Here is a 115,343-nt window from a genome sequence, read left to right on the forward strand (position 1 = left end):
CGCCAATCGCCAAGCCAAAGAGGAGGACGAACAATGAGCAGCCGTGACGCAATTCTGGGTGCTCTGCGCGCTGCCGGGCGCACGTCAACGCCGTTGCCCGACGTGCCATTGTTTGATGCAGACCTGCCGCCCGCGTTTGAGCAATTCAAACTGGGGTTGGCGAAGATGGGCGGCCAATGGCTGGGCGCGCCTGCCAACCTCGATGGCTGGATTGCCACGCGCTTTCCCGACGCCAAAGTCATCTGCTCGGCCGTACCGGAGACCGACGGCACACGGCGGATTGAAACGGTGACTGAACCGGCCACGCTCTATGACGTAGACGTTGGCATCGTACGGGCACGCTTTGGCGTGGCGGAGACCGGGTCGGTGTGGTTGTCGGAAGACGAATACAAGGTGAATGCACTGGGTTACCTGGCGCAACATCTGATCGTGCTGCTCGACCCGGCCAGCATTGTGCCGAATCTGCATCACGCCTATCACCAGCGCGGGTTTCATGTGGCGCGCTATTGCGTATTGATGACCGGGCCATCGGCCACGGCAGATATAGAAGGTGTGCTGATTCGCGGTGCGCAGGGTGTGCGGAGTTTGACGGTGATCGGGATGTAGCGTTTCGTCGGGATTTAAAGCCGCAGTATCGCCATTTCTTCATCGTAAAACTGGCCGTTGACCAGAATGGCATCCGGCTCGCAGCCATAGGCGACAAAGCCCAGATGCGTGTAGAGGGCTTTGGCGGGCAGATTGTCAGTGCGCACGTTGAGCAACAATTGCCGCACGCCGGTAGTCTCGCGCGCCGTACGGATGGCTTCTTGCATCAAGGCTTTGGCATAGCCCTGACCACGCGCGGCGGCGGCGACAAATACGCCAACGACCAGCATCTTGTGCGCCAGTTTGCGGCGTTGGTCGTGCAGCAAGCCGACAATGCCGACCAGCGCGTCATTATCAAACGCGCCCAATACCTGGTTCGGGCCGTCGGGTGCCAGACGTCGTTCCAGTTCGGTGGGGGTTAGCGTAGTAAGTTCTTCTTCCACTGTGGGCATGAACGAGGTGGGCGAGTCGGCCAGAGCAGCAAGGCGCAATGCGCGATAAGCGTGCGCATCGGCGGGGAGCAAACGACGGATGTACATGGCTTGGCATAAATGAATACGGTCGGTTAGCCTCGCATGCCTGAGCCAGGTCTGGCAAGTCTGATCGACCACACCTCGCTACGTGTACGCACGTTCACTTCATGCATGGCGGATGTTCAAAACAAAACCCGGCCTGCGCCGGGTTTTGTTTTTGTCGCAGGCAAACCGGTTTACCAGTTGCTGCTGTCGTCGCTACCGATATCCAGAGCGCTGTCCGAGAAGCCGCTGGAGCCGCCGCTATTATCCCAATCATTGCCGTTGCCAAAGTCGACGGGCTGGGATTCCAGTTGCTGGTCCACCTTGCCGTTGCCCGCACCGTTTTCGTAGATGTAGGTGTTGTTTTCTACCACCCCTGGCTGACCGGCCAGACCGCCACCGCGATGGTCCAGCATCTCGCCAATCAATACCCCTGCGGCCAGACCACCAGCTGCACCCGCCAAGCCAGCGCCCAGACCGCTGCCACCCTGGTTGACCACCACCGGGCCGTTGCCATAGCCGTAACCGGCAGGCGTGCCGCCGCCATAAACCGGACCACCGGCGCCTACGCCAGGACCAGCAGCGCCCATGCCGCCGTTAAACACCGCAGGCTCGCGCCGGCGGGTCAGCCAGATCAATACGGCAAAGCCTGCTGCAACCAGCAACGCGATCATCAACCAGTTGCTGCCAAAACCGCTACTGCGCTGGGCATTCACGACCGGAGCTTCTACTGCAGATTTGCTGACAGTGGTGACGGTTCTGGGCGTTGTGGCGGTGCCGGAATCGGCTTGGCCAGCGTTAAGCAGTTGCGTTTCAAACTTGTGGAATTTATCCGGATTGGTGAAGCGGATCTGCGGATCGAGTGTTTTTGCCTGCAGGGCCTGATTGGTCGCGTCGGCAAAACGGCCGTTGTGCGCGAGAATTTCAGCGTACACATAGTGCGCTTTGGCGCTGCCTGGCTTGCCTTCGACCACTTGCGCCATCAGTGTCTGGGCTTGGGCATAGTCTCCGGCGCGTACTGCGGCCTGGACATCTTGTTCAGACGGCAACGCAAAGGCGAGCGTAGTCGCTAGTGCAAAAAACAGACTGGCAATCCAACGCATGTTTTTTCTCCTGATCTGGCAATAAGCCGGTTCCGCTTGCGGCTGACCATGGGCTGGTCGACGCAAGCGGGGTTTTCATGGCGCAGTATCCGCACGCTCGCTTAAAGATGTCTTAACGACAGGTTTACGGGTTAGGGCCTGTGGCGCGGATCACGCCTGACACGGTCGCTGCCCTTGGTCTATTCTGCAAAGGCTTCCCATGCGTCTTGCATATGGGTGCGACCGGGCATTTTTTCGAGGACATCCTTTGAATCGCGTTGTGATTGTTTTTGGCGTCTTGCCACGCTTGCTGGCATCGTTGAGCGTGTTGTTGCTGGCGCTCTGGCTGCAATCGGCACAGGCCATTACCGTTCCAGGCTTGCCATCCAAGCCTGCGACCGCGACTGCGGCTGCAAGCGAGGCTTCTGCGGTGGCTTTTGCGGCCTCGCTCGATAACGTCATCAATACTCTGGAAGACAACCAGCGCCGCGATGCGCTGGTCGCCCAGCTCAAGAAAATGCGTACCGTCGCCAGCGCGGTGGCCGAACAAGCCAAGGCGGAACAAAACAATGGTTTGCTGGGCAGCGTGAACGGACTGACCAAGTGGTTGACCGAGCAAACAGATGAGCTGCTGACCAACCAGGTGGCGTGGGTGCAGTTGGTGCGCAACGCGCATTACGAAATGGTCCAGCACATAGAGCAGACACCCGGCGGCATCTGGCGGGTGTTATTTGGATTCACTGGTGCTTTGGCCATATGGGCGGCAGCGGCGTGGATACTCAACCGGTTGCTGACTCGGGTGCTGGCCCGTTTTAACGTGCAATCTCAGGGTCTACCTGCCGATTCTTCGACTCTGACGTTACTGGCCTACGCGGCACGCATGATCGGGCCATGGGCCCTGGCTTTTGTTTTGACCGTGCTTTTTACTCGCGACTGGTCGCATTCGGTCGGCGGGGCGTTGGCCTTCCTGCTGGCTTGGTGCTCGCTGTGCGGGGTCGTGTTTGCCGCGATGGCGCTGGTGTTGTTTTCGCTGTGCGGCGCTGGCCACCGCAAAGTAGCGGTGCGGGTGTTGTTGCGTAAGAGCATGCCTTGGCTAGCCACTTTTGGCGCGATGGCAGCGCTTAACGACGCCGGAAACGATGTGCGTACGCAATTGGCCCTGGGTATGAATGTCTGTTTCTTTATTACCACCGTGAGCCATCTGATCAACGCGGCTTTGCTGGCGATTTTTGCAGTGCGCTTTCGGCGGCCAATTGCACAGCTGATCCGTAACAACGCATGGAACGTGCGTCAGAATCGTAAAGCCGTAAACGAGACCTTGCAGCTTGTCTCGATTATCTGGCAGTGGCCGATTATCACGATTGCGGTGGTGGCAGGACTGGGGATTCTTGCCAGCGCCGGGCGCAACGGGCAACTCACTGACCAGGCAGTTCGTACCGTAATGTGGCTGGTGTTGGCTATTTTTATCAGCTTGATGTTGCGACGCAGTTATCACGCCCGGACGCGCCATCCCTCGTCTATTGAAAGAGGCTCGGTCTATGTGCGGCGCTTGCTGCAAATGGTGTTTGCGTTTGCCAATCTGGTGGTCGGACTGGTGTTCCTTGAGCTGATTTTGCATACGTGGCATTACTCGACGGATGACCTGGCAAAAATCGTGGTGGCTGGGCGGCGGCTGGATCAGGTGTTTTTCAGCATCGCCACCACGCTATGCGTTTCCTGGCTGGTGTGGGTCGTGCTGGACGCCATTATTGAAGAGCGCATTACCGGCAGAAAATCACAACGGCGAGGCGAGCGGGTTTCCAATCGTGCGCGCACCGTTTTGCCTTTGTTCCGCAGTGTCTTGCTGGTGGTGATTCTGATCGTTGCCGTGATTCTGTCGCTGGCTAATTTGGGGATTAACGTCAACCCTCTGCTCGCAGGTGCCGGGGTAATCGGTCTGGCGGTGGGCTTTGGGGCGCAGGCGCTGGTGCAGGATCTGATCACCGGCATTTTCATGCTTGTAGAAGACACCATCGCGCTGGGTGATGTGATTGATGCTGGCGGCCATGTGGGCACGGTCGAGGGCATTACCATGCGTACGGTGCGGATTCGCGATATTCAGGGGGCGGTGCATACGGTTCCGTTCAGCCAGATCAAAGCGGTCAAGAATCTTGGGCGCGACTTTGCCTACGCGGTATTCGACATTAGCGTGGCGTACGACAGCGACCTCGACAAGGTGCTGCAGATCATGCGCGATACCGGACGGGAAATGAGTCACGACGTGGCGTGGCGCAATGTGTTGCTGGCGCCGCTGGAAGTGCAAGGTCTGGAGCGCTTCGACACCAGTGCTATTGTGGTGAGAGCACGCTTCAGGACGCGGCCGCTGGAACAGTGGGACGTGGCGCGTACGTTCAATCTGCGTCTGAAGAAGAACTTCGACAAAGCGGGAGTAACAATGCCATTCCCGCAGATGGACGTGCACTTGAACGGCAGTTTGCAGCAGCCAGAACCTTTGCCGGCACCACCCAAAGACGGCACCGCCACGGCCTAGAACGGGTTCTACATCAGGCAACCCTGTGCCTCAACATGCGCGATCAATTGCCCTAAGGGTGGATTACTGCGCGAATCCACCCTGCAACTGCGGGCCGTTCAGCAAACTGCCAGGCAAATGCTACCTCAGCCGGGTTACTGCACCTTGCTACCCGGAATAGCCGCCGCAATCGCTTGTGCCAGCTTTGCCAGTGCGCGGTCATGTGCCGCAGCCAGCGCAGCGTAGCCGGTGCCTTGCACCGGTTCTTCAATGACATTGCGGCCCGACTGCACCGGCGTATTGGTCTTGTCGACCACTTGCCATACCGCTTCAATGACCGCCGTTTTGTCCAGTTGCGATTCAAAGCGCTGGATACCTACAGCAACTGTCCAGTTGGTGTTGGGCAAGGCCAGTTGTGGCCAGCCAGTGACGTTGGGCGTACCCAGAAGCCGTGCCAGATCGACTGCCAGCACCGCAGGTATCTGCGATTTAAGCGGTGCCGCCCAGCGCTGCTGTTCCAGCAAGGTCAAGCTATGGTCGGGCTGGTTAAGCACAAATTGGGGCCGGTCTACCACCGCTGGCACCGTGACCGCCGCCACCGCGACCACCAGATTGGCAGGTGCGCTGGTGGTGGCTGGCGCTGCCACCGGGTTGAGCGAGTAGTAGTACTCCGGTGGCGCCGAGCCACATCCGGCCAGAGCCAGCGCCAGGATCGAAATCGTCAAAGCGGCGTTGAGAGAGGGGCGGATCATTTAGCGTCTTCCTTCTGCCCACGGAGCAAAGCGTCCGGATGGCGGCTGAGATAATCGGACAGGTCACGGAAGGCCTGCGCGGCTTTGGCCACTTCCTGCAGCGTGTCGTTCATGTTTTGCTGCACCGGTGCATCAGGCGAGAGGGTTTGTTTGGCCTGATTGATCGCCTCTTGCGCCTGCTTGAGCGTGTTCTGTGCTTCTGGCGCCACTTCGTTCTTCAGGCGATTGATTAGCGCATTACTGTTATCCAGCACTACGTTCAGATTGCGCAGGGCCTCATCGGCGTGGTCACCCATGGCCTCAATCGGCAAGCTATCCAGCTTCTTGGCGATAGACAACGCGGTGTCTTGCAACTGCGTCAGGCTGCCATTGATGGTCGGCAAAGACGGCGGGAATTGCTTCCAGTCGATGCTGGCCTTGGCGGCAGTCGGCACAAAATCGAGCGCCACATACAACTGGCCGGTAATCAGGTTGCCCGTACGCAATTGCGCGCGCAGCCCATGTTCCACCATCGTGTTGAGTATCTTGATACGCATGGTGTCCGTCTTGACCACTTCATCGCCGCCCTTGAGCCGCCCACGCAGACGCTCCGGATACAGATCAATGGTGACCGGCATAAGCAGGCTGTGTTCTTCCTTGGAGAATTCAAAATTGATGGCTTTGACTTCACCAATATTGATACCGCGAAAATCTACCGGTGCACCGATGCTCAAACCACGTAGCGATTCGCGGAAGTACAGCACAAATGGCGCACGTTCGCGGTCCGCCTCAGTCATGGCGGTGATACGGTCCGAGGCCAGCGTAAATTGGGTATCCGCGGGGGCGGCTTCGGCCATGTCCTGGCCAGGTGGCGCCTGGAAGGCAATACCACCGATAGCGATGGAAGCAAGCGACTGGGTGTCGATTTTCAAACCATTGGCATCCAGCGTCACGTCCACGCCACTGGCATGCCAGAAGCGGGTATTGGTGGTGACATACTGGTCATATGGCGCATGGACGAAGGCCTTCATGGTGATGCCCTTGCCATCTTTATCCAGTTTATAGGCAGAGACTTCGCCGACCTGGACGCGGCGGAAGAACAGCGGGGCGCCGACGTCGATCGAGCCCATGTCCTGCGCATGCAACACGAACTCCCGGCCCGCCTGGCGCGTGGTCACAATCGGAGCTTGTTCCAGCCCGGTGAAATCACGTTTGCTACTGGCCTGACGCGTGGGATCAATGCCGATATAAGCGCCAGACAATAACGTGCCCAAGCCGCTGACTGAGCCACCGGAAATACGTGGGCGCACGACCCAGAAACGGGTTTTATCACCCAACAGGTCGTCCGTAGCATGAGCCAGTTGCGCGGTGACCTTGATGTGCTGGCGATCATCGGTCAGTACTACGCCGGTGACGCTGCCGATATCCACATCCTTGTATTTGATTTTGGTCTTGCCGGCTTCAATGCCGTCGGCGGTCTCAAAGGTAATGGTGATGGTCGGGCCGCGCTGCAAGTAAGCGTGTACGGCAATCCAGCCACCGGCCAGAGCAGCGACAATGGGGATCAACCAGATCAATGAGGGCAGACGGCGTTTGGGCACCGCTTTGGCGGTGGGCACCTGTTCTTCGTCCGGGGATTGCGGGGGAGTATTTTGGGGATGATCAGTCATCGTCTTTTGGCTCTGGGTCCCAGATGAGGCGTGGATCGAACGACATGGCGGCAAACATGGTAATGACCACAACGCTGGCAAATGCCAGGGCGCCGGGGCCGGCGGAAATCGTCGCCAGCGACTGGAAGTGCACCAGCCCCACCATTAACGCCACCACAAAAATATCGAGCATGGACCAGCGACCGACAAATTCCACCATACGATAAAGCTTGGTGCGTTCTTGCTGGCGCCAGGTTGATTTGCGCTGCGCAGTAATGGCCAGAATGGTGAGCGCAATCAATTTGGCCAAGGGCACCGTCACGCTGGCACAAAACACCAGAATCGCCAGCGGCCACGAGCCGGAGGTCCACAGATAAATAACACCGCTCATGATGGTGTCATCTTCTTCGTAAATGATCGAAGCGGTATGCATCACCGGCAACAAGTTGGCCGGGATATAAAGAATGAACGCGGCAATCAGCAAGGCCCAAGTGCGCGTGAGGCTATTGGGCTTGCGCATGTGCAAGTGCGTGCCGCAGCGCGGACAGCGGTCGCTGGCGTTGGGCACGTTTTTGCTGAGCAAACCGCAGGAATGGCAATTAAGCAAACCCTGGGCAGCGGCGGAGGCCGGATGAGGTTTCATCTTCCCTCCACCGGCAATTGACGCCAGATCTGGCGGGCATCGAACACCGAAAAAGCGGCGGTCATCAATAGCATCAACAGGGCGAACGACCACAAGGCAATGCCGGGAATAACGGTGGCCATGGCCGCCAGCTTGGTCAGCGACACCAGAATGCCTAGCATGAACACCTCAACCATGCTCCATGGCCGCAGCAACTGCAGCATGCGCAGCAAGTCTGGCACTCGCGGCGGCATGATGCCCAGCGAAAGTGGTAGCAACATATAAAGCATGATCAATAACTGAGTCGCCGGCACGATCACCGTGGTGATCATGACCAGAATGCCAAGCGTGTGCATGCCGTCGTTGTACAGCTCCAGCGCAGCGCCGGTCAGCGTGCAGGTGATTTCAGTACCGCCAATCTGCAAACCCATGATCGGAAAGAAATTAGCCAGCAAAAACAGAATGGTAGCGCCCAAGGTAAAAGCCAGCGTGCGCTCCTGACTATTTTGCGGGGCTGCGAACAACGTGGCGTTACAACGCGGACAACGAGCGACGCCACCGGGCTCCAGCTGTGGCGGGCGTAGCAGCAGATCACACTCATGACAGGCAATCAGGTGCTCATCGATCATTCAACTACTCGTTGGAAGAGGGGTGCAAGTGGCAACCTTCAAGGTGGCGAAGGCATGACCTAAATATAGTTTGAAGTTTGCAGGAATATAGCTGACTGCAATAATTTAGCCAGGTTTTGTGGGAGAACCCCTTGTTACGGCAACAAAAAAGCGCCGATCTCGGGGCGCTTTTTGTTTAACCGGGTTTGCGGGCTCAACCAGGCAAAAAGTTGAACAATACCGCCACAACAATGCCAGCGCTAAAGCATGCTTGCGCGGCACTTGGTCGTTGCCATAAGCGTGGCCCCATCTCGCGGCCAATCACCCACAACATTGCCCCGGCAGCCAACGCCAGCAATGCGGGCAGCAATGCGGCAGAGATACTCAACGCCGCCGCGCCCAACAATGCTCCAGCCAGTTCTACCAGGCCGCTGGCCATGCCGCCCAATGCCGCTTTCCATGGCGAAGCACCAGCTCGCAACAACGCAGTAGCGACGGCAAAGCCTTCGGGGATATCTTGCAAGCTGATGCCAAAAGTGAGCGCGTCGCCACGTTGCGAGCCAGCCATGGAAACCCCGGCCGCAATCCCTTCTGGCAGATTTTGCAGCGTCATGGCCAGCGCAAACAGCAACAGGCCAAAACGTTCTGCCTCTGCTCCTTTCAACGCAGCCAGACTTTGCGCCCCGGCTTGCCAGCGGGCAAAACCAAATGCGCCCAAGGCGGTGATGGTGGCAATGGCCAGCAATGAAGCGCTGGCGGATGGCACGATCTTTTGCATGCCGGCAAACGCTTCTGGCAATACGCCGCTGAGGGTGACGGTGGCCATAATGCCGCCGCCTGCCATCATCAAACCACTGGCGAGTTTTTCCGGCATGCGACGGGCAAAGGCGACAGGCAGGGCGCCGATGGCAGTTGCTGCAGCCACGCTGACACCGGCAATCCAGCCTGGCTTGAGGCTGTCGCGAGTAAGCCAGAAAAATGCGGCCAACGCAGCCAGCGCCGATAACCACAACAGATAAGTGCGCGCACGTTGCGGCGGGGCATTATTTGCAGCTGGCGCTGAGAGTTGCTGCCCCAAGTTGAGTATGAGCGTGGTCATCGGGTAAATCCTGTGACGAGATGTCGTTGGAATTCATTATCGATAACCATTCTCATTTGTGGAAATGAAATATTCCAACCCAATGCATAGAGGGCAACTATCAAGACCGCCCTCTATGCATTTGCGTAACTATGAATGTTTAGCGCAGGGTGCGGCTGAACAGGTCAAACGCCAGCTGATAACCCAGCGACGACAGTTGCGGATCAAAACGGTCGCCCTCATCGCGCATAAAGGCGTGCTGGCCGTTCAGTTCATGCCAGGTAAAGCTGAGCTTGGCATCAGTGAGCTTTTGGTAAACCTGCGCGCGTCCTTGCGGTGGAATATGCGGATCTTGCTTGCCCCAGATCATCAGCATTTCGCCGGTGATATCACCGATGCGTTCCAGCGTGTGCTGGCCAGGTTGATTCGGAATGGTGTTGGTATGCAGGTCAGTGGCATAGAAACATGCGGTGCCTTTTACTTCTGGCTGCAACGCGGCACGAAACGCCAGATGGCCGCCAATGCAGAAACCCATCGCACCCAGATGCCCGTTGAACCAGTCTTGCTGGCCCAGATAGTCGATCATGGCGCGGTTATCTGCGTCATAACTCTCAACTGGCTTGGCTTCTTTATCTGCGTTGCCTTTGTCTTTGCCCGCATCGTCATAGCCCAGCACCGTGCCAATCGGATTGAGTTCGTGGAACACCTCCGGCACCAGCACAGCGTAGCCATGACCGGCCAGAAAACGCGCGGCGCGGGCGATCGGTGCGGTTTGCTGAAAAATCTCTGAATAAAACAGAATGGCCGGAAAAGCGCCCGCTGCATTCGGGCGATGCACATAAGTGCGCATGGTGCCGGTGGGCGTGGGCAGATCGACGATATGGTTCTGGATCAGCATGGTTTGCTCCGCGTGGGCCTGGTCGCGCCGATGGGCACGAGTGGAAAAGATTCAGACGGATTATTCCACGATTGGGCGCACATTGTGATGACACCCGAACCCGTTTTCGTACACCTCGCCGGGCCAGGCCGATGAGGTGTACGAACCGCCGCGGATTAGCGCTTAAGCGTGGCTGGCGTGGCGCAATGACACCTGCAAGCGCACCATGCGGACATTGATGTCACCCGGGTTGGCCGCCAGATAAGCGTCAACCACCGATTCGATGTAATCCGCTTGTGCGGCTTCTGGCACTGGTTCAATAAACGGCAACCAGGCAGTGCGCAGCCAGCCGTTGAATGCAGCACGATCCGCATACGGCATGATCTTTGGGATCAACTGCGCATCGACCACCGTCAACCCGGCTTCTTGTGCCCAGCGCTGATAATCCTCGACCCGATGAAAGCCATAGGGAAAGCGGAATTCGGCAAAATGGGCGGCCCACTCGGGGCGGCTGCGCACAGTATCGAATGCAGCAATAATGCCAGCACCGTTGCCGTGCCCACCCAACTGCAACAGCGCATGGCCATGTGGCAACAGCGCATTGGCAATGCCACGCAAGACGCTGGCATGGTCACCCGGCACCCAATGAATCGCCGCGTTGGAGAAAATCACCGAAAAGCGTGCTGGGTAGGGCAAAGCTGCCGCGTCGGCCACTTCAAAACTGAGATTAGGCAGTGGCGCGCTCATATGCTCGCGTTGGGCGTGGGCGATCATCTCTGGCGAAAAATCGGTACCGAGCACGCTGCCCTGCGGCACCAGCGAGGCGATTACCGCGGTATGACGGCCATCACCACAGCCAATATCCAGCACGGTGTCGTCGTGTTTCAGGTCGAGTTGCGCAATCAGCTCTTTGGCCCAGCGTTCCTGGCCGGTCGAATTCTGGGCATAGTCTTGTGGATTCCAGCGTGCCATGTTTTGTTGCTCCCTGTTGGTAAGGGCTCTAGCTTGCAGTAATCAGCCATCTTGCAGAACTGAAGTCTGGCGACGATGGCATCGCAAACGGAGATGGCTGTGCCAATCAAGCCACTCAATATTGTTGCTGCAGATGCTCGAACAATTTTTGCGTAGCGGGCGAGGGTGGTTCGTTGTCGCGGGTGCACAGGCATAACTGCCGCTGCGCCCACGTATCGGTCAGCGTTAGCCCATGCAAACCCAGCGACGCTACATAGGGCGTCGTCGCCGCTCGCGGCACCACGCCAACGCCCAAACCTGCCGCGACCATGGCGCAGACCGCGTCAAAGCTGGTGACTTGCACTAGCGGGCGCAAATCGTGACCAGCCTCGGCGGCTTCGCGGGTTAGCCGCGCATGCAAGGTGCTGGTGGCATGCAGTCCCACCAGCGGCCACGCCAGCGCCTGTGCAAAGGAGATATGGGTTTGTGTTGCGAGCGGGTGATCTGGCGGGACGACCAATTGCAGCTCATCCTGCCGAAAGGGCGTCAGTGTTAGCCCCGGCAGGTGTGGCAATTCGCTGACGATGCCTAAATCCGCCACGCCATCCAGCACGGCTTGGGCGACCACACTGCTGACTTGCTCCTGCAACTGCACGCGTATGCCCGGATACACGTGCCGAAACGCCACCAGTGCGCCCGGTAGAAACTCAACAATTGCCGAAATATTGGCAAACAGCCGCACATGCCCTGAAACACCATCGGCGTAGTCGCGCATTTCGCCTTCAAGCTGCCGCGCTTGTTCCAGCAACCCCTGTGCCCGGCCCCGCAACGCTTGGCCGGCGGGAGTGAGCCGCACACCACGGCTGTGGCGTTCAATCAATGCCGTCGCAAAGTGGGTCTCAAGGTCAGAGATCCGTTTGCTGACAGCAGAAGCCACCATATGGCTGCGTTCTGCCGTCGCGGCGATGCTGCCGGTTTCGGCGACGCTGACAAACAGTTCCAGGTCTTTCCAGTCAAAACGGATTGGCGCGGCTGAGGGCATGTGAAGCCTGAGAGGGGAGACTTGTTGCGGATTATCGCTCAGGCATAAAAGGGGCGGGCCACAAGATGGAATCGCTGCAGAACCGGCACCAATAGCAACAGCCCGGATTGCTGTGTAAATCCGGGCTGCAGATCACCATCGGTTAACTGGCAAATCAATGAATAATAATCACCGGCAACGCGGCGATCACGCCCAACACAGCCCAGGCACCCGCGCCAATCCACATCACCAGCCAGGTCATATCACGCGTATCTTCGTCGCGATCATGCGACAGCATTGCCGGAACGCCGTGATACAGCAGCAAGCAGGCGATACCCAAGCCGAGCAAACCGCACAGCATGTTGAACGCCACCACCGGCACAAACAAGGTCAGTGAAGATAACCAAAGTGGTACCGCCGCCAGTGTGGCCAGCAGGTAACTGTTGTCTTTATCGGCTTTGCCTGCCACCTGGCGCGACAACACGTTAATCACCCACGCCATACCGCGTACCGACAAGAGTTCTGCCACGAAGAACAGCAGTGCGGTACTGAGCCAGTACTGCATGGGCGCATTCGGCGCGTAGAAGCTGCCATGGGCCATTCCGGCGTAAGTAATCATCAATACCGGCAGAATGGATAAGGGCAGGACCAGCTTGAAGAAGATGCCGCGCGCGGTGGGATGTTTAACCCGCAATTCGTCCCAGCCACGGTGATCCGAAACCAGCATGTGCGAATAGCTAGAGATTTTCATCGTAACCTCCTGAGCCTGTTGGATCGCGCATGAAGTGTGTTGGTATGCGCACTGTATTGGACTGCCGTAACGTCAGAAATATCTACCGCGTGGCTGACTATCCGATGAAGTGCAGCCGGTGATTTGACGCCCAGCCTGGTGAACCGGATTGCGGGATGTACAGTGCGCTCGGCGGCGCTGTCAGTGCTTTTGTACGCCGCGCTGGCATTTGGCCGTCCAGATGGCCGGTTTCAGCTACAATCGTCGTTTTCGATATTTACTAATTGCACCGTCATGAGCAACGAAGCCCCAGCACCGGTTATCAGCAATTTCATCCGTCATATCATCGAAGGCGATCTGGCCTCCGGCAAGCGCAGCGGTGTGGTTACCCGCTTTCCGCCTGAGCCCAATGGTTATCTGCACGTCGGTCATGCCAAATCCATCTGCCTGAATTTTGGCGTGGCACAGGATTACCAGGGCGTTTGCCATCTGCGTATGGACGACACCAATCCGGAGAAAGAAGAAGACGAATACATTGCCGCGATCCAGGAAGACGTGCGCTGGCTGGGTTACGAATGGGATGGCGAGGTTCGTTACGCATCCAACTACTTCGACCAGCTTTATGCGTTTGCTGAAGAACTGATTGGCGCTGGCAAAGCGTATGTTGATGATCTGACGCCGGAAGAAATGCGCCAGTATCGCGGCAATCTGAGCGAACCCGGCAAAGATAGCCCGTACCGCACGCGCACGCCGGAAGAAAACCTGGCGTTGTTCCAGCAAATGCGTGACGGCGCGTTTGCCGATGGCAGCAAGACGCTGCGCCTGAAAATCGACATGAGCTCGGGCAACATCAATCTGCGCGATCCGGTGATCTACCGCATCCGCCGTGCCACGCACCATCAGACTGGTGACAAGTGGTGCATCTACCCGATGTACGACTACACCCATTGCATTTCTGATGCGCTGGAAGGCATTACGCACTCACTGTGTACGCTGGAGTTTGAAGACCATCGCCCGCTGTACGACTGGGTGCTGGACAACATCACCATTCCGACCCACCCGCAACAGATCGAATTCTCGCGGCTGGAGTTGTTGAGCGTGGTGACCTCCAAGCGCAAGCTCAAGCAACTGGTCGACGAAAAACTGGTAAGCGGTTGGGATGACCCACGTATGCCAACCGTGACTGGCATGCGCCGTCGTGGTTACAGCCCGGAAGGCGTGCGCTTGTTTGCGCAACGCGCCGGTGTTTCCAAAACACCAAACGTGGTCGACTTTACTTCGCTTGAAGGCGCGGTGCGCGAAACGCTGGAAGAAACCAGCCCGCGCGTGATTGCCGTCCTTGATCCGATCAAGGTGACGCTGACCAACTTCGAAGAAGGCGTGACCGGCAGCCGTAGCGCACCGTTCCATCCGCATCACGAAGAATGGGGCGAGCGCGAGATTCCGCTGTCGCGTGAAATCTTCATCGAGCGTGAAGACTTTGCCGAAGTGCCACCGCCCAAGTGGCAACGCCTGACGTTGGGCGCCGAAGTTCGCCTGCGTTATTCGTATGTGATCAAGTGTGATGAAGTCATCAAGGACGCTGCTGGCAACGTGGTTGAGCTCAAATGCTCGCTCGATACCGAAACGCTGGGGCAGAACCCGGTTGGCCGCAAGGTGAAGGGCGTGATCCACTGGATTTCCGCCGCACATGCCATTGAAGCAGAAGTGCGCATGTACGACCGCCTGTTTACCGAGTCGCGCCCAGATGCCGTGCGTGGTGCCGATGGCGAATATGTGGATTTCAAACAGTTCATTAACCCGAATTCACTGAAAGTGGTGACGGGCTATATTGAGCCGATAGTGAAAGACGCAGCGCCAGAAACGCGTTACCAGTTTGAACGTTTGGGTTACTTCGTCACCGATCGCAGAGATCATGTCGCAGGCGGCAAGCCGGTGTTTAACCGCACCGTCACCCTGCGCGATACCTGGGCGGCGAAAGAGTAATCAATAAAACCGATGAAATCGGTCAATAACAAATAAAGCTGAAAACAGAAGATGCTGAAACGAACCCTGCTTGCATTGGCGCTGGCGGCAACGGCATGGGCGGCGCATGCCGCTGATGATGCCGCAGCCAGTACCGTTACGGTTGAAGCGGGCGCTGCAGCGGATGACGCACCCGATGCGCCACCCGCTGCAGCGCAACTGCCGCCACCCTCGCACCCGATTTTTCGCGGACGCGTGGGTGAAGCGCCGATGCAAGTGGCTTTCAGTTTTCTGGGCGACCACGCTTCCGATGAAGTCGGACAAATCGACTATCAAAAGTTGAGTGTGAATCAGATCGCAACCAGCAAAGATCGCCAGCAAGTGAATGTCGATGTAACCATGCTCGGTGCCCTGGAAAGTGCCCGTGCGGCTCAGCGTTTTCAGCTGAAAATGCTTTATGCAGATAAAACATGGTTCATTACCGCCGCCCGACAAGACTGGAAGTGCCACGCAAGTGGTAGCGGCTGGACACAGCGTCCCTGCAAATAACACGACCAACCTGGCTAGATGCGCGTGAGCGGCGTCATCGCAGTTAGCGTGGCGCGTTACTGTGGCAGCACTCCATACAGTGCATTAATTCGAAAGTAGAAAGCATGCAAGAACCCGGTGTGTGACGCAGGCCGCTTGCCGCAGCCACGCCGGGTATTCGGTTCGGTGGGCCGGTCCACCGATTGCGTTGAAGGTCGTTGTCATTTTCACAGCCTGCATTATCCGATGCGGCTTTCTGTGAATAGGGGCGCTGAATGGCTGAAGATCACGCAACGCTGCACGTTTCTGCATCAAAAAACACCCGCCATTTGCTCGCTAATTTCTGGCGTTTATGTCGCCCGTTCTGGGTGGACCGCGCGCACTGGTGGCAGGCTTGGGGCTTGCTGGCGCTGGTGTTGTCGCTAACTGGCGGCAATATTTATCTCAATAAGTGGTTCAACGCCTGGCAGGGTGATCTGTACAACGCGCTGCAGACTCTGGACTTTGGTGCTTTCAAAAAGCTGATCCTGGAATTTTGCTGGATTTCCGGCCTTACCATCGTGGCGGGGGTCTACAGCACTTATTTCCAGCAAATGCTGCAGATCATCTGGCGGCGCTGGCTCACGCGCTCGTTGCTCAACCAATGGCTGACTGAGCAAAACTACTATCGACTGCAACTGACTGACCATAAAACCGACAACCCGGACCAACGGATCGCCGAGGATGTGGATGAATTCGTTAGCCGCTCGCTGGGTCTCTTTCTAAGTACTCTGAGTGATATTGGTACCTTGGTTACATTTTCGGCTTTGCTGTGGCAGTTATCTGGGCCGTTGCGCACGATATTGGGCGGCCATCAATTAGTCATTCCCGGTTATATGTTCTGGATAGCGCTTGTTTACGCGGTGATTGGCACGGTTATTACGTTCTGGATTGGATTGCCTCTGGTAAGACTTAATTTTTTCCAGCAACGCTATGAGGCTGATTTTCGTTATGGCCTGATTCGTTTGCGTGAAAATGCGGATGCAGTCGCTCTGTATAAAGGGGAAACGCAGGAAAGCACCATCTTGCAGCAACGTTTTGGCAACGTGATGAGCAACTTCTGGTTGTTGATGAAAAAACGCAAAGCTTTGGGTTTCTACGTCAGCTCTTACACGCAGTTGTCCATACTTTTCCCAATGGTGGTGATGGCGCCCCGCGTGTTTGCCAAACAAGTTACTTTAGGTGTGTACATCCAGATTGCCGATGCTTTCGGCCAGGTGCAGGGGGCGTTATCCAGCTTTATTAACAACTTCACCGAATGGGCGCGCTGGAAGTCGGTGGTCGATCGTTTATCCACATTTCAGTCCGGGCTCGACCAGGTTGCGGTCATGCCCAGATTGCAGCCGGAATACGCGGGTCAATCCATGCAGGTTGACTTGCAATCCGTCACCAAACCCGATGGCGAGGTCCTGCTGCAGGACGTTAGCTGGTCATTGCAAAGTGGCGACAGATTGATGATCCAGGGGCGCTCCGGTTGTGGCAAATCGACGTTGATTCGCGCGCTGGCGGGTATCTGGCCGTACGCCCATGGCAAGCTGGCTTACCCGGAACAAGGCAGTACATTGTTTCTCTCGCAAAGACCCTATTTGCCGCTTGGCACCCTGCGCGAGGCTATGTATTATCCATGCCCCCCACGTCATGACGATGCCGCACTGGCGCAGTTGCTGGAACTGGCCAATTTGCAGCATCTACAGCCCCAGCTGGATAAACGCGATATGTGGTCGCATATCCTGAGCATCGGTGAGCAACAACGGGTGGCTTTGTTGCGGGCGTTGTTGAACCCGCCCGGCGTGTTGCTGATGGATGAAGCGACCTCGGCGCTGGATTCCGAAACCGAAGCCACCTTGTTTGCCGCGCTGCTGGCGCGCTTGCCCGGCTGCATCATGGTGAGCGTGGCGCATGGCGATGAACTGCGGCCGTATCACAACAAGGTGTTATCCTGCACGGCGCCGGGCAACTGGCAGATGACATGACGGCGCAGGGTTTGCGCATGAACCAACATTTTGACCGGTCTCTCTGAGATCTGAAGACAGGCGAGAACATGGCAACATCACAGCTCAAGAACGACGTTTTCCTGCGTGCCCTGGCGCGTGAACCGGTGCCCTACACACCCGTATGGCTGATGCGTCAGGCCGGTCGGTACTTGCCGGAATACCGCGCCACGCGGGCCAAAGCGGGTTCGTTTCTTGATCTGTGCAAGTCTAAAGAATATGCCACCGAAGTCACCCTGCAGCCGCTGGATCGCTTCGAGCTGGACGCTGCCATTTTGTTTTCGGACATCCTCACCGTACCGGACGCCATGGGTCTGGGCTTGTACTTTGCTGAGGGCGAAGGCCCCAAGTTTGCGCGCCCATTGCGTGACGAAACCGCCATCCGCAAGCTGGCCGTGCCCGATGTTGGCACCGAACTGCAATACGTATTCGATGCTGTGAGTTCCATCCGCACCGCACTGGACGGCCGGGTGCCGCTGATTGGTTTCTCCGGCAGCCCGTTTACCCTGGCCTGTTACATGATCGAAGGCGGTGGCTCGGACAATTACGCCACGGTCAAAACCATGCTGTACGACCGCCCGGATTTGTTGCACCACATCCTGGACGTTAACGCCCGCACGGTGATTGACTACCTGAACGCGCAGGTCGAAGCTGGTGCACAAGCACTGATGATTTTTGATACCTGGGGTGGTTCACTCGCCGCTGGTAAATATCAGGAGTTCTCGCTGGCGTATATGCAGCGCGTGGTGAACGGCCTGACCCGTCAGGCCGATGGGCGTAAGGTGCCGGTGATCCTGTTTACCAAGGGCGGCGGCTTGTGGCTGGAAGAAATGGCTGGCACTGGCTGCGATGCTTTGGGTCTGGACTGGACTGTAGACTTGGGCGCTGCGCGTCAGCGCGTTGGCAGTCAGGTTGCTCTGCAAGGTAACTTTGATCCGGTGGCACTGATGGCGCAACCCGCTGCCATTGAAGCCGAAGTGGCGCGGTTGCTTGCATCATGGGGTAATGGAACTGGCCATATCTTTAATCTGGGTCACGGCATTGGTCAGTTTACTCCCCCGGATAATGTAAAGGTTCTCGTTGAAAGCGTGCATAAGCTTTCAAGACCCTATCATTCCTGATTTTTCCAAGTCATTGTGAATCAATCATTTAGCGCGCAATGTTCAAGCGCGCCTGGCGTATGGTGATTTACTTATTCACACTGAAAATTTGCCACAAAACAGCTTTGTCAAGCCCTCGTCACAAAGAGATGTCAAAACAATACATATAATTTAAGTTATTGATTTATAACGAAATTATATTTTGGTTTAAAAAATAGGCAATCCAGCCTACATCTTGTTGTAACGCGGGTTTCACGCAGTTTCCTGCAAGTTCTTCACAAAGTTATCCACAGAAGCTGTGGGTAGTTTTTCGTGGCATATTTTGGTGCCTGAATGCCTGAACTTTACTTACAAATTGCCCTGGATGTGCCTCTCCAGCGAACATTTGATTATCGCTGGTCAGGGACGGCGCCCCAGCGCGGGGCGCGGGTGATTGTTCCGTTCGGGCGACAGTTGCTGGCCGGTGTAGTACTGCAGGTGAGCGAGCAATATGATGGCTCGGCTGGCTTCACGGTAGAGCAACTCAAATCGGTGCAGGTGATTCCAGCGGATATGCCGCCGCTGCCTGCCGCCATCCTCGATTTATGCCGTTTCTGTTCTGATTACTATGCGTGGCCGATTGGTCAGGTAGTCGCCGCAGCGCTGCCAGGCGCGTTTCGCCAGACCCAGCTTTGGGCCGGTGCAAGGGACATGGCCTTTTTCGCTGCGGTCGATCACGCCGGTTTGTTGGCGCAGATTCCCGACCGCGCACGCAAGCAGAAAGAACTGGCGACCTTGCTTGCGCTTCCGCGCAGCCTTGATGAGATTCGCGCCGTGTCGGCCAGTGCTGCTGGTTGGTTGAAAGCCTGGCAAGAATCCGGTTGGGTTAACGAGGTTGAGCCCGAGCTCGCCCCAGCTCGCGTACCGGTAACGCAGAATTTGCCGACACTCACCGACGAGCAACAAGCCGCGCTGGAAAAACTCAAGGTTGCGACCGGCTACGCGCCATTTCTGCTCTATGGCGTGACTGGCAGCGGCAAAACCGAAATATATCTGCGCGAGATCGAAGCCCGGCTGGCGCAAGGCGGGCAGGTGCTGGTGCTGATTCCGGAAATCAACCTCACCCCGCAGCTGGAATCGCGTTTTCGCGCCCGCTTTCCGCACGAACATCTGGTGTCATTGCATAGTGGCCTGGCCGATGGTGAACGCACCCGTAACTGGCTGCTGGCGGCGCAAGGGCGGGCCCGGATTGTCCTTGGTACCCGGCTGGCGGTGTTCACGCCGATGCCTGAGCTGGCACTGATTGTGGTCGATGAAGAGCATGATCTGTCATACCGCCAGCAAGAGGGTTTTCGCTATTCCGCGCGCGATGTGGCCGTGTACCGTGCGCGTCAGGCCAATGTGCCGATCATTCTGGGGAGCGCCACGCCGAGCATTGAAAGCTGGCGCAATATGCGTGAGAAGCGCTACCAGTTGTTGTCGCTCACGCGGCGCGCCATTGCCGCAGCCACCGCGCCGCAGATCCACTTGCTGCCCACCCAGCAGTTGCGGTTGTTTGATGGCCTGGCGCAACCGGCAATCAATGCGATTCGCGATACCTTGAATGCCGGTGGTCAGGTGCTGGTGTTCATCAACCGGCGTGGTTATGCGCCGGTATTGGCGTGCCATGAATGCGGCTGGATAGCCAGTTGCAAACGGTGTACCGCGCGGCTGGTGCTGCATCGGGAAGATCGCCGTCTGCGCTGTCACCACTGTGGCTGGGAAAGTCCCCCGCCGGTGCATTGTCCGGATTGCGGTAACGCCGATTTGCAGCCGCTCGGCTTTGGCACCCAGCGGCTGGAAGAATCGCTCGCTCAGTTGTTTCCCGAGGCGCCGCCGTTGCGCATTGATCGCGACAATACCCGGCGCAAAGGCAGTCTGGATGCCATGCTCAAGCAAATCCATGACGGGCAAGCGCGCTTGCTGATTGGCACGCAAATGATGGCCAAAGGTCATGACTTTGCCAATCTGCAACTGGTGGTCGTGTTGAATGCCGATGGCGGTTTGTTCTCGCTGGATTTTCGTGCGCAGGAACGGCTGTTTGCGTTGCTACTGCAAGTAGCGGGTCGCGCCGGGCGGGCAGGGCAGCCGGGCAAGGTGCTAATCCAGACGCGTTATCACGACGATCCGTTTTACCCGATGTTGATTGCCGGGGATTACGCCGTGTTTGCTGATCGCACCATGCAGGAACGCAAAGCCAATGGTTTGCCGCCCTTTGCCGCCTGGGCAATGCTGCGCGCTGAAGCCAAAACGCTGGAGCGCGCGGTGGATTTTCTCAAACAGATTCGTGAACGCTGGCGCGATTTTCCAGGGCTGCATCTGGCCGCCCCCGTGCCCGCGCTGATGGTACGCAAGGCGGGCTGGGAGCGGGCGCAAGTGCTCATCTCCGCGCAACGTCGCCCGGCCATGCAGGCTGCATTGCGCGAGATGCTGGAGCAACTTGGCGTGGAAAAACACCCCGGCGTGCGCTGGGCGCTGGATGTTGATCCGGTGGATGTTTGAGGCTTAGATTTAGCCAGGCCCGCTGTGCAAAATAAGCTGCTGGTTCGGCAGGCTTGATACGCCGCGGTGTTCTGCCTCTGATCAAAGAAGTCAGCAGGTGGCTACGTTTAATGAGCCCATAAAAAAACCGCCAGGACGCAGGCGGTTTTTTTATGGGCTAAACACGCTCGCTACTGTCAGATGGCGTCTTCGTTGCTCTCGCCGGTACGAATGCGGATTGCCTGCTCGACATTGAATACAAAAATCTTGCCGTCGCCAATTTTGCCGGTACGCGCGGCGTTCTGGATCGCTTCAAGGGCGGCATCAAGTTTGTCGTCAGCCAGAACGACGTCCAGTTTGATTTTCGGCAAAAAATCAACAACATACTCGGCGCCACGGTACAGTTCGGTATGACCCTTTTGACGGCCAAAGCCTTTTACTTCGGTCACGGTCAGCCCGGAAATGCCCAGATCGGAAAGCGCTTCACGAACATCGTCAAGCTTGAACGGTTTGATAATGGCTTCGATTTTTTTCATTGGTTTTCCTGGTGGGCTGCGTATGGCCCGGTTGGTTGCTTGATCGAACGGCTAGCCGTTAACGGTTTGTGCTGGAGTCAACTGCCAGTTTAGCAGCGCAGTTTACGAAAGTGCGCTGCTTTGTCTGGTTTACGTCTGGGCCGAAGCTCCCAATACTGCCAGATGGTGCTTTATTGGCCGCCAAGCTGAACGGTATGGCCTGGCCCCATGCGGTCAAGCAGGCTGGAGAACAATGCTTCTTTGCCCTTGGTCGGGGTAAAGCTCAATTGCCCTTTGGGACCATCGTTGGTGATCTGGCCACTGCCGTTAATAGCCAACAACCCGCCTTGCGGAGTGATTTGCCAGGTTGGTGCGCCACTGCCTTGCACCACATTGATCAGATAATTGCCAAATGGATTGGCTTGCGGCGTCACCATGGACGTGGCATCGGTCAGTTGCATGCTCAATTGATCAAACTTGCCTGCGGCAATTTGTTGTGCCCGGACTTGCAGGCTGCCACCCAACTGAAATGGCGCCAGCATCTTGACCTGGGCAAACAACGGGCTGGCTGGTATGTTCAGGGCGACCTGCTCCAGTCGCCAACCGGTCATGCCCAATACGGCGCGCGCCTGGCCGGGTGTTTCGCCGTCACGAGTATCCAGTTGCCAGGCAAGTTGGGCGTGCAACAAGGCAGATGGTTGCCAGTGCCAGCGTACATCTTGCAGCAATAACTGATCGCCCAGGCCTAACTGACCAATGCGGCCTTCCCACAAATTGCCCGTTACGTCACCGGTTTTGACCGGGGCGGGGATAGCGCTGGCGAACAGAACCATCGGCAAGCGCACCAGCGCAAACAACACAAACAGTGCAATGCCAAACCAGAGAAGAGGGTGTTTCAGGTGTTGTTTCATCGCTGGACAACCGCAGTAAAGTGCACAACGCCATCGTTCTGGGCACCATTGGCATCAAAAGTCACAACATGGCTGCCGGTTTCGCGCGGCAAAGCACCGACCAGTTCGAGCACTTGGGCGAAGTCGGCCTGCGGCGCATCGATCCTGATCTTGTTGTCCGGTTGCGCTTGCAGATCGGCCTTGATGCCATGCTGTTGCAGGCTGGCGGTGACTGCTGCGCGCAGGTCATCGGTACGCACCACGTTGCTGCCACCCTTAAGTAGCTGCAGTCCGCGTTGCATTTGCGCCAGATCGGCCTGGAGTTGCGGTACGCGTTTGTTCAATTGCGCGCGCTGGGTCACCAATGGTTGCCAGATGCCGGCGTAGACGACCGCGATCAGCACAATGGCGCCGCCAACCGCCAGAATATTGCGCTCACGAGCATTACGCGCTTGCCAGAAACCTTGCGCACGGGCGGTCAGTTGATTCAGCTTCATTTCTGGCCTCCTTGAACGCGCAATACAGTGGTGCCTACCGCGCCAGGCTGTTGATCAACCTTAAAGCCAGCACCAGCCAGTTTTTGTTGCAGGGCAGGGGCTTCGGCGGTGGCGAGTTCCATTTGCAGCTGGCCGTTTTCAAATTGCAAGCGGCGCAGATGAGTTCCGGTGGCGATGCCATCGATACGCTGTAACAAGCCGGTAAAGTCAGCGCCACTTGCCGTCCCGCTACCTTGTCCGGCGCCGGCGGCTTGTAGCTGGCTTTGCAATTGCAGGATCGGATCAACAATCGGGGTGCCCGGGAAGGCTGCGGCAAAAGTCTGACGCAGTTCGCGTTGCAGCGCGGTTGCCTGTTGGCGCAACTGCCACCAATCCCACAGGCTGCCTACGGTTAGCACCACAAATAGTGCGATCAAAATACCGACAGTACGCTTGAGTTTGCGTGTGTCAAACGGCAGGGAAAGCTTGGGGGTGAGATCGCCTTGCAGCAGATTGATAGCCCCGCTACGGATAGGGTCGCCATAAATATCAGACCAGGCCAGATCGTGAACTGGTTGGTCTTCCAGCCATTGGCTGGCAACGGCGGCTGAATCAAACCAGGTGCTTTGGTCGCCTTTGACCAGCAGCACGCCATCATCCAGTTGCACGCGCTGCCACTCGTCCAGTGGTTGCACCAGATCAACCAGCGGCCACGCGTTGCGCAAGCTCAGCCCTTGACTAGCCAATACGGCAACCCAGCGCTGCAACCAGGCCTTGTCACAGGCGATGACCCGGGTTTTACCGTCCGCTGCGCTACCAAGCGCAAAGTGACGTTGCTGGCCACCCGCCAGCAGCCGGTCGTCCAGCGCATGCGGCACTAGTGCACGCAAACGTTGGCTGGACTGGCGCGGCAGTTCGAGCAAATGCAAGGAATAATGGGTTGGTAGCACCACGGCTTCTACCGCAGTTGCCGCAGGTAATTGGCCTGCGATGTCTTCGCCATGCCGCAATTTGCCACTGGCATCTATCCCACACCAGCGGATGACGGTATCGGGGGCGGGATTGCCGGCAAGCACGAGTCGAAGCAAGACAAAGGAATAATGTGCAGAAATGCTCACAAATGCGGTCACTTGTACGGGGCGGTTCAGATATCCACGCAGGCTGCGGGACAGGCTCAGGTGTGCTTTTTACCTGACTTGGACGGCGGGAAGTATGACATAAAGCGTAACTGCTCACGAAACACGCCAGACTCTGTTTGTTTTTCGTACAACATTTCCTTTATAATCGCCCTCCAACCTGAGTTGCCGGCTTTGTGTGATAGTTGCAATGCCCGGCGTTGGCCCTCGTTTTGCGGGCTATCAGGTTGCATGTATTGAATGCGAGCGTGGCGGAATTGGTAGACGCACTGGATTTAGGTTCCAGCGCTGTAAGGCGTGAGAGTTCGAGTCTCTCCGCTCGCACCACAATACACAAACACGGTTTTGCAATTTAGCCCGTCAAGCCCCGTCATCGTTGGCTTTGCGGGCTTTTTTGTTGCGCGCGTTTAACCATCCGATCCTGTTTGGGGTCATACCTCGGCCCCGTTATCCCCCCGATTTTTTGCCCGCTCGTTCCAGTCCTTCCTGGCCGGTAACCGATATGTAGCGCTGCTACGTCATCGAATTGCTGCTATACAGCAATGGCCGAGCCAACAAAGTCCTGCGCCAGGCTGACCCATGTTCTGGTTGTGTTGTAATTGAATGCGGTGGCAGGAGAGGGCTCGATGCTCAAGTCGATACATCTGGCGCAGCCGCTCTTTGCATTGCGGCGCACCAGACGATGGCCTTGGCAGGTATGACCGACCGCTGAATCCGATGCGAGGTGGCCCAGTGCTGCAAACTGCTGAACCCATAATGCCGCGCTTGCGCTTGCCTGAGATTAACGGGCTGCGCGGCGTCGCCATTCTGGCCATTATCTGGCATCACCTGACCATTGCACTGAAGGTCAAGGCGCCGGTGATCTTCCAGCTTTCGACAGCGCCCTTGGTTTTTAACGGGTGGACCGGCGTTAATCTCTTTTTCATTTTGTCGGGTTTTGTCCTTTATTTGCCCTATGCCGCGCAGAAACGGCAAATGCAAAGCAGGGCCGATGCGCTGGTGTTCTACAAACATCGTTTTTTTCGCCTGATGCCGCTTTATTATCTGGTCAGCATTGCCACATTGGTCCTCAGTGGCACCTTGGCTGCGCCTGACGGCGGCGTGTTGCGCCAGGCGCTGACCATCGCCACGTTTACCTTCATGTTCTCTTCCCATACCTTTGTGCCGTCATCCAACTGGGCGCTTTGGTCGATTGGTACAGAAGTGCTGTTTAGTCTGGTATTTCCCCTGTTGTTATGGATAACGGCGAGGGTGGGGCTCAAGTCGGTGCTGGTCGGTGCGCTGGTGTTGTCGCTGCTCGTGCGGGTGTTATGTCTGATTCATGGGCGGCACGACGGACCAGACTGGGTTGCGGATGGCTTGCTGCTAGGGCGCCTGGATGAGTTCGTGATCGGCATGATGCTGGCCCAGGCGCATGTCCATAACCGGTGCTGGCGATTGCCGAGCGCGGTGTTTGTGGGTCTGGGTGCGCTGCTGATTGGCATCGCTTTTTACGGCTTTAATCGCTGCATTATTGAGCTCACTGCACCGGCTGAATTGCTGGCGGTATTAAGTAACGTGCTTGATCTGGGCCTGGTGCTATTGCTGCTGGCCGCGCTGGACGAGCGGTTCGTATTGGCGCAAATGTTGCGTTCGCGTGTGCTGCAGGTTCTGGGGATGGCCTGCTACAGCATCTATCTATGGCATCTGCCAGTCATGAACGCCTATGGCATTTTCAAAGGAAATACCGATCCTGCGTTTATAGCGGCGTTTGGATTGACGGTATTGTTCCTGGCCGCAATGACTTATCGCTATATCGAATTCAGGTCTGTTGCCGACTGGCGGCAGTTATTCCTGGCTGGGCCGTTTGCTCCGGCTAAACGCCCTCATTCTGCTGAGCTTGCCAACGTGGCGTCGGCCAACTCTCGCCACGCTTCCTGAGGGAGCCAAATCCTGGCGTGTAGGCGGGGGCCAAGGCTGGTCTGGTCCAACTTTTAGGGTTCACGATCTGGATGCAAATCCGTGGCAAATCGGTGTATCTGAATGGCCCCGGTAACTGAGTGGCAAGTCGAATCCTCCCCGCCAGCGCAGCACCTGCCTGCCAACAAGACCCGCACCCTGGTGCATGTCAGCCAGCCCAGTGGCAAAATACACACACCATCCTGACACTTTGCACCGCGCCGGTGTTGGCGAACCTTGCCCGGATCAGCTATCCTAATGGGCTCGTTTGAGAGCAGGTGTCGTGTTTGCTGCGTATGCCGGTAGGCGTGTCTGGCCTTGGTGACGCTATCGTGAGCCACTTTACGGTGTTCTTGATTGTGTCCACAGAGCCGATGCAAATGCTTGCAGCACACGGTTCCCGAGTCTTTGCGCTCGCACCACCTTTTTGTAATAAGGTCCGGATTGACCGGGCTGGCCTGGCCCAAGCAGTGCTTGTTGGCCTGAACTGAATCAATGTGAAGGATGGATCAACACATGCAAGCACAACTGGAAACCTTGGGCGCGCTTGAACGCCGCCTCAGCTTCTCCGTACCGCGCGATCAAATCAATGCGCAAGTTAGCGCTCGTCTGAAAAACGTCGCAAAAACGGCTCGTATTGACGGTTTCCGTCCTGGCAAAGCGCCGATGAGCATCGTTTCGCAACAATATGGCTTCCGCGTCCAAGAAGAAGTCATGGGCGAAACCGTTGAGCGCTCGTTCGGCCAAGCCGTTCAAGAACAAAAGCTGAGCGTTGCCGGCTACCCGCGTTTCGAACCGAAGCAAGGCGCTTCGGGCGAGGGCGACTTTGAATTTGTGGCCACTTTTGAAGTTTATCCGGAAGTGACGCTGGGTGATCTGAACGGCGTCGAAATCGAAAAGCCGGTACTGAATGTATCCGACGCTGAAATCGACAAGACCCTGGATATCCTGCGTCGCCAGCGTACCCGTTACGAGCGCGTTGAACGTGCTGCTGCTGACGAAGACCGCGTTATTATCGACTTCAAGGGCACCATTGATGGTGAGCCGTTTGAAGGTGGTTCTTCTGACAATTATGCATTCCTGCTGGGCAAGGGCCAGATGTTGCCTGAGTTCGAAGCCGGTATTCGCGGCATGAAAGAAGATGAAACCAAAAGCGTGGAAGTAAGCTTCCCGGCTGACTATCATGGCAAGGACGTGGCTGGTAAAACCGCCGTGTTCGCGATCACCCTGAAGAACGTAGCTCAATCGCTGCTGCCGGAAGTGAACGCAGAATTCGCCAAGAGCCTGGGCATTGAAGACGGCGACATCGCCAAGATGCGCGCTGAAGTCAAAGCCAACCTCGAGCGCGAAGTGCGTTTCCGTCTGAAAGCCCGTGCCAAGGAAAGCGTGATGACCGCGCTGATCGAGGCTACACCGGTTGAATTGCCCAAGTCCCTGGTCGGCCTGGAGATCGGTCGTTTGGCAGAATCCGCGCAGGCGGACTTGAAACAACGCGGTATCGATCCCAAGTTGGTTCCGTTCTCCCCGCAAATGTTCGAAGCGCAAGCACAGCGCCGCGTGCACCTGGGCCTGGTCCTGGCTGAACTGGTCAAGGCTAACGGTCTTGAAGCCAAGCCGGAACAAGTCAAGGCAATCATCGAAGATCTGGCACAAAACTACGAAGATCCGCAGGATGTCGTAGGCTGGTACTACGAGCAACGTGATCGTCTGGCTGGCCCGGAATCCATGGCGTTGGAAGACAACGTCGTTGAATTCGTGCAATCGAAGGGCAAGACCGTTGAAAAGTCGGTGACTTTCGAAGAACTGATGGGCCAACAGCAACAAGCTTGATCGGCCCGGATCCCCGGTTTTGGGTATCCGGCCAGGACGGCGGATACCCAAACTGAAGAGGAAAACCATGCAACGACCGGAATTTGAACCCCAAGGCCTCGGATATATTCCGATGGTTGTCGAGCAGAGCGGCCGCGGCGAGCGTTCTTACGACATCTATTCGCGCCTGCTGAAAGAGCGCATCGTTTTTCTGGTCGGTCCGGTGAATGATCAAACCGCCAACCTGGTTGTCGCTCAGTTGTTGTTCCTTGAATCGGAAAATCCGGACAAGGACATCTCTCTGTATATCAATTCTCCAGGTGGCTCGGTAACGGCTGGTCTGGCGATTTATGACACCATGCAGTTCATCAAGCCGGCCGTATCGACGTTGTGCGTTGGTCTGGCTGCAAGTATGGGTGCATTCCTGCTGACCGCAGGCGAGAAGGGCAAGCGTTATGCGCTGCCAAACTCGCGGGTGATGATCCACCAGCCGCTGATTGGTGGTCTGGCTGGGCAAGCATCCGACATTGAAATTCATGCCCGTGAGTTGCTCAAGACCAAGCGCACGCTGAATGAGCGTTTGGCCTTTCACACTGGCCAAAGCATCGAAACCATTGAGCGCGATACTGACCGCGACAACTTCATGAGTGCGGAAGAATCCAAAGCTTATGGTTTGGTCGACGAAGTAATGGTTAAACGCGCAGGCACCGCCTGATCGACTTTCGTGATCTGACCGCCAGACTTTGACGCTGGCGGTTTTCTTTTTTCTCGCTCTGCTCTGTAGAGAGGGGGGGATATGACTGACAAGCCTAAAGACAAATCCAAGGAAAAGCTGCTCTATTGCTCGTTTTGCGGCAAGAGTCAGCATGAAGTGACCAAGCTCATCGCTGGTCCACAGGTGTTTATCTGCAATGAGTGTATTGAACTCTGCAATGACATCCTGACGGAAGAAGGTACGGCGCAGATCGGTACCGCGGTAGAGCCGCAAACCCCGACTGGCAAGCGTTTGCCACTGCCGACTGAAATCCGTGAGACGCTGGATCAGTATGTGATCGGGCAGGAGCGCGCCAAGAAAATCCTGGCTGTAGCCGTGTACAACCACTACAAGCGCTTGTCCACCAAGGGTGACAAGAGCGGCGAAGTCGAGTTGTCGAAGTCCAACATTCTGTTGATCGGGCCGACTGGCTCGGGCAAGACGCTGCTGGCGCAAACCATGGCCAAGAAGCTGGACGTGCCGTTTGTGATTGCCGATGCGACCACGCTGACTGAGGCTGGCTACGTTGGTGAAGATGTTGAACACATCATCGCCAAGCTGCTGCAGCAATGCGACTACGACATCGAGAAGGCCCAGCGCGGCATCGTTTACATCGATGAGATCGACAAGATCGCCCGTAAAAGCGAGAACCCGTCGATTACCCGCGATGTTTCGGGTGAAGGCGTTCAACAAGCGTTGCTGAAGCTGATCGAAGGTACGGTAGCTTCGGTGCCGCCGCACGGTGGCCGCAAGCATCCGAATCACGAGATGCCACAGGTTGATACCACCAACATTCTGTTTATTGTTGGCGGTGCGTTTGAAGGTCTGGCCAAGATTATCCGCAACCGTTCGGAAAAGGGCGGGATCGGCTTTGGCGCAGAGGTGGCCAGCAAGGACGACACCTCAGGCATCGGCAAGTTGTTGCATGAAGTCGAACCTGATGACCTGATCCGCTTTGGTCTGATTCCAGAGTTCGTCGGGCGTGTACCGGTAACGGCAACGCTGGACGAACTGGATGAAGCCGCGCTGATCAACATCCTGACCGAACCCAAGAACGCGCTGGTGAAGCAGTATCAGCGTCTGTTCGAAATGGAAGACGTCAAGCTGGAGATCACGCAAGACGGTCTGGAAGCGATCGCCCGCAAGGCCATGGAGCGCAAGACCGGTGCGCGTGGTTTGCGCTCGATTCTGGAATCCTCTTTGCTCGATACCATGTACGAACTGCCAGCGCTGGAAGGCGTGGCAAAAGTGGTGGTGGATGAGTCGGTGATCCTGGAGGGCGCGCTGCCGCAACACGTTCCCGTGGAGCCCGCAGAGCCCGCCGCAGCCTGATTTGTTGTTTCTGCCGGAAATCAGTGCTGATCGGTGTGCACTGAAATTTCCTCAATGCTGCCAGACCCTTAGCGGTCTGGCAGTTTGTTTTCATCCTGCTGGATGAAGTCTCGCATTCTGTTTTTGTTGGCAAATTGGCGTGCTGGCGTTGAATTTGTGCCCGGCAAGCCACATTATTGATCCAACTCCCACCCACTCAGGGCTATCAAAATGTCAGAAAACCACGCATTGCCCGCCGAAGTCGCCAGTTTCCCTATGCTGCCGCTGCGGGACGTCGTCGTCTTCCCGCATATGGTGATTCCGCTGTTTGTGGGCCGTCCGAAATCCATTCGCGCGCTGGAAGCCGCGATGGAAGGTGGTCGTCATATCCTGCTCGTGGCACAAAAGAACGCGCAGAAAGACGAGCCATCAATGGCAGATATCTACCCGGTCGGCACCATTGCTACCGTGTTGCAACTGCTCAAGCTGCCTGATGGCACCGTAAAGGTGCTGGTTGAGGGCCTGCAGCGTGCAGATATGCTTACGCTGAAAGATGAAGATGGCTATTTCAGTGCAGAGGCATTGCCGCACGAACCCGGTGAAGACGAGGGTCATGAAGCAGAAGCCATGCGCCGCGCCTTGCTGTCGCAGTTTGACCAGTACGTAAAACTGAACAAAAAAATTCCGCCAGAAGTGCTGACCTCGCTGTCGGGCATTGAAATCGCTGGCCGTCTGGCAGATACCATCGCCGCCCATCTGCCGCTCAAGCTCGAGCAAAAGCAGGCTGTGCTGGAAATGGGCGATGTCAAACGTCGCATGGAACACTTGCTCAAGCAACTGGAAACCGAGCTGGACATCCTGCAGGTGGAAAAGCGCATCCGTGGCCGCGTGAAGCGCCAGATGGAGAAAAGCCAGCGCGAGTACTACCTGAACGAACAAGTCAAAGCCATCCAGAAAGAATTGGGTGAGCTGGACGAAAACGCTGATCTGGATGAGCTGGAAAAGCGCATCAAGACCGCTGGCATGAGCAAGGAAGCCCGCGAAAAAGCCGAAGCGGAAATGAAAAAGCTGCGCATGATGTCGCCAATGTCGGCAGAGGCGACCGTGGTGCGCAACTACATCGATACCATGCTGGCTTTGCCGTGGAAGAAAAAGACCAAGATCAGCAAGGACATCGCCGCTGCTGAAGAAGTGCTGGATACAGAGCACTACGGGCTGGAGAAGGTCAAGGAACGCATTCTTGAGTACCTTGCTGTGCAGAGCCGTGTCGAGAAGCTGAAAGGCCCGATCCTGTGCCTGGTTGGCCCTCCCGGTGTGGGCAAGACCTCGTTGGGCGAGTCGATCGCCCGTGCCACGAACCGCAAGTTCGTGCGCATGGCCTTGGGCGGGATGCGTGATGAAGCGGAAATCCGCGGTCACCGCCGCACTTATATCGGTTCGATGCCCGGCAAGATTCTGCAATCCATGACCAAGGCCGGCGTGAAGAACCCGCTGTTCTTGCTGGATGAAGTAGACAAAATGGGCGCCGATTTCCGTGGCGACCCATCGTCCGCTTTGCTGGAAGTGCTTGATCCTGAACAAAATAATTCGTTCAGCGATCACTACCTGGAAGTGGATTACGATCTGTCCGACGTCTTGTTTGTGGCCACAGCCAATACACTCAATATCCCTCCAGCTTTGCTGGACCGGATGGAAGTGATCCGGCTTTCTGGTTATACGGAAGACGAAAAGGTCAACATCGCGCTCAAGTACCTGGTGCCCAAGCAGATGAAGTCCAACGGCCTGCAGGAAGGTGAGTTGTCCATTATTGACTCAGCCGTGCGCGACATCGTGCGTTACTACACCCGTGAAGCGGGCGTGCGTAGTCTGGATCGCGAAATCGCCAAAATCTGCCGCAAGGTGGTGAAGAATCTGCTGCTCAAGCCGTCGGACAAGCGTCAGCAAGTCACGGCGAAGAACCTGGATAAATACCTCGGCGTGCGTCGCTACGACTACGGCATGGCCGAGCAGCAAAACCAGGTGGGGCAGGTTACTGGCTTGGCATGGACCGAAGTCGGCGGCGAATTACTGACCATCGAAGCGGTAAAATTGCCCGGTAAAGGCAAGGTCATTCAGACCGGCAAGCTCGGTGAAGTCATGCAGGAATCCATCCAGGCAGCGCTGTCAGTGGTGCGCAGCCGTGCGGTACAGCTGGGTATTGATCCGGACTTCTATCAGAAGAACGACATCCATATCCACTTGCCCGAAGGCGCTACACCCAAGGATGGTCCATCGGCCGGTATCGCAATTGCTACGGCGATGACTTCCATACTTACGAACGTGCCAGTGCGTTGCGACGTCGCCATGACCGGGGAAATTACCTTGCGTGGCGAGGTGTTACCGATTGGCGGATTGAAAGAAAAGTTGCTTGCGGCCCACCGTGGTGGCATCAAGCATGTATTGATTCCTGAAGGCAACGTCAAGGATCTGATTGAGATTCCTGACAATGTGAAGCGTGGCTTAACCATTCATCCGGTCAAGTGGTTTGACCAGGTTTTGGGCCATGCGCTGGAAAGCCAACCCGAATCGAATACCGGGGCGGTTGATAGCGCAGAAGACGGCGCAGCGCAAGCGAGCGATCGTCCAAGCGTGGAAACGGGCACACAGCCTACCAAACACTAGTTGACACACGTTTTTGCCGCTTGCTATAAAGCTCAAGCAATCGGCAGACCGGACCTATCCAACCAGAACGAAAGGGGACACATAAGTGAATAAATCTGAACTGATCGACGCAATCGCTGAATCCGCAGGCCTGTCCAAGGCTGCTGCCGGCAAGGCACTTGATGCCACCATCGAAGCTGTTTCCAAAGCACTGCAAGGCGGTGACGAAGTGACGCTGGTCGGCTTTGGCACTTTCTACGTTGCCGAACGTGAGGCACGTAACGGTCGCAATCCGCGTACTGGCCAGACCATCGAAATCGCTGCTGCCAAGCAACCGAAATTTCGTGCTGGTAAATCTTTGAAAGATGCCGTACAATGATTGTCTTTGCTGCTTCGGCTAATAACGAAGCGGCATAAGACCGGGGGTGGTTAGCTCAGTTGGTTAGAGCGCCTGCTTCACACGCAGGAGGTCGGTGGTTCGAATCCACTACTACCCACCAAAATGGCGATGCATGAAAGTTGTTGTAAAATACAAAACGCATGCTATAATCGCCGACTCTTCTGGAGCGGTAGTTCAGTTGGTTAGAATACCGGCCTGTCACGCCGGGGGTCGCGGGTTCGAGTCCCGTCCGCTCCGCCAGATGATCAAAAAAGCCAAGCGCAAGCTTGGCTTTTTTGTTTTCAGCGGCCGAACGTGTTCGTTTGTCACTGCCCAAGCATGCAGACGAGACGCAATGAACGGCTTCTGGCATCATACTGCGCGAGTCTCATACGGAGTGTAGTGTTCATGTTTGATCTGGTACAAAAGAATAAAACCGTCGTCCAGGTTGTACTGGGTCTGGTTTCGCTGGGTTTGGTAGTCGGATTTGGTCTTTCAGGTTACTCGGCGATGGAAGGCGGCCCTAGCTGGCTGGCCAAAGTCGGCGGAAAGTCGATTACCGAGCAAGATATAGCGGAAGCTACCCGCGGCCAGGTGATCTCTGACGATATGAAGCCGATGGTTCTGCAAGAACTGATCCGCAAGCAATTGTTGCTTAACGAAGCACACGATCTGCGTCTGTCGCCCTCGACCCAACAATTGCAGAAAGCCATTGCCGCGATCCCGGCTTTCCAGGATAACGGGCAGTTCAGCCCGCAGCGTTACCAGGAACTACTGGGAGCGCAACAAATCTCCCCGACAAAGTTTGAAGGTCAGATGCGTGACGACCTGGCAACGCGCCAGCTGTTGTCGGCATTCATGCAAAGTGGCATGACTTCATCCGTTACGCTGGAACGCCTGGCCAAGCTGATGGGCGAAAAGCGTGAAGTTTCGTCTGCAGTGCTCAAGCCTGAAGCGTATCTGAGCCAGGTCACTGTCAGCGACGCTGAGGTCAAACAGTATTACGACCAGCATCAGGCTGATCTCAAGGCGCCAGAAATGGTGCGAGTGGAATACGTTGCGCTGTCCAAAGACCAACTGGCCCAGCAGCAAGTTGTCTCGGATGAAGAAATCCAGAAGTATTTCGACGCCCATAAAAACGATCTGGCCAAGGAGGAGCGCCAAGCTGCGCACATTCTGATTGCCGTGCCTAAGGGCGCATCTGCAGCAGACAAGCAAGCTGCCAAAGCCAAGGCCGAAGACATCCTCAAGCAGGTCAAAGCCAACCCGGCGCGTTTTGCCGAACTGGCCAAGGCCGACTCGCAAGATCCGGGCTCCAAGGATAACGGTGGCGATTTGGGCTGGTTTGCCCGTGGCGCCATGGTCAAGCCGTTTGAAGACACCGTATTCAAGCTGCAGAAAGACCAGGTCAGCGATCTGGTGGAGACGGACTTCGGTTACCACATCATCAAGCTCGAAGGCGTGCGCACCAAGACGCTGGCTGATCTGAAGTCCGAAATCGCTGACAAGCTCAAGTCAGAGAAGGGCACCGCAGGTTATCAGGCGCAGGCAGACAAGTTCAATGAACTGGTTTACCAGCAAGCTGATAGCCTGAAGCCGGCTGCGGACCAATTCAAGTTGCAGGTACAGCAAAGTGGCTGGATTACCCGCAAGGGTACGCAAGACCCGCTGCTGAATAATCCAAAGCTCGAAGACGCAATCTTTGGTGATGACGTGCTCAAGAAAAAGCACAATTCCGAAGCCATTGAAGTAGTGCCAGGCACACTGGTTTCGGCACGCGTGATCGAACATAAAGATGCGCAGATTCCGCCACTGCCAACGGTCGCACCAGACATCCAGGCTCGTCTGAAGCATGACAAAGCAGTCAAACTGGCCGCTGCTGATGGCGCCAAGAAGCTGGCTGCGCTGCAAAAGGGCGAGACTGTCGATGTGGCTTGGGATGCACAACCCAAAGAAATGTCGCGGATCGCTGAACCTGGCGTAGCAACCGACCGGTTGCATGCAATTTTCGCCGCTCCGGCCGACAAACTGCCAGCCTTTGTTGGTGGGGATGACGCGGCGCTGGGTGGTTATGTGCTGTACAAGGTTGGGAAGGTGATTCCGGCTCCGACATTGACTCCAGAAATGCGTCAGCAAATTGAGCAAAATCTGGGGCAAATGTACGGGCAGGCTGAATTGACCAACTACTTTGGCAGTTTGCAGAAAAAGGCCAAGATCGAATTGCGTGCACCTGCTAAAGCACAGCAATAATTACGGCGATTACGTCGTTTCAGGAAAGCGGGCTACGGCCCGCTTTTTTTATTGCGCTATTGCACCTTTCTTTTATTAGCGGAAAAAATCAGCTAGCAGACAGCGAAAATTCGTTTGGCATGACTTTGGTCGATTTGTCGCGTCTTATGTGCAACAAATGTTGATCTTTGCCAAAAGGGGATTGAATTTTTGCGGGTTCGGGCGGATATATCAAATTGAGAGATCGGTTGATTTCTCTACCCGCTTACGGAGGTTAAAACCATGATGGCAATGTATGACATGGAATCGGGTGCAAGCGTGATGGAACCGGGGCAGGATTGGTCCGATCGCGTGCAGACTGTGGCAAACCTCCAGCACAATCCACTGCCGATGGCGGCATTGCGATTGTTGACGATAGAAGAAGCGATGGCCAGTTCAAAACAGCAGGTTTCCCGACCTGCCTGGCCGCAGACTTGATCCAGTTTGGTCTAGTCCACATTGGGCACCCAGTTGGGTGCCCTGTTTTCACCTAACGCTGCAATTCCTTCCCGAGCCTCTTCGCGTGTACGCATGTGCGCAATACGATGGGCGCTATCCGAGAGTAGTGAATCATCAATTGGCCGATAGGCTACCGTGGCGATCAGCCGCTTTGCCGAAGCAACCGCATGCGGACCGTTCAACAGCAAATGGTCGATCCAGGTGCTGACTTGCTCGCTCGCTAATGCAGAGGTCGCCACTTCTTCATGCACCAATCCGTAGCGCCAGGCTGCTGCGGTAGAAAAGCGCTCTCCCGTAAGAAAATAACGCCTGGCGGCACTAGTCCCAATTTTGGCAACGATATACGGCCCGATAATTGCCGGAACCAGCCCTAGTCGCGTTTCGGGCATACAGAACCAGCTGTCTTGTGTGGCCACCACCAGATCACAACAAGCGGCGATGCCGACGCCAACGCCTATGGCAGGGCCTTCCACCGCAGCAATAACCGGGGCAGGGAAGCGGTCCAGCGACTGCATCATGCGTGCCAGACGCAGCGCCTGTTCGAAATTGTCGTGTTGCTCTTCGTTATTGGTATGGGCTAACCAGCGCAAATCGTTGCCCGAACAGAATATTTCACCCTCGGCCCGCAAGATCAGTGCACGCAAATGCAGGTTTTGCGCCAGTGCTGCGAGTGATGCCGTCATTTCGGCGACAAAGACCTCATCAACCGGATTGCGGCTTTCCGGGCGGGATAAGGTGATTGTGGCAATCCCTGCCTGATCCATTTCCAACCGGATGGAGTCGCTCATGCCGCAGTCCTTACAAAAAGTCGGTGGGGCTGGGTAGGTCTACCTCATTGATTTAGCGTATAAAACGAATGATTTCCAGCAGCATTTTATTTGCACCAATTATGCCGGTGTCAAAATCACACATTCAGTTACATGCCCCATTGTGATACAGTTCGCCGCTAAATCCCGGCCCGCCTTGATACTATGCATGCCCTTGGCACTCATTGATCCGCATGCATTGCCTGGCACCCATTCTGATACGGTTTGCGGCAACGGCTTGACGTCCCTTGCACGCTTACCTTTTGCATGTTTTGTTTCAATTGTGACTAATGCAATGAGGTTGTGGTTTTTCCCTGCCGTTCTGGCTTTTTTCTGTTCTTTGCTGCTGACCAGCGCGCCAGCAAGGGCTAATCGCGTTGAAATCCCCGGCGTGGGTGGCGTGACGTTGATTGCCGAATACACCGCCCCGCCAGCCGGAGGCACCAACGCCCCTGGCATGTTATTGCTGCACGACTGCGGCGGTTTGTGGGCCAAGCCCGGAGTCATGGCTGCGCGCCCGGCGCGTATGGCCAGCTTGCTGCAAGAACTCGGTTATGGCGTGTTGATGGTCGACAGCTTTGGCTCCCGCGGTGTGCGTGAGGTCTGTACGACTCCGGGCCATGATCGACAAATCAACGTACAGCGCCGTGCCGAAGATGCGCAGCGCGCCATCAACTGGCTGAAGGCCCGCAAGGAAATCGACAGTAGCCGTATTGCCGTATTGGGCTGGTCGCAAGGAGCGACCACCGTTTTGTCGTTGATGAATGCGGACAATCCTGGCGTGCGCGCGGCGGTGGCGTTTTACCCTTCCTGTGCACCCTTTCTGAAAGGCAACCAGCGTTATCAGCCGGCCGCGCCAACCTTGATGCTGGCGGGCGAAGCGGATGACTGGACGCCCGTTGAACCGTGTCGTGAGCTGGTAGCGCGCTCGGGCATGGATACTTTCCGCCTGGTTAGCTATCCCGAGGTATTTCACGATTTTGACGATCCGGGTGTCGACGTTCATGTGCGCCGGGATATCCCGAACGAAGCGCATCCAGGGCAGGGCGTGACGGTTGGTTTTAACCAGGCCGCAACCGACGATGCTTATCGTCGGGTGTTCAAATGGTGCTCGCGCTGGCTTGATCCGTTTCACACTTATCCCTATGAACAGCGTACTTCGCGCGCGCCGACCCCCACTCCGGTCAAACACTAGTCTTTGAATTGTTGCCGACCTTGCCATAATGCAAGTTCGGCAATTGCGTTTCTGGTGCCGTGTGCGCGATCATCTACGACCTCGGCGACAGTCCCGACTGGACTATCGTTTTTCCCCACAGCGTAGCTGGGTTGCAGCCGGTGCCACGGCCAGCCAGTAACGCCCTGCAGGAGCAGCAGCAATGAGTGTTAGCCAAGCCGAACAGCAAATCCTGAATTCTGTGCCAGGTCTCTCCATCGTTTCTTCCGTCGGCCGTTACGGCGGTGCCGGGCTGGATTTGCTGACCGTCGAGAACCCGGCTGGTCACGCGGTCATCGCCCTGCAAGGCGCGCACGTTGTTTCTTTTGTTCCGGCAGCAGCTAAGGATGTGTTGTGGATCTCGCCGAATGCCGTATTTGCGCCGGGCGAAGCCATTCGCGGCGGTATTCCGCTGTGCCTGCCCTGGTTTGGCGCCAAGCCACAAGAGCCGGATGCGCCCAAGCACGGTTTTGCCCGCAATGAAGTCTGGACCCTCATTGAAGCTTCGGTTGAAGCGGACACCACCCGCGTGGTGCTGGAATTGCGCGACAATGCCGCATCACACGCTTTGTGGGATCACGCTTTTGTTTATCGTCTGGCAGTAACCGTCGGCAAAACCCTGCATCTGGATTTGCAGATTCAGCATTTGGGCACCACACCACAGTTGCACTCCGTGGCGCTGCATACCTACTTCGACGTGGGTGATGTAACCCAGGCGGTGATTACCGGTCTGGATGGCACCACCTATATCGATACCACACAGGACAGCAAGCCGCGCTTCGCGCAAACCGGTGCGGTACAACTGTCGGGGCCGACTGATCGTGTTTACCTGAATGTCCCGCAATACCAGGACATCAAGACGCCTGACCGTACCTTGAAAATCGATAGCCAGGACACGCATTGCGCTGTGGTCTGGAATGCGTGGCACAACGCGGACAAGATTGCCGATATCGGTCCGGGTAACTATGTCGGCTACCTGTGTGTCGAGCGTGCGGATGCCTGGGAATATTCTCCAACTTTGCAACCGGGCGAAACTTATCGCGCCAGCATGACGCTTTCGGTCGCGTAATCGTAGAATAGCGTTTTGTGTACCCGGCGGGCCGCAAACAGCGGCCCGCATTTTTTGTAGCTGGAGTCTCATGCAATACCGTGACCTGCGCGATTTCATGGCGCAACTTGAAAAACAGGGCGAACTCAAGCGCGTTACCGTACCGGTATCACCGATTCTGGAAATGACCGAAATCTGTGATCGCGCATTGCGCGCGGCTGGTCCGGCCATTTTGTTTGAGAACGTGCCAGGTTCGCAGATGCCGGTATTGGGCAATCTGTTCGGTACACCGCGCCGCGTGGCGCTGGGCATGGGTGCAAACGACGTAGGCGCGTTGCGTGAGATCGGCAAGACCTTGGCCTACCTGAAAGAGCCGGAGCCGCCCAAGGGCCTGCGCGATGCCTGGGACAAGCTGCCACTTCTTAAACAAGTTTTGAACATGGTGCCCAAAGAAGTGCGTAAGGCACCATGCCAGCAAAACGTGATTGAAGGTCCGGATGTCGATCTGGCGCGCATTCCGGTACAGCATTGCTGGCCAGGAGATGTTGCTCCGTTGATTACCTGGGGTCTGGTGGTCACCCGAGGCCCGCAGAAAAAACGCCAGAATCTGGGGATTTATCGTCAGCAAGTCATTGGCCGCAACAAGGTCATCATGCGCTGGCTGGCCCATCGCGGCGGTGCGCTGGATTTTCGCGAATTCGCCAAGGCCAACCCGGGCAAGCCATTCCCAATCGCCGTGGTCTTGGGCTGCGACCCGGCCACTATTCTCGGGGCAGTCACGCCAGTACCCGATACGCTCAGCGAATACCAGTTTGCCGGTCTGCTGCGTGGCTCCAAAACCGAAGTGACGCAGTGCATCGGCAGCGATTTGCAGGTGCCTGCCACCGCCGAGATCGTACTGGAAGGGCATATCTATCCGGATGCTGGCCATGCTTCGGGCTACGAACATGCACTGGAAGGGCCATACGGCGACCACACCGGCTATTACAACGAGCAAGACTGGTTTCCGGTATTCACCATCGACCGCATCACCCAGCGTGATAACCCGATTTACCACAGTACGTACACTGGCAAACCGCCAGACGAACCGGCGGTGCTTGGGGTCGCGCTGAACGAAGTTTTTGTGCCTATTCTGCAAAAGCAGTTTCCGGAAATCGTCGACTTTTACCTGCCGCCAGAAGGTTGCAGCTACCGTATGGCGATTGTGTCGATACGCAAGCAATATCCGGGGCATGCCAAGCGTATTCTGTTTGGCGTCTGGTCGTTTTTGCGGCAGTTCATGTACACCAAGTTCATCGTCGTGGTGGATGAAGATGTTGATACGCGCGACTGGAAAGAAGTCATCTGGGCCATTACCACGCGCATGGACCCGGTGCGCGACGTCACGCTGGTCGAGAATACGCCCATTGATTATCTCGACTTTGCCTCGCCGGTCAGCGGTTTGGGCGGCAAGATGGGGCTGGATGCCACCAACAAGTGGCCAGGCGAAACCAGCCGCGAATGGGGTCGGCCCATCGAGAAAGACCCGGCCGTGGTGGCGCGGGTGGACGCTTTGTGGCAAGAACTCGGTTTGTAATGGTAGTTGATGCGGCGCGGGCGTGAGGCCATCGCTCGCCGGTCGCAATCAATTGAATCGGCAAAGATCAGGAGTCGGCAAAGGTCAGCGTATGTGGTTTCTGACTGAATTGGCGGAGCGCAGAATTGCCCAGGCGCTCGACAATGGCGAGCTGGATAATCTGCCCGGCGCAGGCCAGCCATTGCCGGGGGAAGATTTCGACCCCATGGTGCCTGAGCATCAACGTATGGCCTGGCGGGTATTGAAGAACAGCGGTTACCTGCCGCCCGAACTGGAAATGCACAAAGAAGCGGTTGATCTTGCATTGCGGCTGGCCACCGCCGATACAGAGATAGATACAGATCAACTGATGCGGCTCGAACAATTGAATGTACTGTTGGCGCAAACCGGCCATCGTGGCCTGTGTGTGCCGGATGAATACCTGGCAAAAATCAGCGAACGCCTGGCGCGGCGTCATCCTTGACCTCGTGCATAACCTCTGTGAATAAAGCGACCCATGCTCAATAACACGCCACGTGAATTTGCTTTTACCGAACAGGACTTCGAAAAAGTCCGGGTGATGATTTACAACTATGCGGGTATTGCGCTGACACCAGCCAAGCACGACATGGTGTACGGCCGACTGGCGCGGCGGTTGCGTGCATTGGGCTTGCGCACATTCAATGAGTATTTGCAGGTGCTCGATCGTGGCGACAGCAAAGAATTCGAGCTGTTTGCCAATTCGCTGACCACCAATCTGACCTCGTTTTTCCGCGAATCGCATCACTTTCCGATGCTGGCGGATCATCTCAAGGCGCAACGCAGCAGCGGCGTACTGAATCTGTGGTGTTCGGCCTCCAGTACGGGTGAAGAAGCTTATTCGATGGCAATTACCGCGTGCGAAGCTTTCGATTCGCTGCGCCCGCCGGTGCATATCATCGCCACCGATCTGGATACTGGCGTGCTGGAAACGGCAAAGCAGGGTATTTACGGCGCTGATGAAGTTGAAAAGCTGGAAGGGCAGCGCGCCAAACGCTATTTCGAGAAGCAAAGCGATGGCCGCTATCGGGTGCGCCAGGAACTGCGCGACATGATCGTGTACCGCAAGGTCAATCTGATGGAGCCCAACTGGCCCATTCGCGGCCCGCTGGATGCCATTTTTTGCCGTAACGTCATGATCTATTTCGATAAACCTACGCAGCTAAAGGTGCTGCAGCGCTTTGCGCCACTGCTCAAGCCCGACGGTTTGTTGTTTGTGGGGCACTCAGAGAATCTCTATCACGCTGCCGATATCTTCAAGTTGCGCAACAAAACCGTATACGAGCGTGTGATCAGCGGCGCCGCCGCACCGGGCCCGGCGACCATGGCTCGTCCTGGTAGCAGCGGTTTTTCACGTTAAGCCGGTTTGGGTTTGAGTTGGCGCGCCGGTAAGTCTTGCGCAGCGTCAGCCTGGCAATTCCGATCGGGCTACAAGAACAACATGGCGCGCCCCACCTTGCGCGCCTGATCTTCTCCGGCCAACTGGCGCACCAGATCCAGCGCAAACAGGCTGGCGGTGCCTGCGCCACGCGAGGTGGTGATCGGCCCATCGTTCACCACATTGTGTCCCCACACTTGGGCTTTGCCCTCAATCAACACGGATTCACAACCCGGAAAGCACGTGGCCTGGCGCCCGGCAAGAATACCCGCCCTGGCCAGCACCATGGGCGCGGCACAGATCGCCGCCACCTTGCGTTCTGCCGCCAGATGAGCTTGCAGGCGTGGAATCAATTCGGTCTTTTTGAGCAAGGCCTGCGTGCCCGGGCCGCCACCAGGCAAGATGATGGCATCGGCAAACAAGCCGTGCGCACCGGCAAATGGGATATCCGCTTGCACTGTGATGCCGTGGGCGCCCGTTACTGCCTGGACGTCGTCCAGTGCCACCATCAGCACTTTGATATCCGCGCGGCGCAGAATGTCGACTATCGTCACCAGTTCTACTTCCTCAAACCCCGGCGCCACGTAAACGTGTGCAGTCTTCATGTTGTACTCCTTGTCGATCTGCTCAAAACCTCAGTCCGCTACATCTCGCCCGTAGCATGTTCTTTGACGATACCGACGCTGCCTGCATTGGGTGACAGTTGCAGAAAAATGGCAGCTGCCAGTATCGACATCACCCCGACGCATAAAAAAGTATAGTGAAACGAACTCAGAACCTGGAACGGATCCGGGCGGTTGTATTCGGATACGAAACCCTGCAGTAAAGCGGCCGCAGCAGCGACCCCCAAGCTGACTGATAATTGCATGACCACCGACAGCAAACTATTGCCACTGCTGGTATCCGCCTCGCTCAGATCAATCAGCGTCACCGTATTCATGGCGGTGAACTGCAACGAGTTGACAGCCCCGAAGACCGCCAGTTGGGCCAGTAAAAACGGGTAGGGCGTGTCTGCCCCGACGGTGGCGAAGCTGGCAATCAGTGCGCCCAGCAGCAAGGTATTGACGGTGAGCAGCTTGCGATAGCCAAAACGCTCGATCAACCGCCGCGCCAGCGCTTTGGCGAACATGGCAAAGATAGCGGTGGGGATCATGGTCATCCCCGCTGTGGATGGCGAGAAGCCCAGGCCAATCTGCAATAGCAATGGCATCAGAAAAGGCATGGCCCCACTCCCCAGCCGGGCAAACACGTTGCCCAGAATCCCCACTGCATAGGTATGTGTGTGGAACAGCGTCAGGCTGAAAATGGGATGTTCCTGGCGCGCCGCATGCAGCCAGTAAGCGGCCAGGCACGCTAGCCCGCCCAGCAATAACAACATCACCCGCGCGTGGGCCAGATGCAGCTCACCCAGACCTTCCAGTGAGATGGAGATCAAAACCATGGCGGCGCCAAACAGGCAAAACCCCAGGATATCAAAACGACTTTGATCCGGGCTGCGCATGTCCGGCAGGTATTTCCAGGTGGCTATACAACCAATGATCCCGACCGGAATGTTGATAAGAAAAATCCAGTGCCACGAGGCGTATTCCACCAACCAGCCGCCCAAGGTTGGCCCTACCAGCGGGCCGACCATGCCGGGCAGCGTAACAAAGCTCAAAACATCGACCAGTTCGGAACGCGGATAGGCCCGCAATATCACCAGCCGCCCAACCGGCACCATCAGCGCACCGCCTATTCCTTGCACCACGCGCGATGCGACCAGCATGCCCAGGGTGGACGATTCAGCGCACAAAAATGAACCTATGCTGAACAGCAAAATGGCGCTAAAGAAAACGCGACGGGTACCAAAGTGATCGGCTATCCAGCCCGATGCCGGAATCAGCAAAGCCACCGTCAACAGGTAGGCAATGACCACTGACTGCATGCGCAACGGGCTTTCGTTCAAGCTGGACGCCATGGAAGGCAGGGCGGTATTGAGAATCGTGCCATCCAGCATCTGCATGAAAAACGCAATGGCGACAATCCAGGGCAATAGTTTCGCAGTACGCGGGTCAAGAGCAGGCGTCATTGGCGGGCTGGTCTCAGAAAAGTTATTGAATCATTGGCGGCTGATTACTGATTCTAGACGGCAGATCGATTAATCTCTGGGGCAGTTCAGCGTGGCCGTGCCAAGCCGGTCCGTCTGGAGTGATATTCAACTGTTGCCGAGGTCTATTTTGCAGCCTGAAATCGTTTTTCTGGATCGTGAAACCTTGCCGGTAGCGGTGCGCGCAGTGACGTTGCCTCATCGCTGGGTGGAGTACCCGCAAACCGGCCGGGATGAGGTCGTTGTTCGTTTGGCCAATGCTACGATAGCCATTACCAACAAAGTGCCACTGACCGCAGCTACCTTGGCCGCGTTGCCCACGCTCAAGCTGATTGCGGTTGCCGCTACCGGTTACAACCAGATTGATCTGGCCGCCGCTCGGGCGCATGGCATCACCGTCTGCAATATCCGCGATTACGCAATTGCCGGTGTGGCTGAACACGCCTTGATGCTGATGCTGACGCTCAAGCGCCAGTTGCTGGCTTACCGGCAGCAGGTAGCTGCTGGAGACTGGCAACGCTCCCCCTCATTCTGCGTTTTTGGCGCGACCATGCATGATCTGCATGGCGCTACGCTGGTCCTGCTGGGCTCAGGTGCGCTCGCCCAGGCCACGGCCAGGCTAGCCGCGGCATTTGGCATGCGCGTGCTCTACGCCGAGCGCAAAGGCGCGGCTGAGGTGCGTGAGGGTTACGTGGCGTTCGAAGCCGCGCTGGCGCAAGCCGATGTGCTGAGTCTGCATTGCCCACTCACCGCCGAAACCCACAATGTGATCGGTGAACGTGAACTGGCGTTGATGAAAACGGATAGCGTGCTCATCAACACAGCCCGTGGCGGTCTGGTGGATGAAGTGGCGTTGCTGGCCGCGTTGCAATCCGGCCAGTTGGGTGGCGCCGCGCTGGACGTATTGGTTCAGGAGCCGCCGCGCGATGGCAATCCCTTGCTGGACATAAATCTGCCCAACCTGATCATCACCCCGCATGTGGCCTGGGCTAGCGTTGAAACCATGCAGGTGCTGGCCGGGCAGTTGATCGACAATATTGAGGGATTCTTGCTAGGCCAGCCGCGCAACGTGGTGTGCTAATCACTCAGGTACGGCCCGGTGTTAACCGGCAATCTGCATGTGATAACGCACTTTTTGCAATTCGCGGCCACCCAGGGTGACTGGGCAGGGCAAGTCTTCGCATGACATACCCATGCGCTCATAGAAGCGTCGCGCGACAGGGTTGTCTTGCAATACCCACAACGAGGCGCTGCTGAAGTCGGCCTGAGCCAACGCATGGATGGCGGCCGCAAAGAGTTGGCTGCCGATGCCACGGCGCCAGCGCTCGGGAGCCAGATAAATGCCGTAAATTTCTCCAGCACTCGGCGCGGCACTGACATCACGACTGGCGCCAAAATCAGCCCAGCCTGCCAGGCTGGAACCGGATTGCGCTACCCCGACCGGATGCTGGCTGGCGGCAAGTAGTTTTTCCCAACTGTCGCAACGTTGCTGTAGATCCATGCTGGCCAGATAGGCATCGGGCACCAGCCCACGATAGGCCGTTTGCCAGGCCAGAATATGGATGCGGGCGATGTCTTGGGCGTCGGTAACGCAGGCGGGTCGAATGAGCAGGGTAGGCATAGGGGCAGTATCTTCGCAGAAGATGAGAATGGCTCGAGCACGGAGCAAGGGTCGACAAAAAACAAAAAAGCCCCTCACGGGGCCTTTTTGTTTTGTGCTGCGTATTTATCCGGCAGCGTGCCCGTGTGGAATCAAACCGCTTCCAGGGCTAGTAGCTCGGCAATAGTCTGACGGCGACGAATCAGTGTGACCTTGTCGCCATCCACCAGCACTTCAGGCACCAATGGGCGCGAGTTGTAATTGGACGACATACTGGCGCCATAAGCACCGGCATCGTGGAACACCATAAGGTCGCCGATTTCGGCTTCCGGCAGGGCGCGGGGTGCGACAATACCGCCGTCTTCCACCGTGAACACATCACCAGATTCGCACAACGGGCCCGCTACTACGGTCGGGCGAATGGCGCCATCCGTGGCGCTGCCGTCGGCATGGACAATGCTGATCTCATGGAAAGAGCCGTACATGGCTGGGCGCGTCAGATCGTTGAAACCTGCGTCTACCAGCACAAAGTGATTGCTACCGACGTCTTTCTTGGCGCGTACTTCCGCCAGCAACTTGCCCGCTTCGGCCACGATAAAGCGGCCCGGTTCGATTTCCAGATGTACCGGGTGGCCGAGGAAAGCTTCGATCTGCTTGCGGGCACCGTCCCAGACGCTGAAATAGTGCTCGGTATCGATAGTATCCGCGGCGTTTTCTGCGTGATACGGAATCGACAAACCGCCGCCTGCCGAAATGGCGCGGATATCGTGGCCAGACGATTTGACTTGCTCAACCATGGCATCGCACACGCGCTGCAAGTGGCTGTAATCGACGCCTGAACCAATGTGCATATGCAGGCCAACCAGATCAAGCTGGTATTTTTTGACCAGTTCAATCGCTGCGCCCAAGTGTTCATACCAGATGCCGTGCTTGCTGGATTCGCCGCCGGTATTGGTTTTACGGCTGTGGCCGTGACCAAAACCGGGGTTGATCCGCAGCCATACCCGATGACCCGGGCTGGCCTGGCCCAGTTGCTCCAGCATTTGTGGCGAACCGGCATTAACCGGCACTTTCAGTTCGACGACACGGGCCAGCGTTGTGCGATCCAGAATATCGGCGGTCAGCACCATCGGACACGGCTCATCACCCACGGTATAACCCGCAGCCAAAGCGCGTTCCAGTTCACCCAGCGAGACCGAATCCACCAGCACGCCTTCTGCGCGCATCAATTTCAGCAAATGCGTATTGGAATTGGCTTTTTGGGCAAAGCGCACCACATCGAAATAACGCAGTTTGGCAATGCGGTCGCGAATGACCGCTGCGTCATAGACATAACAAGGGGTACCGAACTCGGCGGCGATGCGGGCTAGCAGAGGGCCGTTGACGGGCTTCATGGATTTTCCAGTGTTTTGTTTCGATGGGCTTATAAGCAGACTTTTGCTAATTGTACATGCCAGCCCCGGATTGCATGCGCTGCAAGCTGTAACAACATGCCCAAAACGGTGCTTCAGGATTGTTCCGCCTAGCCGAGCGTGTTTTCGGATTCTGGATCCCAGATGCTGACCTGGTTACGCCCACCATTTTTGGCTGTGTAGAGCGCCTGGTCGGTTTGCATGAGCGCCTGATCCAGACTCAGGTCGCGTGCCCATTCAGTGACGCCAAAACTGGCAGTAATGGGGATGTGCTTGCCGTCATTGAGCTGTACCGCCGTGTTCGCAAGGCACTCGCGCAAGCGCTCTGCCACTGCGACCGCGCTGGCAGAGTCGGCGTCGGGCAATAGCACCACAAATTCTTCACCGCCCAGCCGCGCCATCAAATCGACTTCGCGCAGTTCCTGTAGACAGTTACGCGCCAATTGGGTCAACGCTTCATCGCCAGCGCTGTGGCCAAACAAATCATTAATCTGCTTGAAGTGATCGATATCCAGCATGACCAGGGAAAGCGGCTTGTTGCTGCGCAGGGCGCGTTTGAATTCCTGCTCGGCACTACGCCAGAAGGCGCGCCGGTTCATCAAGCCGGTAAGCGTGTCGGTGCTGGCGAGTTCTTCCAGTTGTCTCACCAAGGCGCTGCGTTCTTCCAGCGTTGTGAGTAAATGCGTATTGGCCAAGTCCAGCATTTGCGTGCGGGCGGCGACTTCTTCTTCCAGCGATTGATTCAGTGCTGCCAGCTTGCCGCGTTCGGCGTTCAGGCCCGCCACCAGATGGCGCAGCGACGCCGAAAGGCGTTCGGTTTCGGCGTAACGCGTTTCCAGCGGAATCTCCAGTTCGCTTTCCCCGGCACGTAAACGCTGGGCGACCTGTGCCAGCCGCAACATCGGACGGCTGATACCAGTCGCCAGCCACGCGCCCAACAGCGTGAAAATCAATGTGCCGATGGCACCAGTAATCCAGATCGCCCGCTGCAGCTGTTGTACCGGCGCGAAGGCGACGCTGGTCGGCTGGCGAACCACCACGGTCCAGCCCAGACCCTTGAAATCGCCATATCCGTGCGTAGGGACCACAGCGGTGAGATAGGTTTTGCCGTCAGGCCATGTCAGCACGTTGGCCGCCTCGGCTGCGCGGTTCAGACCGGCTGGCATCTGCCGCTGACTCTCGGGTAAACCGGAAGGTGCCAACAACACTTGGCCGCTATGCGTCAGCACAAAGGCTTGTACTCCTTGCTCATGCCGCGAAGTGGAAAACACGTTTTGCTCGCGTTCGCGGGCCCATTCCCAGGAAAGATGGGCACCCAGAACGCCCAGCAATTGATTGTGCAGGTCGTAAACCGGCGTGGAGATATCAACAAAACGCAGCGGCTCCCCGCTACTGGGTTTTGCCAGTAATTTGGCCAGCAATTTGGCCTCATGTACGTCGCCAACATAAGTGCCTTGCTTGCCAGCGGCAAACCATGGGCGCTCCAGCATGCTTTTGCCTTCCAGCAAACCTTGGGTAGCATAGGCCAGGGTGCCGTCCGGGTTGGCAAAACCGATAAAGGCGTAGGCAGGGTAGGTTTGTTTGAGTTTTTCCAGCACAGCCTGGTTATCGGCAATCGAGCTTTGCGGATCGCGGATCTGGCGCAAAGACGAAATCACTTGCAGGTCGCGGATGCGCTGGTTGATCCCGCGATCCAGTTGCTGGCTCATTTGCGCACCCAGCTCTTGCAGTCCCGCGCTGATTTCCTGGCGCTCCCGCTCGGTGGCCAAGTGCCCCAGAATCAGCGACAGCGATATCGCCATCAATACTGCAACCGTAGCAAAGGCCAGCATCAATACCGAGCGCAGCTGTTTGCGGTGCGACGTCAAAAGGGGAGAAATAACGGCTGTCACAGAATCAGGGCTCTCGACTGGGGTAGATAACAATCAAAATCAGACTTTACTGATATATCTTGATGCTGCGTAGAAAAATCATCCGCATGGGTGAGCCCGGCTGTGCCGGACTGCTGAGTGGCGCTGTCTGGTCCCGCTACGCAACAGTGAGTACAGGCAAAGGCTCAACGGTGAGCCTCCTGCCAGAACATAAAGACCAGACTGATTATCAATACCACGCCGAGCCAGCTCAAAAGCCGCGTGCGGCGCCGTAATCCCTCGATGGCAATGACCATTTGCGCATTCTGTTCTGCCAATACCTGGATCAAGCGTACCGATTCTTGCAAATCGTGCTGCAAATCGACCAGTTCGTTGCGGTTCGCTTCTGCCAGCGTTTCCAGCCGCTCGAGTCTGCCAGACTCGGTCTGGGGAATAGGTATTTGCGCTGCGGGTTCAAGCGGCGGTACCGGTTTGCTGGATTTGGAAAATAGCTTGCGGGTAGCCTCGATCAACTTCGGGGTGTTGTCGATAACTTGTCCCCACGGAATAGCTTGTACGGCAGCTAGCCAGTTAAACGGCAAGATAGAGTCCTTTCAAAGAATGCACAAACGCACTGAGGGTTATCGGCGCTTGGGCTTATTGAAGCGCCATTGAGTTCCTTGCTTAACCATAGTTTGCGGGAATAAAAAAAGCGGACATCCGGGGATGTCCGCTTTCGTGTGCCGGAGGAACCGCGCTATTACAGCTTGGCCGCTACCCAGGCAATGACACCGGCCAGTGCGCCAGCCAGGTTTTCTGGCTGTGTGCCACCAGCTTGGGCCATGTCCGGACGACCGCCGCCTTTACCGCCGACTTGTTGCGCAACAAAGTTGACCAGTTCACCGGCTTTGACCTTGCTGGTGAGGTCAGCGGTCACACCTGCCACCAGCGTGACTTTGCCTTCAGCGGTGCTGGCCAGCACAATCGCCGCGCTGCCCAGCTTGTCTTTGAGCTTGTCCAGTGTTTCGCGCAGTGCGGTGTTGTCGGCTCCTGGCAATTCAACGGCCAGTACTTTGGCGTTGCCGATAACGGTGGCGCTATCAGCCAGTTCGTCACCCTTGCTCGCAGCCAGTTGGCCTTTGAGTTTGGCCAGTTCTTTTTCCAGCGACTTGGCGTTGTCCTGCAGTTTTTCCAGCTTGGCCAGCAACTCACCCGGTTGTGCCTGGGCCAGTGCTGCGGCTTGTTTCAGTTCACGATCTTGCGCTTGCACAAAAGCCACTGCGTTTTCACCGGTAGTGGCTTCCACGCGGCGGATGCCGGCAGCAACGCCGCCTTCGGCCAGCACTTTGAAGAAGCCGATATCCCCGGTGCGATGCACGTGTGTACCGCCGCACAGTTCGGTGGAGAAATCGCCCATCTTCAACACGCGCACTTCGTCGCCGTACTTCTCGCCAAACAGGGCCATCGCGCCGAACTTGATGGCGTCGTCGTAGCTCATGTTGGCCACGTCGACCGGGTAGTTCTGCATCACCACGTGATTGACCAGCGATTCAATCTTCGCCAGTTCTTCCGCCGTCACCGGTTTGGGGTGGCTGAAGTCGAAACGGGTGCGTTCGTTGTTGACCAGCGAACCCTTTTGTTCCACGTGCTTACCCAGTACTTCGCGCAATGCGGCGTGCAGCAAGTGAGTGGCGGAGTGGTTGCGCGCGGTAGCGTTGCGTTTGTGCAGATCAATGGTCGCCGCCACGGTGTCGCCCACTTTCAGGCTACCGCGTACCAGTTTGCCTTGATGGCCGAACACGTCGGCCTTCACCTTTTGCGTATCGGTCACGTCAAACAAACCGTCCAGACCACTGTTGGCAGCGATCTCACCGGTATCGCCCGCCTGGCCGCCGGATTCGGCGTAGAACGGGGTGTGATCCAGCACCACCACGCCATCATCACCGGCGTTCAGTTGTTGCACTGCCTCGTTACCGCGATACAGCGCAATGATCCTGGCATCGCGGCTGGTTTCGTCGTAACCGTGGAAATGACTAGCTTCGCCGTCATAAGCCAAGCCGGCAGTCATCTTGAACTGGCCAGCGGCTTTGGATTGCTGGCGTTGTGCTTCCAGCGCTTTCTCGAAGCCTTCCATATCCACCGTGACATTGCGCTCGCGGCACACGTCAGCGGTCAGGTCGATCGGGAAGCCAAAGGTATCGGCCAGCATGAAGGCGGTTGCGCCTTCCAGCACTGTTTTGCCGCCAGCCAGCGCGCCATCCAGCAGCGCCATGCCGTTTTCCAGTGTACGGCTGAACAGTTCTTCTTCTTGCTTGAGCGCGTCTTCAATGGCGCTCTGGCGCTGGCGCAGTTCCGGATAGGCATCGCCCATCAGTTCGGCCAGCTTGGCCACCAGCGTATAGAAGAACAGACCCTTCTGGCCCAGCTTGTAACCGTGACGGATGGCACGGCGGATAATCCGGCGCAGCACGTAACCACGGCCATCGTTCGACGGCAACACGCCATCGGCAATCAGGAAGGAACAGGCACGAATGTGATCGGCGATCACTTTCAGCGACGGTGTTTCCTGGTTGTACGGCACGCCAGTGGCTTTGGCTGCGGCTTGCAGCAGATCCACAAACAGGTCGATCTCGTAGTTGGCATGCACGTGTTGCATGACTGCCGAGATACGCTCCAGACCCATGCCGGTATCAACCGATGGCTTGGGCAGCGGATGCAGCGTGCCTGTTTCATCCCGGTTGAACTGCATGAACACGTTGTTCCAGATCTCAATGTAACGATCGCCGTCTTCTTCTGGCGAGCCAGGAGGGCCACCCCAGATGCCTTCGCCGTGATCGTAGAAAATTTCGGTACATGGGCCGCATGGGCCGGTGTCGCCCATGGTCCAGAAGTTATCCGATGCGTACGGCGCGCCTTTGTTGTCGCCGATACGGATCATGCGCTCGGCCGGGATGCCGACACCCTTGTGCCAGATGTCGTAGGCTTCGTCGTCCGAGGCGTAAACGGTCACCCACAGTTTTTCTTTGGGCAGGTTCAGCCATTGCGCACTGGTCAGGAATTCCCACGCGTATTTGATCGCGTCTTCTTTGAAGTAATCACCAAAGCTGAAATTGCCCAGCATTTCAAAGAAGGTGTGGTGGCGGGCGGTGTAGCCCACGTTTTCCAGATCGTTGTGCTTGCCACCGGCGCGTACACACTTTTGCGAAGTGGTGGCGCGGGTATAAGCGCGCTTGTCGAACCCCAGGAACACGTCCTTGAACTGGTTCATGCCGGCGTTGGTAAACAACAGCGTCGGGTCATTGGCGGGAATCAACGACGAAGAAGCCACAATCTGGTGGCCCTTCGAGGCGAAGAAATCGAGGTATTTCTGCCGGATTTCAGCGGATTTCATAGTCGGGGACGTGTTCGCGCGTTATATGGGTAACCGCCGATTGTAAACAAAAGCGCGGCGCGCGAACAGGCAACCGATGTGCTAGGCCTTTTGCCGCATTACCAGGGTGCGGTGAATCAGCCACGCGCCCACGCCACAAACGCACATCAGTGTTGCCAACGGCTTGGCGCTGGGGTCCTGCCAGGCGCCCATCAAGGTGCCGACGACAGTGGCCAGAGTGAATTGCAAACTACCCATCAAGGCCGATGCCAGCCCGGCACGGCTGCCATGATGTTTGAGCGCGGCAGCCGACCCGTTGGGGCTGATAAACCCAAGGCTGCCGACAAAGCAGAACAGCCCGAGCAGCAAGACCGGCAGTGCATCGAAACCCAGCCATGCGCTGACAGCCAGCAACAAGCCCGCCAGCAAGGGCGCCCACAGAGCGCGTCGCAGCAAAGTGTCCAGATCATTGGCTTTGAGAAAACGGCTATTGAGTTGCGAAGCCAGAATCAAACCAAAGGCATTGCTCCCGAATACCCAGCCAAAATGTTCCGGCGCAATGCCGTGCAGCGTAATCAGCACATAAGGCGAGCCGGTGATATACGCAAACATGCCCGCGCTGGCCAGACCGGAGCACAGCGTGTAACCCAGAAACCAGCGATCCCGCAGTAACTGACCATAACCCTTGAGCACGCCACCAAAATGCATTGGAGCGGCCTTTTTGTGGTCCACGGTTTCGGTCAGTCCAAAGTGAATACCCGTCAGGCAGATCAAACCAAAGCCGACCAACACGCCAAACAGCGCACGCCAGTTCAGGTGGATCACCAGCCAGCCGCCCAGCAATGGTGCCAGAATGGGCGCTAGGCCCATCACCAGCATCAGCAGCGAAAAGATGCGCGCGGCTTCTTGTGGCTCGCAGCGATCACGCACAATGGCGCGACAAATCACCATACCGGTGCAGCCGCCTAACGCTTGCAAAAAGCGGCACAGAATCAGCATTTCGATACTGTGCGACAACATGCAACCCACGCTGGCCAAGGCGTAGAGCGCCATCCCGAAGTACAACGGCGGCTTGCGCCCGAAACGATCCGATAACGGCCCGTAAATCAGTTGCCCCAGCGCCAGGCCAATGAAAAAACTGGCCAGCGTCCATTGCACCGCGCCAGCACTGGCCTGCAGGCTTTGCTGAATGGCCGGAAAGCTCGGTAAATACATATCGATCGACATCGGGCCGATGGCGGTCAGTGTGCCCAGTAAAAGAATCGCCCCGATAGAAAGCGGTTGGCGTTGCGCGGGTGTGCTGGGTGCGGTGGTGGTCATGAGTCTTCAGAATGTCTGGTACAGGTTTATGCGAGAGCTACGGCTACGGGCGGGCATTGATTCGCATCCGCTGTAAAAATCAAAACCTGCCCGGGGCTATCCCGGACAGGTTTAGGTAATGGCGACATTATCGGGCAGATTGCCGCTGAGTGCAGTGCTTGTCTTGTTTCCAATTATTGGATTTGCAAAAAACCCGACGCTGCTTAGTTGCGGCCAAACGTCGAGCGTTTGAGTACGAAGGCCCCATCGCCGAGTAATGCTACTGCAGCAGAGGTTACAGCCAAAAACACGGGGTATTCCCAACCGCCGTTCGCATTGGTGAACATCCAGCCGTTACCAAAGTGCGCGGTGGCTGCGCCGAACAATTCCAGTGCCAGCACAGCGGCAACCCAGCGCGGAAAGATGCCCAGAATCAGCGCAATGCCGCCGGCCAGTTCGGCAAAGGTAATCGGGTAGGCCAGCCAGCCGGGCAAGCCGAGCGAGGCAAAAAAGTGGGCGGTGCCGGGCAGGGTAAATACAAACAGCTTGGTGGCGCCGTGGGCGACAAACATCACCCCCAAGGCCAGGCGCAAAATGAAAATGCCAAAAGGGGCGGTGCGAGATGAGTTCATGGTGTTGCTCCAGAGTAGATATTGATTGTTGATTGAATATCGGTATTTAGCTGCTGCGTTCTTTAGCGCGGTTTGCCGTTGATTTTTGCTGGCTTCAGGTTTTCCCGCTGGCGTTGCCGCAGCGGATGAAGAACATTGTCTTTGTTTCTAGCATTGCGATAAATGAGCTATTCATCAATAATTTGTCCCATATATCGCAATAAAAGGATTGGGTGATGGATCGGTTGCTGGCTATGCAAACTTTCGCCAAGGTGGTTGAAACCGGTAGCTTCGTGCGGGCAGCGGAGAAACTGGATATGTCGACGTCTGCGGTTTCGCGGTTAGTAGCCGAACTGGAAACTCATCTGAACGCACGCTTGCTACAACGCACCACGCGCCGTCTGAGTTTGACCGACGCCGGGCGCGCGTATTTTGAGCGGGCCCAGCAGATCATTGCCGATGTCGATGAAGCCGAGACCGAAGTGGGTAGTGAGGCTTCCAAACCCAGCGGCTGGTTGCGATTTACCGCGCCGGTGTCTTTGGGCACACGCCATCTGGCTGCCGTATTGCCGCGTTATTGCGCGCAATATCCGTTGGTACATCCAGATGTTTCTTTGTCTGATCGAGCCGTAGATCTGGTCGAAGAAGGTCTGGATATGGGTTTGCGCATTGCCGCGCAATTGCCGGGTTCGTATGTGGCACGGCGGATTGCGCCGATCCGCATCGTCGCCTGCGCCGCGCCGGGTTATCTGGTTACGCATGGCACGCCCAAAACGCCTGCGGACTTGAAGGAACATCGGGCACTGGCGTATTCATACGCCGCCGATGGCGAAACCTGGACGTTTAGCGACAGCCAGCAGCGGCGCACTTCAGTACAGGTGCGTAGTACTTTTCGCGCCAACAATGGCGACGTGTTGTGTGCGGCGGCGCGGGCGGGCGAGGGCATCATCATGCAACCGACTTTTTTGGTGGGTGAGGACTTGCGCGCCGGGCGACTGGTGCCACTGCTGGCCGATTACACGCTGCCGGAGCTGACCTTGCATGCCATCTACCCAAGTCGTCGGCATTTGTCGGCCAAGGTGCGTTCACTGGTGGAGTTTTTGCAAGCGCAGTGGGGCGAAACACCACCCTGGGATTGCTGGATGCAAGGCTCGGAGTCTCAAGATTTTCCGCCTGCACGCCTGCCGGATTAGCCTTGCGGGTTTGGAGAGGGAAGTCGAGCGACAGTATTAAAGCAAACTGCCCCAACCGTTGCCGGTGGGGCAGTTTGCTTGCAATAGCTATACGGGCGGCTCAGTAGCCAACGGTAAAGCGTTGCTTGCTGTGCTGGTGTTGTTCCAGTTCGTCGATCAGCGCTACGGCGTAATCCTGCACCGAGATTTCGCTCTTGCCAGCGCTGTCCACCAGCAATTGATCGCCGCCCAGACGGAAGACGCCGGTGCGCTCGCCCGGATGGATATATGCCGACGGGCTCAACATGGTCCAGTCCAGGCTGGTTTCGCTGCGCAACAAGTCCAGCGCGTCGCGGGCACCCAAGGCCGTGCCTCTCCATTGTTCCGGGAATTCCGGTGTATCGACAACCTGTAGGCCCGGAGCCACTTCCAGGCTACCGGCACCGCCGACGACCAGCAAACGTTGCAGGGCCGAAGCTTTGGTCGCCGTGAGGATGGATTTGAAGCCTGCCACATAGTAATCACGCACATCCGTCTGGGCGTGGCCGCTGAACGCGCTCAATACGGCGTCATGGCCTTCCAATGTCTGGGTCAATGTGCCGGTATCCAGCACGTTGACTGCCGCGCCGGTCAGACTGGCATGGGCAGGGAGTTTTTCCGGATGCTGAACGATGGCAGTCACTTTATGGCCGCGAGCGAGTGCTTCGGACAGCAGGGCCGATCCGATAAAACCGGTAGCGCCGATCAATACGATATTCATGAGATTCTCCTTGTAGCTGTTATTCAAGTGGTTGTTATTACGGGTTGTTTTGTGCGGATTGATGGTCGTTCTGTAATGCGCTCTGAATCGCCCCGATCAATTGGGTTGGCTCGTGGTACAGCATATGGTTGGGCACAATGCCGCTGCCGCTTGCGGTTTCCAGTAACAAGGTCGGTACCCCGCCAACCCGGTGCGATTGCATCAGTTGCCTGGCTTGGCTGATGGCTTCAGTCAATGCAGGTGGGGTTGGGCCCTGCAACGAAATCAGAAAGCTCTCTCGCTCAAGCCCGTATTTCTCGGCCACATCCGCCAAGGCCTCAATGTCGGCACTTTGCCGCCCGGCTACATAGCGCAATTGCTGGATCGCATGCAGAACCTCGAGGCCAGCGGCAGGTTGTTGTTCGGTGATCAGATACCACGCTTTGGTTGGTAACCAGGAGTCAAAACGGCTGGTGAAGTCGCTCAATACGTCATCGTAATAAGCCTGGCTAAAGACTTGCCCGGTGAGTTGCTCGATACGCTGGTCATTGCTCCAGAAGTACTCACGCTTTGTGGTCGTCATGGTTTGCCCACCGTCACCGGCAAACAAACCAGTGGGAAGCAGGTGCCATTGCACGTCCAGGTTTTGCGCCAGCGCATCCAGCCCGGGTTGGGCGGCGTAACACCAGCCGCAGAGCGGATCAAACAGCAGGGTCAGGGTGGGTTGGGTCATCGGTTGGTTCGACTGGATTTAAAGTGCTGCTATTTTGCGTGGTGCTATTGATCTGATAAACAGCCTTGTCGATAATTGACTGTTCACTATTTGAAGACAATAAGACCTATGTTGAGCGAACCAGATCTAAACCGGGTTGAACTCTTTCTTGCTGTCGCTGAAGCGGGCGGGTTCACTGCCGCGGCAGAACGAATGGGGATGGCCAAGGCCGGGTTGAGTCAGCAAATTGCCAAGCTGGAAGCTGAACTGGGCACGGCACTGTTCGTGCGTACCACCCGGCGAGTAACGTTAACGGAGGCTGGAGAAACGCTGTTTCGGGACGCCGCGCCGCTGATTCAATCGCTGCGTGAAAGTATTGACCGGCTTAACGAGGAAGTCACCGCGCCATCCGGTACTTTGCGGATTACCGCTCCCGCTGACCACGCCGCCACAGTGCTCGCCCCGGCATTGGCCGCATTTGGCGAGCGCTATCCCGATTTGCAAATTGATTTACTGGCGACCGACCAGGTGCTGGATCTGGTACGTGAACGTGTAGATGTGGCAATCCGCATGGGCTGGTTGCGCGATTCCAGTTTGCGAGCGACGCAACTTGCCCGGTTCGAGCAATACGCCGTGGCGTCTCCAGCCTATCTGGCCAGGCATGGTTTGCCGCGGCACCCGCGTGATCTGGCGACGCATCGCTGGGTGGTGCTCAGCTTGCTGGCCGCACCGCTGACCTGGCGTTTTACCCATGGCGACGGTGAAGATTGCACCGTGCGTTTGCATGCCGCCATGCGCACCAGTACGCCGCTCAGTGCATTGGCGTTAGTGCAGCATGGCGCCGGTATTGCGGTGCTGGATGAAAGTACCGTACGCGCCGGTCTGGTCAGTGGCGATCTGGTCCGACTGGTGCCCGCCTGGGCGTTGCCATCCGGTGGGATATACGCTGTCTATCCAGATAGCCGCCATGTACCGGCCAAGGTGCGAGCGTTTATTGGGTTCTTTCGGGAATGGCTGGAAGCGTTGCCGCACAGTGGGGTGGATGCAGAGAAGTGAGGAACGGGATGTGTGGTACGAAATGGCGTAGCAGCAAGAAATGCAAGGGCGGGATGGCTTAGAAATTGTCTTCTTCGCCACCAACGACGCGATAGATCACATCTGTGGAAAAACCCCGGCCAGCCAGAAAGCGCAACTGCTTGGCGCGCTCTTTCTGATCCTGCGGTAGTTGACCGAATTTGCGTTGCCACAGTGCGCGAGCTTTGGAAAGCTCGTCACCTTCCATGTTTTCCAGTGTCTCGGTAATGAGCTGACCGGAAACGCCTTTTTGCCTCAATTCAGCAGCAAGTCGGCGCGTGCCATAACGCTGTGACCGAAAATGCGCCCACTGCTCGGCAAAGCGGGCATCAGAAAGCCAGTTGCGTTCCTGAAAGTCATCCAGCAACGCTTCCAGGTGGGTTTCGTCGGGGCAGTGCGGCCTTAGCTTGGCCTTGAGTTCCGCCCGCGCATATTCTCGCCGGGACAACATGGCGAGTGCGCGGTTGCGGAATTTTGCGGGGTCGAAGGGCACCGCCGGTGCCGCTTCGAACTCGCTGTCAAAGCCTTCTTCGAAGGCTTCATCATCGTCATGCATGTGCAGGTTTCAAGCCGGATTACGCTTCGAGTACATCGACTTCATCGTTTTGCGTGCCACCAACTTCAATTGGTGTGCTGCTCAGGCCGATTTTTTCGCGAATCTTGGCGACGATTTCAGCCGCGACTTCAGGATTGTCTTTCAGATACTGGCGGGAATTCTCCAGGCCTTGGCCAATCTTGTTGCCGTTATAGCTATACCAGGCACCCGCTTTCTCTACGATCTTGTGGGTGACGCCGTGCTCGACGATCTCGCCTTCACGGCTGATGCCTTCGCCGTACAGAATATCGAAGGTGATGACGCGGAATGGAGGGGCGACCTTGTTCTTGGCAACTTTGACCTTGGTCTGGTTACCAATGACTTCTTCACCTTTCTTGACTGCGCCAATGCGGCGGATATCCAGACGGACAGAAGCATAGAACTTGAGTGCATTACCGCCGGTGGTGGTTTCCGGGCTCTGGCCGGGCATCATGGCGCCAATCTTCATACGCAACTGGTTGATGAAGATCACCAGCGTGTTGGTGCGCTTGATGTTACCGGTCAGCTTGCGCAGTGCCTGGCTCATCAACCGGGCTTGCAGGCCGACGTGTACGTCGCCCATTTCGCCTTCAATTTCAGCTTTCGGCGTCAGTGCGGCCACCGAGTCGACCACGATGATATCCACGCCGCCAGAACGCACCAGCATGTCGGCGATTTCCAGAGCTTGTTCACCGGTATCCGGCTGCGAAATCAGCATGTCGCCAACGTTAACGCCCAGCTTTTGTGCGTAGACCGGGTCCAGCGCGTTTTCCGCATCAATATATGCAGCGGTGCCGCCCAGCTTCTGGATTTCAGCAACCACGTGTAGACACAGCGTGGTTTTACCCGACGATTCTGGTCCGAAAATTTCAACAATACGGCCGCGTGGCAGACCGCCTACACCCAGCCCAAGGTCCAGCCCGAGGGAGCCGGTGGATACGACTTGCAGATCGTTTTCGATCTGGTTGTCGCCCATCTTCATGATGGCGCCTTTGCCGAATTGCCGCTCGATTTGTGCCAGTGCGGCGGCAAGCGCCTTGCTCTTGTTGTCATCCATGACTGAAGACCCGTGAAGAAGTGTGTGGTGGCCGGATTATAGAACAATTGTTCTACTGAAGGGAAGTGCTCGGGGTGACGATTGTCGTAAAGCGTAGTCAGACTGACGCATGGCAGGTTGGCAAAACGCCGGGCTATTTGCGACCTGTATCAGAAATTCTCTAAATAGCAGGTGTGCGCTGACTGAGAGCCATGGTATTTACTAAGCCCTCGGTCAATCGGTGGCAGAACGGCCCAGATTTGATTTTGAGAAGTTACACTTTTCGGCGGTAGTGCATTAAAAAAAGCCATTGATACTGGCAGGGCATAATCGATGCCCACGGCAAGGGGAGAACTGGATGCACGTGGTGGTATTGGGAGCCGGGATCGCTGGCGTAACGTCGGCATGGTTTCTGCACAAGGCGGGGCATGAGGTGACGGTGATTGATCGCGAGCCGGATGCCGCCTTGCAAACCAGTTTTGCCAATGGCGGCCAGATTTCCGTGTGCCATGCCGAGCCATGGGCCAATCCCAAAGCGCCGTGGAAGGTGTTGCAGTGGCTGGCCGAAGAAGATGCACCATTACTGTTTCGGCCTAAAGCGGACTGGGCCCAATGGCGTTGGGGGTTACGCTTCTTGCAAGAGTGCACCCCGGCCCGCGCGCGCCACAATCTGCAAAATCTGGTACGACTGGGGCTGTACAGCCGGGCACAACTGCAACAGTTGCGTCACGATACCGGGCTGCATTACGACGAATTGACCAAAGGGATTTTGCACTACTACACGGACGAGGCCGAGTTTGCAGCAGCAGTGCCGGCAGCAGCCCTGATGCGTCAGGTGGGGCTGGATCGGCAAGTGAAGTCAGCACAGGAATGTCTTGCCATTGAGCCCGCATTGGCCAGTTCGTTGCGGCCGATAGTGGGGGGCACCTACACACCCAGCGATGAATCCGGTGATGCGCACAAATTCACCCACCATTTGGCCCAGCTCGCCGCGCAAGCTGGTGTGGTGTTTCGCTATGGCACGCAAATTGATTACCTGGAAGACGCACAATCGTGCGAGATATCTGGCGTGCAATTGCGTTGGCAAGAAGCGGACGGCTATCCCCGCACCGAATTATTACAGGCCGATGCTTATCTGGTTTGTCTGGGCAGTTTTAGTCCGCAACTACTTAAACCGCTCAAGATCACCCTGGATATTTATCCAGCCAAAGGGTATTCCGCGACGATTCCGGTGCGCCCGGGCGATATAGCACCAGAAGTCAGTTTGACCGACGATGGCCACAAACTGGTGTTCTCGCGCCTGGGAGACCGCTTGCGCGTTGCCGGTACGGCTGAGCTCAATGGTTATGACCTGACGCTTAATCCGGTTCGTTGTGCCGCGTTAATCCACCGCACCCGCGAGATATTCCCACATGCGGGCGATTACGATAACGCCACGTTCTGGAGTGGCCTGCGCCCGACCACGCCTGGCAATCTGCCTTATATTGGCGGCACCCGTTATCCCAACCTGTTTATCAATAGCGGGCACGGCACGCTGGGCTGGACCGAAGGTTGTGGCGCCGGTAAAGCCGTGGCGGACATCATTTCCGGACATCAGCCTGAGGTCGATTTTCCGTTCTGTTCCGGTTTATAAGCCCCAGCATGCCATAAGCCGGGATCATCCCGGCTTATTGTTATTACCTGTTCGCTGCTCGCGTGTGCACTGTGTCAGTTACCGCTATTCATGCGCCCCAGACAATCCTGATAGCGCCCATCAACCCGCTGGGCAAACCATGCCGTGGTCAGCTTGCGCGTAATTTTGGGGCTGATCAGCCGGATTTGCGGCAACGCTTCCTGCGGTGCCGGTTTGCCCGCGACCTTGGTGGCGAGCGCAAAGACCCGCTGATAAGTTGGGGTTTGCGCGAAGGAGGAATAGCGTTCCTGCCGGATGTCGCTAAGCATCTGTGCTCTGGAAATCCCCAACTTTCCCGTCATGCCAAACAACAGGCGCTGGGTGTCAGTTACGTCATTATTGGGCGCCGTGCCGGTATAGCTCATCAGATAACCATCGGGAACCAGTTTGCTGCCACTGATGCGCGCCAATGCCAACTGGAAAGCGGCACTGCGGCTGGCGTAACGGCCCGCGTTGTAATCAGCAAAGCGGTAAACCATTTGCGTGTACGTGGCCGGGTATTGCAGCAAGTGCGCTGTGCCAAAATAAACGCTGCCGCGGCGAGTGAACACTTCGTCACGCAAGCTGCGCTGGATCTTGTACGGGTACGGCCAGACTTTGACGTGGCCTTTGGCAAACTCAACCCCCACCTGCATGGGGCCACCAGTGCGAATCGGGTTGTCGTCGGCCAACAACTTGGGGCCAAACGGCAGTTCGGTAATCATGTCTTCAAACAACGCGTTCATCTGGCGTTCGGTCTGCAACGAATCGACCCGCTGGTTATAGCTGCGACCGTCTGGTGAAGCTTTGGCAAAAGCCGCTTGTACCACCAGTCGCGGAATGCCGAACTTGTGGATGCGTTTGTCGATCTCGCTCCACACAATCTTGGGCAGACCCGGCACGACCGGATCGCTCTGGAAACTGGATTCCTGCGCAATGACGGCGATCGAAGCGCAGAAGAACGATGGCGTATAGGGAATCTTCAATGCGCTGAAAGCATTGAAGATGTCGGTAGACCAGCCCGCGCGATCCGGTATGCCGGTGGGCAGCAGCTTGTTGAGCAAAGCTCGAGCCTCTTTGTCACCACCAGCGGCCTGATTGGGTTGCAAAGGTGGCGGCGTCGGGCGCGGCGTGGGCGTGACAACTGCTGGCGTACTGGCGGGTACTGGCTCGGGTGTGGGTTCGACGTCCGGAAGAGGGGCCGTCATCGTTTCCGGCGGCGGCTCTTGCACAGACGTGGAAGATGCAGAGTCTGGGGGCAAGGTTGGCTCGGCATGAGTTACCGGAACGGCAAGCATGAGGGCAAGTGCAAAAGGGAGCGAGATACGCACGGCGGGGAGGGATTCAAAGGCGGGAAGGCTGCAAGAGTATCAAACCTGTTGCGGCGTAACCACCATCAGATCAACAAACCACTGCCCGGCTTGGTATTGGCAGTTTCATGCTCTTTAATACATAAGCCTGTGGGATTTGTCTCGCAGCGCCATTAATTCGGAGAATTCTATGTTGTTGCGCGCCCGGCGGTTGGTAGTTGGCAAATTATGTGCGGGATTGCTTGCCCTTGCCGGGTTGTTGGCGCCGGTCGCCAATGCCATCGATTTACCACCGGCACCTAACCTGTTTGGTATCGGAGTGGGGGTAACAACGCAATGCAGCGGCTGTAAAGATACCTATGTCGGCGCGGTGCCAGGCCTGAATTATCGCGGCGATGGCTGGCTGGTGGAGTGGTACGGGCCATATGCGCAGTTCGATCTGGGCAAAACGGGTTCGGGCTTTCGCTGGGGGCCGGCGCTGAATGTCAAATTGGGCCGCAGCGATCTTGACGACCCGGTGCTGCGGCGCCTGCCGGATATCGACACCACGCTGGAAGTGGGTGGTTTTGTTGGCTACCAGTATCTAAGCGGTGGCGATATTCCGTATCGTTTCCGGCTGTATGCCAATATCTTGACCAATGGCGGGCAGGTTTATGACGGCGTGCGCGGAGCCGTGCAAGCATCAATCTGGGCGCCGGCTTCACCACAATGGCTATTCGGTCTGGGTTTGGGCTATGGCTGGGCCAGCAAGAGTTTCATGAACACCTATTACGGGGTCGACGAAGCGGCATCACAAGCTTCCGGTTTGCCGGTATTCAGTGCCAATAGTGGCAATCAACAGGTTTATGGCTGGCTCGGCGCTATTTACTTCATTAATAAACATTGGGCAGTGGGCACGGCAGTAATCGACCAGCGCCTGATTGGCTCGGCGGCCGATACGCCCATCGTCACCCAGCGTGGCACGGCCAATCAGCTGACCTATGGCGTGGGTCTGGGGTATCTGTGGTAAATGCTATGGAATGGCATGGCGGGTGCGTTGCGAATGCTTAGCGTCCGCCCGCCACATCGATGAACGAACCGGTAATGTAAGACGCCTCGGCAGACATTAGCCAAAGGATGGCGTTGGCGACTTCTTCTGGCGTTCCGCCGCGTTGCAATGGGATGACAGACCGCACCCGCTCGATCCGGTCGGGTTCACCGGCACTGGCATGAATGTCGGTGTAAATCGGACCAGGGCGAACGCCGTTCACCCGGATACCTTCACTGGCCACTTCTTTGGCAAGACCGATCGTCATGGTGTCGATGGCGCCCTTGGTCGCGGCATAATCGATGTACTCGTTGGGTGAACCCAGCCGAGCTGCGGCTGAAGACACATTGACAATGACACCACCCTGGCCACCGTGGCGGGTCGACATCCGCAGCACGGCTTCGCGGGCACACAACAGCGGGCCAATTGCGTTGGTCGTAAACACCCGCTGTAGCCGCGCGCTGGTCATCTGCTCAAGCCGCATCTGCGGTTCTATCATTCCGGCGTTGTTGACCAGGGCACTGATCGGCCCCAAGGCCCGGCTGGCCTCTTCAAACAGGCGCACCACGTCGGCTTCAAGCGCCATGTCCGCCGCAATGGCAATGGCTTGCCCACCCATGGCTTGAATGTCGCTCACTACTTGCCCGGCGGCGGCGGCGTTATGCAGATAGTTCACACAAACCGCATAGCCGCGCGCACCGGCGAGCCGGGCTGTTGCCGCGCCAATGCCACGACTACTCCCGGTAATGATGACCACGGGTCTCATTTTTTATCTGCCGCATCTGGCGTAAACGGCGACAAGGTCAGCCGGATTTGTACCGGAGCCATGGTGGAATCGGTGGTGGTGGAGATCATCATCAGGCCTTGTTGGGCCTTCTCTTTGGTATTGATGATGGTGGTGGCTTGCTGGTGATAGTTCAGCCCACCTTCCATGATGGTTTTATCGACCAGGCTCTTGACCTTGGTGCCCGGACGTTTGATGTTCTTGATGATCTTTTGCATATTCTGTTCAACGCCTGCGGCGTCCGCCTGCCGCGCCCAGACCGAACACATCGGCTCAGACAAAACCAGAATAAATTGCCCTTCGGGGCTGGACGCGCCCCATACCTGGCCCGGGCGGCCACGCAGCACGTCGGCGGTAAATTTGTCGTTGGCGGGCTGCATGCCTTTTTGCTTGGCCCAATCGGCCGAGGCCTTGTTGTTTCCTGGATGAGCAACACAGGATTCAACAAAAATGTCTGTGGCGATATTGGCTTGTTTCTGCCCCAACGTGACGCTGTCGTCGGCATGCGCCAAACAGGCTGTGAGTGCTGCACATATCGCAAACAAAGACTTTGGGTTTTTCAATTTCATTGCAATAAACCTGCCTGAGAAAAGCCTGGAAATGGGAATAAACGGCGATGAACGACGCGAAAGCGCCAGTGTGCCACCAACCCTGCCAAAGTAAAGTGTTCGTTGGCTAGTCATTGCGCGGCGGCTTGGTTGGTTACGCAAGCGTCAGTTTGGGCTGCGGCTGAATGAATTCGTGCTTGAGTAATCCCAACTGCACCAGATCATGGTATTGCTCCAGCCAGTAACCGCCCTGGCGCAGCTGGCCTTCGCGCGCAAACCCCAGGTTTTCCAGTACCCGTAACGAGGGCGTATTGCGCGGATGCACCAGCGCCTCGATCCGGTTCAGCTGCATGCCCTCCAGCGCCCAGCCGATGACGCTTTCCAGTGATTCGCGCATATAGCCGTGTCCCCATGCGGCGTGAGCCAGTTCGTAACCCAGACTGCAACTACGCCAGGATTTGTTCCATTTGAATACACCACAAGAACCAATCAACCGGGCGTCGTCGCGCCGCTCAATTGCCCAGCGCATGCCTGGTGCGGCCATGTGCGGCAGATTGATAAAAAAAGCCAGCAATGCGTCAGCGCCAAGCTGATCAACAACCGGATCAGAGCCAAACCACTGCATGGCTTGTGCATCGGAATGGATGGCAAACAAGGCTGGCGCATCGGCTTGGGTAAAGGCGCGCAAGATCAGGCGTTCGGTATGCAGCGTAGGGAAGTCCATCGAATCAGCATCTGGTGGTGTGTGACGGGATAACGACTATGCCATGCGTATGGCTGTCGCAGAAAGCAGATCGAACCCGGTTGAGATCAGCTGTGTCAGAGAGTGAGTGGTCTTGGTGGCAAAAATAGCTGGCAGCTAGCCAGCTATTTATTCTGGTCAGCCAGGTTCAGGCCTGGCTCGCCATATCAGAACTCGTAACCCGCACCCAGCAACACGATATCGCTATCGCGGCTGTAATTGGTGACGATACGGTGCCATTCCACCCGCGCGCGCAGGTGTTCCATCACCTTGTAGCTGGCGGTGAGCGTAACCAATCCGGATAACCGGTCTGGATCGCTGTCATCCGTGGTGTTGCTGGATTTATCTACCAGCACATAGGCGCCGACACCTACGCCCAAGGTGAATTGCTTGTTGTAAAACTCCGGCTCTAGCCACACCTGAGCCAGCGCGCCATTGCGGCGGATGGTGGCAGGGTTGTTTTCGTTTAGCCAGGCGCCCGAAACCTTGACCCACGGATTAACAGCGTAGCGATATTCAACGCTGGCGGCGCTGCCCGTTTCCGAGTTGAAACTGTTCAAAATGGTTTTACCGCCGTAAACCGTAACTTCTTGCCGACCGGCCGGTATCTGCCAGTTAGCGCTGCCCAGCGTGTCCGGGCTCAGCGCATAGCCCACGCCCAGCGTGACCGAATTGGTGTCGATGCTGCCGGTGGCCTGAACGTGGTTCAGGCGCAATTGATAAAGCCAGTTGCTATCGGGGTTTTGCCAGACCGCCGTCAGGCTATACAGCACGCCCCAACCGTGATTATCCGAGTAAGTGTCGCTGGTGGCGGCCGAGGTGGTATCGAAATATCGATAAGGCCCGACACCCGCACCAAACCGCAAGTGACTCCACAGTGGATCAGTGTGATACCAGACCTGCACGCTGTGGCCATCGCGATGATGGTCTGCCACGTGGCCTTCATTCATCCAGGTAAAGCTGGCAGACCAGTTGGGTGTAATCGGGTGCGAATACGAGAGCATCCAGTCGTAGGAGTGATCATCCTGCGCGGCGGAGCGCATGGCGCCAGCGTCCAGCCAGACTACGTCGGCCTGGGCCACGCGTGAAACCAGTAAAAGTGAACAAATGCAGAATGCTGAAGCGAGGGGGAGGCGATACAAAACAGACTTCCTGAAGTGAAAAACGGCTAAGTACGCACGGTCCGCGATGAGAGCTTAAACATGCGTGCTTGCTAATGTTTAGTTGTAATTACAGAAAAATGCATTAAGTTGGAGGAGAGAATATGAAAGCCGCATGGTCATACCCTGTCAGGAATAAATGAAACTGAATGGCAGAAGTAATCCATCCTGAAAGCGGAGCACTTCCGGATCATCTCTCCATTTTTTTGTTTTGGCCGATTGTTGCCAGAGCATCCAACACGCAGTCAAACCTGACCTTTCGGAGTTATTACTTTATGAAATCAACCCACGCCCTGATCCTTCCGGCAGCATTGCTCGCCTTGCTGGCAGTAACGCAACCGGCATTTGCAGCGGATGCTTCAGCGCCAGCCGCCCAGATTATCGATGCAGGTGGCGCGGCACAGGTCGGACACGCCAAAGGCGTCATTATTGCGATTGATCCGGCTACCCGCGTGGTCTCCATCAAGGGCGAGAAAGGTCACGTTGTTGACGTGACCAATCCACCGGAAGTAAAGAATTTTGACCAACTCAAGGTGGGCGATAAAGTTAGCGTTGAATACCGTCGTTCCATCGCGCTGGCACTCAAGCGTGGCGGCAATGGCATTCGCTCGGAAGTGGAAACCACGGCAAAAGCTTCGGCTGCCGCTGGCGAGAAGCCAGGTGGTATGGAAGTACGCCGTCGGACGCTCGTTGCCAATGTGCTGAGCGTGAACCACAAGACGCAAACCATTACCGTCAAAGGCCCGAAGAACCGTGTGGTTGACGTGAAGGTTGAAGATCCAGCCGTGTTCAAGGAAATAAAGAAGGGTGACCAGATTGTGGCTGTGGTCACCGACGCGTTGGCGGTTTCTGTAACGCCAGGCAACTGATCCAGTCGATGATTCAAGCAACAAGAGAGGCGCAGTTGGCCTCTCTTGTTGCTTGAATCAGGCTGTTTTGATATGGGCAAAACAAATAAACAACGATTGAACAGCAAGTGGCAAGAAAATCGCCCGGCACTTGTCCGTTGCCCGGCGCATATATCCTTGTGAGGAGGTTTTGATGATGTTTTTTGCAAAACAGCCAGGCTGGCGCGCTTTGGCCGTGATCGTGGCAATGTGTGGATTAATGGGCAATGCGCTGGCGGCCAATGGCAGCAATGTTCCCGAAAAACGCAATACGGTTAAATTGAATGTGCGTGATCTGGTTGACCGACTGGAAAAAGCTGATCCCAGCCTGAAAGCCAAAATCGACCAAAGCGTGGGTTACGCTGCATTTACCAATAACGCGACCGGCGTACTGATGTTTGGCGGTTTTGGTAATGGCCTAGCCAAAGATATCAAGAAAAACAAAGAAACCTATATGCGCATGACCAGCCCATCCACTGGCTGGGGGAAGGGCGTCAAGGAATACAGCGTGGTTTTTGTGTTTGAAACGCAGGAAACGCTGGATAACTTTGCTTCACGTGGTTACGTCTTGCCGGCGGAGGCGATTACGGCATCGCAAGCGGCAGGCAAAGGCGCAGCAGAAGTATCACCCGGCATCTGGGTTTATCAACTGGATGCGCAAGGTATTGCACCAGCCTTGACCAGCCAGGGCGTGAAGTTTTACGTGGACCCGCAACTGAATTAACCCGACGCGGCTGCGCATGATCGCTCGAGCTACCAGTCAGAGCGCTTTGGCGATCATGCTTAGCCCGATCAGCAACACCAGCAGCGCAAACCCGCGCTGAATCTGGGCACCGGGCAAGTGTTGAGCCAGCAGCCGCCCGGCGATCATTCCGCTTACCACGGCACCCAGAAAAGGCCAGGTAACCGCGGGCGGCAGGATGGCGCCATGCCATAGCGCCGTCAAAACTCCGCCGCAGCCGGTGAGGGCGATCACGAATAGTGAGGTCGCCACAATCGCGTGCATGCTCAAACTGGTAAAGCGGCGCAGAGCGGGCACGATCACAAAGCCGCCGCCCACACCCAGTAGCCCCGTCAGCAAGCCCGTTACCATGCCTATTCCGCCTACTACGGCGACGCTCGCGGGCGTCCAGACCAGGCGGCCTGTGGCAGGATTGACGCTACAACGTGGCAATAGACGACTGTCTTCGGGCGCTTGACTGGCACGATGCAAGCCCCGAAAGGCGACGATCAGCATGGTGATCCCGAACAAACCGGTAAGCCAGTCCGTAGGTATGCGATGGGCCAGCCACGCGCCGACGCCCGTCAATGGCACGCCAAGAGCCGCCATCAACAGGCCAGCCCGATAGCGCACCAGCCCTTGCCGAAAACCTTCCACCGCGCCCGTCGCTGCGCCTGCTGCCACTGCAATAAGGGCCACTGGCGCGGCTTGCTGCACAGTCCAACCCAAGCCGGCAACCAGAGCTGGCACGGCCAGGATGCCGCCACCAGCGCCAGTCAGGCCCAATACCGCGCCCACCAACGCGCCAAGTAGCAGAACCAGGATCACGATGCGTTATTCCGGTGGTGTTCCAGCCACTCAAAAATGCCCATGCCGACCAGCATCGCCGCTACAAACAGCATTCCTTCTGCTTTGCCGCTACCCATCAAAACCAATGCCGGGCCGGGGCAGATGCCAGCCAGGCCCCAGCCGATGCCGAAAATCATGCTGCCAAGGATGAGTCGGCGATCAATACGGCGGCTTTGCGGCAATTGCATAGGTAAGCCAAGCAATGATGTCGTGCGTTTTTTGGCAAGGGCAAACGCAGGCAGGCCAACTGCAATTGCTCCGCCCATGACCAGCGCCAGCGATGGGTCCCAACGTCCGGCCAGATCAAGAAAACCGGACACCTTGGCCGGATTGGCCATGCCCGCCAGCAATAGACCCAAACCAAATACCAGACCCGAAAGCGCAGCAAAAACGATATTCATAAGATGAGTTCCGTTTCAGGCCAGAACGTGGCGCAGGATAAACACGGTGGCGAAACCGAATGCCATAAAGGTGAGTGTGGCCGCCAGGGAACGCCCGGACAACCGGGACAGTCCGCACACACCGTGGCCGCTGGTACAACCGGCGCCATATCGAGTGCCAATGCCCACCAGCAAGCCCGCCAGCACAATCAGCCATGACGACGCCGTGATCTCAATCGGTGGCAGCGCCGCAAGGGAACGCCAGAGCAATGGCGCAATCACCAGCCCGGCAACAAAAGCCACACGCCAGCTCGTCTGGCCACTAACTGGTCGCAGCAAACCGCCAACGATGCCGCTAATGCCGGCGATACGGCCATTGAACAGGGCAAAGCCTGCCGCAGCCAGCCCAATCAATATGCCGCCTGCCAGCGAAGTCCATGGGGTGAAGTGTTGCCAATCCAGGGTCATGATCAAATCCATAATTCGTGTACACAGACGCGACCACAAGGGCTCAGCCGCATGTAAAAGTGCTTATTGGGGGCAGTACAGCTGATAGAGCGTTTCCAATAGCTTGAGCACCCGTGGGTCGGCGATGCGGTAGTACATCCGTTTACCATCGCGCCGGGTAGCGACCAGCCCTTCACTGCGGAGTACGCCGAGTTGTTGTGAAAGTGTGGGCTGATGCAGATCCAGCGCGTCTTCCAGTTCGCTGACCGAGCTTTCGCCTTGGCTGAGCTGGCACAGCAGCAGCAAGCGGTCCGGATTGGCCAGCACGCGCAATGTGGCGGTGGCTTCGTTGGCGCCCTGGCGCATGAGTGCCAGCGGGGGAGCGAGATGATCAAGAGTCATGACATGGATAACCGTGGTCTGCCCTGGCCGGTCAGCGCAGGTGTTTCTAAACAATTTACAAACATATATTATATTAATTGGTATAACGATGAAAGACCATCACCGGGAACATCTCATGCAAGCGCTGATAGAAACCGTGTTTGACACCGCCACAGGTACCGCTACCCATGTGGTATACGACCGTCGCAATGGCTATGCCGCGGTAATTGACCCGGTGCTCGATTACGATGCCAAAGCCGGGCGCATCCGTACTACCAACGCTGATCGGGTACTGGCGTTGCTGGCCAGTCACGGTCTAACCCTGCAATGGATACTGGAAACCCACGCCCACGCCGATCATCTATCGGCAGCGCAGTACCTCAAACAGCAAGCGGGGGGACGAGTCGCCATTGGCGAGAACATTCTGGCGGTGCAGCAGACCTTCAAACGGCTGTTCAATCTTGGCGATGACTTCAACCCTGACGGCACGCAATTTGATCAATTGCTGGCTGCCGACGAGGTCATCACGATTGGCGAGTTGCACGCCGAGGTGCTGGCGGTGCCGGGGCATACAGCGGCGGATATCGCTTTTCAGATCGGCGACATTGTCTTTGTTGGCGATACCTTGTTCATGCCGGATGTCGGTACGGCCCGCTGTGATTTTCCGGGCGGCGATGCGCGCGTGCTGTATCAATCCATACGCAAGCTACTGGATTTACCGGCTGAAACGCGCCTGCTACTATGCCATGATTACCCGCCAGCGCAGCAACGCGCGCCGGTTTGGGAAACCACGGTTGCCGCGCAAAGAGCGGCGAATATCCATGTCCGCGACGGTATTGGCGAAGATGAATTTGTGGCCATGCGTAACCAGCGCGACATGACGCTGGATGTGCCGTTGCTGATTTTGCCTGCGGTGCAAGTCAATATCCGGGCGGGAAGCCTGCCGCCTGCGAAAAGCAACGGGGTGCAATATCTGAAAATTCCACTCAACGCACTTGGGCGTTCGCGCGCCCGTTGAATTGAGTGGAGTGGGCCAGATGCCTGCATCCTGACTAAAACTGGCCTGGCACAGGCGCTTCTGGTTCGTCGAAATCCAGCCGTGGCGATGGGCCATAGCGATTGGTACCCGGAGTGCTCTGCTGCAGCATGAACACCAGCATCACAATCGCCCCCACGATGGGCAGCAAGACGATCAGTAACCACCAGCCAGTGTGGTCACCGTCATGCAAGCGGCGCACGGTGACCGCCAGCGATGGCAGCAGCACCGCCAGGCCATATACGGTACCCAAAATGCCAATTGCTTCGCCGTGGCTTTCAATGGTCAAACCCGTCAGATGATCAATCACCCGCAAAATGACGGTGATGATGACGTTGCACAACACGAACATCCAGTATTCCTTGCGGCGTGCGCGGCCGCTGAAACCCAGGTAATTCTTTAATACAGCCAGGTACCAGTTCATCTGTTTTTTTCCTTGGTCTGGATTGCGGTCTGGTTTTATTTTCCGGCACCAATGCGGCGAGCGCCGGGGCTGGGCAAGTTGCGGCCAGGTGCTGATTTTATAGCTGATTCACTGAACGGATGCCGGATGACAAATCCGTTTACCGCGTGCGTCTCGACCAAACGCTGTCGCCAACATTCAATCTGCCGCGATACATTTATTTGTGAAGTGCGTCAGCCCGTTGATTTTTCTGCATTTATTGGCTGGCAGCATGCAACGGGCCACGCCTGGAGCCATGGAGTTCCATTCAGTTGACATGTCTGGCGGCCTATAATGCGGCTTCTGTACCCCTGTTACCGCTTTTGCCAAGGAAATCCATCATGATCAAATCCCGTGCCGCCGTTGCCTGGGCCGCCAGACAACCATTGGAAATTGTTGAAGTTGAGGTGGATGGCCCGAAAGCGGGCGAGGTGCTGGTACGGATCGTGGCGACCGGCGTCTGCCATACCGATGCTTATACCTTGTCCGGTGCCGACCCTGAGGGGATCTTCCCGACCATCCTTGGCCACGAAGGCGGAGCGATTGTGATGGAAGTAGGCGCTGGCGTAACCAGCGTCAAACCAGGCGACCACGTGATTCCGCTGTACACCCCGGAATGCGGCAAATGCAAGTTCTGCCTGTCGGGCAAGACTAACCTGTGCCAGGCCATTCGCGCCACGCAAGGCAAGGGTTTGATGCCTGATGGCACCAGCCGCTTTTCGTATCAAGGCAAACCGATTTACCACTATATGGGCACCTCGACGTTCTCTGAGTACACCGTGTTGCCAGAGATTGCCGTCGCCAAAATCAGCAAAGAAGCGCCTCTCGAAAAAGTCTGCCTGCTCGGTTGCGGCGTCACCACTGGCATGGGCGCGGTCATGAACACCGCCAAGGTTCAGCCAGGCAGCACCGTCGCCATCTTTGGTCTGGGCGGGATTGGCCTGTCGGCGATTATCGGCGCGGTGATGGCCAAGGCCGAGCGCATCATTGGCGTTGACGTGAATCCGGCCAAGTTTGAGATTGCCCGGCAATTGGGCGCCACAGATTGCATTAATCCAGCTGATTACGACAAACCGATCCAGGAAGTCATTGTTGAACTCACCGATGGTGGCGTGGATTACTCGTTTGAATGCATCGGCAACACCAAAGTCATGCGTTCAGCACTGGAGTGCTGTCATAAAGGGTGGGGTGAATCGATCATCATCGGCGTGGCCGGTGCGGGTGAAGAAATCAGCACCCGGCCATTCCAGCTGGTCACCGGCCGCGTCTGGAAGGGCTCGGCATTTGGTGGCGTACGCGGTCGTTCCGAGCTGCCTGGTTATGTGGACCGCTACATGAAGGGCGAGTTTGAACTGGATACCTTCATCACCCACACCATGGGCTTGCAGGACATCAACAAGGCGTTTGATCTGATGCACGAAGGCAAGAGCATTCGCAGCGTCATTCACTACGATCTTTAATCGCACTCAGACCGCATCGGAGTCCGCTGCATGGCGTTAACCCAACTCTCCCGCAATCGCGCCTTTGGCGGTTGGCAAAGTCGGCATCAACACACCTCAAGTCATTTGCATTGCGACATGAAGTTTGCGGTTTATCTGCCGCCACAGGCAGAAACGCAGAAAGTGCCGGTGGTGTACTGGTTGTCCGGGCTGACCTGCACGGACGAGAACTTCACTCATAAGGCGGGCGCACAGCGGATTGCGGCTGAGTTGGGGCTGGCGCTGGTGATCTGCGATACCAGTCCGCGCGGGCCAGCGGTCGCCGACGACGGTAGTTACGATCTGGGGCAGGGCGCTGGTTTTTATCTGAACGCCACCCAATCGCCGTGGGCCGAGCATTACCAGATGCACGATTATGTGGTGCATGAACTACCGGAGCTGGTTGAGGCGCATTTTCCGGTGCTGCCAGTGCGCGGGATTGCCGGACATTCAATGGGCGGGCACGGTGCATTGGTGCTGGCGCTGCGCAATCCGGGGCACTATCGCTCGGTATCTGCTTTCGCGCCGATCTGCCATCCGGCTGAGGTACCGTGGGGTAAAAAAGCATTTACGGCGTATCTGGGTGAGAACGAAGCGGCCTGGCAGGAATGGGATGCTTCGGCGCTGCTACGTAAAGCCACTGAACATCTGCCCATGCTGATCGACCAAGGCGAAGACGACGAATTTCTGTCCACCCAACTGTGGCCGGAAGCCTTGGTCGGCCCGGCGCAAGCCAGCGGTTATCCACTGACCTTGCGACGCCAGCCAGGCTACGACCACAGCTATTATTTCATCGCGACTTTCATGGAAGACCATCTGCGCCACCACGCGGCTTGCTTGTATGGCTAAGTGATGGCCTTGCCAGATGGTATACAGAAAATGGGGTGCATCCTTATATGCACCCCATTTATCGATCTACCGGTCCGCCCGTAAAACCACAAACCTCAGGGCGTCGATTTATCGATCACGTCTACCTGGAAGTAATGCTTGGCGATCTTGTCGAATGTGCCATCGGCCTTCAGCGCCGCAATCGCGTCATTCAGCTGCTGGCGTAATGCCGTATCCGATTTGCGCAGCCCAATCCCCACGCCAGGCCCGAAAATCGAGGCATCCTTGATCGGTGCTCCGGCATAACCAAAAGCCGAACCAATATCGGTACGCAAAAAGCCTGAATAGGCCGCTTGCGATTCTTGCAACGAGGCGTCGATGTTGTTGGCCAACAGGTCCATGTACACCTTGTCCTGATTCGAATATTCCACCACGGTGACGCCCTTGGGCTCCCAACGGGTTTTGGCATAAGTAGCCATGATCGAACCCTGCAGCACGCCGATGCGCTTACCCTTAAGTGACGAAACATCAGGTGTCAGATGGCTCTTTTTGTTGGCGATCAATTGCACCGGCACGGCGTAAATCGGGTCAGTAAAGGCAATGCTTTTCAGGCGTTCTTCGGTGATATTCATGGCGGAATGGATCGCATCAAAGCGATTGGCCTGCAACGCCGGGATCAGATTGTCGAAGGGCATTTCCACCCAACTGCATTGAGCTTCGATTTTCTTGCACAAGGCATTGGCAATATCGATATCAAAACCCTGCAACTTGCCCGAGACACTTTTGGATTCAAACGGTGGGTAAGCGGCTTCAATGCCAATGCGGATTACTGCGGCTTTTTGGGCCAGGGCAACGCTGCTGCCAATGGCTAGAGCCAAAGCCAGCACAAGCTGCTTGCGCAAGTTCATAAGTACTCCCGATCTGTGTGGTTTGACTGGTTTTTATTTGATGTGAATACCGCGCCCAATCTGACAGCCCGTCCTGCTACTCACAAGCGTGGCTATCCCTAAGGGGCGTTGGGCATCAGAACAGCATAAGCAAAGGCTGTTCCAGATCAGTCGTATACAAGAAGGGTGGGCAATGCACAAGCAATGGCGCGGGTTAACGCTCAGGAAGAGCAGCAACCCGCGCCAGCTAAGAGGATGCAATGATGATTTATGGTGCAGTCACCAGGCGTAAGCGGGTGATTTCGGACGGTGCACCAAAGCGTTTCGGTGGCCCCCAATAGCCAGTGCCACGGCTGGTATACACCCATAGCTGATTCAACTGGTTCAGCCCGGCGGTAAAGGGTTGCTGAAAACGCACAAACAGATTCCACGGCCAGAACTGGCCACCGTGGGTGTGACCGGACAACTGCAAATCAAACCCGGCGGCAGCGGCGGCAGTAGCAGTGCGCGGTTGGTGCGCCAGTAGTACTTTGATCCCGGCATCGGCCGGAGCGCCTGCCATGGCGGCGACAGGATCGCTGCGTTGCGCTTCATTGAAATGGTGCGCGCCGTAATCGGTTACGCCGGCCAACACCAGCGGTGCGACGCCATCATGCTGCAACACGACGTGTTCATTGAGCAGCACATGCAGGCCAAGGCGACGTAACTCGGCGGTCCATTCGTCCGCGCCAGAATAATATTCGTGATTGCCGGTTACAAAGTAGGTGCCGTGGCGAGCGCTCAGGCGGGCCAGCGGCGCGGTGTGCTGGTTCAGATCAGCCACACTGCCATCCACCAGATCTCCGGTCACCGCGATCACATCTGCGTTCAGGGTGTTGACCTTGTTGACGATGGCATCCAGATAATTGCGTTTGATAGTCGGGCCAACGTGGATATCGCTGATCTGGGCAATGGTAAAACCATTGAGATTGGCGGGCAGGCCAGCTACCGGCACATCTACGTTCACTACATGCGCACGACGGCGAGCGTTCACGAAGCCGATCAGCGTGACCAGCAGCGCCAGCGCCGGAACCGCTACTGCCGACCATTGCACCAACTCAGCGTACTGGCTGGCCGCCAGTAACAGACCCACCAGCAACACCACCTCGCGCAGCAGCGTCAGCACAAACAACGACGAAAACAGCCCCATGGCCAGCATGCCAGCCCAAGCCAGCCGGTCTGACAACGGCTGGCGCTGGATGCCGCGCGCCAGCAAACCCAAGGGCAGCAACAGGCAGGACAGCACCAGACCGGCAACACTCACGATCTGACCGGCCAGACCCAGCGGCAACGCCGGGATCAACCGGATGCCGATATACAGATGTAGCACCACCAGCAAGCTGACGGCAAAAGTGAACGAACGACGCATTGGGCAAGCTCCAGATAACCACCGCAAACAGGTGGCTGGATGATTTTGGTGGGGAACCGGCGTTGCCAGTAACACAGCGGCACTGGTGCGGGTTAGCCCGATTTGTCTTAGCTAGATGGGTAACTCATATGACATATTCAAGCAGGGCGCCCCAGGAAAATGGCCAGATGGCGGCTGAACGCCATCACTCACGTGTAAAAAACAAACCCCGCGTTGAGCGGGGTTTGTTGCATGCGCCAGTGAACTTACTGGCCCATTTTCACGCCTTGAGTCGGGTTGGCCGGGTTGTCGCCTTTGTGCCAGCGTTCACCTTGTGAACCGCCAGCCAGCGCTGCGGTAGTAGCAAAAGCCATAGAAAACAGAACAACGAGTGACATGGCAATACGTTTCATGATGGTTTCTCCTGTTGTTGGTGCGAGGATTTTCCCCCGTCAGTGGCACTTACGCATGGACCGTCCAAATGGATGCAAAGTTCATTGCGGTAGATATAATAATTTTCTGAACTTCTTTGTCATGAATTTGCAACGACTGATATCCGCGCCAGAAAATTTCTTTCTTGCCCAGACATTTACCGTGTGATCGGTTAGCTGATCTTTGGCGCCGGTAAGTGGCGGCTTTATGGTCTAGCGTGATGCATGGGCGACTTCTGTCGCGCCCATACGACCTGCGGAGATCAACATGAGTGCGAAGAAAATACTGGTACTGGCTGGGGATTACGTCGAAGACTACGAACTGATGGTGCCATTTCAGGCGCTGTCGATGGTGGGGCACAAGCTGGATGTGGTTTGTCCGGACAAAAAAGCGGGCGAGCAGATTCGTACTGCCATTCACGACTTTGAAGGCGACCAGACTTATAGCGAAAAGCGTGGCCACAACTTCACATTGAATGCCACGTTTAGCGAGATCAATCCGGCCAGTTACGATGCCTTGTTGATTCCTGGCGGGCGTGCCCCGGAATATATCCGGCTGAATTCTGCGGTGCTGGACGCAGTGCGCCACTTTGCCCAAGCCAACAAGCCTATCGCCGCCATTTGCCACGGCGCGCAATTGCTGGCAGCGGCTGGCGTGCTGGAAGGGCGCTCATGTTCGGCTTATCCGGCTTGTGCGCCTGAGGTCAAACTGGCTGGTGGTACCTATGCCGAAGTGGAAATTACCGGGGCCCATCGTGACGGCAATCTGGTGACCGCCCCAGCTTGGCCAGCCCATCCGGCATGGCTGGCGGCTTTTCTGGAGGTGCTGGGCACGCGGATTACGCTATAACCAAGGGTAGGGGATGCATCCTGCCCGGGTGCATCCAGACTGCCAGGTTGGGAAATGCACACAGATACCCGCCCCTCACGTAGTGATCTCACAGCTCGTTTGCTGGATGCATTGCAGCGCGAGATTCCGTCCTGTCAGATATTGTCTGATCGTGAAGATACCGCCCCTTACGAGAGCGATGCCTTGCCGGTGTATCGGCAATTGCCGCTGGCGGTGGCTTTGCCCGCCAATGAGGCCGAGGTCCAGGGCGTCTTGCGGGTTTGTCGGCGATTGGGCGTGCCGGTGGTGCCTCGCGGCGGCGGTACGAGTTTGTCTGGCGGGGCGACACCCATGGCGCATGGTCTGGTGCTATCGCTGGCGCGACTGAAAAACATTGTGTCGGTCGATCCGTTAGCCCGCACCGCAACCGTGCAGCCCGGCGTGCGCAATATCCAGATATCAGAAGTCGCCGCGCCCTACGGTCTTTACTACGCGCCTGATCCTTCATCGCAGATTGCCTGCACCATCGGCGGTAATCTGGCCGAAAACGCCGGTGGCCTGCATTGTCTGAAATACGGCCTGACCGTGCATAACATCTTGCGCGCCCGCGCCATCAGCATGGATGGCGACATTCTGGAGTTCGGCTCACTGGCGCCTGACGCGCCGGGGCTGGACTTGCTGGCCATTCTGATTGGCAGTGAAGGCATGTTTGCGGTGGTTACGGAGATCACCGTGCGTTTGATTCCGCGTCCGCGCACAGCCCGGTTGGTGCTGGCCAGTTTTGACGATGTCGAAACTGCAGGCGATGCGGTAGCGGCCATCATCGGCGCGGGGATCATTCCCGCCGGGCTGGAAATGATGGATCAACCCGCTGTTCAGGCCGTCGAGGCGTTTGTGCACGCTGGATACGACCAAGGCGCCGCGGCTATTTTGTTATGCGAATCCGATGGCACCAGCGAAGAAGTCGCCGACGAAATCGCACGTATCGGCGAGGTTCTGCAACAGCACAACGCACGTCTGGTGCAGGTTTCGGCCAACGAAACCGAGCGGCTGAAATGGTGGTCCGGTCGCAAAAATGCGCTACCGGCAGCGGGTAGACTGGCGCCGGATTACTTTTGCATGGACGGCACCATTCCCCGGCGCGCTATCGGCAAATTACTCAAGCGTATCAAAGCCATGGAGACAATATATGGTCTGCGGTGCTTGAACGTGTTTCACGCGGGCGATGGCAATCTGCATCCGCTCATCCTGTTTGACGGGAATGATGCCGATGAATTGCGGCGCGCTGAAGCTTTTGGCGCCGACATCCTTGAGCGCTGCGTTGAATTGGGCGGCACCATCACCGGCGAGCATGGGGTAGGTATCGAAAAACTTGATTCCATGTGCGTGCAGTTCGCCCAAGCCGAGCGCGAGACTTTTCTGGCGATCAAGCGAGCCTTTGATCCGTTGGGTCTGCTCAATGCCGACAAGGGTATTCCCACCCACGCCCGCTGCGCCGAGCATGGTCAGTTGCGGGTGACGGCGGGGCAACTGCCATTCCCGGACATTCCGAGGTTCTGATGGCGCAACCCGACCCAGTCCTGGCGTTGGCACGTATCCGCGATCAGGTACGCGCGGCCACTTCGACGCAAACCCCGTTACGCCTTCATGGTGGCAACACCAAAGCCTGGTACGGCAATCCGGTGCAAGGTGAGCCGCTGGACTTGCGGGAGTACGCGGGGATTGTGGCCTATGACCCGGCCGAACTGGTGATTACCGCGCGTTGTGGTACGCCGCTGCGGGACATCGAAAGTGCCTTGGCCGCCAGTGGCCAGATGCTGCCGTTTGAACCGCCGCACTTTGGCCCAGAGGCCACGTTGGGAGGTTGCGTGGCCGCCGGACTCGCCGGGCCGCGGCGGATGTATAGCGGCGCCATTCGCGATTTTGTGTTGGGTGCCACCAGCCTGAATGGGCGCGGCGATGTCATGCATTTTGGTGGTCAGGTCATCAAAAATGTGGCTGGTTACGATGTTTCTCGCCTGTTTGCCGGCTCGCAGGGCACGCTGGGTGTGCTGCTGGAGATATCAATCCGTCTACTTCCGGCACCACAACATGGCCAGACCTTGCGCTTTGTAATGGACGAGGCACAGGCAATTGAAACCATGAACTATTGGGCGGGCAAACCCTTACCGCTGACCGCCTCCTCGTGGCATCAGGGCGAATTGTTATTACGGCTGGCCGGTAGTCAAGCTGGCGTGATGGCTGCCACCTCGGAACTGGGCGGCGATCTGCTGGCGCCAGAGGTTGCGGATGCGCGCTGGCACGCACTTAAAGAACAGACCGATCCGTTTTTTGCTCTGCAACACCAAGCGGATTGGCAAGAGTGCGGCTTGTGGCGCCTGGCCGTACCACCCACTGCGCCTGCCCTGGCTTTGCGGGGCGAGCAGCTTATTGAATGGGGCGGCGGCCAACGCTGGTGGTTGACGGATGAATCCGCGACCGACATCCGTATTATTGCGGCAAGCGCTGGCGGACATGCCACGCTATGGCGGCGGCCATTTACCAAGCCCATATTGACCAACGCATTTTCCCCACTGGCACCGGCGTTACTGGCGATTCATCGTCGGCTAAAAACGGTGTTTGATCCCGCAGGCATCTTTAATCAGCATCGCCTTTACCCGGACTTCTGAGTCTATGCAAACCCGTTTGCCGCAAACACTGCGCAATACCGAGCAAGGCGCCGAAGCCGAGGAGATTCTGCGCAAATGCGTGCACTGCGGTTTTTGTAATGCCACATGCCCCACTTATCAGGTTTTGGGCGATGAACTGGACGGCCCCCGCGGGCGCATCTATCTGATCAAGCAAATGCTGGAAGGCCACGCCACAACGGCGCAGACGCAACTGCATCTGGACCGCTGCTTGACCTGCCGCAATTGCGAAACAACGTGCCCATCCGGCGTGCAGTTTGGCCGCTTGCTGGAAACCGGGCGCCGACAACTGGCTCTGCAAACGCCAAGGCCACTGGCGGCACGGGCGGCCAGACGTGCGCTGGCCGCGTTTTTGCACCAGCCCACGTTATTTTCCACCGCACTGCGGCTCGGGCAGTTTATGCAACCGGTGTTGCCTGCGGCTGTCAGCGAGAAAATCCCACCGCGCGCTCAAAGTGGTGGGAAGTGGCCAACAAGGGTTCATCCAGACAAAGTGTTAGCGCTGACTGGCTGCGTGCAACCGGCGATGTCCCCCGGCATCAATCTGGCGACCGCGCAGGTACTGGACGCGCTGGGCGTGCAAATGGTGATGGCCAATCACGCCGGATGCTGCGGCGCCATCCCTTTGCATTTGGGGTTTGATGAGGATGCGTTGATCGACGCCCGGCGCAATATTGACGCGTGGTGGCCATGGGTAGAGCAGGGGGTAAAAGCCATCGTCATGAACGCTTCGGGTTGTGGCGTCACTGTCAAAGACTATGGCCATCTTCTGCGACAAGACACGCGTTACGCCGCCAAAGCTGAACGCATAGCCGAACTGACAGTGGATATTTCGGAATTTCTGGAAGGCTACATCGATCGACTCCATCGCCTGATCAAGCCCTTGGGGACACGTACCGTGGCTTTCCATCCGCCATGTACTTTGCAGCACGGGCAGCAAATTCGCGGGAAGGTCGAGGCGATTCTCAGTGTTTTGGGTATCACAGTGAAACTGCCGCAGAACGCCCATTTGTGCTGTGGTTCGGCAGGCACGTATTCCATCCTGCAAAGCGAACTCTCCAAAACCCTGCGGGATAAAAAATGCGAAGCGCTTTCACAGTTGGGCGCGCAATGCGTGGTTTCTGCCAACATCGGCTGCATTTGCCATCTGCAAACCGGCATCTCAATCCCGGTCATGCACTGGGTTGAACTGGTGGCGCAGTTGCTTGGAACCGCGCGCGAAATCGAAAGTAGCTGATTTCGTTTTAGCCGCCAGATTCAATTTCTGGCAAGTAGCCACTGTCACGCGGTGCGAGCCGGGTAGTTGATGACTTGGGCTAAGGATATGCGCCAAGGTGTGTCATAAAAGCAGCACATACCGGTAAAAAAAAACGCAAAAAGCCCATATTGGCGAGCAGGTTTTCCCACCCGAGCTAACCCGCGCCGTTGCTGGATTCCCTCTGTTTTCCCACTTCCCAGTCTAAATGTAGTTTGCGCTAGATCAGCTACAACGCTCTTGTCATGCTGATATATTAGGCGCAGCATTCTGATATATCACCAAGACAGTGCAATCACAGCACTTAAGTGGTGCGACGCACAAAATTTCGATCTGGAACAAGTATTTGCATAACGCCGCTGCCTGATGAGCGAGCGTAATCAGCAATGCTCCAAAACCGAAAACTGTATTTCGTTCCGAATGCTAACCGGACACAACATGAAGACGTTGATTCGCGATACGCCGTTTACGCTACCGATCAAATTCATCCAGTTTGGCGAAGGCAATTTCTTGCGTGCTTTTATCGACTGGCAAATTGATCTGCTGAACGAACGCTGCGGCCTGAACGCAGGTGTGGTGGTGGTCCGCCCGGTTGGCAACAGCGACAAGCCATCGCTGGATACGCAAGGTGGTGTCTATACCACGGTGATTCGGGGACTGAATGAGGCCGGTGAGGCCATCAAACAGTTCCGCAAAATCACCTGTGTGCAGCGAGAAATCAATTGTAACACCATGTTTGCCGAGTACCTGCAGCTGGCGCATAACCCGGACGTGCGTTTTATCGTCTCAAACACCACCGAGGCTGGCATTGCCATCAATGACCGTGATAGCTATCACGACCAGCCGCCGACCAGTTTCCCGGCCAAGTTAACCCGTCTATTGCACGAACGCTTTTGCCATTTTTCTGGCGCACAAGATAAAGGCGTCGTCCTGTTGCCGTGTGAGTTGATTGATCACAACGGGCAAGTGCTGGCCGCAGCTGTGCGACATTTTGCCAGCCTCTGGCAATTGGGCGACGATTTCAGCCGCTGGCTCAACGAGGCCTGCTTCTTTTGCTCAACGTTGGTGGATCGCATCGTCCCCGGATATCCGCATGAGGAAATCAACGCGCTGGAGGCTGAACTGGGGTATCACGATCAATTTCTGGTCGCCGCTGAGTATTTTCACCTATTTGTGATCGAAGGCCCGACTTGGCTAGCAGAAGAGCTCAAGCTGGCGGGCGCTGATCTTAATATCAAGCTGGTTGACGACATCACGCCATATAAGCAGCGCAAAGTGGGTGTATTGAACGGAGGCCATACCGCGATGGTCCCGGTCGCCTTGCTGGCCACCCTGGAAGCGGTGGGTGAAGCGGTAGATGACCCCGTCGTTGGGCGTTTCCTGCAGGAAACTCTTGATCAGGAAATCATCCCTTCGTTACCGCTGGAGAGAACTGAACTGGACGCGTTTGCGGCGGATGTCCTGCGTCGCTTTCGCAATCCGTACATTCATCACCGTCTGGAGTCCATTGCCCTCAATAGCTGGAGCAAATTTGCTGCGCGGGTCATGCCGCAATTGCTGACTTATCAGCGCACCAATAATTGCATCCCGCCCAGACTGGCCATCGCATTCGCCGCCACTGTTCTGCTTTATCGCGGTGGTGTGGTGCCGCTGGTGGACGACCCTGCCAATCTGGCCTGGTTCAAATCAGCGTGGCGGCAAGTGGGGTATGGCAGCTGGTCGCAGCGTGATGTGGTGCAGGGCTGGCTGGCAAACACCGAATTATGGGGACGCGATTTAAATTGCATCCCCGGTTTGACAGAAGCGCTGACCGCATCAGTGGATGCTATTGATCGCGACGGCATTCGTAAAGTGCTCGCGGCGCTTTGAGCGGGTTGACGTGTTGTTATTTATTCAGCCCGGATATTTTTGTCTTGGCAGTAATTGAAGTAAACCCGAAATGCTGGTCTCTCGAAGCTGAGAGTGAGGACACAACGGGATTGAGGTGCCTTTGTTTGATCTGGAGCGTGCGTAACTTGGGGAGCACATCTGGTCTGGCAAATGGTAGTTGTTTTTAAATCTTGCAGAGATTGAAGGCTTTTGTTGCAGGTAAAAGCCGAATGATCCGAATAAACCCGGCTGCCGCAGTAACCCGGAACTCGGTGAATACCGAAACGGTGCAGTTGGCTCGTCAATCAAGTGGTTGAAGGATATGTCATGAGCAAAATCAAGGGCATGCGTTGGTGGATGGTCGGCATGGTCACCGCTGGCCTGATCGTCAATTACCTCGCGCGCAATACGCTGTCGGTGGCTGCACCGACAATGATGCACGAACTGAATATTTCTACGCAGCAGTACTCCTGGATCGTGGTTTCCTGGCAAATCTGTTATGCCTTGATGCAGCCTATTGCCGGCTTTGTGCTGGACACCATTGGCACCAAAATCGGTTTTGCCATTTTTGCGTTGGCCTGGTCGGTCGCTTGCGCTGCTGCAGCCCTGGCCACGGGCTGGCAAAGTCTGGCGGTCTTTCGAGGCCTGTTAGGCATGAGTGAGGCGGCTGGTATACCGGCAGGAGTGAAAGCCACCACCGAATGGTTCCCGGCCAAAGAGCGCTCGGTGGCCATTGGCTGGTTCAACATCGGTTCATCCATCGGCGCGCTGTGCGCACCGCCTTTGGTCGTGTGGTCCATCATGCACGGCACATGGGAGTGGGCGTTTGTGATCGTTGGTGGTCTGGGATTGATCTGGACAGGGCTGTGGGCATGGCTCTACAAGCATCCGAAGAACCAGAAAAATCTCTCCAACGAAGAGCGCGACTATATCCTCGCTGGCCAGGAAGCCAAGTACGCCGAAGAGGTCACCAAAAAGGCTACCTGGCGCGAGATTCTGCGCAATCGCGACTTCTGGTCCATCGGTATTCCCCGCTTCCTGTCGGAACCGGCATGGCAAACCTTCAATGCCTGGATCCCTTTGTACATGGCCACTGAACGTCATATGAATCTGAAAGAAATTGCCATGTTTGCCTGGTTGCCGTTTCTGGCTGCTGATATTGGCTGCGTGTTGGGTGGATATCTGAGCCCGCTGTATCACAAGTATTGCAAGGTTTCGCTGTTCACATCCCGCAAGATGGTTATGGTGACTGGTTCGCTGTGCATGATCGGACCGGCTTGCATTGGCCTGGTCGAAAGTCCTTACGCAGCGATTGCCTTGTTGTGTGTCGGCGGCTTTGCCCACCAAACCTTGTCTGGCGCGCTTTATGCAATTACCTCCGATGTGTTCGGCAAGAACGAAGTCGCCACAGCAACAGGTCTTGGTGGCATGTTTGGTTATCTTGGCGCGACGCTGTTCACTCTCGTGTTTGGTGTTCTGGTGACACAGATTGGTTACAGCCCGCTGTTTGTCGTGCTGGCTTTGTTTGATGTTGTTGCCGCAATCGTAGTTTGCCTGATGGCTCGTGAACGTATCATTGTGACCAACCAGCCTGTGCAAGGAACTCCCGTCGCGGTTTGACATCGGGTGTATTGAACTTTAAAAAGCCGGTCCTGCCGCAAGGGAGGCGGGATCGGTAAATCACCCGAATAGATGAATTGTTGTTCACGGCAAATCTGAACGGTGCGGTGAAATCTCAAACACATTAATTTTTTCCAGTCCAATTGCTGGCGGGGATTCCTGCGCATTGTGTTTATCAAGCCGGTTAATCTGAATATTTTTGTTGCAATTGTGGGTATTTTGTCGGTAATCAAATAGGGAGCATAAAAATGTCTAAATCAGGTAAGTTCAGTAAAAAGGCAATGCTGATTGCGGGAGCATCGGTATTTGCAGGTATTTCGTCTTGTGCATTTGCTGATCTGGATTCAGCGATGAAAGATCTCAATATTGAAACCTCTGTGTACGGATTTTTGAACGGCCAGATAGAGTCTGTTCAGGCCGATGGTGGCGCAACTCCGTATTCGTCACGCGGCAGAATTTCGGACGGTAACTCCCGGCTTGGATTTAAGGGCTCAATTGAGATTAATCAATACGCGAAAGGTATTTGGCAATTAGAAGGCGGTCTGAACAATTTTGAGAATGGCGGCGTGAACGACCAGGGGAGTTCCGCTACGCTTGAATCGCGTAACTCTTTTGTTGGCGTTGAGGACACTCGCTTCGGTCGCGTGATCGTAGGTAACAATGATTCTATCTATCGCAGCCTGGTTGGTTCGGGGGGTGAAATGGGTGGCAACCTTGGCCTTACGGTGCACGGGCTAGATCTGTGGAACAACACTTCCGCACAAATGACTGGCAATGCCAACAGCTTATTCAGCCGCGGTGAGGCACGTTACAAGAATTCGGTACATTACCTCTCACCAGAATTTTATGGCTTCCAGGCCGGTGGCTCCTATGGTTTTGATGAAGCAGAAAGCAGCGGTGGCAACCGCGGTCGTTATTCGCTGGCAGCCAAATACACACATGGGGGCTTTGAAATTGGTGTCGGCTACGACCGCCAAGGCAATACCGGTGTGCTCACCGACAAGGTATCGCAAGGTTACGGATTCCAGACTGGTGCCGTTAACAATGTAGACACCTATTTCTACAAGGTTGTTGCATCTTACAAGTTCCCGACCAAAACCTACGTTGGCGTTGGTTATGAAGTTGGCAATTACGGTTATTCGCAATTCAATCCGGCTAGCTCGTCCAATCTGTATAGCTCGACGACGACTGGCTCAATGAAGCAAAGCTCGGCGATGATTTCTGTCGCACAAGATGTGCGTGAAGATACGTCGATCATGCTTTCTTATGGCAAATTGGGTCACCTGGATAATGCAACCTTTGGCACCCCGGATGATTATTCCGCAACTCAATTCTCGGTCGGTGCGTTGTATCAGTTCAACAAGTATCTGGCGACGTACGTGTATTACACCGATATCAAAAATAAGTCACAGCAAAACGTGAATCTGGGTCAGTCTCCAATTTACAGCAATAACTCAGGTACCACTAACGCGTTCCTGGCTCCTGGTGATAGTCCGCGCGCATTTGGTTTGGGTTTGATTGCTCGTTTCTGATCGGGTGGAACATGTTCAGCCAGGCAATGGCTGGCTAATTACCCGCTCTCGCAATACCAGTCACAGTGATGACTTTGGTAATCACGCATTGCTGTCATGGTTTGACCGCGATTGCCAGGTTATCCAGAGGTGATATCCACGATCTGGATATCCAATTTGGGGGAAGTAAATAAAATGAAGATGCATAAAACAAGGGAAATGCTGCAGCGGCTGAAGGAACTGGGTTTTCTGGTTCCGGTGGTAGCTGTGTCAATCGCACTTAGCGCATGTGGTGGCGGTGGTGGCGACAGTAGCAATGCGACAAACTACTCGTCCGACAAACCGTTCCAGGTAGGCACCACCAGCTTTGATGCCAATCTGCCGGCAGAACCAAGCCTGCCAACGGACGACCAGGTATGTGCAACGGTCTATGCCCAGCCAAACGTGATCGGCGGCAAATCTGTGCCGGTTGTTAGTCGCCCGGATGGTTCGTTGCCACCAGAGGCAGATCCGTCGACCTCTGGTAACGGTGTTGCGACCACAACAGCCAATCCTGATCAGGCGCGCATCCAGGCCGCGTTGGATCAGTGCGGTGCATCGGTTGATGCAGAAGTTGGTGGGCAGATTGCTGCAGTCGACGCTGCAGCAACTGCGTCTCAGAAACTGGCCAACGTGATGGTAACGGTGAAGAACGCTTCGGCACCGGTTGCGGCAAATATCGCTGGTGTTTCAGGCGAAGAATTGGCCAAGCCACAATATAAAGCCAAGAAATTTGCAGTACGTCTGGTTGCCAGCCAAGGCGCAGATGGCAGCAATGGCTTTATCAGCGGCCCGCTGACCTTGCCGTCTGGTGTAACGCTGTGGATCGATAAGGGGGTGACGCTATATGCCTCGCGCGATGCGACGACCTACCTCACAACGACTGCCGGCAAATACTGCGCCAACACTGCAAACTCTGGTTCGGCTGGTAGCTCCAGCAACTGCCAGGCGTTGATCAATGGTAACAATATGGTCAACTCCGCGGTGATGGGTGATGGTCGTATCGACAGTCGTGGTTACGCGGAAGTCGTGACGTCCAACAAGTACTATCCGCTGATGAAGGTGGATCTGACTTGTACCAACACCTACGCGGCTTATCTGACGAACAAATTTGCGGCTGACGGCACGCCTTGCGACAACGGCGGTACCTTTGTTGATACCAAGTCCGCTGCCCGCAACATGACCTGGTGGGATCTGGCCTTCAAAGGCAACATGGTTGATAACGGTACAACCGGTTCCGGTTCGCAGTCCAACTTCCGCATGATGGTGTTCAATTACGCCAAAAACCTGACCTTGTATCGCATTACCCTGAACAACAGCGCCAACTTCCACGTCGTGCCGAGTGGTGTCGATGGCCTGACTATCTGGGGCGTGAAGGTACAAACACCGTCGCTGGCAGCCTTTGCCAACCCGGCAGGTAACGGCAATCCGCTGTACAACGGCCAAACCTTTACCGAAGACAACGTCAAGAACACCGACGCCTTCGATCCGGGCGCAGCCAGCAAGCAAACCTCGGTCGCTCTGGCAACCGGCAGCAAGACCAATTCGGCAGCGAAGATCTCGTTTGACGGGTATCTAAAGAACTTTGTGTTTGCCTACAACTTTGTCAGCACCGGTGACGATGATATTGCGCTTAAGGGCAGTAGCAATCCGACTCCAGGCGGCAATGGCTCCGGCATCTTCGCCATCGACGGTAACCGCGACGTTCGTTCTGACCGTAAGTGGGGCATGATCATCGCCCACAACCATATCTACTGGGGTCATGGCATTTCGGTGGGTAGCGAGACTAACTCTGGCGTGACCAATGTGCAGGTGTATGACAACTCCTTCCAGGATTCGGAAGAAGGTCTGCGCATCAAGTCCGACTATGCTCGCGGCGGCGAAGTCAGCAACATTAACTACAGCAATATTTGTATCAAGGATGCTCAGAACGCGCTGCTGTTTACGCCGTATTACAGCACCAAGGCGTTGCCAGCGGCTGGTCCGTTGTACCCGAACTTCCACGACATCGTTCTGAACAACGTGCGGATTCTGGGTAGTTCAAACGTCAAGCTGCAAGGCTTCCAGGCGAACACAGGTGGCTTTGGCAATCCGGCTTACCCGCTGGTGATGTCGCTGACCAATGTGCTGGCTGATTCGGGTACTGCGGTGACCGTTTCGGCAATGTCTGATGCCAATCTGACCGTTCGTGGTGTCAACCTGCCCTTGTTCTCCTCGACCGATAACCGCGTTGTGGTGAACGGTACAGTGACGCAAGCCGTCGATCCATCCAAGGTCATCGATTGCAGCAACGCGTTTGTTGATTTCCCTGCAATTGGTCAATCCAACTTGTTCGGTTCTACGTGGGCTTCCCACTAAGTGGTAAGCGGGCGGCGATAACCTCGCCGCCTCTCGCGTGATCAAACCTCCCGGCATCGTCGGGAGGTTTTCTACGGTCCATTTGTTTGTTATCGGGCCTGTATCCAAGGTTATTGACCCAATCCTGTTCTGCCGGTGAGCACCGCTGCCGCAGTGGGGAGGATTTTGTCAGCGACTTTGGTTTTGAACGGCAACAACGATTTAAATGCCGCGTTTTAAAGGCTCTGACAGGATTAAAAAGATGGCTGCAATGGCTGAAACGACAAACAACGCATTGGCAAATTCCTGCCTGGTAACAACCGTAGCGGGAAGTTCAACACCGATATCCCGGTGTCGCCGCAAGCTGGTGATCGGCAACTGGAAAATGCACGGAAACCTGGATTTGTGCCTCGAGGCCGTCAGTGTGTTGGCGGACGTCGTGCAGCCTGAGGTGGACTTGGTGCTATGTCCGCCAGCTCCTTATTTGGGAGAAATCCGGCGGTTGATGCGTACTACACGGCTCCAGATGAGCGCGCAAAACGTAGCGGAACTGGCCAAGGGCGAGCGCACGGGGGAGTGGTCCGCTGCCATGCTGGCGGAAATTGGTTGTCATTACGTGATTGTGGGGCATTCCGAGCGTCGTCAGCACCACGGCGAATGTGATGCGTTGACCGCTGCCAAAGCGCAAGCCTGTGTCGCTGCGGGTGTAATCCCGGTGGTTTGTATTGGTGAAAACCAGGAGGAGCGCGATAGCGGGCTCACCGAAAGTGTGCTGGCGAGCCAACTCGATACTCTACTGGCAACCACCGGGTGGCGTTACGCCGTGGTGGCTTACGAACCAGTCTGGGCCATTGGCACAGGTAACGCAGCCACGCCCGCCGTTGCGCAGTCGGTACATGCGTTTATCCGCGGTTATCTGGCTCAGGTGGATGCCACTGCAGCTTCCCGCATGCGCCTGGTTTATGGCGGCAGTGTCAGTCCACAAAACGCCGCGGCCTTGTTTGCCATGCCCGACGTCGATGGCGCATTGATTGGTCGTGCGTCGTTGGCGCCGCAATCCCTTTCGCAGATTTATTCGGCGGCCCTGCAAGCGCAGGCCGGATGTCTTTAACAGGTGAATTATGAGTACCAGTCTTTCCAGTTTCATTGCGACCCGATGTACCACCGATGATCGCCACCCCGTCGCTTTCTATCAATTGATTCACAGCATTGCGCAGACCTGCCGTGCGATTGCTGCTGCTGTGGACCGCAGCGCGCTGGCAGGTACCACGGGTAGTGCTGGTGTTGCCAACGTTCAAGGCGAAGAACAAAAAAAGCTCGATATTGTCACCAACACCTTGATGCTGGAAGGCACCGCCAACAACGACGTATTGGCGGCAGTGGCATCCGAAGAAATGGCGCGGATCAGCCGCACTGGTCAGGCGCGTAAAGCCGGTCAATATCTGTTGCTGTTTGATCCATTGGACGGCTCTTCCAACGTGGACGTGAATGCACCGGTGGGAACGATATTTTCGATCCTTCGTTGTGCTGACAGTACTTATCCGGTGAGTGAATCGGATTTCCTGCAGCCGGGCACGGCTCAAGTGTGCGCCGGGTATGCTATCTATGGCGCGGCCACCATGCTGGTGCTGACGCTCGGTGATGGGGTGGACGGTTTTACGCTGGATCGGGATAGCGGTGAATTCGTTCTTACTCATCCGCGGATGACCATCCCGGCCAGCACACGTGAATTTGCCATCAACACGGCTAATACCCGTTTCTGGGAAGCACCGGTCAACCGTTATATCGACGAATGCCTGGCCGGAGCCAATGGTCCGCGCAAACAGGATTTCAACATGCGTTGGGTGGCTGCGATGGTTGCTGACGTGCATCGCATTCTGCTGCGTGGAGGCGTGTTTCTGTATCCACAAGACACCCGCGAAGCAAGCCGCTTTGGCAAATTGCGACTGCTGTATGAGGCAAATCCGATGTCTTTTCTGGTAGAGCAAGCCGGCGGCATGAGCAGTACCGGTCATGAGCGGGTCATGGATATCCAGCCGCACGCTTTACATCAGCGTATCGCCGTGATGCTCGGTTCGCGCGACGAGGTGGAGCGATTGACGGCCTATCACCAGCAAGCGGCACAACCAGTGCCTGATCTGGTCAATGCCCTTCGCCATCTCTGGACCGAGTATTAAACGGCAGCCCCAGCCAATAGAAACATGGACCTGACGGCATATCCCAGCGCCCAGGTCATACAAACAAGATCAAGGAATAACACCATGCCACTGGTTTCCATGAGACAGCTGCTGGATCACGCTGCTGATTACCAATACGGTTTGCCAGCCTTTAACGTCAACAATATGGAGCAGATGCGCGCCATCATGCTCGCCGCAGATCGCACCGATAGCCCGGTCATCGTGCAGGCGTCAGCGGGGGCTCGCGCTTATGCCGGTGCGCCATTTTTGCGGCATCTGATTCTGGCGGCGATTGAAGAGTTTCCTCATTTGCCGATTGTGATGCACCAGGATCACGGCACTAGCCCGGCGGTATGCCAGCGTGCCATTCAGTTGGGATTCTCTTCCGTAATGATGGATGGCTCGTTACTGGAAAACGGCAAAACCCCGGCAAGTTACGACTACAACGTGAACGTCACCCGCAACGTGGTGGCTTTTGCGCACGCGTGTGGCGTCTCGGTCGAAGGTGAACTGGGCTGTCTCGGTAGCCTGGAAACCGGTATGGCTGGCGAAGAGGACGGCGTGGGAGCGGAGGGCACGCTGGATCATGCGCAGATGCTGACCGATCCGGATGAAGCCGCCGCATTTGTTTTGGCCACCGGCGTCGATGCGCTCGCCATCGCCATTGGCACCAGCCATGGCGCCTACAAGTTCACCCGCCCGCCAACGGGAGACACACTGGCGATTGATCGCATCCGCCAGATTCATGCTCGTTTGCCTGAGACCCACCTGGTTATGCATGGCAGCTCATCTGTGCCGCAGGAATGGCTACGGGTGATCAATGAATACGGCGGCGATATCCCAGACACCTGGGGAGTGCCGGTATCGGAGATCGTGGAAGGCATCCGGCATGGCGTGCGCAAAATCAATATTGATACCGATTTGCGCCTGGCTGCTACCGGCGCCATTCGCCGCGCATTCGGGACGGCCAGAGCCGAGTTCGATCCCCGCAAATACCTGGAGAAAGCGACCGATGCCATGCGCGATATTTGCATCGCGCGCTACGAGGCCTTCGGTGCTGCGGGCAGGGCTAGTCGTATCAAGCCGATGTCGCTGGATGCCATGGCCGCACGCTATACACGTAGCACTGTAGCTGCGTGACACTTAATTCGACCTTGTAGGCAGCGGCGAGAATATCAATGAACAAGCAAACAGTGGCCATCATTGGCGAATGCATGATCGAGCTGCAACGGCATGGCGGCGGTTTGGAGTACCACTTTGGCGGCGACACGCTCAATACGGCGGTTTACCTGTCGCGCAAGGTGGATCAAACGCGATTTGATATCGCTTACGTAAGCGCGCTCGGCGTGGATACGCTCTCTGATGAAATGTGCGCGGCCTGGCAAAGTGAAGGCATATCAACGCAGTGGGTGCAGCGTTTGCCCGACCGCTTGCCTGGTATTTATCTGATTGAAACGGATAAGCAAGGCGAACGCACCTTTCACTATTGGCGCAAGGACTCCGCCGCTCGTTACTGGCTGGAGGGACCGCAGACGGGGCGGGTGATAGCCGGGTTGATTAACGCTGACGTGATTTACCTGTCAGGAATCAGCCTGGCCATTCTCAGCTCGGCGTATCGCGAGATGCTGTGTGAAGTATTAGGGCGCTGTCGGGCGAATGGCGGCCAGATAGTATTCGACAACAACTATCGCCCGCGGCTGTGGGAAAGCACTGAAGCGGCGATCCAGATGTACTGCCGAGTTTTGATGTTAGCCAATACAGCCCTGTTAACGCTGGACGACGAAACCGCGCTATACGGGGAGCAAGATGTGGACGCGGTGATTGCCCGCACTCGGGCGCTGGGGGTGGCGGAGGTTGTCGTCAAGCGAGGAGGGGCGGCGTGTGTGGTTGCTACACCTGACTTGCGGCTGGAGATCACGCCAGAGCCCGTTGCTGAAGTGGTCGATACCACTGCGGCAGGGGATTCATTTGGCGCAGCTTATCTAGCGGCAAGATTGGCTGGCGCGAACCCGGCCAAGGCCGCCGAAGCAGGACATCGCCTTGCGGGGCGGGTGATTCAGCACAGAGGCGCCATCATTCCTTTATCAGCCATGCCGGATTAATCCTTTCTGTTACTGATTTCTCCCTATCGATCAAAACCTGTTTACGAGACTTTTCCAGATGCTCCAGAAGAGAGCCGGTGATCCCGCACGAACCGAAGAAAACCCCGGTAGCGCAGCGCAGCGCGTTTACCTCGATTTGCGCCAGCGAATCGTCGATATGGTGCTGCTGCCCGGCACCCGTATTGTTGAGAAAGATCTTGCTGCCGAACATGGCACCAGCCGTACACCGGTACACGAGGCGGTTCGCCGTCTTGCTGAAGAAGGCCTCGTGGAGGTAACTCAGCGCGTTGGAACATATGTATCGCGGATTCCGCTGGACAGGCTGGGCGAAGCCATGCTGATACGTACCGCGCTGGAAGTCGCCATTGTGCGCCGTGCGGCGCTGCAGATCAGCCCGCAAGACATCGGCCGCCTGCGCGGGATGCTGGCGGAACAGATTGCCTGTATTGAACGCCAGGACGTTCTGGGCTTTCACCGTAGTGATGAAGATTTTCACGAGGCGTTGGCGGATATCGCTGGTTTCCCCGGCGTCTGGCGGATGGTTTTGCAGGCCAAAATCCAGATCGACCGTTACCGCCGCTTGACCTTGCCCATGCCGGGCCGAATGGATGTGGTGCTGGCTGAGCACATAGAGGTTGTTGCGATGCTTGAGTCAGGTCAGCGGGATCAGGCTGCCGTGGCGATGCGCGAGCATCTGGATCAGGTCTTGCCGGTCCTGGATATCGCCCGTACTCGCTGCCCGGAATATTTCATTGCCAATTTGCCCGAAAGCCGGGAGCCAGCACCTTACTGGTAACGCTGCGGCGGGCAGCACAGGCGGCGCTGATGATGAGCGTTGCAGACCATTTTGAGTTGATATGACGGAGTCAGAACATGAAGTTATCAACGCGGCTGGGTTTGATTGTCGCAAGTGCTGTAATTGGCTTGATCATAGTGGCCATCTTCGCCCTGCATACCTTGCATGCCACCATGCTGGCAGATCGGCGAGAGGAGATTCACGCGGTACTTAACCTGGCGCGCCATCAGGTGGCGTTTTACCAGGATCAGGAGAAGAGCGGCAAGCTCACGCGCCAGGAAGCTCAAGCTAAAGCAATCGAAGCGTTATCTGGCCTGCGCGATGGCAAAAACTATCTCTGGGCGCGGACAAAGGGCGCGTTGGGCCTGGTTCATCCTAACCCGGCTGTAATAGGCAAAGTGGATTTTGGTGCACGTCTGGCCAATGGCCGGACCAACTTTGAGAACTATGTAGTTGAGCTGCAGGATAAGGACTTTGGTTATTTTGACGACATGACCAAGCGGCCTGGCACTGACGTTGAAGTGCCAAAAATCAACGGCGTGACCCGTATTGATGGCTGGGACTGGTTGGTAGGTTTTGGTGTTTTTGTCGACGACATTGACCAAGCGTACTGGACTCTGGCTTGGCACTTTTTGTTAATTGGCTTTGCCGCACTGATCGTAGTGTCAGCCTTGGCCATCGTGATGTCACGAAACATCTACCGGCGCCTTGGCGGCGAGCCGGATTACGCGGCGGAGGTTGCACAAGCCATCGCCAGCGGCGATCTGACCTGGCAGGTCAAACTGCGTAATGGTGACGGGAGCTTGCTGGGGGCAATTGCGGGCATGCAAAAAAGCCTGCGGGAAATGATTCATGGCATCCAGCATGGCGCTCAGGAACTGGCACAAGCATCGGTCAGTCTGACCCGGCAGATGGAGCAGATCCACACTTCTTCCCGCCAGTCCTCTGACGCGACATCTTCCACCGCTGCGGCCATTGAAGAAATGTCAGTGAGTATTGACCAGATTTCGGGCAGTGCCAGGGAAACAGAAAAGGACTCTGCGCGCGCAGCTGCATTGGCGCAGGATGGTGAGGTCCTGGTAAATCGGGTTGCTGCCGAGATACAGGGGCTATTAAGCGAGGTCGGCGGGGCGTCGGATTTGATCAGCGGGCTGGTAGAACGCTCCCGCGAAATTGGCGGGGTGTCCGGCGAGATCAAGGAAATTGCCGATCAGACCAACCTGCTGGCCCTGAACGCTGCGATTGAAGCCGCCCGGGCTGGCGAACAAGGCCGGGGTTTTGCTGTGGTTGCCGATGAAGTACGTAAACTGGCGGAGCGAACTACGCAAGCAACCAATCAGATCGCCAATATGGTGCAAGCTATTCGCACGGACACCGGAGAAGTGGTCAGCAGCATGCAAGCGGTAACCCCCAGGGTGAGAGGGAGTGTGGAGATGGCCGGGTCTGCTGCCACTGCATTGCGTGAAATCAATCACGGCGCCAACGCCAACCTTGAGCGGGTGCGCGACGTAGCCAATGCCGCTGCGGAACAGAGCCTGGCCAGTAACAGTGTGGCGGGGAATGTTGAACGAATTGCCCAAATGGTGGAAGGCTCTACGTCTTCTGTGCAGATCGCCAACCAGAACGTGCGGGAGCTGGAGTTACTTGCTGCACAATTGCGGCGATCGGTGGCGCAATTCAGACTTTAGCTTGGCATTGCCTTTCAAAGAAGATGCGACACAGACAGGCGAGGACTGCATTTCAGTGCGGTCCTCGCCAGTGCCAATCCGGCCGTAACAGATTATGCTATCTTGATTCACGCCATTGGTGATTAATTTTATTAAAGGCTCGCCAGTGACGCTGTTCCTGGCTGGTGCCAAAATTGCGCGAGAACAGCCATAATTGCAGGTGCCACTCGCGCTTGAGGAAAATCAGTATTTTCTTGATTGGCTGCATGATCTATTCTTTATTCATTTGCAAATGAAAACAGAAAATCAATTTTCCTGACAGTCATCACCTTTCATTGTTTTCTTCAGCTCAGGAATGTCCAGTAGCTCAATCAGGCGATTTTGCATTTGTATTAATTTCATGCTTTGCAAGCGAGACAAAATTCGGCTCACGGTTTCAATTGACAAGCCAAGATAGCTGGCCATTTCGTTTCGCGTCATACGCAGCAAGAAACTTTTATGTGAATAGCCTCGTAGCGCGAACTCGTCAGACAAATTAAACAGAAAGGCGACAACACGCTGTACCGCGGCAGTATCACGCAACAACAAAGTGGCGTGGTGCAATCGGTTGATTTCGTGCGCCATCAGTCGGTACAAATAGGCTTGAAAGGCTGGAGAACTTTGAGTTTGCGCATCGATACGGGCATAGGAAAGCTCGCAGACTTCACCATCCTCAAGCGCAATGGCGTCATAAGTGTGGCGGCCTGACGCCAGCGCATCCGCTCCGATCAACGCACCTGCCATATAAAAGCCGGTTACTTGTTCCCGGTGATGCTCATTCATCATCCTGGTTTTAAAAACCCCCAGCCGCACTGCGTAAAGCGAATGCAATGTTTGTCCTGCCGAGAAAATTCTCGTACCGCGTTTGACATGAATAGTGCGCGTGATGAATTGGCTCATCAGCGGCAAATTTTGTTGCGCCATGTCTGCAGGCAGGCAAATATCCCGGACATTACAATTGGTACAGGTGCGTTGCACCGGCTTGGCTTTTATGGATTGGACTTGGACAGTAGAAAGCATGATCCATCCTGCATAAATAAAAAGGATTTAAGGCTGCAAACTCATGAAAAATATCGCCGATGGTTTATTTATATGGAACAGAAATTTGGAAGAATTATTTCAACCGAAATTAAAATAGGAAAGCAAAGGCATACTGTAAATGCTATGCATGCAGCTAAAGGTGGATAAGTCCAAACTGCTTGCTTGCTAACTGCTACAACTCTTCTGTTTGGGTATGCGGAAACATTATCACTTCGATTCCGGTTTCATTATTGATCCAATCTGATATATCAGTATTATGTGCGCTATCTTTATGAATTTGCAACAGTTTTGTAGTTTCTTTTAATGTAACTACAACGACCTGGAATCAGACACTTGGCGATCTCGGAAATGTGAATGAATTAGTAGTCGTTAGTGGGCATAGAGGGGGGGAACGAGGAAAAAAAAGAGGCCATCGGAGATAGCCTCTTTGAACGGAACAGCCTGACGCTCAGTTGTTGTAGAACAGCAGGGCATGCGTGGGTCAATGGCCAGGTAGATGGAGCCAACACCATTGGGCCAGTTTGACTATGGGTCAGGTGGGCTCCCGACCGGCTGGATATATGAGCACCAAGCGGGCTGTTGCGCACCAGCGTTTGCGGGTTGCTAACACAAAGATCGGGAGCCACTCAGTGTTCAGTTGACGGAGACGGATGCCCCGCTAACGGTCATAGGCATTTTGTGGATAAGGGTGGCCAAGGAATACCGGGCTGGCAGGTATTGCAGCGTTATCGTCAGTTCTGAAGGTGCTGTTTACAGCCATAATCCCATAAGGGTGATTGGAAGCGGTAAACGGCGCAAGCAAAGAGCCACTCAGCTCGGGCGCGATGTGTAGGTATAGCGTACTTGGAATTGATTACGACAAGCGCGGCGCGCTCTACCAGGATAGCGGGTTTCCCGTCACCAGTGATCCGGTGATGAATGAGCGGAGCGGACGGGGCCGGACTGTAAGTGGCGATCGAGCCAAGAACGAAGTCATTCTTGAAAATAATGTTCTTCGCCTGGCAGCCGATAATGCCGGACCCCAGCGATAAAATCGTCGCGCAGCCTGTGCTGATTGGCGTTTTGGCCAGGCAACGGGTATAGATTGAGTTGGTATTGATCGGGTTGTAACCGCAGGGAAGTTACCCTTGAGATTAAAGTACGGGTATGTAGCGGGCGAGGTGCTGTTACGTCATCGTTACTGAGTCAGGCATTTGAGAGCCATTGCCGACCGAATGTTATCCATTCTTGGGTTTTATTCAGTGGGGGGATGGTCATTGAATGCGCCGATTTTTTCCTTGCCGTGACTGATCCATCCTGAAATCAGCCACGGTGGCCCCGGCGAATTACTGAACTGTCATAGGCGCATTGGTCGCGGGGAAATTGACAAATGCGGTGCTGCAGTCATACGGCGCAGTCGTCGTTCCGGTGCGCGCATCGGTTAGGGTGAACCCGTTCTGGCCCCCTGCGGCATGCAGCAAACTAGCAAAGGATACTGGTCCAGGCCCCATTGTCAGACCCGCGTTCGAAGCCAAAGCAGGGAATCCGCTAGCGGGGCTACCCCAGCCAGGCATCGAATCAAAAACAACGTTATCAAGCGTGATGTTCTTGAGGGGAGAGGTTGGTGAAGTGTACTGATAGCCTCTAAAGCCGATGCTGGCGTTACCTGCCCCTGCATAACGCGAGCCACTTACATCCAGGTTGCGCACATTGCGGATCGTAATGTCGTGGATGTTTGGCACCAGCGCGTTGGTGGAGCCCTGTGCGTTGCCATAGTAGCTATCAATTAAAAGTGGCTGTGTAACACGCCGCGTACATAAGCCATCAACGACCACATTCTTGACCTCACCACCGCGACTATCATCTGTTTTGATCCGGAAGCCGCTGGTAGAACTGATATCGAAACCATCCACGGTCATATCGCGAATGGTGACATTGCTCAGGCCGGAATCTGTTTCGCTGCCAATCGACATGCCGTGGGTGTAATACATGCGGTTGTGCAGAATCTGGATATTGCTGGTCGCAGGCGAGGTATGCGACTTGATTGCAATGCCGTCATCGCCGGTACTGATATGGTTGAAAGCGATCAATACGTTTTGCGACTGGCCCGGATCGATTCCGTCTGTATTTTTTGTGGTATCGGGCGTGAAGCAAGTGCTTGCACGTGTAAGGTTGGGCGAGCCAGAAACAACGGGAGCAGTTCCCGCCGCGCAGTTGTAGCCAGCAACGGAGTATTCCAGCGAAGGAGTAAGTATTTTGCTGGCCCAAATTGTCGCGCCATTCGTCCCCGTGGTTACCACATGAAATTTGGGGGCATTTTGCAAGGTGGTACGGTACAAGACAAAATTGCTGCCGCCATTCACCTGGATCAGGCGTGGATTGTTTTGATTGGCATTGCTCATGGTTTTGGTCAGTGCACCAACATCCCACCAGGTCAGCGTATTTGCATAAGTGCCGCTAGTCATCACCGCGCCACCACGGCCATCAATTGTCCCGTCACCAACTACGCCGCTATTGTTGGGTGTGATGCTGATAAGCGGGCTGCAGCCATTATCACTAGCGGATGTCGCACCACAGGTGTTTTTGCCGGCGATCTGGTAGTCAACCGGGCTACGCGATGCGAACAGGGTGATACCGCTATCAATCCATAGTGTGACGCCTGCTTTGAGCGTGAGCGGGCCCGACAAGAAGGCATTTTCGCCATTCGCCCCCGTAACCAGTTTGACCGCCTGGCCATTCGCACAGGAGTTGAGCGCACTCTGAATTCGCGACGCATCTGGTTGCGAATTTGCTGGAGTAGCATCAATTGAATTGTCCAGCAGGCCTTTGGCGTTTCTGGTGAGGCTGGCATTTACCGTTGCACAAACAGCGGTAGGTAGGGTGGGTTCTTTGCCCGCTACTGCAGCGTCATTTTGTGCGCTGAGTGGCCAGGAACCAATGGACGGTGCAGGCACGGGAGTAGGGCTTGGTGTTGGGGTTGGGATAGGTATGGGGTTCGGAGTTGGTGTAGGGGTTGCTGCCGAATTATCAGCAGGAGGCGTTGTTGAGCTGTTTGCCTGGGCGCTCCCAGAGTCTGCGCCACCTCCGCAGCCGGCTAGCGAGATAGTCAGGAACAGTGAAGCGAGCGCGCAACTGCCCGCATTGGGTTTGGAGTAGTTCATGTGCGGTCCTTGCACGACTTGGCAGAACGCCAGCCGAATTTTTGTGGGAGCATGATGACGCCGCGCAGATATAGCCCGCGGCGTCATAAGGACGATGAAGTTAAGGTTTGATCATTAGCCCCTGAATAACCATGGTGCCCCCGGTATTGATGTTCTGCAGACGCAGAATGAGCGGCTGAGTGATTGGGGTGGGGATGAGGTTGGTTTCATCGCAGACGTTACCCGTGCAAGCTGCTCGGCTCGGCGACGTGGTTACAATATTGGTCCAAGTCGTGCCGTTAGTGCTGTAGTCGAGCTGATAGCCATTACTACCTGCCCGATAGAATTCAAAGCTGAACTGACTAAGTTTAGGGAGGTTGAAGGTGACAAAACCGCCGCCGGTAGCCGAGCCGGTGAACGTTTTGGATAACTGAATATTGCCCACGAGACTGCTGCCTGACGCTAGATCAGAGGTGTATTTCACAGTGGAACTGGCACCAGTAGTTGTGCCATTGCCATTTTGGCTGGCGCAGATGAATTGTGAGCCTGTCGCTGCAACCATCGAGCCTGATCCCGGGCCGTTTGGCGTGCCGGGGTAACTTTCAAAGATGGCGGCGTCCCCGGTGGGTGCCAGACCCGCAAGGTAGGCACTGGCGTTTGCAGTGCCACCCATTGTATTGCCAAGTGAGGCCAATGGCGTAACCATGGTGCCTGTGGCTCCTCCAAACGAGGTGTTCAACGTCGCCACATCAATCATGACACCGCACGAGCCCGCGATCTGGGTTGGAGTGCCCGTAGGTGTGGGGGTTGTAGTCGGGGTCGGAGTTGGTGTCGACGTTGGGGTAGGAGTGGGTGTTGGAGTTGGAGTTGGAGTCGGCGTCGGCGTTGCAACCGGAGTTGGCGTCGGTGTTACGCTTGGCGTTGCTGGTGCCTTGGGTGATGCGGCTGTTGATGGCGCGCCGACCGGATCGGCATTGGTGCCATCGCCACAAGCGCTCAGTGTTGATGCAAATAATGCAGCGATAGCCGCAGCCTGCAGTGTTTTTCTGGTTTGATTCATTGCAGCTCCCCCCATAAATTTAACTGAAGCCCGGCTTTGCTGTTCCTTCCGTGGATTCGCCAAGGTAGCGTATCAACCAGGTTATGCATCTGATAAGCAAAGGTTATTTCCGGGCCGATATACCCAATACCCGCCAATCAATGTGTGGGGCGTGTATCAAAGTAAGCACAATATGCGTCTGATATATCAGAAATATTTGCCGGTATGCTAGGGGGAAACAGACGTGAGCGGCTACGCGTAACACGCAATGTCATGACAAAAATCAACCGCATGTGTACTTATGGAAAAATGACTACATGTGGCGGGATGAGGCAGAGCAAGTGGCATGCTGTTTGCTTGGTTCAAAAGGAGCGAAGTGAGAAAAGTGGGGCTCACTGTATCTTGAAGTGGCGGCCATCCGTGGCGACCGGGGTCCTGCGAGCTAAATCTGACGCTGCTTGTTTGCCTGTTTGGGAAGGCATTGCGCTTGTATCGTTGGGCTCTCCAACTTCTGGCGTAAGTGGATTCAATATTCGCATGGGCTATTAAAACCTGCCGAGTATCGCCAAAGCAGCGTTCCACGAAGCGCTATCGCCGGGAAATTACCTAAAATACAGAAGCTTGTGATCATGGGTGTTTGTGATGCTAACCGTATCCAGCCCTGTTGCCGGGAATCTGTTGCGTATGTATGCGCAGTCGGGTTCGGCTGCACCGGTGGATGGTGATAACGGTAGCAATGCAAACACGCCGCGTAGTGCCAGTGGGCAAACTCTGGACAACGCTCAGCAACAACAGGTGGACCAGCTTCAGAAAATTGACAAGGCCACGCGAGCACATGAGCAGGCGCATCTGGCTGCTGCTGGCGGGTTGACGATTGCGGGGCCTAACTATCAACTGACTATGGGGCCGGACGGCAAGCAGTACGCCAATGGTGGCGATGTGCAGATTGATGTGAGCGAAGGGCGCACTCCGGAAGAAACCGTGCGCAAGGCGCGCATTATCCAGGCTGCCGCGCTGGCGCCGGCGCAGCCGTCGACGCAGGATATTTCGGTTGCCGCGCAGGCCCAAGCCATGGAGCAGAAAGCAGAGCAACAAATCGCGCAGCGTAGTACGCAAAGCCAGCAACTGGCCAATGCGTATCAGCCTGATTTACCTGCAATTTCAGGATTTTCCAATAGCGCCTGACTTTGCCCGCAGCGTCTTTCTGTGTTCAATTGCGATGAGGCCAGCACCCGCAGATGCTCCCTCCAGTATGAAACCGTTATCTCCTTGATAAGTGCCGAAGCTGTCCCAAGTGGGTGAGGGGGATAGCAGATGCTGGCGAACCCCGAGTCTGGTTATTGGGGATGCAGTTCTTCAAGCGTTTCAGCTAACCCTCGGCCAAACACCCGCAAATTGGTGCGCACGGTGACCAGATCGGTGACGTGAAATGGCAAGCTGCCTTTGCGTACTACCAGGATATCGCCGGAGTCGCCCTTGGGTGCTTTGGGGATGAAGAAGGTCTGCCAGTGAATGGTTTCCTCCACCAGAAACGCGGCTAGCCATTGACCGTCACTTTTTTCCAGCAGCCCGCCTTGCCAGGCGTCGGCGTCATGCACGTCAAATTGCTCGTCGGCCATCGATTTGAGAAAGCTCAGTGACGGCATGACACGCACCGCCACGCCCTCGACCGAGTCTCCCATCAGGCGCAGTACGGTAGCCCGTTGCAACAATAAACCCAAGGCAAAGCACAGTAAAACGAGAGCGGAAATGGCCAGCACGGTCAGCGTGAATTCGCCCAGAAAGTGCTGAATGCCGATTTTGTCGGCCAGAGGTGCTTCCAGCTTTTTGAGTGTGCCTATGAATCTGGCAAAGACATAAAGCAGCACGCCCAGAGGCAGCGCAAACAACACACCGCTGATCATGATTGCCAGAAAGCGCTTGAGCATGAGTGCCCTCCCTGTTGGCCAAATGAAAAGACAAGGCCCCAAAATACATATGGGGCCTTGTCATACTCCAGCTTGCACAAGTGCGGCAGCTGCGTACTGTTTAAGGCGCGTTCACCACAACGTAGGTGACATTGCTGCCCTGATATTGCGGCTGGTACCAGGTGCTGCCGCATTGCATATAAGCCGTGTTGCCATGCATGACCTGGACGCAGCCGCTGGTCGGCATTTGTGCCGGGGTCAGAATGGCGCCGACCACGGCCACGGTTGCAGTAATGGCCGCTGCCGTGGCAATAGGATGATAGTTATTGTCATAGCCATAACCACCGCGACCATTGTTTTCGACGTTCACGTTGACGTCGCGGTTGTTGTTGACGTTCACGTTGTTGTGGCTGTTGTTGATATTGGTTTTGTTGCCCACGTTGTTACCGTTGGCCACTCTGTTACCACCATTGCCGTTGTTGTGGGCGCCGCCCCCAGCGGGTTTATTAACCGAAGTGCGGGCCGCTCCCCTGGCGCCGGGTCCGGCATTGGCGGCATCCGCCAAGCCCAGTGTCATCAGGGCTGCAGTGATAAGGGATAGCAATGCGACATGTGTTCTGGATTTCATCATTGGCCCCTTATTCGCTTGCCTTGGTTAGTGGAATGGACACATCACCTTTGCCTGGCACGAAGGTAAAGCTGGATGACTTGATGACCGGCTTGACGTTCCACGTGTAGACCGCGCTGTATTCCGGATGGGCATCATCAGTTAGCGTGGTGATCACCAGCTTGCATGGCAGCGGTTTTTCCGAGCGGGTGACCCACAACTGCCAGTCCATGCCTTCCTGGCGGAATGCCAGGTGGTCGCACATCTTGCCATTGATCTGGGACGGGCCGACATACAGCGCGCTGGTCAACGCACTAGCCTGCGATTTATCGGTGCCAAACAGGAACAGATCCTCCAGCGGGATCTGAATGCCGTAGTGATCTTCAAGGTCGTGTATGGCATCGGAAATCTTGCCGGGCGCATTCACCGTGGTGTAGTACTTCAGGTTTGGCGAGTACTGGGTCAGTTTGCTGCCGTTGTAAAAGAAACGACGGCTTTGGGTATCGCTTTCCACTGCAGCGTACATTTTGGTACGACCATCCACCTGCAGTTTGGTAGTGGCCTGCATTTGCAGTTTCTGGCCGGTTTCCAGCACGGTGTCATGGGTAATGGCAGCGTCTACTTCAAATCTGGGCAGGCTACGCAAGTAGTTGCCCATCTGGGTCAGTTTATCGACCACGTGCGGGTTGACTACCGCAGCCGGTGCGGACGCGTCGGCCGCTGCAGGTGTTGCATCCTCCGCCCATGCATGCATCGCCACCGGGGCGAGCAATGCACACATTAGCTTTAGTTTCCACGTCATGTGTTTTCTCCAGCGTGTTTGAACGTACTTAGGTGAAGTTGAAACTCCGCAGTCAGCGGGGTTTTCTGCATGCAGTTTGTGCGGGCAACCAAGGGGCACCGGTAGCGGTGTTATCCATGTTCTGGCCCGCATAAATGATGGCTGGCTGATACCCCCTATGTTCTAGCACCTTAATTACGAACTTGTAATTTAATTGGCAAAATGTCGCAGGGGGAGCGAGGTTTTCGCAAAATGTAATCGGCTGATTCGTGATACCGGCTATGTGGTTTTGGCCAGGCTTGCACACGCAAAGAGCGCGTAGTTGCAAGTGGTCAATTTTTGCTAAGCTGCAGAAAAACAACGAATTTATGGATTATTTTGCTGAGGTTAAGGTGGGACGGTGTTTTGTGAGGACTATGTACAGTCGTCTACAGCTTTCCAGTTTTTGTAAGTTGTGGTCGGCAAGTGCAATTTTTACATTCTATATTGATCGTAATTTCGCGGAGCCGGTGGCACGGCGGTCGCGAAAAGGGATGGTGTGACAAGCAGCCAGCAGAGGCTGCGGCAAACGGTGTGCGACCAGATAGCGCACCCGCTTCAATGAGTGTTCGATATGTCAGAAAAACAAGGTTCCACTCGCGCGCAGAGCCCGCTGCGTCCGCGCTCCCACGCTCTGGCGCTGGAACCGCGCATTTTGTTCGACGGTGCCGTCGCGGCAGCGGTTGAACAACACCACGCCGATAGCACCCACGCTCTGAAAGTGTGCTGCTTGGGCTAAAAACTCATCGCCAAGCCGAGGGATACCCCGGAGACATTATTGCCAAACACATAGCGCGCCACTAGCCGGGTGCGCGTGACAATGATGTCGTACTTGCTCGAATCCAGTTCCATCCCCACGCCCAACGAGGTGAGATAGTCGAACCCCAAGGCGCCGCGCAATTGGCCGAGGTATTGGGTATGGGCAAACTCCAGCACATAGCGCACCGGACGGTCCAGCGCGGTCATGCCGGTCGGGGCGCGGTAGCGGGCCCATACGCCCAGACTTTGCGCGTCAGCATGCCCTTTCACCGCATCATCCGAGCCACCAAAGCTTTCCAGTGCGATATTGGAATAACGCAGCTCGATTTCCTGTTCGCGCTCGGGTTTGAAATCCTCATACACCAGCATCAGTGAGCCACCCAGGCCATAAGCATTCAAGGTGCCGCCATCTACAAAACTGATGTCCCGATCTGTCTTGTGGTTAATCAGCCATTCTCCGGCGGAAAGATCACTCACTACCTTGCCCAGCGCGATATTGAGAATAGGGCGGATTTTGATGTACTGCGTGATGGGGAAGTCCCAACCAATGCCGCCGCTGACATCACCGGTATTCCAGCGCAGCGGCAGCTTGCGTTCATCTACACCGTTGGTGGCAAGAAAAGTGGGGTCGTAGCGCATATACGCCGCCAGTCCTTCCAGATATAGCGGCGTCGAGTCGCTGATTGTTGCGCCACCGCCCAACTGGGTAGACCACAGGCCCGGGTTACCGGAGCTGGCGTTGTTGATCGACAACGAGCTGGTGGTGACATCCGGCACCACCGCGTAGCCGATCAAGCCAACTACTGCATTGGCCGTGCGTTGCAGATTGGCGCCCTCTACCCGGTATGGGCGCAGTGGATCAGCTTGGGCCACGTCACAAAGAAGCATGGCCATGACCACTGCGCAGAGTGCCAATTTTGCCAATCTATAACGATTAAGCCGGCAAATCACAGAATCCAAATGTTGCCCCTTGGGTCAATTCATCGTGCCGCGTATTCAGGGTCGCGGGCTATGGTTATCTGTATGTATATAGATGAACCGCTGATATACCGCCATCCATCGGCGTGATTTTGGCGTGGCCGCCACAGTGTTCACCTGCGGCGATTCTGAGTAGGGGTATTTGGCCGAGCAGGGTCGAATGCGCATCTGAATTGCGGGGACTGGATGATCTGCAGGCGTTCGTGAGCTGGCCAGAGGTTGTGTGAACGCGATTGGAGACAATGCTTGCGCTTGGGGGATGGGAATACTGTTCGCGTCAGACGTTGCCGGGCACGGGCAATGACGCTGCGTCGCAAAGCTCGCTGGAGGGGTTTTTTTTTGAATTCAGCTTGGAAAAGCTTCTAATAAGACTACAGCCGGGAACGAAAAAAGGGTTACGTCCGAAAACGTAACCCTTTGATCTTGCTGCTAAATTCATGGTGCCGCCGGCAGGAATCGAACTCGCGACCCCCTGATTACAAGTCAGGTGCTCTACCAACTGAGCTACAGCGGCACTGGTGAGGGACCGAATACTAACACGGGTTTTCTGGTTCGTAAACGCGTGTTGCGCAGTTTTTTCGGTCCTGTGGTTTTTACATCTAGATCGCCTCTGTACGCGCTTGCAACCAGGCCTTGGCATCGCCCTCAACGTAGGGCAACAAGCGTTCCCGGACGGTGGTGTGGTAAGCGTTTAGCCAGTCTGCCTCGGTCTGGGTGAGCAGGGCGCGGTCGATGCAGCGAGTATCGATCGGGCACAGGGTCAATGTTTCAAATTGCAGGAAATCGCCGAATTCAGTGGTTTCTGCCGGTTGATTGATGACTAGATTCTCAATGCGGATGCCCCAGCGGCCCGGACGATATACACCGGGTTCGATGGAGGTAATCATGCCTTGCAGCATGGCCGTATCAGGCCCGGCCTCACGGAAATAACCAATACTTTGCGGGCCTTCATGCACGTTCAGGAAGTAGCCCACACCGTGGCCGGTACCGTGGTTGTAATCAATGCCTTCGGCCCACATGGGGGCTCGCGCAATGCTGTCGAGCATGGCGGCACGAATCTGCAGCGGGAAGCGCGCGGCAGACAGCGCAATCACGCCCTTCAGCACAATAGTGAAGTCACGGCGATGATCGGCAGTGATCTGGCCGACGGGCACAACGCGGGTGATATCGGTGGTACCGCCTACATATTGGCCGCCAGAGTCAATCAGCAACAGCCCGTTCCCACTGATGACAGAGTGCGCTTCCGCTGTGGCGTGATAGTGAGGTAGCGCGCCGTTCTGGTTAAACCCGGCAATCGTGCCAAAGCTGGGCGAAACAAAGCCAGGACGCTTGGCACGAGCAGCGGTGATGCGCTCGTCGATGGTCAGTTCGGTGACGTGTTCGCGATTTAACGCGCCGTCCAGCCAGCAGAAGAATTCGCACAGTGCGGCGCCGTCCTGCTCCATTGCGTGACGGATATGCGCGGTTTCTTCGGTGGTTTTACGGGACTTGAACAACTGTGACGGATTGAGCTTTTCAATCAGGCGCACGTTGGCCGGGATGGCATTGATCAGTCCCAAGGTGGTTCGGGCCGGATCGATCAGCACGCTGACGTTTGCTGGCAGGGCGGCGAGGGCGGTGGTGGCCGCGTTGTACGGTGCAATAATCACCCCGTCCGCTGCAAGCGTTTGCCGCAGTTCGGCCGAGACTTTGGCTTCATCAATAAACAGCGTGGCGGCGTCGTGGCCAATCAGTGCGTGCGCCAGAAAAACCGGGTTGTATTGCACGTCCGCACCGCGCAGATTGAAAATCCACGCCAGGTCATCCAGGGTGGAGACAAAATGCCAATCCGCAGTGGATTTCTGCATTGCCGCGCGAACCTGCGCCAGCTTTTCTTTGCGGGAAACCGAAGCGTAGGGCGCTACATGTTCGTAGATAGGCGCTTGCGGTAGCGCAGGGCGGTCTTGCCATATCTCATTGAGCAGATCGCTGCCGGTTTCCAGTTTGACACCGGCAGCGGCCAATGCCGCGTCGGTGGCCCGGGCGGAGGCCAGGCTGAACACTGCGCCATCTGCGCCCGCTTTGGCGCCGTCTTGCAGATTGTCAGCCAGCCAGTCTACGTGGGGCTGGGCTTGACCACTAAGCAATTTCATCAGGCGAACGCCGGTCCCGGCCAGTTGCGCTTCTGCTTGCTCCCAATACCGGCCATCTACCCACACACCGGCAAAGTCTTGCGTGACTACCAGCGTGCCGACGGAACCGGTAAAGCCGGAGGTCCATTTGCGGCCTTGCCAGAAGTCGGGCAGGTATTCGGAAAGATGCGGGTCGGCCGAGGGAATGATCCAGGCGTCAAACTGATGACGCGACATGGCTGCACGTAGAGCGGAGACGCGTTGTTGAATGGTTTGTGAGTGATCGATCATGACAGCAATCTCCGGAGTGTTCGGTAGCAGTATTCAAGTAAATATAAATAGATAAGGCAGAGCGTATGGATAGATTCTAAGCGTGCAGATTCCGGCTGGCTGGTCGGGATTAACCCGGGTGTGCTGCCGGGATGCATCGCTCAATCTATTTGCTTGCGCTGCTGTACGGCATAGATGAGATTACAACTGTTGCTTGCAGCGCCGCCAGGATGCGTCTGGAATACACAAAGCTTCGGCGGCTTGCAGAACAGGTTTTTACGTGACCGCATTTTCCTCTTCATCGATGGCTACGTCATCGTCGATGTGTATTTCTTTTCAGGTTGGTGGCTATGAATGCAATTGAATTAACCGTGCTGGCGGCAATCTGGGGCGCGTCATTTCTGTTTATGCGCGTTGGTGCACCCGAATTCGGACCGGTGCCCTTGATTGCTTTGCGCGTTGGCATCGCCGCGTTAATGCTGTTGCCGGTGCTGCTCCAGCCACAGGCACGCAAGGATATTCGGCAGCGGTGGTGGCCCTTGCTGGTGGTGGGCGTGACGAACTCTGCCTTCCCGTTCTGCCTGTTCGCATATTCAACCTTGTTCGTGAACGCGGGGCTCGACTCGGTCCTGAATGCGACCACCCCGTTGTGGGGCGCGCTGATTGCTTTCGTCTGGCTGGGTACGCGGCTGACCGCAGATCAGATTCTGGGAATGGCGTTAGGGATGCTGGGCGTGCTAGTCCTGGTATGGGAGCAAATCGCCTCCGGCCAGGCGACGCAAATCACTGCGGTGTGCGCGGTGCTACTAGCCACGTTGTCTTACGGTTTCGCTGGGCACTACTCAAAACGCAATCTTGCCGGGATCGCCGCGCCGGTTACCACTTGGGCCAGCCAGTTTTTCTCGATGCTGATCTTGCTGCCCGCTGCGATTATCTGGTGGCCTCAACATGTTGTATCGACGACCGCCTGGTTGGCGGTACTGGGCTTGGGCGCGATGTGTACGGGGCTGGCCTATATCCTTTATTTCCGCCTTATTGCGCATGCCGGGGCCAGCTATGCCATGGCCGTCACTTTCCTGATTCCGGTGTTTGGTGTGGCGTGGGGGTATTTGTTTTTAGGCGAGGCCATCACTCTGCAAATGATCGCCGGATGCGTGGTTATTTTGCTGGGCACCGCACTGGCTACGGGCAAGCTGCAACTGATACGCCGGTTCGGGTTTGCCTGAGGTTTGGGCGTAAACGGAGTTTTCGATGTGGAAGAAGGCGGGCTACCCCGCCTTTTTTATTGTCTGGCATAAGCCAGTTGCCCGACCCGATACCGTCTATCGGTGCTCTCAGAACTAACATTGATAAGGATCATGCGTAGTTCATGTCTGGAACACTACAAATCACTTGCATTGCTAATATATCAGAACTCATAATCCTGATATATCAGATGGCCTGCTCAATCCTGGTGCGGTATTGGGTGTTGTGAACAGGCGCTACACGCACCGTTTAATGGCAAGGAGTTGTACGACGATGGCTGCTTTCATGGATAAGAATTTTCTGCTGGACACCGAAACTGCGCGGCACCTCTACCACAACGTGGCTGCGGATTTGCCCATTATTGATTACCACTCGCACCTGCAACAGGGCGAGATTGCCGAGCGCAAGAAATTCCGTAACGTGGCGGAACTGTGGCTGGGCGGCGATCACTACAAATGGCGACTGATGCGCAGCTCCGGTGTTTCCGAAGAGTTCATCACCGGCAGCAAGTCGGATGAAGAAAAATTCCGCGCCTTCTGCAAGGTGCTGCCACACGCCATCGGTAACCCGATTTATCACTGGAGCCATCTGGAATTACGCCGCATTTTTGGTATTGATCTACTGATCAACGAAAAGAATGCTGGCCGCATCTGGGAAGAGGCCAACGCCAAGCTGGCGCAGATGGACACCTGGTCGTTGCTGGAACAAGCCAAGGTAGAGATTGCCTGCACCACGGACGACCCGGCCGACGACCTGCTGCAGCATGCTGAAATTGCCAAATCATCACTCAAAACCCGCGTTCTTCCTGCCTACCGCCCCGACAAAGCCATGCGTATCAACAAACCGGGTTTTGTTGAATATCTGGGCAAGCTGGGTAAGGCATCCGGCATCAAGATCGGCAGCTTTGCCGACATGATCGCAGCGCTGGCCAATCGCGTGGCGTTCTTCCACAGCCAGGGCGCCCGGATCAGTGATCATGCTGTCGATGTGGCGCTGCCGGTCCAACCTGCCACCGCACAGCAACTGGAAGCACTCTTCCAGAAACGACTGGCTGGCGAAATGCTGACCAGTGCCGAAGAAGGCCAGTATATCCGCGCCATTCTTACCGAGTTGGGCAAGGTCTACGCGGCTCATGCCTGGGCGATGTGTCTGCATATTGGCGCCCAGCGTAACAACAACAGCCGCATGCTTGGTCGTCTGGGTGCGGATACCGGTTATGACTCGATCTCTGACATGAGCTGCAGTGAAGGTCTGGCCGCTTTGCTGGACACCCTGGATAGCGATGACCAGTTGCCCAAGACCATGCTGTTCTGCCTGAACCCGAATATGAACGACGTTCTGTCGACCATGATCGGTAATTTCCAGGACGGCAAGGTTGCCGGCAAGCTGCAGTTCGGCCCGGCCTGGTGGTTCAACGATCACAAGGAAGGCAACCTGCAGCAGTTCGTTACGTTGGCTAACCACGGGGTACTGGGTACTTCGGTTGGCATGGTGACCGACTCTCGCAGCTTTGCTTCTTACCCGCGTCACGATTACTACCGTCGCCTGTTGTGCCGCCAGTTGGGCCAGTGGGTGGAAGGCGGGGAGTACCCGGCAGAAGAAGTCGCGCTGGAACAGATCGTGCGCGACGTTTGCTACGAAAACGCGAAGCGTTACTTCGCCCTGTAAGTAAAAGCTGCGCCCGCGCTAAGAGCAGTGCGGGCGATTTCCAGCGAGAAGGACACACATCAGCCATGCAAAAAATACTCTGTATCCACCCCGATGATGACATGCTGGTCGCGCTTGCCGATCTGGAGTCTGGCGAGATCGTCAATTGGGAAAACGAATCGATCATGGTCACTACGCCGGTCGCAGCCAAGCACAAGCTGGCGCGACGGGCGTTTGCCAAGGGCGAACTGCTCAAGTTGTACGGTGTGCCGGTGGGTCGTGCCATGCAGCCGATCAAACGCGGCGAGGCTGTGACCACCGAGAACCTTGAGCACTATGCCGCCGACGTTGAAATCACCGACACCAAGCCCTACAGCTGGACCCCGCCTGACGTTTCAAAATGGGATGAAGCCACTTTCCCTGGTGTAGTTCGGGCAGATGGTCGAGTGGGTACGGCTAATTACTGGCTGATCTTCCCACTGGTGTTCTGTGAAAACCGCAACGTTGAGCACCTGCGCAATGCGCTGGAAGGCCCATTGGGTTATGCCACCAACGATCTGGCGGCATTTACTCTGTCGTTGTTGGGCGAAGAAATGGAAGCGCCAGCGCAGGCTGTGACGCGGCCTTTCCCGAATGTTGATGGCGTTCGCATCATTACCCACGCTGGCGGCTGTGGTGGCACGCGTGCTGACGCGCGCTCGCTGTGCAAGATTCTCTCTGCCTATGCCGATCACCCCAACGTCGCTGGCATTACTGTGTTCAGCCTCGGTTGCCAGAACGCGCAAATCAAAATGTTCAAGGAAGAACTGGCAAAGCAGAACGCCAACTTCGACAAACCCTGTCTGATTTATGAGCAGCAGCAGTGGGACAGTGAAGAAGCGATGATGAAAGCTGTGTTGCAAGACACGCTTAAAGGCGTCAAAGCAGCCAACACGGTTACACGTACTCCGGTGCCGCTTTCGCACCTCAAGATTGGTGTGAAGTGTGGTGGGTCGGATGGTTTTTCCGGCATCTCCGCCAACCCGACCATGGGTATGGTTTCCGATATGGTTGTGGCACTCGGCGGCTCATCCATCCTGGCGGAATTCCCGGAGTTGTGCGGTGTTGAGGCCAGCCTGATTGAGCGCTGCGAGAACGATGACGACAAGCGCCGATTTCTCGGCATGATGCGCGATTTCGAGGCCAAAGCCGCCGCTGTCGGCACCAGCTTTGCCGCCAATCCGAGCCCAGGCAATATCCGCGACGGCCTGATTACCGACGCGATCAAGTCCGCTGGCGCTGCCAAGAAGGGCGGAACATCGCCGATCGTGACGGTGCTCGACTACGGTGAGCAGACCGATAAATCCGGCCTGGCGCTGCTCTGCACACCTGGTGGTGACGTCGAATCGGTGACCGGTATCGTGGCTTCTGGTGCCAACGTCGTGCTGTTCTCTACCGGCCTTGGTACGCCAACCGGCAACCCGATCGTGCCGGTGCTCAAGATCGCGACCAACACCCGCGTTGCTACCAAACTCAAAGACCTGATCGATTTTGATTGCGGTCCGGTCGTGGACGGCAAGCCTTTACCAGTCGTCGCCACAGATTTGTTCGAAATGGTTGTCGCTACTGCGGGTGGCCAATACAAAGCCAAGGCGGATCGCCTGCAGCAATACGACTTCATTTTCTGGAAACGGGACATCTCCCTTTAAGTCTTTAATTTAAAGAGTGCCAAATCATGCAACAACTGAAGCGGGAAGGCCCGTTTACACATCCGGTCAAAGTCCTGCAGTTTGGTGAAGGCAACTTCCTGCGCGCCTTTGTCGACTGGCAAATTGATTTGCTTAACGAACGTACCGGTCTTGATGCGGGTGTGGTGGTGGTGCGTCCGCGGAGCAACCCGACGCTGCCTTTGCTGGATACCCAAGGTGGTGTGTTTACCACGCTGATTCGCGGCTTGAATGAACAGGGTGAGGCGGTAAAGGAATATCGCAAGATCACTTGCGTTCAACGTGAAATCGACCTCGCCGACAGTTATGCGGATTACCTGGAATTAGCGGCCAGCCCGGATCTGCGTTTTGTGGTGTCCAATACCACCGAGGCGGGTATCGCGATCAACGACGAAGATGCATACGATGATCTGCCGCCGGCCAGTTTTCCAGCCAAGCTGACGCGTTTTTTGCATGAACGCTATGCCCGTTTTGAAGGCGCGGCTGACAAAGGCCTGGTGCTGCTGCCCTGCGAACTGATTGATTACAACGGCGCTGCATTGAAAGCTGCCGTGCAACATTTTGCGCAGCTCTGGCAACTGGGTGAAGGCTTTGGCAACTGGCTGGATCAGGCGTGTACCTTCTGCTCTACCTTGGTGGACCGCATTGTTACCGGCTACCCGCAGACTGAAATTGCCGAGATCGAGAAAGAACTCGGCTACCGCGATACTTTCCTGGTCACGGCCGAGTATTTCTACCTGTTCGTTATCCAGGGCCCGCAGTGGCTGGCAGACGAACTCAAGCTCGATGGCGCCGGGCTGAATATCCAGCTGGTTGCAGATATCACCCCCTACAAGCAGCGCAAAGTGGGGGTATTGAATGGTGGTCATACGTCGCTGGTGCCGGTGGCTTTGCTGGCCGGGCTGAAAGAAGTCGGTGAAGCGGTTGCTGATCCGGTAGTTGGACAGTATCTGCTTAAAACGCTGGATGAAGAAATCATCCCGGCATTGCCGCTCCCGCGTGAAGAACTGGACCCGTTTGCTGCCGACGTGTTGCGTCGTTTCCGTAATCCGTACATTCACCACCGCCTGGAGTCCATTGCCCTCAATAGCTGGAGCAAGTTTGCGGCGCGTGTTTTGCCGCAAATCCTGACCTATCAGAAAGCAAATGGTCATCTGCCCAAGCGACTGGTCGTGGCACTGGCCGCAACCATGCTGCTGTACCGCGGGCATTTAATTACTCTGGCCGATGATGCGGCAAATCTGGAGTGGTTCAAGATGGCTTGGGCCCGCTTTGGCGAGCGTCGCTGGTCATTCCACGATGTTGCGCTTAACTGGCTGGCCAATGAGGCTTTGTGGGGACAGGATTTGAACCATATTCCAGGCTTTACCGCAGCTTTGACAGACGAACTCACCCGAATTGACCTTGAAGGAATCACCAAGGTGATCGCAACGCTATAAGCGTTAGTTTAATTTCCCGGGAGTTTCACTTTGCCAGACATGGTTTGGCGAGAGAGCCTTCCGGGGCAGGATAGTTTCAGAGTTCTCCTGGAGACGTAGTACAGAATAATTGCTTTAATTACCGGTTTGACCATTTTTATCCAGCGAATGATCTGACCAGAACGACCATGAATTTAATAAAGGCCACCTGGCCGCCATAAAACCACTGGCTTGCAAAAAAAACCAACGGTACGAGGAAATCATGGTAAAGCTCAAAGGAATGCGCTGGTGGATGGTGGCTATTGTCACCTTCGGCCTTATTGTTAATTATCTGGCCCGCAATACATTATCGGTGGCGGCACCGACCATGATGGCGGAAATGCACATGTCGACCCAGCAGTATTCGTATGTGGTCGTCGCCTGGCAGGTCTGTTATGCCTTGATGCAACCGGTTGCTGGTTACATTCTTGATGCAATTGGCACCAAGCTTGGGTTTGCCATTTTTGCAGCGTGTTGGTCTCTGGCATGTGCCGCTGCGGCGCTGGCTACGGGCTGGCAAGGGTTGGCATTCTTTCGTGCACTGCTTGGCATGTCTGAAGCTGCCGGTATTCCGGCTGGGGTTAAAGCGACGACCGAATGGTTCCCCGCAAAAGAACGCTCGGTGGCTATCGGCTGGTTCAATATCGGCTCTTCAGTAGGCGCGCTGCTGGCTCCGCCGTTGGTCGTGTGGTCCATCATGCACGGCACGTGGCATTGGGGTTTCGTTATTGTCGGTGCGCTTGGTCTGATCTGGACAACAATCTGGATGCTTTTCTACAAACATCCCAAAGACCAGAAAGCACTTTCGGATAAAGAACGCGATTACATTCTGGAAGGTCAGGAAGCACAATTCAAAGACGAAGTTGTTCGCAAGGCAAGCTGGAAGTCGATTGTGTCGTCGCGTAATTTCTGGGCAATTGCAATTCCACGGTTCTTGTCAGAACCAGCATGGCAAACCTTTAATGCCTGGATTCCGCTTTATATGATGACTGAGCGTCACATGAATCTGAAAGAAATTGCGCTATTTGCCTGGTTGCCATTTCTGGCCGCAGATATTGGTTGCGTATTGGGCGGTTATTTGAGCCCGTTCTTCCATAAATATTT

Annotated in this window: 103 protein-coding genes and 4 tRNA genes (2 of these 107 cut by a window edge); 55 read left to right on the plus strand and 52 right to left on the minus strand. The window is 56.2% G+C overall.

Annotated elements, in window-relative coordinates; genetic code table 11:
• Together N7220_RS19040 and N7220_RS19045 are read left to right on the plus strand one after the other, a co-directional pair.
• A protein-coding gene (locus tag N7220_RS19040) for a lactate utilization protein B (protein WP_283149113.1) crosses the window boundary here: on the plus strand, positions 1–37 show its final stretch. The gene continues 1,385 nt to the left of window position 1, outside the view; 37 of the gene's 1,422 nt are visible here — the last part of the coding sequence; its start codon lies off the left edge, out of view; the stop codon is at positions 35–37.
• Complete coding sequence (locus N7220_RS19045; protein ID WP_283149114.1) at positions 34–606, plus strand: LutC/YkgG family protein; 573 nt, start codon at positions 34–36, stop codon at positions 604–606. The genes N7220_RS19040 and N7220_RS19045 overlap by 4 nt, the downstream gene beginning before the upstream one ends.
• Before the next feature lie 14 nt (positions 607–620).
• Here N7220_RS19045 and N7220_RS19050 read toward each other — a convergent pair whose 3' ends face one another.
• A complete protein-coding gene (locus N7220_RS19050) occupies positions 621–1,124 on the minus strand; it encodes a GNAT family N-acetyltransferase (RefSeq protein WP_283149115.1) in 504 nt (167 codons plus the stop codon).
• A 170-nt stretch (positions 1,125–1,294) separates the two neighbouring features.
• Positions 1,295–2,203 (minus strand): tetratricopeptide repeat protein, encoded by a 909-nt coding sequence (locus N7220_RS19055; RefSeq protein WP_283149116.1) that lies wholly within the window; start codon positions 2,201–2,203, stop codon positions 1,295–1,297.
• A gap of 247 nt (positions 2,204–2,450) precedes the next feature.
• Between N7220_RS19055 and N7220_RS19060 the strand changes: the two genes are divergently transcribed.
• Entirely contained in the window at positions 2,451–4,712 is a 2,262-nt protein-coding gene (locus N7220_RS19060) for a mechanosensitive ion channel family protein (protein ID WP_283149117.1), read from the plus strand.
• 134 nt (positions 4,713–4,846) lie between these two features.
• Here the strand turns inward: N7220_RS19060 and N7220_RS19065 are convergent, their stop codons facing one another.
• The 9 genes from N7220_RS19065 to N7220_RS19105 form a co-directional block, all read right to left on the minus strand.
• Positions 4,847–5,443, minus strand: coding sequence for a PqiC family protein (locus N7220_RS19065; protein WP_283149118.1), 597 nt, complete (start codon positions 5,441–5,443; stop codon positions 4,847–4,849).
• Entirely contained in the window at positions 5,440–7,092 is a 1,653-nt protein-coding gene (locus N7220_RS19070; protein ID WP_283149119.1) for a PqiB family protein, read from the minus strand. Before N7220_RS19070 ends, N7220_RS19065 begins: the two co-directional genes overlap by 4 nt.
• Positions 7,085–7,714 (minus strand): paraquat-inducible protein A, encoded by a 630-nt coding sequence (locus N7220_RS19075; protein WP_283149120.1) that lies wholly within the window; start codon positions 7,712–7,714, stop codon positions 7,085–7,087. Before N7220_RS19075 ends, N7220_RS19070 begins: the two co-directional genes overlap by 8 nt.
• Positions 7,711–8,322 carry a paraquat-inducible protein A gene (locus N7220_RS19080; RefSeq protein ID WP_283149121.1) on the minus strand — a complete coding sequence of 204 codons (612 nt, stop codon included), beginning with the start codon at positions 8,320–8,322 and terminating at the stop codon, positions 7,711–7,713. The genes N7220_RS19075 and N7220_RS19080 overlap by 4 nt, the downstream gene beginning before the upstream one ends.
• 193 nt (positions 8,323–8,515) lie before the next feature.
• On the minus strand, positions 8,516–9,400 hold the full coding sequence (locus N7220_RS19085; RefSeq protein ID WP_283149122.1) for a ZIP family metal transporter: 885 nt from the start codon (positions 9,398–9,400) through the stop codon (positions 8,516–8,518).
• A gap of 139 nt (positions 9,401–9,539) precedes the next feature.
• Complete coding sequence (locus N7220_RS19090; protein ID WP_283149123.1) at positions 9,540–10,277, minus strand: dienelactone hydrolase family protein; 738 nt, start codon at positions 10,275–10,277, stop codon at positions 9,540–9,542.
• A gap of 162 nt (positions 10,278–10,439) precedes the next feature.
• Positions 10,440–11,228: a class I SAM-dependent methyltransferase gene (locus N7220_RS19095; RefSeq protein WP_283149124.1), complete on the minus strand. Its 789-nt coding sequence runs from the start codon at positions 11,226–11,228 to the stop codon at positions 10,440–10,442.
• 115 nt (positions 11,229–11,343) lie between these two features.
• Complete coding sequence (locus tag N7220_RS19100) at positions 11,344–12,249, minus strand: LysR family transcriptional regulator (RefSeq protein WP_283149125.1); 906 nt, start codon at positions 12,247–12,249, stop codon at positions 11,344–11,346.
• A gap of 154 nt (positions 12,250–12,403) precedes the next feature.
• On the minus strand, positions 12,404–12,979 hold the full coding sequence (locus tag N7220_RS19105) for a YIP1 family protein (RefSeq protein WP_283149126.1): 576 nt from the start codon (positions 12,977–12,979) through the stop codon (positions 12,404–12,406).
• A 273-nt stretch (positions 12,980–13,252) separates the two neighbouring features.
• Here N7220_RS19105 and N7220_RS19110 point away from each other — a divergent pair, with 273 nt between their 5' ends.
• The 5 genes from N7220_RS19110 (at position 13,253) to N7220_RS19130 (ending at position 21,101) form a co-directional block, all read left to right on the plus strand.
• On the plus strand, positions 13,253–14,944 hold the full coding sequence (locus N7220_RS19110) for a glutamine--tRNA ligase/YqeY domain fusion protein (RefSeq protein WP_283149127.1): 1,692 nt from the start codon (positions 13,253–13,255) through the stop codon (positions 14,942–14,944).
• A gap of 51 nt (positions 14,945–14,995) precedes the next feature.
• The gene (locus N7220_RS19115; protein WP_283149128.1) at positions 14,996–15,472 is read left to right on the plus strand and encodes a hypothetical protein; all 477 of its coding nucleotides are present in this window, start codon (positions 14,996–14,998) and stop codon (positions 15,470–15,472) included.
• A 254-nt stretch (positions 15,473–15,726) separates the two neighbouring features.
• Positions 15,727–17,463: an ABC transporter ATP-binding protein/permease gene (locus N7220_RS19120; protein WP_283149129.1), complete on the plus strand. Its 1,737-nt coding sequence runs from the start codon at positions 15,727–15,729 to the stop codon at positions 17,461–17,463.
• A 68-nt stretch (positions 17,464–17,531) separates the two neighbouring features.
• Positions 17,532–18,602 carry a uroporphyrinogen decarboxylase gene (gene hemE, locus N7220_RS19125; protein ID WP_283149130.1) on the plus strand — a complete coding sequence of 357 codons (1,071 nt, stop codon included), beginning with the start codon at positions 17,532–17,534 and terminating at the stop codon, positions 18,600–18,602.
• Between the two features lie 312 nt (positions 18,603–18,914).
• Positions 18,915–21,101, plus strand: coding sequence for a primosomal protein N' (locus tag N7220_RS19130; RefSeq protein WP_283149131.1), 2,187 nt, complete (start codon positions 18,915–18,917; stop codon positions 21,099–21,101).
• Between the two features lie 176 nt (positions 21,102–21,277).
• Here the strand turns inward: N7220_RS19130 and N7220_RS19135 are convergent, their stop codons facing one another.
• From N7220_RS19135 to gspL, 4 genes are all read right to left on the minus strand, one after another.
• Positions 21,278–21,616: a P-II family nitrogen regulator gene (locus N7220_RS19135; RefSeq protein ID WP_283149132.1), complete on the minus strand. Its 339-nt coding sequence runs from the start codon at positions 21,614–21,616 to the stop codon at positions 21,278–21,280.
• Between the two features lie 170 nt (positions 21,617–21,786).
• Entirely contained in the window at positions 21,787–22,506 is a 720-nt protein-coding gene (gene gspN / locus N7220_RS19140) for a type II secretion system protein N (RefSeq protein WP_283149133.1), read from the minus strand.
• Positions 22,503–22,982 (minus strand): type II secretion system protein M, encoded by a 480-nt coding sequence (locus N7220_RS19145; RefSeq protein WP_283149134.1) that lies wholly within the window; start codon positions 22,980–22,982, stop codon positions 22,503–22,505. Before N7220_RS19145 ends, gspN begins: the two co-directional genes overlap by 4 nt.
• Complete coding sequence (gspL, locus tag N7220_RS19150) at positions 22,979–24,037, minus strand: type II secretion system protein GspL (RefSeq protein ID WP_283149135.1); 1,059 nt, start codon at positions 24,035–24,037, stop codon at positions 22,979–22,981. Before gspL ends, N7220_RS19145 begins: the two co-directional genes overlap by 4 nt.
• Before the next feature lie 302 nt (positions 24,038–24,339).
• On the opposite strand from gspL, the gene N7220_RS19155 reads away from it, so the two are divergent.
• The 11 genes from N7220_RS19155 to N7220_RS19205 all read left to right on the plus strand — a co-directional run bounded on the left by N7220_RS19155 (position 24,340) and on the right by N7220_RS19205 (position 35,634).
• Positions 24,340–24,424 (plus strand) — tRNA-Leu (locus N7220_RS19155).
• Between the two features lie 429 nt (positions 24,425–24,853).
• Complete coding sequence (locus tag N7220_RS19160; RefSeq protein ID WP_283149136.1) at positions 24,854–26,017, plus strand: acyltransferase family protein; 1,164 nt, start codon at positions 24,854–24,856, stop codon at positions 26,015–26,017.
• Between the two features lie 534 nt (positions 26,018–26,551).
• Positions 26,552–27,865, plus strand: coding sequence for a trigger factor (tig, locus tag N7220_RS19165; protein WP_283149137.1), 1,314 nt, complete (start codon positions 26,552–26,554; stop codon positions 27,863–27,865).
• 67 nt (positions 27,866–27,932) lie between these two features.
• Positions 27,933–28,559 carry an ATP-dependent Clp endopeptidase proteolytic subunit ClpP gene (gene clpP, locus N7220_RS19170; protein WP_283149138.1) on the plus strand — a complete coding sequence of 209 codons (627 nt, stop codon included), beginning with the start codon at positions 27,933–27,935 and terminating at the stop codon, positions 28,557–28,559.
• An 81-nt stretch (positions 28,560–28,640) separates the two neighbouring features.
• Positions 28,641–29,930, plus strand: coding sequence for an ATP-dependent Clp protease ATP-binding subunit ClpX (gene clpX / locus N7220_RS19175; RefSeq protein ID WP_283149139.1), 1,290 nt, complete (start codon positions 28,641–28,643; stop codon positions 29,928–29,930).
• 210 nt (positions 29,931–30,140) lie between these two features.
• On the plus strand, positions 30,141–32,570 hold the full coding sequence (lon, locus tag N7220_RS19180; RefSeq protein ID WP_283149140.1) for an endopeptidase La: 2,430 nt from the start codon (positions 30,141–30,143) through the stop codon (positions 32,568–32,570).
• A gap of 85 nt (positions 32,571–32,655) precedes the next feature.
• Positions 32,656–32,928 carry an HU family DNA-binding protein gene (locus N7220_RS19185; protein WP_184097309.1) on the plus strand — a complete coding sequence of 91 codons (273 nt, stop codon included), beginning with the start codon at positions 32,656–32,658 and terminating at the stop codon, positions 32,926–32,928.
• 44 nt (positions 32,929–32,972) lie between these two features.
• Positions 32,973–33,049, plus strand: a tRNA-Val gene (locus N7220_RS19190).
• A gap of 63 nt (positions 33,050–33,112) precedes the next feature.
• Positions 33,113–33,189: transfer RNA gene (locus N7220_RS19195), tRNA-Asp, on the plus strand.
• Between the two features lie 147 nt (positions 33,190–33,336).
• The gene (locus N7220_RS19200) at positions 33,337–35,178 is read left to right on the plus strand and encodes a SurA N-terminal domain-containing protein (protein WP_283149141.1); all 1,842 of its coding nucleotides are present in this window, start codon (positions 33,337–33,339) and stop codon (positions 35,176–35,178) included.
• A gap of 261 nt (positions 35,179–35,439) precedes the next feature.
• Positions 35,440–35,634 carry a hypothetical protein gene (locus tag N7220_RS19205; protein WP_283149142.1) on the plus strand — a complete coding sequence of 65 codons (195 nt, stop codon included), beginning with the start codon at positions 35,440–35,442 and terminating at the stop codon, positions 35,632–35,634.
• An 11-nt stretch (positions 35,635–35,645) separates the two neighbouring features.
• Here the strand turns inward: N7220_RS19205 and N7220_RS19210 are convergent, their stop codons facing one another.
• Entirely contained in the window at positions 35,646–36,443 is a 798-nt protein-coding gene (locus N7220_RS19210) for an enoyl-CoA hydratase-related protein (RefSeq protein ID WP_283149143.1), read from the minus strand.
• Between the two features lie 313 nt (positions 36,444–36,756).
• Here N7220_RS19210 and N7220_RS19215 point away from each other — a divergent pair, with 313 nt between their 5' ends.
• The 5 genes from N7220_RS19215 to N7220_RS19235 all read left to right on the plus strand — a co-directional run bounded on the left by N7220_RS19215 (position 36,757) and on the right by N7220_RS19235 (position 41,676).
• Positions 36,757–37,656, plus strand: coding sequence for a dienelactone hydrolase family protein (locus tag N7220_RS19215; RefSeq protein WP_283149144.1), 900 nt, complete (start codon positions 36,757–36,759; stop codon positions 37,654–37,656).
• Between the two features lie 181 nt (positions 37,657–37,837).
• Positions 37,838–38,743, plus strand: a complete 906-nt coding sequence (locus tag N7220_RS19220) for a D-hexose-6-phosphate mutarotase (protein WP_283149145.1) — start codon at positions 37,838–37,840, stop codon at positions 38,741–38,743.
• A 70-nt stretch (positions 38,744–38,813) separates the two neighbouring features.
• The gene (gene ubiD, locus N7220_RS19225; protein WP_283149146.1) at positions 38,814–40,298 is read left to right on the plus strand and encodes a 4-hydroxy-3-polyprenylbenzoate decarboxylase; all 1,485 of its coding nucleotides are present in this window, start codon (positions 38,814–38,816) and stop codon (positions 40,296–40,298) included.
• A 91-nt stretch (positions 40,299–40,389) separates the two neighbouring features.
• The gene (locus N7220_RS19230; RefSeq protein WP_283149147.1) at positions 40,390–40,761 is read left to right on the plus strand and encodes a DnaJ family domain-containing protein; all 372 of its coding nucleotides are present in this window, start codon (positions 40,390–40,392) and stop codon (positions 40,759–40,761) included.
• 33 nt (positions 40,762–40,794) lie between these two features.
• Complete coding sequence (locus N7220_RS19235; RefSeq protein ID WP_283149148.1) at positions 40,795–41,676, plus strand: CheR family methyltransferase; 882 nt, start codon at positions 40,795–40,797, stop codon at positions 41,674–41,676.
• A 68-nt stretch (positions 41,677–41,744) separates the two neighbouring features.
• On the opposite strand, the gene N7220_RS19240 is transcribed toward N7220_RS19235, so the two are convergent.
• Both N7220_RS19240 and mdtD read right to left on the minus strand, forming a co-directional pair.
• Entirely contained in the window at positions 41,745–42,299 is a 555-nt protein-coding gene (locus N7220_RS19240; protein WP_283149149.1) for a DJ-1 family glyoxalase III, read from the minus strand.
• 38 nt (positions 42,300–42,337) lie between these two features.
• Entirely contained in the window at positions 42,338–43,762 is a 1,425-nt protein-coding gene (gene mdtD, locus N7220_RS19245) for a multidrug transporter subunit MdtD (protein ID WP_283149150.1), read from the minus strand.
• A 133-nt stretch (positions 43,763–43,895) separates the two neighbouring features.
• Between mdtD and N7220_RS19250 the strand changes: the two genes are divergently transcribed.
• Entirely contained in the window at positions 43,896–44,861 is a 966-nt protein-coding gene (locus N7220_RS19250; protein ID WP_283149151.1) for a D-2-hydroxyacid dehydrogenase, read from the plus strand.
• A 21-nt stretch (positions 44,862–44,882) separates the two neighbouring features.
• Here the strand turns inward: N7220_RS19250 and N7220_RS19255 are convergent, their stop codons facing one another.
• The 7 genes from N7220_RS19255 to N7220_RS19285 all read right to left on the minus strand — a co-directional run bounded on the left by N7220_RS19255 (position 44,883) and on the right by N7220_RS19285 (position 53,943).
• Positions 44,883–45,401, minus strand: a complete 519-nt coding sequence (locus N7220_RS19255) for a GNAT family N-acetyltransferase (protein ID WP_283149152.1) — start codon at positions 45,399–45,401, stop codon at positions 44,883–44,885.
• 131 nt (positions 45,402–45,532) lie between these two features.
• The gene (gene lysA, locus N7220_RS19260) at positions 45,533–46,774 is read right to left on the minus strand and encodes a diaminopimelate decarboxylase (RefSeq protein ID WP_283149153.1); all 1,242 of its coding nucleotides are present in this window, start codon (positions 46,772–46,774) and stop codon (positions 45,533–45,535) included.
• Positions 46,775–46,902: 128 nt separating this feature from the next.
• Positions 46,903–48,684, minus strand: a complete 1,782-nt coding sequence (locus N7220_RS19265; RefSeq protein ID WP_283149154.1) for a sensor domain-containing diguanylate cyclase — start codon at positions 48,682–48,684, stop codon at positions 46,903–46,905.
• Positions 48,685–48,848: 164 nt separating this feature from the next.
• The gene (locus tag N7220_RS19270; RefSeq protein ID WP_283149155.1) at positions 48,849–49,244 is read right to left on the minus strand and encodes a hypothetical protein; all 396 of its coding nucleotides are present in this window, start codon (positions 49,242–49,244) and stop codon (positions 48,849–48,851) included.
• 158 nt (positions 49,245–49,402) lie between these two features.
• The gene (gene alaS / locus N7220_RS19275; protein ID WP_283149156.1) at positions 49,403–52,033 is read right to left on the minus strand and encodes an alanine--tRNA ligase; all 2,631 of its coding nucleotides are present in this window, start codon (positions 52,031–52,033) and stop codon (positions 49,403–49,405) included.
• An 81-nt stretch (positions 52,034–52,114) separates the two neighbouring features.
• A complete protein-coding gene (locus N7220_RS19280; protein WP_283149157.1) occupies positions 52,115–53,332 on the minus strand; it encodes a Bcr/CflA family multidrug efflux MFS transporter in 1,218 nt (405 codons plus the stop codon).
• A 203-nt stretch (positions 53,333–53,535) separates the two neighbouring features.
• Positions 53,536–53,943 (minus strand): DoxX family protein, encoded by a 408-nt coding sequence (locus N7220_RS19285; protein ID WP_283149158.1) that lies wholly within the window; start codon positions 53,941–53,943, stop codon positions 53,536–53,538.
• Between the two features lie 215 nt (positions 53,944–54,158).
• Between N7220_RS19285 and N7220_RS19290 the strand changes: the two genes are divergently transcribed.
• Positions 54,159–55,115, plus strand: a complete 957-nt coding sequence (locus tag N7220_RS19290) for a LysR family transcriptional regulator (protein ID WP_283149159.1) — start codon at positions 54,159–54,161, stop codon at positions 55,113–55,115.
• 100 nt (positions 55,116–55,215) lie between these two features.
• Here N7220_RS19290 and N7220_RS19295 read toward each other — a convergent pair whose 3' ends face one another.
• On the minus strand, positions 55,216–55,854 hold the full coding sequence (locus N7220_RS19295; protein ID WP_283149160.1) for an NAD(P)-dependent oxidoreductase: 639 nt from the start codon (positions 55,852–55,854) through the stop codon (positions 55,216–55,218).
• A 37-nt stretch (positions 55,855–55,891) separates the two neighbouring features.
• On the minus strand, positions 55,892–56,566 hold the full coding sequence (locus N7220_RS19300) for a DsbA family protein (protein ID WP_283149161.1): 675 nt from the start codon (positions 56,564–56,566) through the stop codon (positions 55,892–55,894).
• 108 nt (positions 56,567–56,674) lie between these two features.
• Here N7220_RS19300 and N7220_RS19305 point away from each other — a divergent pair, with 108 nt between their 5' ends.
• Positions 56,675–57,601 (plus strand): LysR family transcriptional regulator, encoded by a 927-nt coding sequence (locus N7220_RS19305; RefSeq protein WP_283149162.1) that lies wholly within the window; start codon positions 56,675–56,677, stop codon positions 57,599–57,601.
• 58 nt (positions 57,602–57,659) lie between these two features.
• Here N7220_RS19305 and recX read toward each other — a convergent pair whose 3' ends face one another.
• Positions 57,660–58,175 carry a recombination regulator RecX gene (gene recX / locus N7220_RS19310; protein WP_283149163.1) on the minus strand — a complete coding sequence of 172 codons (516 nt, stop codon included), beginning with the start codon at positions 58,173–58,175 and terminating at the stop codon, positions 57,660–57,662.
• A 19-nt stretch (positions 58,176–58,194) separates the two neighbouring features.
• The gene (gene recA, locus N7220_RS19315; protein WP_283149164.1) at positions 58,195–59,250 is read right to left on the minus strand and encodes a recombinase RecA; all 1,056 of its coding nucleotides are present in this window, start codon (positions 59,248–59,250) and stop codon (positions 58,195–58,197) included.
• A 337-nt stretch (positions 59,251–59,587) separates the two neighbouring features.
• Between recA and N7220_RS19320 the strand changes: the two genes are divergently transcribed.
• Positions 59,588–60,862, plus strand: a complete 1,275-nt coding sequence (locus N7220_RS19320; RefSeq protein ID WP_283149165.1) for a D-amino acid dehydrogenase — start codon at positions 59,588–59,590, stop codon at positions 60,860–60,862.
• 74 nt (positions 60,863–60,936) lie between these two features.
• Here the strand turns inward: N7220_RS19320 and N7220_RS19325 are convergent, their stop codons facing one another.
• Entirely contained in the window at positions 60,937–62,088 is a 1,152-nt protein-coding gene (locus N7220_RS19325) for a DUF1615 domain-containing protein (protein WP_283149166.1), read from the minus strand.
• Between the two features lie 292 nt (positions 62,089–62,380).
• On the opposite strand from N7220_RS19325, the gene N7220_RS19330 reads away from it, so the two are divergent.
• Positions 62,381–63,199: a MipA/OmpV family protein gene (locus N7220_RS19330; RefSeq protein WP_283149167.1), complete on the plus strand. Its 819-nt coding sequence runs from the start codon at positions 62,381–62,383 to the stop codon at positions 63,197–63,199.
• 37 nt (positions 63,200–63,236) lie between these two features.
• Here the strand turns inward: N7220_RS19330 and N7220_RS19335 are convergent, their stop codons facing one another.
• From N7220_RS19335 to N7220_RS19350, 4 genes are all read right to left on the minus strand, one after another.
• A complete protein-coding gene (locus N7220_RS19335; RefSeq protein WP_283149168.1) occupies positions 63,237–63,983 on the minus strand; it encodes an SDR family oxidoreductase in 747 nt (248 codons plus the stop codon).
• Positions 63,980–64,570, minus strand: coding sequence for an NMCC_0638 family (lipo)protein (locus tag N7220_RS19340; protein WP_283149169.1), 591 nt, complete (start codon positions 64,568–64,570; stop codon positions 63,980–63,982). The genes N7220_RS19335 and N7220_RS19340 overlap by 4 nt, the downstream gene beginning before the upstream one ends.
• A gap of 133 nt (positions 64,571–64,703) precedes the next feature.
• A complete protein-coding gene (locus N7220_RS19345; protein ID WP_283149170.1) occupies positions 64,704–65,273 on the minus strand; it encodes a GNAT family N-acetyltransferase in 570 nt (189 codons plus the stop codon).
• Positions 65,274–65,458: 185 nt separating this feature from the next.
• Positions 65,459–66,373, minus strand: a complete 915-nt coding sequence (locus tag N7220_RS19350; protein ID WP_283149171.1) for a hypothetical protein — start codon at positions 66,371–66,373, stop codon at positions 65,459–65,461.
• A gap of 353 nt (positions 66,374–66,726) precedes the next feature.
• On the opposite strand from N7220_RS19350, the gene N7220_RS19355 reads away from it, so the two are divergent.
• Together N7220_RS19355 and N7220_RS19360 are read left to right on the plus strand one after the other, a co-directional pair.
• The gene (locus N7220_RS19355) at positions 66,727–67,320 is read left to right on the plus strand and encodes a hypothetical protein (protein WP_283149172.1); all 594 of its coding nucleotides are present in this window, start codon (positions 66,727–66,729) and stop codon (positions 67,318–67,320) included.
• Positions 67,321–67,492: 172 nt separating this feature from the next.
• Positions 67,493–68,062 carry a lipid-binding SYLF domain-containing protein gene (locus tag N7220_RS19360; protein ID WP_283149173.1) on the plus strand — a complete coding sequence of 190 codons (570 nt, stop codon included), beginning with the start codon at positions 67,493–67,495 and terminating at the stop codon, positions 68,060–68,062.
• A 36-nt stretch (positions 68,063–68,098) separates the two neighbouring features.
• Here N7220_RS19360 and N7220_RS19365 read toward each other — a convergent pair whose 3' ends face one another.
• The 4 genes from N7220_RS19365 to N7220_RS19380 form a co-directional block, all read right to left on the minus strand.
• The gene (locus N7220_RS19365; RefSeq protein ID WP_283149174.1) at positions 68,099–68,887 is read right to left on the minus strand and encodes a sulfite exporter TauE/SafE family protein; all 789 of its coding nucleotides are present in this window, start codon (positions 68,885–68,887) and stop codon (positions 68,099–68,101) included.
• On the minus strand, positions 68,884–69,309 hold the full coding sequence (locus N7220_RS19370; RefSeq protein WP_283149175.1) for a YeeE/YedE family protein: 426 nt from the start codon (positions 69,307–69,309) through the stop codon (positions 68,884–68,886). Before N7220_RS19370 ends, N7220_RS19365 begins: the two co-directional genes overlap by 4 nt.
• 15 nt (positions 69,310–69,324) lie before the next feature.
• The gene (locus tag N7220_RS19375) at positions 69,325–69,756 is read right to left on the minus strand and encodes a YeeE/YedE family protein (RefSeq protein WP_283149176.1); all 432 of its coding nucleotides are present in this window, start codon (positions 69,754–69,756) and stop codon (positions 69,325–69,327) included.
• 63 nt (positions 69,757–69,819) lie between these two features.
• Complete coding sequence (locus tag N7220_RS19380) at positions 69,820–70,137, minus strand: ArsR/SmtB family transcription factor (RefSeq protein ID WP_283149177.1); 318 nt, start codon at positions 70,135–70,137, stop codon at positions 69,820–69,822.
• A 115-nt stretch (positions 70,138–70,252) separates the two neighbouring features.
• On the opposite strand from N7220_RS19380, the gene N7220_RS19385 reads away from it, so the two are divergent.
• Positions 70,253–71,134, plus strand: a complete 882-nt coding sequence (locus N7220_RS19385) for an MBL fold metallo-hydrolase (protein WP_283149178.1) — start codon at positions 70,253–70,255, stop codon at positions 71,132–71,134.
• A 34-nt stretch (positions 71,135–71,168) separates the two neighbouring features.
• Here N7220_RS19385 and N7220_RS19390 read toward each other — a convergent pair whose 3' ends face one another.
• The gene (locus N7220_RS19390) at positions 71,169–71,576 is read right to left on the minus strand and encodes a DUF805 domain-containing protein (RefSeq protein WP_283149179.1); all 408 of its coding nucleotides are present in this window, start codon (positions 71,574–71,576) and stop codon (positions 71,169–71,171) included.
• 359 nt (positions 71,577–71,935) lie between these two features.
• On the opposite strand from N7220_RS19390, the gene N7220_RS19395 reads away from it, so the two are divergent.
• Together N7220_RS19395 and fghA are read left to right on the plus strand one after the other, a co-directional pair.
• Positions 71,936–73,054 (plus strand): S-(hydroxymethyl)glutathione dehydrogenase/class III alcohol dehydrogenase, encoded by a 1,119-nt coding sequence (locus tag N7220_RS19395; RefSeq protein ID WP_313790883.1) that lies wholly within the window; start codon positions 71,936–71,938, stop codon positions 73,052–73,054.
• Positions 73,055–73,084: 30 nt separating this feature from the next.
• Positions 73,085–73,921, plus strand: a complete 837-nt coding sequence (gene fghA, locus N7220_RS19400; protein ID WP_283149180.1) for an S-formylglutathione hydrolase — start codon at positions 73,085–73,087, stop codon at positions 73,919–73,921.
• A gap of 95 nt (positions 73,922–74,016) precedes the next feature.
• Here fghA and N7220_RS19405 read toward each other — a convergent pair whose 3' ends face one another.
• The 3 genes from N7220_RS19405 to N7220_RS19415 form a co-directional block, all read right to left on the minus strand.
• Positions 74,017–74,808, minus strand: a complete 792-nt coding sequence (locus N7220_RS19405; RefSeq protein ID WP_283149181.1) for a transporter substrate-binding domain-containing protein — start codon at positions 74,806–74,808, stop codon at positions 74,017–74,019.
• 247 nt (positions 74,809–75,055) lie between these two features.
• Positions 75,056–76,195: a metallophosphoesterase gene (locus N7220_RS19410; RefSeq protein WP_283149182.1), complete on the minus strand. Its 1,140-nt coding sequence runs from the start codon at positions 76,193–76,195 to the stop codon at positions 75,056–75,058.
• A 245-nt stretch (positions 76,196–76,440) separates the two neighbouring features.
• Complete coding sequence (locus N7220_RS19415; protein ID WP_283149183.1) at positions 76,441–76,587, minus strand: hypothetical protein; 147 nt, start codon at positions 76,585–76,587, stop codon at positions 76,441–76,443.
• A 286-nt stretch (positions 76,588–76,873) separates the two neighbouring features.
• Here N7220_RS19415 and N7220_RS19420 point away from each other — a divergent pair, with 286 nt between their 5' ends.
• From N7220_RS19420 to N7220_RS19485, 14 genes are all read left to right on the plus strand, one after another.
• Positions 76,874–77,455: a DJ-1/PfpI family protein gene (locus N7220_RS19420; RefSeq protein ID WP_283149184.1), complete on the plus strand. Its 582-nt coding sequence runs from the start codon at positions 76,874–76,876 to the stop codon at positions 77,453–77,455.
• Between the two features lie 54 nt (positions 77,456–77,509).
• On the plus strand, positions 77,510–78,994 hold the full coding sequence (locus N7220_RS19425) for an FAD-linked oxidase C-terminal domain-containing protein (RefSeq protein ID WP_283149185.1): 1,485 nt from the start codon (positions 77,510–77,512) through the stop codon (positions 78,992–78,994).
• Positions 78,994–80,103, plus strand: coding sequence for a glycolate oxidase subunit GlcE (glcE, locus tag N7220_RS19430; RefSeq protein ID WP_283149186.1), 1,110 nt, complete (start codon positions 78,994–78,996; stop codon positions 80,101–80,103). Before N7220_RS19425 ends, glcE begins: the two co-directional genes overlap by 1 nt.
• A 4-nt stretch (positions 80,104–80,107) precedes the next feature.
• Positions 80,108–81,358, plus strand: coding sequence for a glycolate oxidase subunit GlcF (gene glcF / locus N7220_RS19435; protein ID WP_283149187.1), 1,251 nt, complete (start codon positions 80,108–80,110; stop codon positions 81,356–81,358).
• Positions 81,359–81,814: 456 nt separating this feature from the next.
• Positions 81,815–83,245, plus strand: a complete 1,431-nt coding sequence (locus N7220_RS19440; RefSeq protein ID WP_283149188.1) for a tagaturonate reductase — start codon at positions 81,815–81,817, stop codon at positions 83,243–83,245.
• Positions 83,246–83,572: 327 nt separating this feature from the next.
• The gene (locus N7220_RS19445) at positions 83,573–84,865 is read left to right on the plus strand and encodes an MFS transporter (RefSeq protein WP_283149189.1); all 1,293 of its coding nucleotides are present in this window, start codon (positions 83,573–83,575) and stop codon (positions 84,863–84,865) included.
• Between the two features lie 281 nt (positions 84,866–85,146).
• Positions 85,147–86,397 (plus strand): porin, encoded by a 1,251-nt coding sequence (locus tag N7220_RS19450; protein WP_390901590.1) that lies wholly within the window; start codon positions 85,147–85,149, stop codon positions 86,395–86,397.
• Positions 86,398–86,571: 174 nt separating this feature from the next.
• On the plus strand, positions 86,572–88,773 hold the full coding sequence (locus tag N7220_RS19455; protein WP_283149191.1) for a glycoside hydrolase family 28 protein: 2,202 nt from the start codon (positions 86,572–86,574) through the stop codon (positions 88,771–88,773).
• Positions 88,774–89,023: 250 nt separating this feature from the next.
• Positions 89,024–89,863 carry a triose-phosphate isomerase gene (gene tpiA / locus N7220_RS19460; protein WP_283149192.1) on the plus strand — a complete coding sequence of 280 codons (840 nt, stop codon included), beginning with the start codon at positions 89,024–89,026 and terminating at the stop codon, positions 89,861–89,863.
• A gap of 10 nt (positions 89,864–89,873) precedes the next feature.
• Positions 89,874–90,929 carry a class 1 fructose-bisphosphatase gene (locus N7220_RS19465; RefSeq protein ID WP_283149193.1) on the plus strand — a complete coding sequence of 352 codons (1,056 nt, stop codon included), beginning with the start codon at positions 89,874–89,876 and terminating at the stop codon, positions 90,927–90,929.
• Between the two features lie 84 nt (positions 90,930–91,013).
• Positions 91,014–92,069 (plus strand): class II fructose-bisphosphate aldolase, encoded by a 1,056-nt coding sequence (fba, locus tag N7220_RS19470; protein ID WP_283149194.1) that lies wholly within the window; start codon positions 91,014–91,016, stop codon positions 92,067–92,069.
• A 38-nt stretch (positions 92,070–92,107) separates the two neighbouring features.
• Entirely contained in the window at positions 92,108–93,031 is a 924-nt protein-coding gene (gene kdgK, locus N7220_RS19475; protein ID WP_283149195.1) for a 2-dehydro-3-deoxygluconokinase, read from the plus strand.
• A gap of 58 nt (positions 93,032–93,089) precedes the next feature.
• The gene (locus N7220_RS19480; protein ID WP_283149196.1) at positions 93,090–93,827 is read left to right on the plus strand and encodes a GntR family transcriptional regulator; all 738 of its coding nucleotides are present in this window, start codon (positions 93,090–93,092) and stop codon (positions 93,825–93,827) included.
• Positions 93,828–93,904: 77 nt separating this feature from the next.
• Positions 93,905–95,515 carry a methyl-accepting chemotaxis protein gene (locus N7220_RS19485; RefSeq protein WP_283149197.1) on the plus strand — a complete coding sequence of 537 codons (1,611 nt, stop codon included), beginning with the start codon at positions 93,905–93,907 and terminating at the stop codon, positions 95,513–95,515.
• Positions 95,516–95,612: 97 nt separating this feature from the next.
• On the opposite strand, the gene N7220_RS19490 is transcribed toward N7220_RS19485, so the two are convergent.
• The 4 genes from N7220_RS19490 to N7220_RS19505 all read right to left on the minus strand — a co-directional run bounded on the left by N7220_RS19490 (position 95,613) and on the right by N7220_RS19505 (position 100,753).
• Entirely contained in the window at positions 95,613–95,762 is a 150-nt protein-coding gene (locus N7220_RS19490) for a hypothetical protein (protein ID WP_283149198.1), read from the minus strand.
• A 38-nt stretch (positions 95,763–95,800) separates the two neighbouring features.
• The gene (locus N7220_RS19495) at positions 95,801–96,553 is read right to left on the minus strand and encodes a helix-turn-helix domain-containing protein (protein WP_283149199.1); all 753 of its coding nucleotides are present in this window, start codon (positions 96,551–96,553) and stop codon (positions 95,801–95,803) included.
• 1,346 nt (positions 96,554–97,899) lie between these two features.
• The gene (locus N7220_RS19500; protein WP_283149200.1) at positions 97,900–99,714 is read right to left on the minus strand and encodes a glycoside hydrolase family 28 protein; all 1,815 of its coding nucleotides are present in this window, start codon (positions 99,712–99,714) and stop codon (positions 97,900–97,902) included.
• Between the two features lie 100 nt (positions 99,715–99,814).
• On the minus strand, positions 99,815–100,753 hold the full coding sequence (locus N7220_RS19505) for a hypothetical protein (RefSeq protein WP_283149201.1): 939 nt from the start codon (positions 100,751–100,753) through the stop codon (positions 99,815–99,817).
• Between the two features lie 621 nt (positions 100,754–101,374).
• On the opposite strand from N7220_RS19505, the gene N7220_RS19510 reads away from it, so the two are divergent.
• Positions 101,375–101,917: a putative metalloprotease CJM1_0395 family protein gene (locus tag N7220_RS19510; RefSeq protein WP_283149202.1), complete on the plus strand. Its 543-nt coding sequence runs from the start codon at positions 101,375–101,377 to the stop codon at positions 101,915–101,917.
• 152 nt (positions 101,918–102,069) lie between these two features.
• Here N7220_RS19510 and N7220_RS19515 read toward each other — a convergent pair whose 3' ends face one another.
• The 3 genes from N7220_RS19515 to N7220_RS19525 all read right to left on the minus strand — a co-directional run bounded on the left by N7220_RS19515 (position 102,070) and on the right by N7220_RS19525 (position 104,048).
• Positions 102,070–102,660, minus strand: a complete 591-nt coding sequence (locus N7220_RS19515) for a hypothetical protein (RefSeq protein WP_283149203.1) — start codon at positions 102,658–102,660, stop codon at positions 102,070–102,072.
• A 100-nt stretch (positions 102,661–102,760) separates the two neighbouring features.
• Entirely contained in the window at positions 102,761–103,216 is a 456-nt protein-coding gene (locus N7220_RS19520; RefSeq protein ID WP_283149204.1) for a hypothetical protein, read from the minus strand.
• Positions 103,217–103,277: 61 nt separating this feature from the next.
• Entirely contained in the window at positions 103,278–104,048 is a 771-nt protein-coding gene (locus N7220_RS19525) for a DUF2092 domain-containing protein (RefSeq protein WP_283149205.1), read from the minus strand.
• A gap of 592 nt (positions 104,049–104,640) precedes the next feature.
• Between N7220_RS19525 and N7220_RS19530 the strand changes: the two genes are divergently transcribed.
• Positions 104,641–104,805, plus strand: a complete 165-nt coding sequence (locus N7220_RS19530) for an LEPR-XLL domain-containing protein (protein WP_283149206.1) — start codon at positions 104,641–104,643, stop codon at positions 104,803–104,805.
• Here the strand turns inward: N7220_RS19530 and N7220_RS19535 are convergent.
• The 3 genes from N7220_RS19535 to N7220_RS19545 form a co-directional block, all read right to left on the minus strand.
• Positions 104,802–105,719: a hypothetical protein gene (locus N7220_RS19535; protein ID WP_283149207.1), complete on the minus strand. Its 918-nt coding sequence runs from the start codon at positions 105,717–105,719 to the stop codon at positions 104,802–104,804. The genes N7220_RS19530 and N7220_RS19535 overlap by 4 nt on opposite strands.
• A gap of 522 nt (positions 105,720–106,241) precedes the next feature.
• Positions 106,242–106,317, minus strand: a tRNA-Thr gene (locus N7220_RS19540).
• Positions 106,318–106,402: 85 nt separating this feature from the next.
• The gene (locus N7220_RS19545; RefSeq protein ID WP_283149208.1) at positions 106,403–108,205 is read right to left on the minus strand and encodes an aminopeptidase P family protein; all 1,803 of its coding nucleotides are present in this window, start codon (positions 108,203–108,205) and stop codon (positions 106,403–106,405) included.
• Between the two features lie 329 nt (positions 108,206–108,534).
• Between N7220_RS19545 and N7220_RS19550 the strand changes: the two genes are divergently transcribed.
• From N7220_RS19550 to N7220_RS19570, 5 genes are all read left to right on the plus strand, one after another.
• On the plus strand, positions 108,535–109,410 hold the full coding sequence (locus N7220_RS19550; RefSeq protein ID WP_283149209.1) for a DMT family transporter: 876 nt from the start codon (positions 108,535–108,537) through the stop codon (positions 109,408–109,410).
• Positions 109,411–109,714: 304 nt separating this feature from the next.
• Positions 109,715–111,097, plus strand: coding sequence for a glucuronate isomerase (gene uxaC, locus N7220_RS19555; protein WP_283149210.1), 1,383 nt, complete (start codon positions 109,715–109,717; stop codon positions 111,095–111,097).
• 65 nt (positions 111,098–111,162) lie between these two features.
• Positions 111,163–112,764, plus strand: a complete 1,602-nt coding sequence (locus tag N7220_RS19560; RefSeq protein ID WP_283149211.1) for a UxaA family hydrolase — start codon at positions 111,163–111,165, stop codon at positions 112,762–112,764.
• Positions 112,765–112,790: 26 nt separating this feature from the next.
• On the plus strand, positions 112,791–114,221 hold the full coding sequence (locus N7220_RS19565; RefSeq protein WP_283149212.1) for a tagaturonate reductase: 1,431 nt from the start codon (positions 112,791–112,793) through the stop codon (positions 114,219–114,221).
• A gap of 241 nt (positions 114,222–114,462) precedes the next feature.
• A protein-coding gene (locus N7220_RS19570) for an MFS transporter (RefSeq protein WP_283149213.1) crosses the window boundary here: on the plus strand, positions 114,463–115,343 show its 5' portion. 415 nt of this gene lie beyond the right edge of the window; 881 of the gene's 1,296 nt are visible here — the first part of the coding sequence; the start codon lies at positions 114,463–114,465; the stop codon falls past the right edge of the window.

Origin of the sequence: Silvimonas soli (genome assembly GCF_030035605.1) — a bacterium.
Taxonomy (GTDB): Bacteria; Pseudomonadota; Gammaproteobacteria; order Burkholderiales; family Chitinibacteraceae; genus Silvimonas; species Silvimonas soli.

Bases quoted from the DNA above. Each gene is read 5' to 3' on its own strand.
- recA (WP_283149164.1), bottom strand. From the start codon at position 59,250: ATGGATGACAACAAGAGCAAGGCGCTTGCCGCCGCACTGGCACAAATC.
- N7220_RS19075 (WP_283149120.1), bottom strand. From the start codon at position 7,714: ATGAAACCTCATCCGGCCTCCGCCGCTGCCCAGGGTTTGCTTAATTGC.
- N7220_RS19370 (WP_283149175.1), bottom strand. From the start codon at position 69,309: ATGAATATCGTTTTTGCTGCGCTTTCGGGTCTGGTATTTGGTTTGGGT.
- glcF (WP_283149187.1), top strand. From the start codon at position 80,108: ATGCAAACCCGTTTGCCGCAAACACTGCGCAATACCGAGCAAGGCGCC.
- N7220_RS19530 (WP_283149206.1), top strand. From the start codon at position 104,641: ATGTCAGAAAAACAAGGTTCCACTCGCGCGCAGAGCCCGCTGCGTCCG.
- N7220_RS19290 (WP_283149159.1), top strand. From the start codon at position 54,159: ATGGATCGGTTGCTGGCTATGCAAACTTTCGCCAAGGTGGTTGAAACC.
- N7220_RS19505 (WP_283149201.1), bottom strand. From the start codon at position 100,753: ATGAATCAAACCAGAAAAACACTGCAGGCTGCGGCTATCGCTGCATTA.
- hemE (WP_283149130.1), top strand. From the start codon at position 17,532: ATGGCAACATCACAGCTCAAGAACGACGTTTTCCTGCGTGCCCTGGCG.
- N7220_RS19410 (WP_283149182.1), bottom strand. From the start codon at position 76,195: ATGCGTCGTTCGTTCACTTTTGCCGTCAGCTTGCTGGTGGTGCTACAT.
- N7220_RS19420 (WP_283149184.1), top strand. From the start codon at position 76,874: ATGAGTGCGAAGAAAATACTGGTACTGGCTGGGGATTACGTCGAAGAC.
- N7220_RS19490 (WP_283149198.1), bottom strand. From the start codon at position 95,762: ATGCAGCCAATCAAGAAAATACTGATTTTCCTCAAGCGCGAGTGGCAC.
- N7220_RS19080 (WP_283149121.1), bottom strand. From the start codon at position 8,322: ATGATCGATGAGCACCTGATTGCCTGTCATGAGTGTGATCTGCTGCTA.
- N7220_RS19495 (WP_283149199.1), bottom strand. From the start codon at position 96,553: ATGCTTTCTACTGTCCAAGTCCAATCCATAAAAGCCAAGCCGGTGCAA.
- N7220_RS19295 (WP_283149160.1), bottom strand. From the start codon at position 55,854: ATGAATATCGTATTGATCGGCGCTACCGGTTTTATCGGATCGGCCCTG.
- N7220_RS19050 (WP_283149115.1), bottom strand. From the start codon at position 1,124: ATGTACATCCGTCGTTTGCTCCCCGCCGATGCGCACGCTTATCGCGCA.
- N7220_RS19255 (WP_283149152.1), bottom strand. From the start codon at position 45,401: ATGCCTACCCTGCTCATTCGACCCGCCTGCGTTACCGACGCCCAAGAC.
- N7220_RS19305 (WP_283149162.1), top strand. From the start codon at position 56,675: ATGTTGAGCGAACCAGATCTAAACCGGGTTGAACTCTTTCTTGCTGTC.
- N7220_RS19320 (WP_283149165.1), top strand. From the start codon at position 59,588: ATGCACGTGGTGGTATTGGGAGCCGGGATCGCTGGCGTAACGTCGGCA.
- N7220_RS19160 (WP_283149136.1), top strand. From the start codon at position 24,854: ATGCCGCGCTTGCGCTTGCCTGAGATTAACGGGCTGCGCGGCGTCGCC.
- N7220_RS19360 (WP_283149173.1), top strand. From the start codon at position 67,493: ATGATGTTTTTTGCAAAACAGCCAGGCTGGCGCGCTTTGGCCGTGATC.
- N7220_RS19300 (WP_283149161.1), bottom strand. From the start codon at position 56,566: ATGACCCAACCCACCCTGACCCTGCTGTTTGATCCGCTCTGCGGCTGG.
- N7220_RS19345 (WP_283149170.1), bottom strand. From the start codon at position 65,273: ATGGACTTCCCTACGCTGCATACCGAACGCCTGATCTTGCGCGCCTTT.
- recX (WP_283149163.1), bottom strand. From the start codon at position 58,175: ATGCATGACGATGATGAAGCCTTCGAAGAAGGCTTTGACAGCGAGTTC.
- N7220_RS19045 (WP_283149114.1), top strand. From the start codon at position 34: ATGAGCAGCCGTGACGCAATTCTGGGTGCTCTGCGCGCTGCCGGGCGC.
- tpiA (WP_283149192.1), top strand. From the start codon at position 89,024: ATGGCTGAAACGACAAACAACGCATTGGCAAATTCCTGCCTGGTAACA.
- N7220_RS19550 (WP_283149209.1), top strand. From the start codon at position 108,535: ATGAATGCAATTGAATTAACCGTGCTGGCGGCAATCTGGGGCGCGTCA.
- N7220_RS19200 (WP_283149141.1), top strand. From the start codon at position 33,337: ATGTTTGATCTGGTACAAAAGAATAAAACCGTCGTCCAGGTTGTACTG.
- N7220_RS19525 (WP_283149205.1), bottom strand. From the start codon at position 104,048: ATGACGTGGAAACTAAAGCTAATGTGTGCATTGCTCGCCCCGGTGGCG.
- clpX (WP_283149139.1), top strand. From the start codon at position 28,641: ATGACTGACAAGCCTAAAGACAAATCCAAGGAAAAGCTGCTCTATTGC.
- N7220_RS19565 (WP_283149212.1), top strand. From the start codon at position 112,791: ATGCAACAACTGAAGCGGGAAGGCCCGTTTACACATCCGGTCAAAGTC.
- N7220_RS19220 (WP_283149145.1), top strand. From the start codon at position 37,838: ATGAGTGTTAGCCAAGCCGAACAGCAAATCCTGAATTCTGTGCCAGGT.
- fba (WP_283149194.1), top strand. From the start codon at position 91,014: ATGCCACTGGTTTCCATGAGACAGCTGCTGGATCACGCTGCTGATTAC.
- N7220_RS19210 (WP_283149143.1), bottom strand. From the start codon at position 36,443: ATGAGCGACTCCATCCGGTTGGAAATGGATCAGGCAGGGATTGCCACA.
- N7220_RS19480 (WP_283149196.1), top strand. From the start codon at position 93,090: ATGCTCCAGAAGAGAGCCGGTGATCCCGCACGAACCGAAGAAAACCCC.
- N7220_RS19235 (WP_283149148.1), top strand. From the start codon at position 40,795: ATGCTCAATAACACGCCACGTGAATTTGCTTTTACCGAACAGGACTTC.
- N7220_RS19100 (WP_283149125.1), bottom strand. From the start codon at position 12,249: ATGCCCTCAGCCGCGCCAATCCGTTTTGACTGGAAAGACCTGGAACTG.
- N7220_RS19205 (WP_283149142.1), top strand. From the start codon at position 35,440: ATGATGGCAATGTATGACATGGAATCGGGTGCAAGCGTGATGGAACCG.
- clpP (WP_283149138.1), top strand. From the start codon at position 27,933: ATGCAACGACCGGAATTTGAACCCCAAGGCCTCGGATATATTCCGATG.
- N7220_RS19240 (WP_283149149.1), bottom strand. From the start codon at position 42,299: ATGAAGACTGCACACGTTTACGTGGCGCCGGGGTTTGAGGAAGTAGAA.
- N7220_RS19415 (WP_283149183.1), bottom strand. From the start codon at position 76,587: ATGAAACGTATTGCCATGTCACTCGTTGTTCTGTTTTCTATGGCTTTT.
- N7220_RS19330 (WP_283149167.1), top strand. From the start codon at position 62,381: ATGTTGTTGCGCGCCCGGCGGTTGGTAGTTGGCAAATTATGTGCGGGA.
- N7220_RS19375 (WP_283149176.1), bottom strand. From the start codon at position 69,756: ATGACCCTGGATTGGCAACACTTCACCCCATGGACTTCGCTGGCAGGC.
- N7220_RS19380 (WP_283149177.1), bottom strand. From the start codon at position 70,137: ATGACTCTTGATCATCTCGCTCCCCCGCTGGCACTCATGCGCCAGGGC.
- N7220_RS19135 (WP_283149132.1), bottom strand. From the start codon at position 21,616: ATGAAAAAAATCGAAGCCATTATCAAACCGTTCAAGCTTGACGATGTT.
- N7220_RS19440 (WP_283149188.1), top strand. From the start codon at position 81,815: ATGAAGACGTTGATTCGCGATACGCCGTTTACGCTACCGATCAAATTC.
- N7220_RS19215 (WP_283149144.1), top strand. From the start codon at position 36,757: ATGAGGTTGTGGTTTTTCCCTGCCGTTCTGGCTTTTTTCTGTTCTTTG.
- N7220_RS19070 (WP_283149119.1), bottom strand. From the start codon at position 7,092: ATGACTGATCATCCCCAAAATACTCCCCCGCAATCCCCGGACGAAGAA.
- N7220_RS19280 (WP_283149157.1), bottom strand. From the start codon at position 53,332: ATGACCACCACCGCACCCAGCACACCCGCGCAACGCCAACCGCTTTCT.
- N7220_RS19450 (WP_390901590.1), top strand. From the start codon at position 85,147: ATGCTGATTGCGGGAGCATCGGTATTTGCAGGTATTTCGTCTTGTGCA.
- N7220_RS19405 (WP_283149181.1), bottom strand. From the start codon at position 74,808: ATGAACTTGCGCAAGCAGCTTGTGCTGGCTTTGGCTCTAGCCATTGGC.
- fghA (WP_283149180.1), top strand. From the start codon at position 73,085: ATGGCGTTAACCCAACTCTCCCGCAATCGCGCCTTTGGCGGTTGGCAA.
- glcE (WP_283149186.1), top strand. From the start codon at position 78,994: ATGGCGCAACCCGACCCAGTCCTGGCGTTGGCACGTATCCGCGATCAG.
- kdgK (WP_283149195.1), top strand. From the start codon at position 92,108: ATGAACAAGCAAACAGTGGCCATCATTGGCGAATGCATGATCGAGCTG.
- mdtD (WP_283149150.1), bottom strand. From the start codon at position 43,762: ATGACGCCTGCTCTTGACCCGCGTACTGCGAAACTATTGCCCTGGATT.
- N7220_RS19120 (WP_283149129.1), top strand. From the start codon at position 15,727: ATGGCTGAAGATCACGCAACGCTGCACGTTTCTGCATCAAAAAACACC.
- N7220_RS19445 (WP_283149189.1), top strand. From the start codon at position 83,573: ATGAGCAAAATCAAGGGCATGCGTTGGTGGATGGTCGGCATGGTCACC.
- N7220_RS19105 (WP_283149126.1), bottom strand. From the start codon at position 12,979: ATGAAAATCTCTAGCTATTCGCACATGCTGGTTTCGGATCACCGTGGC.
- N7220_RS19520 (WP_283149204.1), bottom strand. From the start codon at position 103,216: ATGACACTGGGCTTGGCGGATGCCGCCAATGCCGGACCCGGCGCCAGG.
- N7220_RS19510 (WP_283149202.1), top strand. From the start codon at position 101,375: ATGCTAACCGTATCCAGCCCTGTTGCCGGGAATCTGTTGCGTATGTAT.
- tig (WP_283149137.1), top strand. From the start codon at position 26,552: ATGCAAGCACAACTGGAAACCTTGGGCGCGCTTGAACGCCGCCTCAGC.
- N7220_RS19455 (WP_283149191.1), top strand. From the start codon at position 86,572: ATGAAGATGCATAAAACAAGGGAAATGCTGCAGCGGCTGAAGGAACTG.
- N7220_RS19130 (WP_283149131.1), top strand. From the start codon at position 18,915: ATGCCTGAACTTTACTTACAAATTGCCCTGGATGTGCCTCTCCAGCGA.
- N7220_RS19335 (WP_283149168.1), bottom strand. From the start codon at position 63,983: ATGAGACCCGTGGTCATCATTACCGGGAGTAGTCGTGGCATTGGCGCG.
- N7220_RS19500 (WP_283149200.1), bottom strand. From the start codon at position 99,714: ATGAACTACTCCAAACCCAATGCGGGCAGTTGCGCGCTCGCTTCACTG.
- N7220_RS19085 (WP_283149122.1), bottom strand. From the start codon at position 9,400: ATGACCACGCTCATACTCAACTTGGGGCAGCAACTCTCAGCGCCAGCT.
- N7220_RS19535 (WP_283149207.1), bottom strand. From the start codon at position 105,719: ATGGCCATGCTTCTTTGTGACGTGGCCCAAGCTGATCCACTGCGCCCA.
- N7220_RS19115 (WP_283149128.1), top strand. From the start codon at position 14,996: ATGCTGAAACGAACCCTGCTTGCATTGGCGCTGGCGGCAACGGCATGG.
- N7220_RS19560 (WP_283149211.1), top strand. From the start codon at position 111,163: ATGCAAAAAATACTCTGTATCCACCCCGATGATGACATGCTGGTCGCG.
- alaS (WP_283149156.1), bottom strand. From the start codon at position 52,033: ATGAAATCCGCTGAAATCCGGCAGAAATACCTCGATTTCTTCGCCTCG.
- lysA (WP_283149153.1), bottom strand. From the start codon at position 46,774: ATGAAGCCCGTCAACGGCCCTCTGCTAGCCCGCATCGCCGCCGAGTTC.
- gspN (WP_283149133.1), bottom strand. From the start codon at position 22,506: ATGAAACAACACCTGAAACACCCTCTTCTCTGGTTTGGCATTGCACTG.
- N7220_RS19055 (WP_283149116.1), bottom strand. From the start codon at position 2,203: ATGCGTTGGATTGCCAGTCTGTTTTTTGCACTAGCGACTACGCTCGCC.
- lon (WP_283149140.1), top strand. From the start codon at position 30,141: ATGTCAGAAAACCACGCATTGCCCGCCGAAGTCGCCAGTTTCCCTATG.
- N7220_RS19425 (WP_283149185.1), top strand. From the start codon at position 77,510: ATGCACACAGATACCCGCCCCTCACGTAGTGATCTCACAGCTCGTTTG.
- N7220_RS19340 (WP_283149169.1), bottom strand. From the start codon at position 64,570: ATGAAATTGAAAAACCCAAAGTCTTTGTTTGCGATATGTGCAGCACTC.
- N7220_RS19545 (WP_283149208.1), bottom strand. From the start codon at position 108,205: ATGATCGATCACTCACAAACCATTCAACAACGCGTCTCCGCTCTACGT.
- N7220_RS19355 (WP_283149172.1), top strand. From the start codon at position 66,727: ATGAAATCAACCCACGCCCTGATCCTTCCGGCAGCATTGCTCGCCTTG.
- N7220_RS19325 (WP_283149166.1), bottom strand. From the start codon at position 62,088: ATGACGGCCCCTCTTCCGGACGTCGAACCCACACCCGAGCCAGTACCC.
- N7220_RS19390 (WP_283149179.1), bottom strand. From the start codon at position 71,576: ATGAACTGGTACCTGGCTGTATTAAAGAATTACCTGGGTTTCAGCGGC.
- N7220_RS19485 (WP_283149197.1), top strand. From the start codon at position 93,905: ATGAAGTTATCAACGCGGCTGGGTTTGATTGTCGCAAGTGCTGTAATT.
- N7220_RS19065 (WP_283149118.1), bottom strand. From the start codon at position 5,443: ATGATCCGCCCCTCTCTCAACGCCGCTTTGACGATTTCGATCCTGGCG.
- N7220_RS19090 (WP_283149123.1), bottom strand. From the start codon at position 10,277: ATGCTGATCCAGAACCATATCGTCGATCTGCCCACGCCCACCGGCACC.
- ubiD (WP_283149146.1), top strand. From the start codon at position 38,814: ATGCAATACCGTGACCTGCGCGATTTCATGGCGCAACTTGAAAAACAG.
- N7220_RS19095 (WP_283149124.1), bottom strand. From the start codon at position 11,228: ATGGCACGCTGGAATCCACAAGACTATGCCCAGAATTCGACCGGCCAG.
- uxaC (WP_283149210.1), top strand. From the start codon at position 109,715: ATGGATAAGAATTTTCTGCTGGACACCGAAACTGCGCGGCACCTCTAC.
- N7220_RS19145 (WP_283149134.1), bottom strand. From the start codon at position 22,982: ATGAAGCTGAATCAACTGACCGCCCGTGCGCAAGGTTTCTGGCAAGCG.
- N7220_RS19110 (WP_283149127.1), top strand. From the start codon at position 13,253: ATGAGCAACGAAGCCCCAGCACCGGTTATCAGCAATTTCATCCGTCAT.
- N7220_RS19395 (WP_313790883.1), top strand. From the start codon at position 71,936: ATGATCAAATCCCGTGCCGCCGTTGCCTGGGCCGCCAGACAACCATTG.
- N7220_RS19385 (WP_283149178.1), top strand. From the start codon at position 70,253: ATGCAAGCGCTGATAGAAACCGTGTTTGACACCGCCACAGGTACCGCT.
- N7220_RS19515 (WP_283149203.1), bottom strand. From the start codon at position 102,660: ATGCTCAAGCGCTTTCTGGCAATCATGATCAGCGGTGTGTTGTTTGCG.
- N7220_RS19465 (WP_283149193.1), top strand. From the start codon at position 89,874: ATGAGTACCAGTCTTTCCAGTTTCATTGCGACCCGATGTACCACCGAT.
- N7220_RS19285 (WP_283149158.1), bottom strand. From the start codon at position 53,943: ATGAACTCATCTCGCACCGCCCCTTTTGGCATTTTCATTTTGCGCCTG.
- N7220_RS19230 (WP_283149147.1), top strand. From the start codon at position 40,390: ATGTGGTTTCTGACTGAATTGGCGGAGCGCAGAATTGCCCAGGCGCTC.